Genomic DNA, 112,401 nt, shown 5'->3' with positions numbered 1-112,401 from the left:
ATCGATGGTGATCATGCTGACAGGCTATTCGATCATCGCGTTGCCGATCGGCGTGTTCTCGGTCGAGGTGATCAACGCCTTGCGTCAGGAGCGCTATTCAGACGAGGCGTGCCCGGGTTGCGGTCGCAGCGAGCACGAGCGCAATGCGCGTTACTGCAAATATTGCGGCACCTGGCTGGATGAAGAGACCAGAGATCCCAACAGACCCTAGCGGGCGGGAACAGGCAATTCGACAATGCGGGCGGAGAGCTCTTCGCCAGCGATGGTCAGCTCGGCGACGGCAATGGGCAGTTTGAACCGGCGACGCCCCGCACTGCCGGGGTTGATATACAGCATGCCGTCACGCTCGGTTATCGAGGGCTTGTGCGAATGGCCAGAGATGACCACCCGTGCACCGACTTCGGCAGGATCGATAGTCAGCTCCGCCAGGTCATGAATAACGTAGATCCCTGTCGCTTCCAGCGTGAGATACGCCGTCTCAGGCAGGCTCAGTCCCCATTCGCTGCGATCGTTGTTGCCGCGCACGACGGTTACCGGTGCCAGGGTTTCGAGCGACTGGATGATGCTCTCATCCATGATATCGCCGGCATGGATGATGTGGTCGCTTCCCCTCAGGAAAGCAACGGCTTCGTCGCGAAGCAGATTGTGAGTATCGGCGATCAGCCCGACTCTCAACATAAGACGCCCGGACAGTTGCGGCGGAGCCTGTGGTCCGCCGGCAACCGCCTTCCTGTTCAGTTTTGCAGGATGGACTCACAGCGTTTTGAAGCGTCAATCAGCCGCTGGCGCGTTCCCTGGTCGATTTCCTGCTGGCTGCCCATCTCTTCCAGCTCAGCGGTGCTGAACTCGCTGCTGACTTCGCCGGCCGCACATTCGCAGAAGGCCTTGGCTTTCGCGGCGCTATGTTCGGCCTGCGCGCCTTCGACGCATTCGGCGACAAAGGGTGCCTGGGCGCCCTCGGGCCATTCGGCGCTGGCGGGCAGGGCGACGGCCAGTGGAAACAACAAGGCAATCAGATGACGGTACTTCATGCGGTACTCCTGTTCGTGCGCTGTCAGGCAGGAATGCCTGGTTCTTCATCTGAGGCGGACGAGCGGAGCGAGTTCCCCCGATCGGCATCCATACGCGCCTCGAAGCTGTCATCATGTCGTCAGTTCTTCAGGAGAGAGGTCGATGGGCATCAACGTATCATCCGAAAATACCCGGGGCGTGGCATTCGGGGTCGCTGCCTATGCCATGTGGGGATGCTTTCCGCTGTTTTTTGCGCTGTTCGAGGGCGTGCCCACCTATGAGGTGTTGGTGCACCGTATTCTCTGGTCCTGCGTCTTTCTGACCCTGGTGATCAGTTTGCTGCGGCGTTGGCAGCCGGTAACCGGGGCGCTGGCCAACCCGCGGGGCCTGGGGCGGGTGGCAACCTGCGCTGTGCTGATTGCGATCAACTGGGGTTTATACATATATGCGGTCGAAACCAACCATGTGTTGCAGGCCAGCCTGGGGTATTTCCTCACGCCCCTGATTAACGTTGCGTTAGGCGTACTGATCCTGCGCGAGCGCATGGCGCGCCTGCAGGTGGCCTCGGTGTTGTTGGCCGCGGTCGCGATCATGATTCAGGTCGTGATGCTCGCCAGCGTGCCCTGGATCAGCCTTATTCTGGCAGTATCCTTTGGCTGCTATGGGCTGGTGCGCAAGCAGATCGCCCTGGATGGGCTGTCCGGCCTGTTCGTCGAGACGCTGATTTTACTGCCGATTGCCATGCTGGCGCTTGGCTGGCTGACGGCATCCGGTATGTCGAACTTCCTGGTGGAAGGCAACACCCTGTTGTTGATCGCCTGCGGAGCAGTGACCGCGGTGCCGTTGCTGGCCTTCGCCGGCGCAGCGCGACGCTTGCGTCTGTCCACGGTGGGCTTTCTGATGTATCTGAACCCGACGCTGCAGTTTCTCATAGCGCTATATGTGTTCAACGAGCCGCTGGAGCGGGTTCAGCTGATCAGCTTCATCACCATCTGGATCGCGCTTGCGCTCTATTCATGGTCCGCCTGGCGTGAGAGTCGGGCAATCGAACAACACGGCTGAGCTGACATGCAAAGACCCATTACCGGTTATCACCTCGACGAAGAGGATCATTGGATGGCAGAACTTTCGTGTGGTCATTTTCAGCATGTCAGGCATAACCCACCCTGGCAGGAACGCTACTGGGTTATTACCGAAGCGGGCCGCAACAGCCGCTTGGGCGTCCTACTCAACTGCAAAAAGTGCGAGGCAGGCGCGCCCCCTGACATAGCCGAATGACCCCGCTGCAATCACCCATCGGGTCTACCTGTTCCCGCGTGTGATAGTGGTCTTTCGGTTTTTCTCCGCCAAATGGCGCTTTCGCTCCTTTTTGATGGCACTTTTTCGTCTTCCTGTGTTCGGACATCACAGGGGTAGAACGCAGCGTTCCATTTCCAGGGATTACATGGTTCGGTGTCTGCTGCTTTGTGCCGCCGCTACGCCGGTACGCAATAGAGCCAGGTTGACCCTCGCCAGTGGTCTGGTTTTGCTCCCCACAGATTTAACGCCATTCCATCGTTGGATTGATGAACAGCGACCATCCGAGGTGCATGATTATCATGATCCCTCGTATTGAGTGGTGTGGCTTGGAAAGTCGGATTGGGCGCTGTGGAGGCACCCACCAGGCCGAATACCCGGAATTCAAAAAAGAGCTCAAATGACCATTAGTCCGCCTTAGATATCAGCTGAACAGTGAAATCGCTTCCGTCACCGACGTTGTTCGGTCGGCGCAATTCAGTGTTGAGGATTATCTAGTGCATTTTCGCGGAGATATTAATGGCCTTCGTGCCATAGCAGTCATTGCAGTGATGCTTTTCCACTTTGGCGTAGTGGGCGGACAGGGCGGCTTCGTCGGGGTGGATGTATTCTTTGTGATATCCGGCTTCCTCATGACCGGGATAATCTTCTCCCGGCTGGACAGCGGACGATTCTCCGTATGGGACTTCTACAAGGCACGGGCGAAAAGAATCGTTCCGGCTTTGGCCTTTCTGTGTCTGTGTCTCTTCGCCACCGGCTGGGTATTGTTGCTCCCTTCAGCCTATGAACAGCTTGGCAAGCATGTTCTTGGGAGCCTGGGCTTCATTTCAAACCTGATGTACTGGAAAGAGGCGGGATACTTCGAGCAGGCATCCCACGATAACTGGCTTCTCCACACCTGGTCTCTCTCCGTCGAATGGCAGTTCTATCTGGTTTACCCGATTGTCATCGTGGCGTTGCGTAAGATGGTCTCCCTGCAGCAAACGCGCTGGCTGCTGATACTGCTTGCGCTGGGCTCTTTTGCCTTATCGGTATACGCTTCGTCTCGCTGGCCGACCTCTTCGTTCTTTCTGCTTCCCACGCGGATGTGGGAGATGCTAGCGGGCGGGCTTGTGTATCTGTTCCCGCTTGCTTTTGCCCAACGCAGCAGCCGCGTTCTGGAGCTGTCGGGCATTTTGCTGATTGTTGCATCGGTGCTGGCGTTCAGCCCTGAAACAGTCTGGCCGGGTTGGCTGGCTCTCATCCCGGTGATCGGTACGGTGATGGTTATCTATTCTGCTCGTTACGAATCGCGGATAACCGGTAACGCTGTGTCGCAGTTTATGGGGCGTATTTCCTATTCCGTGTATTTATGGCATTGGCCCATCGCTGTCTGGATCTATTATTTCGCGCTTGAGGGGGAACCCTTCTGGATTATCACTGGCATGGCAGCTTCGATCCTGACCGGCTGGTTGTCCTTTCACTACATCGAAAACAGGGTGCGGCATAAGAGCGATTCACCAGGGTTATTGCAGCCTGGAGTCGGTGCCGCCGGGGCGGTTGTTCTGGCGTGTTCTCTCGCCACAGTGACCCTCGCTGCGCAAGGCTATCCTTCACGCGTGAGTGATGAGTTTCGCCAGGCAACGGCTGATCTGATACTGCCCCGAAGATCCAATGGATGGTGTTTCCATAACGTTGAAACCAGCGGGTCCGGTGAGGTGAATCCAGTCGGTCAAGGGGGACTTGAATGCTTGCTCGGCGCAGCGGATGGTCAATTGCAGGCCTTGTTATTCGGTGACTCCTTTGCCGGACACTACGGCCCCTTCTGGCACGATCTGGGAAAGGAGCATTCGATATCGATCAACTCTGTCTCTACCAACTGGTGCTATCCGAGCCTTGCAAAAGACTTTACGGGCAATGTAACCGGACCGGGTTATCAACAGTGTCTGATCAACCGAGGCTATCTCGGAGCTGAAGCAGGCAATTACGACCTGATAATCCTGGCTGGCCAGTGGGGAGCTGTGCAGGAGCACGACGATATGCGCGATGTATTCGAGGCTATCGATTATCTTGCTGAACGCACTGGGCTGGTGATCTTGATGGCCTCGCCGACTACTTTTGATGTGAACGTAGCAGAGATGTATAAACGCAGCCTGCGCTTTGGTAGCGAGTTTGATATCACCCGATTCGGCAAGACGCGCGATGCGCCTGCCAAAGAGGCTAACCGCCTGCTCGCGGACTATGCGAGCCGTCACGCGAATGTCATGTTCATCGACCGACATTCGATGTTCCACGTAAATGGCGTCCGCTCTGACGTTACCGCCGAGAATGTGCCATTCGGGCTGGATCCGTCCGGTCATATCAGCTTGTACGGCTCTCGAATGGCCGCGAAAGCGTTCAGGGAGTCCGCCGTCTATGAGGCTTTTCTCGAGGGCATCCGTGCGCCTGGCTTCCGCTCGCTGGGAATGTTCAGCCAGGGGCCGCGTTAGGGGCCTGAGTGCAACAAAGGACGAGCCAGGCACAGCTGGTCGTCAAAGTATTTCCCGTGCCACATCCAGCACCCGGCCATCCACGGTGCGCTGGAGCTTGTCCTCGATCTCGCTACAGATGGACTCGACCTTTTGCGCCGAGGTCGCTGCGACCACGAATGACCATTCGCTGGAATCCAACCGGTTCAGGTCTGCGCTTTCGCAAACGGCGACCGCTGGGTTACGACCGAAGCGTTCGTGTAAACCGCCCATACGCTGGCGCTTTTCCTTGAGTGAACCGCAGCCGGGTAGCGATATCTTGAATGTCAGTACGCCTATATTCATGGAGCGCTCCTGTTCAGCTGAGGCGAATCGGTAGAGCCCTCGCGCCAGTCCTCGGCAACCTGGGTGCCGCGCGCCTCATTGACTGGAAGTACAGTGAAGATAGCCACGCCAAACAGCGCCATGCAAAACAGAATGGCATCGGCCAGGCCGAACGCCCACTGAACCAGTCCCAGCCCGAGTATCCCGAACACCGCTGCGAGCTTGGACGCTGTGCCCCACAGACCAAAGAATTCGGCGGATTTGCCGAGCGGCGTCAATACCCCCACCAGCGCACGTCCGGCAGATTGCGAGGCGCCGAGGCTGGTCCCGGCTAGCGCGCCGGCAAACAGGAACACATGCTGGGGCTCCCAATCCACTCCAAACCACACGCGAAGCAGGCCGGTCAGACCAGGGGTTTGCCAGATCGCCAGAATCGCCACCAGCCACAGCAGTAGGGTAAGAATATAGGTCAGACGCGCACCGAGCCGGCTCTGTAATGCACCAAACGCAAAGGCGCCGAGTGCGGCGGTGATCTGCACTGTAATGAACATGAAGGCGCGGATTTCCTCGCTCCAACCGATGACTTGCGCGCCATAGATGAAAGAGAAGGCGATGATGATGTAGATGCCTGCCATCGAGAAAAAGATGGATATAAGCAGCGAGCGTAGATCCCGAAACTGATGTATGTCCCGAAAGGTGGTGCCCACGCGCAGCATGCCGACGCTGAACAGCGACTGGCCGGCGGGCGTGTCGCGTTTGCTGCCGCGTTCCTTGAGCCAGATGAACGTGGGTATCGCCGCCACAAGAAAGAACCCGGCGGCGAAGGGGCCGACCCAGCGGATGACGTCGTAGTTCTCCGCCGACACATCGCCGAGGAAGAACAGCGTAAAGGCCGTCGCCACAAGACCGCCTATATAACCGACGCCCCAACCGAGTCCGGATATCCAGCCCAGCGCCTGACGGGGGCCAAGGTCCGGCAGAAAACTGGCAACGAAACCTTCGCCCATCGAATAAGCAAAGTTGGACAGGATGATGAGCAGCATCGCCGGCACTATCCAGCCAGGCTCGACGAAGTACAGCAGCGCAGTGGCCAGCACCGTCAGCAGATAGCTACCAAGCAGAAAACGCTTTCGGCTGCGCGAGTAATCCATGATCGCACCGCATACAGGGTTGGCCACCACCACCATCAGATAACTGACAGCCAGCGCCAGGCTCCACAGCAGATTGCCCATCCGGTAATCCGGCGCATCGCCTACGATCACCCGGGTGAAGAGATCCCCGAAAATCACCGTGATGATCAGTAGCGTGTAGCCCTGGTTGGCGAAATCGAACATAGCCCAGCCAAATATTTCCCGCTTGGGCGCAAGTTCGGTGCGGTGCATGAAGACTCCTGACTAACGAATCGGACAAACAGAGCCGCCACATTACCACTCAGGCATGACACTGCGTATTCATCAAGGCACTGGTTGCTAGCGGAAGAATATGGATAATGCGCGTCACATTTCCTTGCCTGTCTCACGGACCGGTGCGGATTCTGCCTAATAACACTAAGCCTAGAGCGACCAAGATGTCTGATTACAAAGCGCGTTTTATCTTGTCAGGATTGCTGGCTTCGGCCCCTTCCTTTGCCGCAGACCAGGCTGATGCCCGAGGCTTCGTCGAGGGCAGCAGCATGGATGTGTTTCTGCGCAACGGCTATATCAGTCGCGATTACAAGCAGGGCAATCAGGACAAGGCCGAATGGGGGCAGGGCGCTGTCGCCTCGTTCAGTTCGGGCTTTACCGCAGGAACGGTTGGTTTTGGTGTGGATGCCTTTGGCCTGTACGGCGTGCGGCTGGATAGCGGCAATGGCCGCGCGGGTGCGCCCGGTATCGACTTTTTCATGGTCGACGACAACGGTGATATCGAGCATGACGTTGCCCAGGCGGGTGCTGCGCTCAAGGCGCGCTTCTCCAACACGCTGATTACTTACGGTAATCAGCGCCCGACATTGCCTGTGCTGAGCCATGACAACTCGCGCCTGCTGCCGGAAACATTCACCGGTACCCTGATCACTTCCAGCGAAATCGACGGATTGGTTCTGCATGCGGGACGCTTTACCGCTCAATCGCGCAAGAGCGACGAGGGGCGTGACAGCGCAGAGTTGAAGGCCATCGATGTGCTCGGCGGCAGCTATCAATTGAATGACAATATCAGTGCTGCGCTCTATGCCTCGGATGTTGAAGATGTCCTGAAGCGCCAGTACGTCAACCTGAACTATGTGCGCCCGCTGGGCGAGCGTGATGCGCTGACGCTGGACTTCGGCGGTTACCGAACCAATCAGGAGGAGCAATTCGATCCCGCAGAGCGCAAGAACCGCATCTGGAGTCTGGCAGCCACGTACGTCACCGGACCGCACGATTTCACCCTGGCCTACCAGCGCAGCAGCGGGGATGTCGGCTACAACTATGGTTTCTATCAGAGCGAAGGCTGGGTAGGTGACGGCGGCACCAGCATCTGGCTGGCCAACTCCTACTGGTCCGACTTCAACAACGAAGACGAGCGCTCCTGGCAGCTGGCCTACGGTGTGGACTTCGCCGCCTACGGTGTGCCGGGCCTGAGCTACAAGGTGGCTTATGTGCGCGGTACCGATATCAATCTGGGCGGGGATGGACGCGGGACCGAACGTGAGATCTTCAACCAGTTCCAGTACGTAGTGCAGAGCGGTGCGGCCAAGGACCTGAGCGTACGTCTGCGCAGCTCGGCGCTGCGGGTATCGGCTAATGCGCAGAATGCTATCAGCGAAGGCAACGAAGTTCGCGTCTTCGTCGACTTTCCGCTGGATTTTCTCTGAACCGATTCGACGATTCGACGGTTCGCAAAGAACCGTCGATTTATCCGGGCTCGGGATTAACGACGCTCCCAGACCTCGATATGGTTTCGACGAGCAACGCTGTAGCCACGCTTACCCGGCAACGCTTTGTCCAGTCCGAAGCGTTGCAGGTAGGCCTGCACCTTGCTGCGGTCCGCGTCGCCGGCCTGCTCCAGTAGCTGATCTGCTCGCCGCAGGATGTACATCGAGTAGGGCGCAACGCCGGAGGTGATCGGCGCGCCGCGAAAGCGGGTTTCAACCTGTCCGACATGGCGCTGGTGGGCTTTGGCCGCAACCGGTTGCCCGTCTTCTGGCTGAAGTTTGTCTATCAGCGCATCCATGCATTCGAACTTGGCGGTCAGCTCCGGAAAGATCTCCTCGGCGACCTGCTTGAGCAGCGGTTCCAGGGTGGAAGGAATAGCATCCTCTGTGATGAAGTCAGTGCCGTAACCGGGGAAGTCCGGCGTATCCAGGCCGGGCGCCGTCATGCGCTCTACCCAGCGGAACACGTTGGGCGAGCGGCGCTTCATCAGATCGGACGGCACGGGGTCGCGACCCAGGTGCGCGAACATCGGACCGATGAGGCCGTAATCCGCCACGCTTGGCCGGCCACCGAACAGGAAGGGGTGCTGCGCAAAATGCGCCTCGAGAATATCCAGCAAGTTTTCGAAGGACTGTTCGATCAAGGGAATCGTCTCGGCGTTTACGCCAAGCGCCGGCAGATAGGATTGCATCCGCGCCATGATCGTTTCGGCCCGCGCGGCATCGCTGCCGGTAGCGAAGGCGTGGCGCAGAAAGGTTTCCTGCTGTTCGAGATAGGACCAGCGATAGTGCATGGCATGGCGCAGCATCGCCTGGCTTCCGTAGTACTGCAGAATAATTGCCAGTACTGACTGCAAGGGCCCTTCCGGGTAGGCCGGGTACGGCACGCCCTGGCGCTCGAAATGGTCGATGATGTCCAGGCTGTCCTGAATGATCTCGCCGTCCGGCGTTTCCAGCACAGGGACAATGCTGCGTTGGATGGTCGGCAGAATCCGCTCGACGAAATCAGCATGCGCTGGGGGCAATTCCAGGTAGGCGATGCCCTGCGTACGCAGGTAGCTGCGGGCTATACCGGTATAAAGCGAGTGGGGAAGGCCGTAAAGCACGTTGGCAGCGGAACTGACGGGCATCGATATCTCCTTGTGAGTTGGAAAAACGTTGTGAGCGATTGTGCCAGCTTTGCTGGGCGTCGCCCGCGGCCGGCAGCAAACGGATAGCAATATGTGAACGGCGTCAAATGCTGTCCGCCATTTTCAGGCCAATGATTCCCATCAATATGAGAGCAAGGCTGACAAGCCGCCCGAGGGGCATCGGCTCAGCGAAGAGAAACACTCCGAGCAGGGCGGAGCCAATGACACCGATCCCGACCCACACGGCGTAGGCGGTCCCCAGCGGCAGGGTCTTCATCGCCACAGCCAGTAAGCCGAAACTGATAATCATGGCGAGCAGCGTTCCGATGCTCGGCCATAGCCGGGTAAAACCCTCGGTGTATTTCAACCCCACCGCCCACACGACTTCCAGCAGACCGGCCAGAAAGAGAAGAATCCAGTTCATTGTCTTACCAAACGAACATCGGGGTCGTCCCCAACTTATGGTCGCTGCAACGGGGTCGTCCCCGCTGCAGACGGGTCTGACAGAATAATATCAGAACGGATGGGTGGACTTTCAGGCGGCAGGTGAGTGGCGCCGGCAATGGTCATTCGGAACCGGGTCAGAACATCGGTAGTTGAGGTGTGCCTGCTTCGGCTTTCAACAATCTTTCTGTCAGCGCCTCCCGCAGGAGAAAAGCGATAGGGGCGGCGAGAACACGACGGAGAAAATCTGCATTCTGGGTTTTGCTATGCCAATAGCGGAAAATCTCCTCCACGGTGGGGTACGAGTCATCTGCAGCAGTAATATGTAGCATCTCACCCGGACTTAACGAGCCGGGTTGCAATACTCTGGCGTAGGCTCCACAGCGCCCCGCGTGGACGAATTGCTTGACGAAAGCCGGGCTGCCTACCCGCGCAGCCAGTACTGCGCAAGGCACCCTGGGTGCGGTTATTTCCATCCTCAATTCACCCACCTGCAGAATGTCGCCTACTCGTACGGACGGCCACCAGTGAGTAATCGTAAGATTCTCGCCGAAAAAGCCCGGATCTATATCGCGCTGTAATTGTTGCTTCCACCAGTCGATGTCCTCCTGGCTGTAGAGATAAACAGCCTGATCCGGGCCGCCATGAAAACGTCTGTTGACGATGTTGTCCCCAGACAAACCCGTTGCGTCGATGAGCTGCGGACCCTGCACGGGCTGTTTGAACAGCCCGGTTTGTTTCAGCCTGCTGCCTACCTGCAGGTTCCGTAATTTGCCCACATTAAGAGAGAGGACGCGTGGAGAATAAGGCATGACAAAACCTGGTGAGCGAGTACGTGAAGGATAGGTGGGAATTCTATGCCGAACGGTAGCGGCTGTACCACGTCGCTCAGGCTCGCCGAACCCGCGGACATGCTGCAGGGCGCTCCGATCAGCCTGGTGATGACGTCCATGTCATCAATGCTCAGCGCAACCCTGCAGCCTCGCTGCGCAGCCCGGGATTGCACGACTCCCGAAACGCTACAAGCGTCCTGGGGCGACGAAATGGCTCACTGATATGCATCGCCCGCGCCGGCCGCATCAAGTTTATCCTGGGTGCGGTTATCGAAATCGCTGGCGTCATGGCGTTCCGGAAGCTGCTCTTCAGGTTCACCCCAGGTGCGGTTCACCATCCGGCCGCGCTGAACGGCGGGTCTTTCTTCAATGGCCTTGGCCCAGCGCAGCACATTGGCATAGGAACCAGCCTCGAGAAACTCCGCCGCCTCGTACACCTTGTTCATCACCAGTGCGCCATACCAGGGCCAGATTGCCATATCGGCAATGCTGTACTCGTCTCCGGCGATATATTGCCGCTCCGCCAGCTGGCGGTCGAGCACGTCCAGTTGCCGTTTCACTTCCATGGTGTAGCGGTTGATCGGGTACTCGTATTTCTCCGGCGCGTAGGCATAGAAGTGACCAAAGCCGCCGCCCAACAGTGGGCCGGCGCCCATTTGCCAGAACAGCCACGACAGGCATTCGGTTCGCCCGGCCAGATCCTGTGGAATGAAGGCGCCGAATTTTTCTGCCAGGTACAACAGGATCGACCCTGATTCGAAGATGCGCAGCGGCGGGGTGATGCTGGTATCCAGCATGGCCGGGATCTTCGAGTTGGGATTGATGCTGACGAATCCGCTGCCGAACTGGTCGCCCTCGGTAATTCTGATGAGATGAGCGTCATATTCAGCCTGCTCATGTCCCGCGGCCAATAGCTCCTCAAGGAGAATGGTGACTTTCATACCGTTCGGCGTGGCCAGGGAGTAGAGCTGCAGCGGATGCTTGCCGACCGGTAGCTCCTGTTCATGCGTCGGCCCGGCAGTCGGGCGATTGATGCTGGCAAATTTGCCACCGTTCTCCGCGTCCCATTTCCAGACTTTGGGCGGTATGTAGGTTGCGTCAGTCATGTGCGATGCCTCTGGTTCGGGATTTGAGGGTTTGATCTGATCAGGGTGAAGGATATCCAGACTAGTTCAGATTGACCATTTCAGCAGAACCGCCGTTCCGCTGTACGCAACGATGCGTACAGATCGCAAATAAGAGTTACTGCTAAATGAGAATGATTATATTATTCGTGGCGATCAGAAACCGCGGTTCGGCCGGCTCAGGCCGTTATGAAAACCACAGTGACATCCCCAAGGAGCTTTTCTTAATATGGTTAAATTCAATCGACACCGGTTGGCGTGCAGTCTGGCTGTGGCAACTTCGATGGGATCCTTTGCCCACGCGCAAGACGCGGTCGAGCTGCAACCAACTACTGTAATAAGTGCTGCGGGATATGAACAGAACATTGCAAACGCCCCTGCGAGTATTTCCGTGATCACTCGCGAGCAGCTTGAAAAGCAGTCGTACACCGATGTCGTTGATGCCATGAAGAACATCCCGGGAGTGTATGTCACCGGAGGCGGCAACATGCAGGATGTCAGCATCCGCGGTATGTCTTCCTCCTACACCCTGTATCTGGTCGATGGTCGGCCCGTTTCCGCAGGCCGCTCGGTCAACACCAATGGCAGTGACGGTGGCAAGCAGATCGGTTTGCCGCCACTGTCGATGATCGAACGTATCGAAGTGGTACGTGGCCCGATGTCGTCACTTTACGGGTCCGAGGCCATGGGTGGCGTCATCAACATTATTACCCGCAAAGGTGGTGATACCTGGGCCGGTACCGTAGCGGCCGAGTACACCCTCGCAAAAAATGATCTCAGTGAAGACGCCTGGTTGGGCAACTTCTATGCTGGCGGTGCACTGATTCCCGGTCTGTTGGGTGCCAAGGTCCATGGCTCGCAGTCGGTAACCGATGAGAGCAAGTACGAAGGTCTGGATGACAGCGCAGCCAGCACGCCGGACGGCAAGCGTCGTCAGGCAGGGGTCGAGTTGTACCTGACGCCCGATGAACAGAACCGCTTCTCGGCCAGCTACCAGGCTGCACGCCTTGATGAGACGCATCATCCGGGCCTCAGCATCGCAGCGGACGCGACGGAGAACTCCACCGAGTTCGACAAGGACATCTACGTGCTGGCCCATGACGGGCACTACGGCAATTTCCGCACCAACACCTATCTTCAGCACGACGTGTCCGAACGCGTGCAGGACGCTACCAAGAAGGAGGAAGTCAGTACTTTCAATACCCAGGCAAACTACTTTCTTGGCTCGCATGTACTGACCTTTGGCGCCCAGTACAAGTACGAAGACTTTGTCGATGAAACCAACGGGCTACTCACCTCCGGCGTGCCCGGTGCCGTCAAGAGCGTGGATCGCTGGCTCGCTGCGTTGTTCACGGAAGTCGAGTGGGGTGTGACTGACGATCTAGCGGTTACCACCGGCCTGCGTTACAACGATGACGAGCTATTCGGCGGTTACCTGTCGCCGCGTATATATGCGGTATACCAGTCAACCCCGAATCTGACCCTGAAGGGCGGGGTTTCTACTGGCTATAAACAACCGGGCCTTGCGGACGCTACCGAAGGCTTCGGGCGTGGCACCGGGGGCGGCGGCTCCCCAGCACCCCATCCGCGCGCGTTGATCATCGGTAACCCCGAGCTGGACCCGGAAAGCAGCACCAGCTATGAAGTGGGATTCAATTACGACAATGTCGAGCTTGGCTTCAACACCAGCCTCATGGTCTTCCACACCCAGTACAAGGACAAGATTGCTGAGGATCGCCTCTGCGTGACGGATGCCGACGGTTCGGGTGACAACCGTAACAACGTGGCGGCCTGGTCCTGTGGTTTCGCTGGTACCGACTATTACTTCCTGAGTACCCGTACCAACGTTGATGAAGCGATCATGCAGGGTGTCGAGTTGACTCTGGACTACGCGCTGCATTCCTCGCTCTGGTTAAGCGGAAGCTACACCTACACCGAATCCGAGCAGAAAACCGGCGAGTTCAAGGGGGATCCTTTGAACAAACAGCCCAAGCACATGGCCAACGCCTTGCTCGACTGGACAATAACGCCCAGATGGAATGCCTGGCTGCAGGGCAATTACCGTAGCGAGACCTCGGAATATCTGAGCCGCACCAGCATGTCCGATGGCACGCCGGGATACGGCTTCTTCGACGCCGGTGTGGTGTACAAGGCAACGGATAGCCTGGACGTCAAGGCAGGCCTGTACAACATCGCCAACAAGGAAGTTACCAGCGAGGAGTATGGAGCGGTGCTGGATGGCCGCCGTATGGTTGTTGGTTTGACCATGGATTTCTGATCCTCGGTTAGTCAAGGTGCGGCCTGTAAACCTTCAGGCCGCTGCTTGATCTGCTCAGCCAATGCTGTTTCTTGTAACGTTCTGCCGCCCCCTGCGTTTGAATGCCCCCTCCCGCCTGCTCAGCTAAGCCAATCTGAAAGCCACTGCCGTCCTGGCTGCGTTGCGTGCCTACTTATCATTTTTCAGCTTGATCCTGTTTGGTCGACCCAATTTGTGAAGGCGTCCCGCTATGCGCAGGGGATATCACCGATAATCCGGTGAACGACCATTCGCAAGGCTGCCTGCGCTCCGGCAGTGTTGCTCCGACCCGGCGCAGCAATCAGTAAAGGTGGAATATATGAAACCGATCTATCCGGCGCTGGCGTTTGGTGCCATTTTTCTGGGGGCTGTTTTCTGGGCGTCGCAGTCGAGTGAGGCGCCGGTGGAAGAGCAGGCTGTTGAGCAGGCGTCGGCCTCAACTGACTCGGTATCCACAGGCGGCGCGGTCAACTCTGAACAGGTGCGTTCGGAAGAACAGCGCTCGCCGGCTGCTGAAAAACGTGGCGATCCGGATGCTGCACAAAGCGCTGTTACCGATGCAGACCTGTTGCAGGAGCCCCAGCTGGCCGAGCTGAATCCCGATTACCCGACCATGGCGATGCGTTTGCATGAAATGACTGCACGCCGTGATGGGCAGGCTTTTGACCCGACCAAGGTGCGGGATGCGCTTGCCGCGGCGTCTGCCTGGGAACCCAGTGATGATGCTGGCGCCGGGCTTGATTTGACCGAAGAAGAGCGCAACGACGGGCGTGAATTCATTGAATTCAGCCGCATGAAGCTGGAGAGCCTGGTCGCCGGGGACACGCTTGAATTGCCTGTCAGCCAGAGCGGCCAAAACTATCAGGCAGAAATCACCCAGGCTGTCGCCAACAATGACGGCACCGTCACCTGGCACGGCAAGCTGGTCGATGAGTTGGGCGCTGTGACCGACGAATCCGGTTCGGTGTACGACGTTACCTTTACTTCCGGCCAACGGATGGCCTCAGGCGGTATGTTTACGCCAGAAGGCCATTTCGTCATAGAAGCGGTAGGCGAACAAGGCTGGATTGCCAACGCATCCACGCTGTTCAAGTTCGACGAGAACGAGCCGGATTTCATCATCCCGGACGAGCTCTGAATCCTCCCTTCCAATCTCTTGCTGGAAACAAACACGCATGATCAAACGTCTCGGGCTTTACCTCAAACTTGGCGCTACCGCTCTGGTCGTCAGTGGCGCGACCCACACTGCTCACGCAGCGCAAATCGATCTCCTCGTACTCTATGACGATTACAGCGCCTCCCGGATGCAGGGCGAACCGGCAGTTGTCCTCAAGTCCTGGCAGGATCAGATCAATACCATGTACCGCAACAGCCAGGTCGATCTGCAGCTGCGTATCGTTGGCGTGGAACGCAATGACTTCGCCTCCAGCGATATGAGTCAGGCATTGGTGAATGTGGCGCGGTCTTCCTCGGTCGCACAAATTCGTGATCGCGTCGGTGCAGACTTTGTCACCCAGCTCCATCAGTCCGGCAACTGTGGGGTCGGTTATCTCGCGGTTCACGCCAGTTATGCCTTCAACGTTCTCGGCGCTGGTTGTGGTCCCGCCGCACTGGCCCATGAACTCGGCCATAACATGGGCCTCAGCCACTCCAGAGCGCAGGGCGATACCGCCGGCTCAGAATACCGCTACGCGCTCGGGCATGGCGTCAACGGCGCATTCGGTACCCTGATGACCTACGAATGGTATTACCGGGCCGCCAAGATGTCGGTGTTTTCCAATCCGCGAATCCAGTGCCGCGGATACCCTTGTGGTGTTGAGGAAGGCGCACAGGGCGAGGCGGATGCAGCCAAGGCAATAAACAACGTGAAGGACCGCGTGGCGGTCTTCCGTCCCACCAAGGTTGGCGGCGGGCCCGTGCCGAACCCTGATCCGACGGAACCGGAAGAGCCCACGGAACCTAACGAGCCGAACGAACCCACGGAACCCACCGATCCAGAGGGTACCGTGCAAAACGGGAATTACCTGATCAAAGTTGCAGCCAATGGTCGCTGCCTGAACGTCAACAATTCCCGCTGGGGCATGAGCGATGTGGTGCAGTGGTCATGTACCCAGGCGCCGAATCAGCAATGGACACTGACGCGTCAGGAAGGTGATGTCGTCAAGCTGGCCAGCACTGGCACGCAGGGTTGTCTGAATGTGGTTGCGAGCAGCAGACGCGCAGGTGCGAATGTCATTGCATACAGGTGTTCGGAGCGGGAGAGCCAGCAATGGCAGCTCAAACAGGTTGAGGAGGGCAAGTTTCAGGTGACAGCGCGACACAGCGGTCTTTGCCTGGATGCCGGGAGTAATGCCAATGGCAGCAGCCTGACCCAGGCCACCTGTAGCGGATCTGACAGTCAGCGGTTCAGTTTTACCGGGTTGTAAGGTTTCAAGCATGCGCAATCAAGCCTCACCATCGATGGGGCTTTTTTTCGCCTGGCAAAACCCACGCGCAGGCACCTGAGCAGGCTCTGTGCGATCGAAGCCGTATATTCTGGTGTGGCTTCGTTCAGGTTCAGTTAAGCACGGGCTCTTATTCTGTGAACGTCAAAACCAACCACAGGAACTGAACCCATGAAAACACTGACTACGCTGATCCTTGCCGCTTCCCTGACGCTGGGTGCGAACCTGGCGCTGGCCAAGGACGTTGGCCCGGATGAAGCATTGAAACTGCGTGACGCAGGCACCATCCAATCCTTTGAAAAGCTCAACGAGGCAGCTCTGGCCAAGCACCCTGGCGCCCAGATCGAGGACACTGAGCTTGATGAAGAAAATGGCCGGTATTTCTATGAAGTTGAACTGCGCGATGAAAAAGGTGTGCAATGGGATCTCGAGCTCGACGCCAAGACCGGCGAAGTGCTGAAGGACCATCAGGACGACTAAATGCGGCTTACCACTCTTTCAATGCTCCCCTTGGCCATGTTGCTTGCCGCCACGCCAGCGGCAAGCCGTGATCTTGATCAGGATGAAGCCCTGCAGTTACGCCGTGAGGGCTTGATTCTGCCGCTGGAGAGCATATTGCAGCGCGTTTCGGAGTCGCATCCTGGCGCGCGCTTGCTTGAAGCAGAGCTGGAAGAGGATGACGGCGTTTATATCTATGAAATCGAATTGCTCACGGCCGACGGCGTCGCCCGTGAGCTGGAAATCAACGCCCGGGACGGTCGCGTGCTTCAGGACGAGGAAGATTGATGCGGCTGTTATTGGTCGAAGACAACGTGCCGCTGGCCGACGAGCTAGTGACCAGTCTCAGTCGCCAGGGCTATGCCACGGACTGGCTGACCGATGGCCGTGACGCGGATTACCAGGGTAGCAGTGAGCCTTATGACCTCATCATTCTCGACCTCGGCTTGCCAGGCAAACCGGGGCTTGAGGTATTGCGTGACTGGCGCGCGCGTGGTTTGGCAACGCCGGTACTGATCCTTACCGCGCGTGGTTCCTGGGCAGAGCGAATTGAGGGTCTGAAGGCCGGCGCGGACGATTATCTGACCAAGCCCTTCCATCCCGAGGAACTGCTGTTGCGCATTCAGGGATTGTTGCGGCGCGCCCATGGACTGGCCAACCAGCCATTATTACAGGCTGGCGGGCTGGAGCTGGATGAATCACGGCAGCTGTGCCGCAAGCAGGATGAGGAGGTCGAATTGACTGCGGGCGAGTTCCGTCTGCTGCGCTACTTCATGCTGCATCCGGGGCAGCTGCTGTCGAAATCGCAGTTGGCCGAGCACTTATATGATGGTGAGACTGAGCGCGACTCCAACGTCATCGAAGTCCATGTTAACCGCCTGCGCGGCAAGCTTGGCCGTGAGCTGTTCGAAACTCGTCGCGGGCAGGGTTATCGGTTCGGCGGCGCCTCTTGAGATCCATACAGCGAAGCCTCAGCCTCGGGCTGGTAGCGGTTCTGGTCATTCTGAGTCTGCTTTTGCTGCAAACCAGCCTCTGGCTGTTCGAGGCGGGTCTGCGTCGCACTCTGGAAGCCGGCCTGCGCGATGAAACCGAGGGGCTGCTGATAGCGCTGGTACCAGGCGCAGATGGCGTGCAGCTCGATGCCCGGCGCATCAATCCACGTTACCAGCGTGCCTTCTCGGGCCATTACTTCCGTATCGATGTGGCTGGACGCACCTGGCGTTCCCGCTCCTTGTGGGACGCCGATCCAGAATGGCCAGGCAGCGCGGGGCTGAGTGATGGGCTTATCGATGGTCCGCAGGATCAACGTTTGATGGCGTATCGCGGGCAGTATCAGCGTGATGGCGAGACCATCCATATCAGCGTGGCACAGGATTACACTCCGGTACTCGACAGCTTCGCCCAGGTACGTCTGGGCGGCTTTGGGCTGGTCATGTTGTTTTTGTTGATCCTGGTGTTGCTCCAGCGTTATGCGGTGAAGACTGCCCTGCGGCCGCTGGAACAGGCGCGTCAGCAGGTCGCCCAATTGCAGCAGGGCCAGCGTCAGCAACTGGAGGTCAGGGCGCCGGTTGAGTTGCAACCGCTGATTGAGCAGATCAACCACCTCCTGGCTCATACAGACAGCACGCTCAAGCGCTCCCGGCACGCGCTGGGCAATCTCGGCCACGCCCTCAAAACGCCTCTCGCTGTCTTGGGCAGCCTGGTGCAGCGAGAAGAGATGGCCGATCACCCGAAGCTGCGCGCGAATCTGCAGGAGCAGCTGGATCAGATTCAGCGTCGGGTCAGCCGTGAGCTGACGCGTGCGCGGCTGGCTGGCGATGTATTGCCAGGCGCCCATTTCGACTGTGCAGCGGAGCTGCCCCCGCTGCTTGATACCCTGCGCATGATCCATCAGCGAGACATTACGCTGCGCTGGTCGGCGCCACCGGCGTGCCGGCTGCCCTGGGACCGTGAGGATATGCTGGAATTGCTTGGCAATCTGCTGGATAACGCCTGCAAATGGGCGCGCTCGGCAGTCATGCTGACGATCGTAGAGGATGTGGACGCTTACCGTATTCTGATCGAAGACGATGGTCCGGGGATCGAACGCGCCGAGCGAGCCCGGGTGTTGGATCGTGGAACCCGCCTGGATCAGCATGTCGATGGACAGGGATTGGGGTTGGGTATTGTGCGAGACATTCTTGCCGCCTGGCAGGGCGAGCTGATATTCGACACTAGCGCTTTGGGCGGCTTGTCTGTTTGCATCCAGCTGCCGCGCAGCAAGCCGCCGCTGGGATAAAATCCGAATACAGGCATCTCGAGCGCCCATAAAAAAATCCCGGCACCAAGGCCGGGATTTTTATGCTACCGGAAGCTGATCAGCAGCCGTACTTCGCCTTGAACTCGCGGCGACGACGGTGCAGGACCGGCTCGGTGTAGCCGTTCGGCTGCTTGGTGCCCTCGATGCACAGCTCGACGGCTGCCTGGAAGGCAACGCTGTTATCGAAATCAGGCGCCATTGCCTTGTATGCCGGGTCACTGTCGTTCTGACGATCAACGACGGCGGCCATGCGCTTCATGGTTTCCAGCACCTGTTCTTCGGTGCAGATGCCATGACGCAACCAGTTGGCAATGTGCTGGCTGGAGATACGCAGGGTAGCGCGGTCTTCCATCAGCCCGACGTCATTGATATCCGGGACCTTGGAGCAACCGACACCCTGATCAATCCAGCGCACAACGTAACCGAGGATCCCCTGGGCGTTGTTGTCCAGTTCCTGCTGGATTTCGTCAGCTGACCAGTCGGTGTTGGTGGCCAGAGGCAGGGTCAGAATGTCGTCGATTGACGCCGGCGTGCGGCTGGCCAGCTCGGCCTGACGCTCCGCCACGTTGACCTTGTGGTAATGCAAGGCGTGCAGGGTAGCCGCAGTCGGGGAGGGTACCCACGCGGTATTCGCGCCTGCCATCGGATGGCCGATTTTCTGCTCGAGCATTGCCGCCATCAGGTCAGGCATGGCCCACATGCCTTTGCCGATTTGCGCACGGCCCTTGAGGCCGGTTGCCAGGCCGATGTCGACGTTGTTGTTCTCGTAGGCACCGATCCACTTGGCGGCCTTCATTTCACCCTTGCGTACCATCGCGCCGGCTTCCATGGAGGTATGGATTTCGTCACCGGTACGGTCGAGGAAGCCGGTGTTGATGAAGGCAACGCGCTCGCTGGCGGCCTTGATGCAGGCTTTCAGGTTCAGCGATGTACGGCGCTCCTCGTCCATGATGCCAACTTTCAACGTGTTGCGCTTCAGGCCGAGCAGGTCTTCGACGCGGCTGAACAGCTCAGTGGCGAAGGCGACTTCTTCAGGTCCGTGCATCTTGGGTTTGACGATGTATACAGAGCCAGTGCGGGTGTTGCGGCGCGCGGTATTGCCGTTGAGGTTGTGCATGGCGATCAGGCTGGTGATCGCCGCGTCCATGAGGCCCTCGGGTACTTCGTTACCGTCCTTGTCGAGGATGGCATCGTTGGTCATCAGGTGGCCAACGTTACGTACGAACAGCAGGGAACGACCGTGCAACGTCAGGCTTGAGCCGTCTGCAGCAGTGTATTCGCGGTCCGGATTCATGGTGCGGGTGAAGGAGCTGCCGCCCTTGGCCACGCTCTCGGCCAGATCGCCCTTCATCAGGCCCAGCCAGTTACGGTAGACCAGAGTCTTGTCTTCGGCATCAACAGCGGCGATGGAATCTTCGCAATCCATGATGGTAGTCAGCGCGGCTTCCATGAGTACGTCTTTTACGCCGGCGGCATCAGTCTGGCCAACATTGCTGGTGGGATCGATCTGAATCTCGAAGTGCAGACCGTTGTGCTTGCACAACACCCCTTTGGGGGATTCAGCGTCACCCTGGAAGCCGACAAACTGTGCTGCATCCTTGAGACCGGTCTGGCTGCCATTCTTCAGCTTGACGACCAGTTGGCCGTCCTTGACGAGGTATTCGATGGAGTCGACGTGGGAACCTTCGGCCAGCGGGGCTGCCTCATCGAGGAACGCGCGGGCGTAGGCAATGACCTTGTTGCCACGGATTTCGTTGTAGCCCGGACCTTTGGTGGCGCCATCTTCCTCGGAAATCGCATCGGTACCGTACAGCGCATCGTACAGTGAACCCCAGCGGGCGTTCGCCGCGTTCAGGGCAAAGCGGGCGTTGGTGACCGGAACGACCAGTTGTGGGCCAGCCAGGCGGGCAATTTCTTCGTCGACGTTTTCGGTCGTCGCACTGAAATCGTCAGGTTCGGGTAACAGGTAACCGATTTCCTGCAGGAACGCCTTGTAGGCGACCGGGTCGTGCGCTTGACCGGTGCGCTGGTTGTGCCAGGCATCGATCTGGTTCTGGAAATCATCGCGTTTGGCGAGTAGGGCCTTGTTGATTGGCGCCAGGTCTGTGATCAGCTTCTCAACACCAGACCAGAAAGCGTCGGCATCGACACCGGTACCGGGGATGGCCTGCTGATTGACGAAGTCGTGGAGTATTTTGGCAACCTGTAAGCTGCCGACTTGGACGCGTTCAGTCATGGAAAACCCTCACTCTGCAGACAACCTGCGCGAACGCGCAGGACGTGGAATTTGGAGAGGCAGCATGTTACACGATGACAGGTTGCAAATCATGCCCGGCACGTGGAATTCTAAAGCGCTAGCCACAGAGCCCAGGCGTATAATGACGGAATGTTAATGGATCAGGCTTTTCTGGATTTGCTGATCGAAGGCCTGCCGGAGCTGGAGCCGGGAAGGCCTTCGGATGCGGCTGCGCTGAAATATGCCAATTACTACGGCATCGATTTCAGCCGGCATGTCGAGCAGCACCTCGGAAAAGTTCACGCCGACGGGTTTGATCTCGCCGTCCAGCTATGGCGCCCGTCGCGGCCCAAGGGCACGCTGGTTATCCTGCACGGTTATTACGATCATATGGGGCTGTATCGGCACCTGATTCGCTGGGCGCTGGGGCATAAGCTGGCAGTGCTCGCCTTCGATCTTCCCGGACATGGCCTGTCCAGCGGTGACAGGGCAAGCATTGATTGTTTCCTGCGCTATCAGAAGGCGCTCGATGGCGTACTGCAAAGCGCCGTGGACTGGAATCTTCCCGGACCCTGGCATTTTCTCGGACAAAGCACCGGCGGCGCGATACTGATCGACCGCCTGCTGCACGGTGAGATGCCGACCGAGACGGGCGAAAATATTCTGATGGCGCCGCTGGTCCGGCCTCGGCAGTGGGGGATGTCGCAGATGAGCCTCAAGTTGCTTGGCGGCTTCATCCAGCAGCTTGGCAGACGTTTTACCGATAATTCCAATGACCCCGATTTCCTCGCTTTCATCAGGGAGCGTGATCCGCTTCAGGCGCAGATACTGCCGGTTGCCTGGGTTCAGGCGCTGGAAAAGTGGATCCCCCGCATCGAGTCGGCCGCACCTGCGTCGCACCGGCCGTTGATCATTCAGGGCCAGGCGGATGGCACTGTTGATTGGCAGCACAATATCAAGGTTCTGCAGGAGAAATTCGACGCGCCCGAGCTGCTCTATCTACCCAAGGCGCGTCACCACCTGGCCAACGAAGGCAAGGCGCTGCGCAAAGAGTATCTGGACTGGTTGAGCGACAAGCTGGGCTACTGAGTGAGGGGCTAGCCGTCCTGGCTTGAGGCTGTACTCAGGGATTCAGCGCATCGCGAACGGCCAGTTCCACCGCCGCGTAAAACAGCTTTCCATGTTCCGATTCGCTCCATTTGATCAGGCCAGCCAGCTCGTCATCGCTGAGGTCGCGATAAACATGCGCCAGTGTCGCCGGTAGGTTAGGCTGCATTTGATTGCGCAGATCGCCGCGACGGCCGGTCACCACGGATTCGGGGATCTGCATCAGCCCGCCCAGAAAACTGTTCGCGCTGGCGGCAGCCAGACTGGCCAGTGACAACGAGACTTCGACGCCGATATCCAGCGCCGGCAAGAGCTCGCTCAGTCGCTCGATTTGTGCGCGTCGCTCCGGGGTCAGCTCGGGTTCCGGCAAGCCGCGTTGCATGGCCACAATAGCGGCAGGGGACGTGGCGCGGGTCTCGGCGCCAACCACCTTGCGGCCCAGGGGACTGTCGTAAAAGGCAAGTGCCTGGCGCTGGTCTTCATCCTGAAGCGTCAGCGCAAGCCGCGCCAGCGCACGATCGTGCATTTTTTTCGGGGCGAAACGCAAGTTGCTCTGGGTGACGAGCGTTTCATAAATGCTTGCTGGTAGCTGCTTCGCATAGCGTTGTTGCGCAGCCTTCAGGGCGAACTGAAAATGTTCCTGGTGTTGATTCATTCCCGACGCCTGATAGAGCGCCGCGGTTGATCCCGGCGCAGCCTGTGCGGCGAAGCTGTGAAGTAACAGTGTGGTCAGAAGCGTCAGTATCAGGGTGTGCAGTGCAGTCAGGCGCATTGATGCCTCTAATGTGGGGATGGCGGGGAGTAGTGTCTGCTGGACCGGAGGGCTTGTCGAGTTTCTGGTTGCTGGCCTGCTCGGGCTCATAGTGAAACAGCAACTGATTCCGGTGAGCAGGCTACAATAAATCCGATCCCGCTCCGGATCGATTCTGTCCAGCCGGCCGGCTGACTTCAAGGTTCCTTTTTTGAGCGAAACATCGATGTCCGAGTTCCCTGTTGCGCAAGTGTCCAGTTGCTTTGAGCAGGTGGCCGATGATCTGGCGGTGAAAGGCTGGTCAGTTCAAGCCAAGGTTTTTTCCCCGTCACTGATCGCAGCATTGGCGCAGGCCTGTCGCCATATGTGGCAAAACGATGCGCTGACTCCGGCCGCAATTGGTCACGGCTCGGACCTGGCGGTGGTTCCGGAGATCCGCGGCGACTACACCCGGTGGCTGGACGATTGTTCGCCGCGGGCCTGTCAGGACGAGTACGTGCAGATACTCGAGGCGTTGCGTGAGACCCTTAATCGGTCGTTGTATCTTGGACTCGACAGCTTCGAAACGCATTTTGCTCTGTATCCGCCCGGTTCCGGTTACAGCAAGCATCTGGACCGCTTCAAGAATAATCCGCTGCGTATGGTTTCGGTTGTGGCTTATCTCAATCAGAGCTGGCAGCCGGGTGATGGTGGGGAGTTGCGGTTGCACCTCAAGGAGGGTGTGGTGGACGTGGCACCCACCGCTGGCACCCTGGTGGTGTTCATGAGTGACAGCATTTTGCATGAAGTCCTTCAGGCGCATAAGGAACGGGCCAGTCTGGTTGGCTGGTTTCGTCGCCGCCCGCTCAACCCGTTATTGCGCTAGAGCTGATGGAAAAGCTCCTTGTCAGCAGTTGCCTGCTCGGCCAGCCGGTACGTTACGACGGCACTGCAGGCGGACCCTACGGCCTGCTGCAGCGTTGGCAGGCTGAGGGCCGCGTTATCCCGATTTGTCCGGAAGTAGCTGGCGGATTACCGACTCCACGTCCGCCTGCGGAGATACCTGGAGGGCAGGGCGCAGCCGTGCTGACAGGTCAACTGAAAGTCAGGACGGTGAGCGGGGATGACGTGACCCTCGAGTTTCTGAGCGGTGCGCAACTCGCATTACAACTGGTGAAGCAGCACGGCATTCGATTCGCCGTACTCAAGGCGCGCAGTCCATCCTGCGGTAATAAGGAGAATTACGACGGTACCTTCACCGGGACCAGGGTGGCGGGTGAAGGCGTGACAGCGGCGGCATTGAAGCAGGCGGGTGTTCAGGTATTCAACGAGGAAGAGCTGGACAAGCTGGCGCTGGTGCTGGACGGATCAAAAGGCTGAACCGGCAGTGCGAGACCAAACCCGCGGAGGTTTCGGCGCGGCCGCACCGAAACCTCCGCAGAGCCGGGATTATCAGAACAATACGCGGCTGCGGATGGTGCCTTTGACCTGCAGGATTTTTTCCAGGGCCAGATCGGAATACGCTGCATCGACGTCAATCACGACGTAACCAACCTTCTCATTGGTTTGCAGGAACTGGCCACAGATATTGATGCCGTTTTCGGCAAACACCTGGTTGATCTCGCTCATCACGCCGGGCACGTTCTTGTGAATGTGCAGCAAACGGTGTTTGCCGGGGTGCGACGGCAGTGCGACTTCGGGGAAGTTGACTGAGGTGATGGAAGTGCCGTTGTCACTGTAGCGCACCAGCTTCTCGGCGACTTCCAGACCGATGTTGGCCTGCGCTTCCATGGTTGAACCGCCCACGTGTGGCGTCAACAGGCAATTATCGAACTCGCGCAACGGCGAGATAAACTCGTCATTGTTGGAGCGTGGCTCGACCGGAAATACGTCGATGGCGGCGCCGTTCAGATGCTTGTCAGCCAGCGCAGCCGCCAGGGCTTCGATGTCAACAACGGTGCCACGCGCAGCATTGATCAGGATGCCGCCTTTCTTCATTGCACGAATTTCCTTCTCGCCGATCATCCACTTGGTGGCGGCGGTCTCCGGTACGTGCAAGGTGACGATATCGGCTTCGCCAAGCAATTCTGTGAGCGAACCAACCTGGGCGGCATTGCCCAATGGCAGCTTGGTCACCACGTCATAGAAGATCACCTGCATGCCCAGTCCTTCGGCAAGGACTGACAGCTGTGTACCAATCGAGCCGTAGCCGACAATGCCGAGCTTCTTGCCGCGGATTTCGAAGGAGTTGGTCGCGCTTTTCAGCCAGCCACCGCGGTGGGCCACGGCGTTCTTTTCCGGAATACCGCGCAGCAACAGAATGGCCTCGGCGAGCACCAGCTCGGCCACGGAACGGGTGTTGGAATAGGGCGCATTGAACACGGCGATGCCGCGCTCACGGGCGGCGTCGAGATCGACCTGGTTGGTGCCGATGCAGAAACACCCGACGGCGATCAGTTTATTGGCATGACGGAACACATCTTCGGTCAGCTGGCTGCGTGAACGGATGCCGACAAAGTGCGCATCGGCAATCGCTTCCTTGAGCTGCTCATCAGGCAGCGAGCCAGCGTGATAGTCGATGTTGGTGTAACCGGCTGCCTTTAGCGTGTCGACGGCAGTCTGGTGCACACCCTCGAGGAGCAGAAACTTGATCTTGCTTTTGTCCAGCGAGGTGATGGCCATGTGTCAATTTTCCCGTAGTACTGATGAAATGAGCCGGGAGCGCTTTGCGGCTCAGTGGCCGACAGAAGTGTCCTGTGTTGGAAGCCGCGTATGCTAGCATAATCTCCCTTTTTTGATGCCTGTCGCTGCGTGAAATCTATTCCTGCGCAGCATGAATTTCGTTTGAGAGCAGCCATGACCCCTGAAGCCGTGATCGAAACCCTGAAGACCCTGGTCGAGCCTGACAAGGTGCGCGTTGATGCCGAATCCCTGAATAACTGGGGCAAGGACTGGACCAAGCATTTCGAGCCGGCTCCGCTGGCTGTAGTGTTTCCCAGAACGGTCGAACAGGTTCAGGCGCTGGTGCGTTTCGCCAATGAGCAGAAGCTGGCGCTGGTGCCGTCGGGTGGACGCACCGGGCTGTCCGCAGCGGCGGTAGCGGCCAATGGCGAGATCGTAGTGTCCTTCGATTACATGAACCAGATTCTCGACTTCAATGAATTTGACCGCTCGGTGATATGTCAGCCGGGCGTAGTAACCGCGCAGCTGCAGCAATTCGCTGAAGACAAGGGATTGTATTATCCGGTTGATTTCGCCTCGGCCGGGTCAAGCCAGATCGGCGGCAATATCGGCACCAATGCCGGCGGTATCAAGGTGATCCGCTATGGCATGACGCGCAATTGGGTGGCCGGCCTCAAGGTCGTGACAGGTACCGGCGAGTTGCTCGAATTGAACAAGGATCTGATCAAGAACGCCACGGGTTACGACCTGCGTCAGCTGTTTATCGGGGCCGAAGGCACGCTGGGCTTCGTGGTTGAGGCGACCATGCGCCTGGAGCGCGCGCCGCGCAATCTGACGGCGATGGTGCTGGGTACGCCGGATTTCGATTCGATCATGCCCGTATTGCATGCCTTTCAGGGCAAGCTGGATCTGACTGCGTTCGAGTTCTTCTCCGACAAGGCGATGGCCAAGGTGCTTGGGCGCGGTGATGTGCCAGCTCCCTTTGAGACTGATTGTCCTTTCTATGCGCTGCTTGAGTTCGAGGCAATCAGCGAAGACATTGCCACCCAGGCGCTGGAAACCTTCGAGCATTGCGTTGAGCAGGGCTGGGTGCTCGATGGCGTGATGAGCCAGAGCGAGCAACAGCTGCAGAACCTGTGGAAGCTCCGCGAGTTCATTTCCGAAACCATTGCCCACTGGACGCCATACAAGAACGATATTTCGGTCACTGTCGGCCAGGTCCCGGCGTTTCTGCACGATATCGACAGTATCGTCGGTGAGCACTATCCTGACTTCGAGATCGTCTGGTTCGGCCATATCGGTGACGGCAACCTGCACCTGAACATTCTCAAGCCTGAAGCGTTGCCCAAGGATGACTTCTTTGCCCGCTGCGCAACGGTGAATAAATGGGTGTTTGAAATCGTGCAGAAATACAACGGCTCGATTTCCGCCGAGCACGGCGTCGGCATGACCAAACGCGATTATCTGACCTACAGCCGCAGTGAAGCGGAGATTGCGGTGATGAAATCGATCAAGGCGGTGTTCGACCCTAACGGCATCATGAATCCAGGCAAGATATTTGCCGACTGAGCCGTCCCGTTTACGGCCTGCTGAACCCGTAGCAGGCCGGCCTTTACCAGGAACCTCTCATGCCATATCAGCACACCTATCTCGACGGAACGCCACTCGACTTGCCGGTAGGCAAGGTGGTGTGCGTCGGTCGCAACTATGCCGAACATGCCCGCGAATTGAACAATCCGGTCCCCACCGAGCCTTTGTTATTCATCAAGCCGGCTACTGCGGTGGTGCCATTGACCAACGATATTGTGCTTTCTCCGCGACGTGGCCCGGTGCATTACGAGACCGAAATAGCGTTGTTGATCAGCGAAACCCTCAGCGGGGATGTGACCGAAAGCCAGGCTGAGGCGGTTATCGGCGGTGTTGGTCTGGCGCTCGACCTGACCCTGCGCGAACTGCAGGATCAGCTCAAGGCCAAATCCCATCCCTGGGAGCGCGCCAAGGCGTTCGACGGGGCTTGCCCCTTGTCCGGCTTTGTTGCACCTGCGGCACTGACCCTGACCGACATTTCGCTGCAGCTGAAGATCAACGGCGAAGTACGCCAGCAGGGCAGCAGCGCCGATATGATCACGCCAATACTCACTCTGTTGCGGCAGATCGCAGACGTATTCACCCTGCAGCCCGGCGACGTGGTTATCACCGGTACGCCCGCCGGTGTCGGCGTTCTGAAATCGGGTGATCGGCTGGAGCTGTCCATTCCGGGTGTGCTTGAGCAGGTGACGCGGGTTGTCGATTCGCACAACTGAGGCTTTTTGCGGTCCCATTTGTCTCGCGCGGCGGATGTCACACGCTCGTCATCTGCTGATGGTTGTATGGCCGTTTTGCTGGAGGCTTCGCATTGAAGCGCTTGCTCATAGTCCTGGTTCTGGCAGTTGTCGCTGCGTTTGTTTATATCCGGGTCAATGAGCTCGATGTGCTCCTCTGGCAATCCTGGACGCTCAACCGCCAACCATTGCCCGAGCGTGCGCTGGACCTCGGCCGTTATCGTGTCGATATTGAAGCGGCACCCATTCCCCAGCTGGAAGACGACCTTTCAGCCCTGACCTATAACCATGAAAGCGACACGCTGTTCGGGGTGCTCAACGGCAGGCCATTGCTGGTGGAGATCAGCCTCGAAGGTGAACTGCTGCGCCAGGTTACGGTGCATGGTGTTGATGATATGGAAGGCCTGGCGCATATCAGCGGGGACCGCTTTGTGCTTGCAGAAGAACGTGCGCACAGGCTGATACTTGCTGATATTCCGCGCGATGCCACTGAAATCAATGTCGAAGGCATGCGCAGTCTGACCATTGGGCTGGACCAGGACGGTAATGTGGGTTTCGAGGGTCTGACCTGGGATCATATAAAAGGCGAGCTACTGGTTGTGAAAGAGCGCGATCCGTTGCGCTTGTTAAGGGTCCAGGGGTTTGTCGATGCGCTGGAATCAGGCAGCGTCTCCATTACCGAAATCAAGCGCTCGGATTCCGATCAATTGTTCATGGCGGATCTGTCTGCTTTGAGCCTGGATGAAAACAGCGGTCACCTGTTGCTGTTGAGCGACGAGTCACATATGGCGGTGGAATACGATCAGGACAGTCAGGCCGTCAGTGTGTTGGGCCTGTGGCGGGGTATGAGTGGGCTTGGCGCTACAGTGCCCCAGGCGGAGGGTATCGCTATAGATGCGCAGAAACGCATCTATATCGTCAGCGAGCCGAACCTTTTCTATCGTTTCGTTCGGGAAGACTGAACGGGGCCGGGCTGCTGCCTGTCAGGCTTTTTTGAGCGTTCTGACGCCTTCGCTGGTACCCAGCAACAGGACATCGGCAGGGCGTGCGGCAAACAGACCATTGCACACCACCCCTACGATCGCGTTGAGCTTTTCTTCGAGGCCGCGTGGATCGACGATCTGCATGTTGTGCACGTCGAGTATGACGTTGCCGTTATCAGTGGTTACGCCTTCACGGTAGACGGGATCGCCGCCCAGCTTGACGATTTCCCGGGCGACGTGGCTGCGCGCCATCGGGATAACTTCCACCGGTAACGGGAATGCGCCCAGAGTGGTGACCAGCTTGCTGTCATCCGCTATGCAAACAAAAGTGCGCGCCACTGCCGCGACGATTTTTTCGCGGGTCAGTGCCGCGCCGCCGCCCTTGATCAATTCCAGATGCTTGTTGGCTTCGTCTGCGCCGTCCACGTAATAATCCAGACTGGCGACGCTGTTGAGGTCATACACCGGGATGCCATGGCTTTTCAGGCGCTCGGCGGTGGCCTCGGAGCTGGCGACGGCGCCATCGAAGTAGGCCTTGTGTTTGGCCAGCGCATCGATGAAGTGGTTGGCGGTGGAGCCGGTGCCGATGCCGATGACGCTCTTGTCTTCGAGGTTGGGCCGCAGCAAATCCACCGCTGCCTGGGCAACCGCTTGTTTGAGTTCGTCCTGGGTCATGCCGGGTTCTCCGATTCAGCGAATAGGCCGTCGATTATACGGACTCCTGGTTGCCGCCGTGTAGGGGCACATGAGGCATTCGCTGCAATCGCGCGCGATGCACCGCCGCACGCCGCTTGCGACCAGCCCTTGTCAGCCCCTAAACTGCCCGATTCCATTTCAACCCTACAAGCTGAAGGTCAATGCTGGAATCCTACGTCAAGAAAATCCTCTGCTCGCGCGTCTATGACGTGGCGGTCGAGACACCTATTCACGCCGCGCCCTTTCTCTCCGAGCGGCTGGGCAACACGGTGTTGCTCAAGCGCGAGGATTTACAGCCGGTTTTTTCCTTCAAGATTCGCGGGGCGTACAACAAGCTTGCGCAATTGACCGATGAGCAGCGCGCCTGTGGCGTGGTTACAGCTTCAGCTGGCAATCATGCGCAGGGCCTGGCGCTGGCTGCCCGTCACATGGGCGTGAAGGCGACCATTGTGATGCCGCGTACTACGCCGGAGATCAAGGTGAAGGCTGTGCGTGCCCGGGGCGCACGAGTGGTGCTGCACGGTGATGCCTTCGATGAGGCACTGGCTTATTCGCAGAAGCTGGTCGATGAAAAGGGCCTGGTGTACATCCATCCCTATGATGATCCCGACACCATTGCCGGGCAGGGCACTGTGGCCATGGAAATCCTGCGTCAGCATCACGGTAATCTGGACGCCATCTTCGTTCCGGTCGGTGGCGGCGGATTGATCGCCGGGATCGCCGCCTATGTGAAATACCTGCGCCCGGACATCAAGGTGATTGGTGTGGAGCCTGATGAGTCGAATTGTCTGCAGGCCGCGCTTGAAGCGGGCGAGCGGGTGACCCTGAGTCAGGTTGGCCTGTTTGCAGATGGCGTGGCGGTGGCCCAGATCGGCAAGCACACCTTCGAAGTGTGCCGGCACTATGTCGACGAGGTCATCACGGTCTCGACTGACGAGATGTGTGCCGCCATCAAGGATATCTACGACGATACGCGTTCGATCTGCGAGCCCGCCGGATGCCTGGGCGTTGCAGGGATCAAGAAATACGTCGAGCGTGAAGGCTGCACGGGTAAGGTGATGATCGCCATTGATTCCGGTGCCAACGTCAACTTCGACCGGCTGCGACACGTGGCTGAACGGGCTGAGATCGGTGAGAAACGTGAAGCGCTGTTGGCGGTGACCATTCCTGAAAAGCCGGGTAGCTTCAAGGCGTTTTGTCAGGCGATTGGCAAGCGCGCGATCACTGAATTCAATTACCGGTTCCACACCAATGCCGAGGCGCATATTTTCGTCGGTGTGCAAACGCATCCCGAGCATGATCCGCGCGATGCCCTGGTGGCTCGCCTGCAGGAAGATTTTCCGGTACTGGATCTGACCGATAACGAGCTGGCCAAGCTGCATATCCGGCATATGGTGGGCGGGCATGCGGACAAGGTTACCGACGAAGTGGTGTACCGTTTCGAATTTCCGGAGCGTCCGGGTGCCTTGTTCAACTTTCTCAACAAGCTGGGCGGACGCTGGAATATCTCCATGTTCCACTACCGCAATCATGGCGCTGCCTATGGACGCGTAGTGGTGGGCCTGCAGGTACCGGTGGCTGATCGAGCCAAAGTGCCGGAGGCGCTGGACTCGATTGGCTACGCCTATTGGGACGAGACGGATAATCCGGCATACGCGTTGTATCTTGGATAAGGTGCCAGGGCCCGGCGTAGCGCAGGCGCGCTACACCCCCAGCGGTGGCTCCGCGATCTGATACGCAACGACGAGGTTTCTCCCTGGGGTTGGTGAGCGGCTCGGGCCGCGTTCGGACTCGCCGACGGGTTTGGTGTGCTGCAAAATATGGCGTAGCGCAGGCGCGCTACACCCCTGGGTTAGCGCGACTCAGCCCGCCCTGGCCGCGCCGACCAATATCTCCCATTGCTCGGCAGTGACCGGCATCACTGACAGGCGGCTTGCGCGCTGCAGCAAGGGTAACCCTTCGAGCCCGGTCAGAGTTTTGATCGTTTCCAGGCTCAGTAACCTTGCAAAGCGTTCTCGATAACACACATCGACAGCCTTCCACGGCAGCTTCTCGGCTGTTGCCTTGGGGTCGTGGTACGGGCTGCCGGGGTCGAGTGCTGCGCGGTCCGGGTAGGGCGCGCTGACGATCTCGCCGATACCCGCCAGACCGGGCGGCTTGCAGCTCGAATGGTAAAACAGGAACAGGTCGCCGGGCTGCATCTGCGCGATGTGATTGCGCGCCTGGTAATTGCGTACGCCGTCCCAGGGTGCGCGGTCTGCATTGCTCAGGTCATCAATGGAGAAAACGTCCGGCTCCGACTTCATCAGCCAATAGTGCATATTTTTTGACGCCAATTTGACATTAGGAAAAAAACACCTTAAATAAGCTGCTGCGTGCAAGTGTGAACGCCTTGCCGCAGGTGCGCGTATACGTTAGACGCGTCAGGGATAACAACAACAAGGAGATTGTTATGCGTCGTAAGCCCGATTGGCTCTGGGTCATCGTCATCATGTTCGGTCTGGGAGTAGTTACGACCGGCTACACGCAGGGCTTCGTTGAGCATGCGCCTAAGCCCGAAGTCATTCGGACGGTGCCCTGAACAGCAGAACCTCCCGGTCGCTGACGATACCATCGAGCGGGATGTCCCACGAAGCTACCGGCAGCGCCTCGACTTTCTGGCAATCGTGAGCCAGCCCGAGTAAGCGCGCGCCGGTCCAGTTGGGTCGCCATCTTCGATAGGCGAAAGTGCGGTCATAGAAGCCGCCACCCATGCCCAGGCGATTGCCCTGTTCATCGAACCCCACCAATGGCATCAGCACCAGATCCAGCCGCCAGGGACGAGCCTGAAGTCCGCGTTTGATCACCGGCTCAAGAATACCAAAACGGTTTTTCACCCAGCGCTGATCACCGGTTATCTTCTGAAAATGCATCCGGTCCATTGGCCAGCCAGTGATAACGGGCAGATAGCATTGCTTGCCCAGGCGTCGGGCACGGGCCATTAGCAGAGCAGGGTCGATTTCCCCGTCGTTGGCCAGATAAAAGGCGATGTGCTGACTGCGAATGAACAGCGGATGTTGGGCAAGCTGACGGAAAAGTCGTTGGCTGGCCTGGTGTTGCTGTGCGCGGGAGAGGTTGCGCCGGGTCTGACGCAAACGGCGACGCAGAGCGCTGCGTGATTCACCGTTCATGGATTGGGTCCCCAGAGTGCCGCTGCCGGGTTAGCCCTTGAACCCGACAGTTCAAGGTGGTGGACACGGCGCTGTCGAAGGCTTTCCGTCATGCGGACATGCACACTGACAGCAACGCGTGGCCTCCTTTTACAGGAGTATCGGCTCAGGGACATCTCCGGCTGGCGAACACCCCAGGGATGTCTCGGACTATACACAACTCTCTCCGGGATTTCATGCCGTTGATCAGTTCTGGTGGCGGGCGAGGGCCTGATCCAGACGGGCAACGAGGTCAGTGATCTGACGCTGCTGATCTTCAAACGCGGCGTTTTTGTGTGTCGTGCCGGTAAGCATTTCATGGCTGATATTCAGGGCAGCCATGACCGCAATGCGGTCCACGCCGATGACCTTGCCGCTATTGCGGATATCGCGCATTTTGGTGTCCAGATGACGGGCCGCCAACTCCAGGTTGTTGCGCTCCTCGGGTGGACAGCTGATGCGGTATTCCTTGTCGAGGATGTGCAAGATGACGGTTAGGGGTTCGCTCATGAATCATGCTCCAGGGATTTGAGACGCAATATCATGGCTTCGACCTTGTGGCGTGCCAGATCGTTCTTTTCGATCAGCTGCATCCGTTCCTCGCGCCAGTTGCGCTCCTGTGAAAGCAGGTGCTGGTTTTGCTGCTGGAGTCGTTCGCAGACAGCGATCAACTGTGCAACCTTGTCTGTCAGGGTATCGATATCGGGTTCGTCCATTTGCGCCATTCTGCCATCCCGGTTTCGCCAACTATAGAAGGGGCCCGCAGGCGGGTCAAACTGACCGCCGTTACGGTATCAGGGTGTGCGAAAAGCCGTTCGCTGCTGCGCTGCGGCCACTACCACGTCACCAGACTGGACCCTTTACCTCTTGCGCAGTAGATTACCCTAAGTCTGGTCGGCAGATGACTAATATCCGCTGCCGCTCCGCAAATCTTCCAGTCTTTTGTTTCCCGCGAGGCCCCTTCCTTATGGCTTTGATGCCAGACGTATTCGATTATGACCGCTATGCCCAGTTATTCAGTGACCACGGCGCCGCCGGTAACCCCTCCGAGCTGCATGGCCATCTGATCGGTCGCCTCTCTGCCGGTAGCCGGCTCGATCATGGCGCCTGGCTGAGTATCGCCACAGAAGTCATTGACGGAACCTCCACGCCGGCGGAGGCGGGCAAGGTCCTGTTGTTGCAGTTGCATGATGCAAGCCTGGCTCAGCTGTCTGGCAGTGGTTTCGAGCTTACCTTGCTGATTCCCGACGACAGCGCGACCATTGACCACCGCACCCGGGCGCTTGGTCAGTGGTGTGAAGGCTTTCTCGGTGGTTTCGGTCTGGTCGAACGTGGGCAGGAACTGAGCGAGGAGGTCGACAGCGTTCTCAAGGATTTCGCGGCCATTGCCCAGGTGCAGACCGACCTTGAGGAGTCCGAAGCCAACGAAGTGGATTTCATGGAAGTCATGGAATACGTGCGCATGGCGGTACTGATGGTATTCAGTGAATGTCAGCCAGCAGAAGCGCAGGATCAACCGCCCGCATCCCTGCATTGATAGAGGTACCTATGCGAATCAGCAAGTCGGAATATGCCCGCCGCCGCAAGGCATTGATGGAACAGATGGAGCCGAACAGCATTGCCGTGCTGCCGGCAGCCCAGGTGTATATCCGTAACCGTGACGTCGAGCATAACTACCGCCAGGACAGCGATTTTCAATACCTCACCGGATTTCCCGAGCCTGAAGCCGTAGCAGTACTGATCCCCGGTCGCGAGCATGGTGAGTACGTATTGTTCTGCCGCGAGAAGGACAAGGAGCGCGAACTCTGGGATGGCTATCGCGCCGGACAGGAAGGCGCTATCAGCGAGTACGGTGCCGATGATGCGTTCCCGATCAGCGACGTCGACGATATTTTGCCGGGGCTGATCGAAGGCCGTGAACGCGTGTATTACGCCATGGGTGCCAATCAGGAGTTCGATCTGCGCCTGACCAACTGGATCAAGACCATTCGCAGCAAGGCGCGCCTGGGGGCCCAGCCGCCGAACGAGTTTGTCGCGCTCGATCACCTGCTGCACGACATGCGGCTGTACAAGAGCGCGGCCGAGATCAAGGTGATGCAGGCCGCGGCGGAAATCTCCGCCCAGGCACACGCGCGTGCCATGCAGAGCTGCGAACCTGGCCAGTATGAATACCAGCTGGAAGCGGAGCTGCAGCATAGTTTTATGCGCAACGGCAGCCGTTCGCCGGCCTATGCGTCGATTGTCGCGGCGGGGCGTAACGCCTGCATTCTGCATTACACCGAAAACACCAGCCAGATCCGCGACGGCGATCTGGTGCTTATCGATGCAGGCTGCGAACTGGACTGCTACGCCAGTGACATTACCCGCACATTCCCCGCCAACGGGCGGTTTTCCGCCGAGCAACGCGCCATTTACGACATCGTGCTGGCGGCGCAGGCCGCTGCGATTGAAGTGATAGCGCCCGGCAGGCACTGGAACGAGTCCCACGAAGCGACGGTTCGCGTGATCACCGAAGGCTTGCGTAATCTGGGCCTGCTCCAGGGTGATGTGGATGAGCTGATTGCCAGCGAAGCCTACCGTCCGTTCTATATGCACCGCGCCGGCCATTGGCTGGGCATGGATGTGCATGACGTGGGCGATTACCGCATCGGGGGAGAATGGCGCGTACTGGAGCCGGGGATGGTCATGACGGTCGAGCCGGGCATTTATATTTCCCCGGACAATACCAACGTGCCGAAGAAATGGCGCGGCATAGGCGTGCGGATTGAGGACGATGTCGTGGTCACACGTACGGGCTGCGATGTGCTTTCAGCCAGCGTGCCGAAGGATGCCGATGCTATCGAAGCCTTGATGGCCGAGGCGCGTGAAACCAGCGGAGCGGCCGCGTGAGCACGACCATCAGTATCGTCGGCGGCGGAATGGTGGGCGCCAGTCTGGCGCTGGCACTGCAGGATTGTGCGCGCAAGGCGGGCTGGACGATACGCCTGATCGAGGCGCATCCGCCGAACCGGGCGGGCTTTACCCAGCCCAGTTACGACGCCCGTTCCACCGCGTTGTCCCAGGGCAGCCGGAAGATCTACGAACGCCTGGGTATCTGGTCGAAGCTGGCGCAGCGCGTCGAACCGATCAGACAGATTCATGTATCGGATCGCGGCAATCCGGGGTCGGCGCGCATCAACGCAGCGCAGGAGCGGGTGCCTGCTCTGGGTTATGTGGTCGAAAACGCCTGGTTGGGGGAGGTTCTGATCGGCGCGCTGGATCATGACGTCGTGGAGTGGATCGCTCCGGGTCGGGTGGTCCGGGCCATCCCCGGGCCTGACGGCTACGGTATCGAAGTGGACTCGCCGACGGGTGAGCAAAGTCTGCACACTGATCTGCTGGTGATCGCCGATGGCGGGCGTTCGAGTCTGCTTGCGCAGCTCGGTGTGCACCGCGAGGTTTCGCCCTACGGCCAGGTGGCGCTGGTCACCAACGTCACCAGTGCCGAGGGGCATGACGGGGTGGCCTACGAACGTTTCACCGATTCCGGTCCCCTGGCGCTATTACCAATGTCTGCAAGCCGAAGCGCACTGGTGTGGACACTGCCGGAGGATCAGTCGGCTGAAATCGCATCATTGCCCGATGCAGCCTTTTTGCAGCGTCTGCAGGACGCTTTCGGTTATCACATGGGCGCATTGGTGAAAGTGGGCGAGCGCAACTGCTATCCGCTTAGCCTGATTGAAGCTGAGGAGCAGGTCCGCTCGCATCTGGTGATCCTGGGCAACGCTGCACACAGTCTGCATCCGATTGCTGGTCAGGGCTTCAACCTGTCGCTGCGCGATACGCTGGCATTGGCCAACACACTGGTCCGCGCCCAGCAACAGCACAAGTCACCGGGCGAACTTGCCGTGTTGATGCGTTATCTCGAATGTCAGCGCAGCGATCAGCTGATGACAGTGGCTTTCAGTGACCGCCTGACGCGGCTGTTCAGTAACAGGCAGCCACTCCTCGCCGCCGGGCGCAACCTTGGTCTGCTCGGGATTGATATCCTGCCGCCAGCCAAGCGCTTGTTCGCACGCCAGGCGATGGGGCTCTGATTCAGGCTGTGATTTCAGCTTTACCCACCGGAGGCGCATATGGCGCAGTTTGATCTGATTATCGTGGGTGCCGGTATGGTTGGCGCCACGCTTGCGCGCGCCTTGGCCGAAACCGAGCTCAAGGTGGCGCTGATCGACGCGATGCCGCTTGATGAACCGATTCCCTTTCAGCTCACTGGATCGGGGTACGACCCGCGAGTGAGCGCACTGAGCGCTGCATCCGAGCATATCCTTGCCAACCTCGGCGTCTGGCAACGGATTCCCGCGTCGGCATGCTGCGCCTATCAGCACATGCACGTATGGGACGCAGAGGGCACCGGCGAGGTCAGCTTTGATGCGGCGTCGCTTAGCGAAGTGCGGCTTGGCCACATTGTCGAGAACTATCGTATCCAGCAGGCGTTATTGGACAGTCTTGCTGATACCGAGGTGGCACTGTTCGGCGGTCAGCGTGTGGACGGCCTGGTTCAGGAAGACGACGGTTGGCGCTTGATGCTGGCCAGCGGGGAACGGTTTTCAGCGCCGCTGATCGTGGCGGCCGACGGCGCGCGGTCCCAGGTGCGCGAGCTGTACGGATTCGATATGCGCGAATGGAATTATCTGCATGACGCAATCGTGACCACGGTGCGCACCGAAAAAACCCACGACGATACTGCCTGGCAGCGTTTTCTGCCGAGCGGGCCGCTGGCATTGCTGCCACTTCCGGATCGTGACGGCGAACACTTCTGCTCGATTGTCTGGTCGCTCAAGCCTGATCGGGCCGTCGACATCATGGCGTTGGACGATGAGACCTTCATGCGTGAGTTGGGGGAAGCCTTCGAAGGGCGGCTTGGCGAAATTCTGGCGGCCGATCCGAGACGTCGGATTCCCCTGCGCCAGCGCCACGCCAAGCGCTACGCAGTCACCGGACTGGTGCTGATTGGTGACGCGGCCCATAGTATCCATCCGCTTGCGGGGCAGGGTGTCAATCTGGGCCTGCTGGACGCCGCCGAGCTCTATGATGTGCTGGTTGCCGCACTGGAAAGAGGCGAGGACATCGCTTCACTGCAGGTGCTGCAACGTTACGAACGCAGGCGCATGGGTGCCAATCTGGGAATGATGGCCGCGATGGAAGGTTTTGAGCGACTGTTTGATGCTGATGCCTTGCCATTGCGCTGGATTCGAAATACCGGTATGCGTCTGCTTGACGGGCAAGAGCTGATCAAGGGCGGGATTATCCGGCGCGCCATGGGCCTGACCGGGGATTTGCCTGAGCTCGCGCGTGATCCGCAGTTGCGCGAACAGCGCTGAGTTGTTTATTGCGGCATGGAACGGAAATCATTATCATCTGGCCTCTGATTCCTAACGAGAGGCTCTTTCATGTCTGCCAAGCGTTCCATTGTCGCCGCAAGTCTCGCGCTGACCGCCTTCACTGGTCTGGCCCAAGCCAAAGAGCTGGTTGTTTACTCCTCCCGTCAGGAGCATCTGATCGAGCCGGCGTTCGAGTTGTACACCAAGAACACCGGCGTCGACATCAAGTTCATCACCGATCGCGAAGGCCCCTTGATGGCGCGTTTGCGCGCCGAAGGTGCCAACACCCCGGCGGATATATTCATGACCGTGGACGCCGGCAACCTTTGGCAGGCCGAGCAACAAGGCCTGTTTCAGCCGATGGAATCTAAGGTGATCGAAGACAACATTCCTTCACAGTATCGCGCTGAGAGCGGACAGTGGACTGGCCTTTCGCTGCGTGCGCGTACTATCGCCTATTCAACCGAGCGCGTTGATCCGAAGGAGCTGAGCACCTACGAAGCACTGGCTGATGACAGCTGGAAGGGCCGCATGTGTCTGCGCACTTCAAAAAAGGTGTATAACCAGTCACTGGTTGCCACCATGCTCGAGTCCATCGGCGCGGAGAAAACCAGCGAAGTCATCAAGGGTTGGGTGGCAAATCTGGCCGCTCCGGTCTTCTCCGATGACACCTCTCTGCTCAAGGCGATTGACGCTGGCCAGTGCGACGTCGGTATCGTCAACAGCTATTACTTCGGCCGTCTCAGCAAGGAAGAGCCGGGCGTTAAAGTCGCGCTGTTCTGGCCGAACCAGGAAGGCCGCGGCGTTCACGTGAATATCTCCGGTGCCGGCGTAACCAAGCACGCTGACCAGCCAGAAGAAGCGCTCAAGCTGATCGAGTGGTTGACCACCGAAGAAGCGCAGCGCGTATTTGTCGATATCAACATGGAATTCCCTGCCAACGATTCGATAGAGCCGTCCAAGGAAGTAGCAGCCTGGGGCGATTTCAAGGCGGACAATATCAATGTTGAGGTGGCGGGCCGTCGCCAGCCTGAAGCCATCATGCTGATGGACCGTCTGGGCTGGAATTAAGCCAGAGGGTCAGCCACGTTCAGTAGCGGCTGCGAGTGCTGCCGGTATTTGCCACGGCAGCGCGGTTCGCTACGACGCAGCAGCAGACCCTACCGGAAAGCCACCGATAGGTTTTCCCGATATACTGCACGCCCGGTCAAATGACCGGGCGTTTTTGTTTCGCACATCTCCTGGAGTGGCTGTGCCCCATCGTTCGATTTCCAATATGCCCCGCTGGCGGCTGATCGCCTATGTGTCCGCCGCGCTGGTCATGATGCCCTTGCTGGTTCTGGTGCTCAGCTGGCAATCCGTTGATCCGGCAATCTGGGGGCACCTGTTGCAGACCCAGATGTTACGTCTGATCACCAATACGCTGATACTGGTGCTGGGTGTCGGAGTCGGAGTGATTGCTCTGGGGGTGAGTCTGGCCTGGCTGACCAGTCTGTGCGACTTTCCTGGCAGGCGTCTGTTCGACTGGGCGCTGATGCTGCCCTTTGCCATTCCTGCTTATGTACTGGCGTTCGTCAGTGTGGGGCTGTTCGATTTTTCGGGCCCTTTCCAGACCCTGCTGCGGGACTGGTTGGGTAACGATTTCCGTTTGTTCTTTTCCATCCGTTCCACAACCGGGGTGGTGCTGGTTCTTACGCTAGTGTTCTATCCCTACGTCTACATGCTGGCGCGCGGGGCATTCCTGGCGCAGGGGAAGGGGCTCATGGAAGCCTCACGCATCCTCGGCCATACGCCGTGGCAAGGATTCTGGCGAGTAGCGATACCCATGGCGCGCCCGGCTATTGGCGCGGGCGCAGCGCTGGCAATCATGGAAACCCTGGCGGACTTCGGCGCAGTGTCGGTGTTCAACTATGACACCTTCACCACGGCAATCTACAAGACCTGGTATGGCTTTTTCAGTCTGCAGTCAGCTACTCAACTGGCGAGCCTGCTATTGCTCTTTGTGTTCATGGCGTTGTTTCTCGAGCGTCGGGCGCAGGGCAGCAGGCGCTTTCCCGGCGTCGACCGGCCAAGGCAGGGCGCGCTGTATCACCTGAAAGGCTATCGGGCCTGGCTGGCCACCGGTTTTTGTCTGTTGGTGCTGGCACTGGCATTCGTGATCCCGGTTGGCCAGCTGATCTATTGGCTGGTGAATAGCGGCATCCATGATCTGGATAGCCGCTATTGGGGCGTGATCCGCAATACCCTGATGCTGGGTGCAATGGCGGCGGTAATGACCGTGACGCTGGCTACACTGGTTGTGCTGGCCAGACGGTTGCAACCGATACGGCGGGTACGCAGTGCCGTCGCGCTGGCCAACCTCGGCTATGCCTTGCCGGGTTCGGTTCTGGCTGTCGGAATCATGTTTGCCTTCAGTTTCCTTGATAACAGACTGATCATTCCGGTCAGTCACGCGCTGGGGGTGGAGAATCCATCACAGTTGCTGCTCGGCAGCGTATTTGCTCTGCTGCTGGCCTATCTGATTCGCTTCATGGCCGTTGCGCATGGGCCGCTGGATACCTCGTTGGCGCGTATTCGCCCATCGCTGCCGGAGGCGGCACAGAGCCTGGGTCAGACCGGCTGGGCGGTATTCTGGCGTGTCTATCTGCCGCTGCTTCTACCTGGTGCGCTGAGTGCCGCGCTGTTGGTATTTGTGGATGTGCTCAAGGAGATGCCCGCTACGCTGCTGATGCGGCCATTCGGTTGGGACACCCTGGCGGTACGGATTTATGGTCTCACCGCTGAAGGTGACTGGCAGCGCGCTTCGCTCCCGGCGCTGACCCTGGTACTGGCCGGCTTGCTGCCGGTGATTGTGCTGATACGTCGGTCCGGCCGTCGATAGACGCCGCCGTTGCGTAGCGGCTTGTGCCTGCCGGGTGGGATCGCCAGGCAATGGCGACAGACCGCGGCGCATCCAGAGTCTGATGTATGCGGCTTCGCCGCGCCGCGGCGCGCGATCTCCGCCACGCTGTTGATCGGCGGTGCCGGTCAAGGGCTGCACAGGATGCCCGATTGTGGCTACAATCGCCCCCACTGAACCACCCTTGATTTAAGGAAGACTGAATGGGCTCGCGCACTCCCCTGTATGATCAGCATGTCGCCGCCGGTGCCAAGATGGTCGACTTTGGTGGCTGGGACATGCCATTGCACTATGGCTCCCAGATCGAAGAACACCATTACGTCCGCCGCGATGTGGGTATGTTCGATGTCTCGCACATGACCGTGGTTGATGTGACCGGGACCGAGGCGAAGGGCTACCTTCAGTATCTTCTGGCGAATGATGTCGGCCGCCTGTCGCTGGCCGGCAAGGCGCTTTACACCGCCATGCTGAATGAGCAGGGCGGTGTCATTGACGACCTGATTGTCTATCTCATGCAGGACGGTTATCGCCTGGTGGTCAATGCGGCGACACGTGAAAAAGACCTGGCTTGGATGCACAGCCAGGCCGAGGAATTTGCGGTCACGCTGACCGAGCGTTCTGATCTGGCAATGCTGGCTGTGCAAGGCCCACGGGCCCGTGAAGTGGCGGCCAGCGTGGTCAGCGACACCCGCGGCGCACTGATCAACGACATCAAACCCTTTCAGGGGCTGGTCGACGGCGACTGGTTTATTGCCCGCACTGGCTACACCGGCGAAGACGGCCTCGAAATCGTATTGCCTGCTGAGCAGATTGCCGAGTTATGGGAAGCCCTGGTAGCCGCTGGTAGCAAACCATGCGGTCTGGGCGCGCGGGACACGCTGCGTCTGGAAGCCGGGCTCAATCTGTATGGCTCCGATATGGACGAGAGCGTATCGCCCCTGGCCGCCAACATGACCTGGACTGTTGCCTGGGAACCTGCCGAGCGCGAGTTTATCGGCCGTGAGGCGCTGGAAGCTCAGCGTGATGCGGGTGATTTGCCGAAACTGGTCGGTCTGGTGTTATCCGAGCGTGCTGTGCTGCGTAGCCATCAGAAGGTGATTGTGAATGGCATTGGTGAAGGCGAGATTACCAGCGGCAGCTTCTCCCCTACGCTGGGTGTGTCGATCGCGCTGGCTCGCGTGCCGCGCGCCACAGGCGAGCATGCGAAGGTCGAAATCCGCGGCAAGCAGCTTGCCGTACGGGTGATCAAGCCGGGCTTCGTACGTAACGGCAAGCCATTATTCGAATAAGTTTCACTTTTCTAGAGGACAGCCCGATGAGCAATATCCCCGCCGAACTGCGTTACGCTGCAAGCCACGAATGGTCCCGCCTGGAAGAAGACGGCACCATCACAGTCGGTATTACCGATCATGCTCAGGACCTGTTGGGTGACGTGGTCTTTGTCGAACTGCCTGAAGTTGGCCGCACGGTTACCGCTGGCGAAGAATGCGCAGTGGTCGAATCAGTAAAGGCCGCGTCGGACATCTACGCGCCTGTCAGCGGTGAAATTATCGCTTTCAACGAAGCGCTGGGCGATACGCCGGAGCTGGTCAACAGCGAGCCTTACGCTGGCGCATGGTTCTTCAGGATCAAGCCGACTGACACCAGCGAGCTCGATAATCTGATGGACGCAGAGGCGTACGGCGCTTCCATCTGAATTGGTTGATGCGGCCAGACCGGTATCGGGACTACAAGCAGGTTCCGAATATCGGCTGGCTGCGTTGGGTAGCGCTTCAGCCGGGCAATTGCCGGGCTGAAGCGCTGACTGATCGCATGGAGCAGGCTTGATTGACCAGGCCGGCCAGCAAGATTCCAGTGTTCAGCAGATGCGACTCGGCGCAATCGCCCCGCAGTTTCGCGCAATTCTGCGGGTGACAGCTCCAGGCCCCTCTGCCACCAACGCGTTTCCCGTGCGTGGTCCCATTCCCTATGCACGACCGTTTCCTATCTTCAACAGGTAACCCCATGAGCAATGCACCAAGCCTTACCGATCTGGAACAGACAGACGACTTCATCCGCCGCCATATTGGCCCTGATGCGGCTGAACAGCAGGCGATGCTGGAGACGCTGGACGTCGCGTCACTGGACGAGCTGATTAGCCAGACGGTACCTGGAAGCATTTTGCGGAAAGAGCCGTTGGATATGGCGGGCCCGCGTAGCGAGGCCGAAGTGCTGACTTACCTGAAAGGTGTGGCCAGCCGCAACGAGGTGTTCACCTCGTGTATTGGCATGGGGTATCACGGGACACTGCTACCCAATGTGATCCTGCGCAACGTGCTGGAAAATCCCGGCTGGTATACCGCCTACACACCCTACCAGCCCGAAATCGCCCAGGGTCGTCTGGAAGCCCTGTTGAACTTCCAGCAATTGACTATAGATCTGACCGGTATGGAACTGGCCAGTGCGTCGCTGCTGGATGAAGCCACCGCTGCGGCCGAAGCCATGGCGCTGGCCAAGCGGGTTGCCAAGAACAAGAGCAACCTGTTCTTCGTTGATCATGACTGCCACCCGCAGGTTATCTCCGTGGTGCGCACCCGTGCCGAAGCATTCGGCTTCGAGCTGGCGGTGGATGACGTCGCCAATCTCGATCAGTACGAAGTGTTCGGCGCGCTGTTCCAGTACCCCAATACCTGGGGCGAGATCAATGACCTCAAGCCGCTGATTGATGCCGTGCATGCTCAAAAGGCATTGGCCTGCGTCTCAGCCGACCTGCTCAGTCTGGTATTGCTGACGCCTCCCGGAGAGCTTGGCGCTGACGTTGTGTTCGGCTCGGCCCAGCGTTTCGGCGTGCCCATGGGGTATGGCGGACCGCACGCCGCCTTCTTTGCCACGCGTGATACGTTCAAACGCGCAATGCCTGGCCGGATTATCGGCGTTTCGGTCGATACCCGTGGCAACCGGGCGTTGCGCATGGCGTTGCAGACGCGCGAGCAGCATATCCGCCGCGAGAAGGCCAACTCCAATATCTGTACCGCGCAGGTTCTGCTGGCCAACATCGCCAGCTTCTATGCGGTTTACCACGGCCCGGAGGGGCTCAAGACCATTGCCGAGCGGGTTCAGCGCCTCACTGCCATTCTTGCAACCGGTCTGGAAGCCAAGGGCATCCAGCGCGCCAATTCGCATTTCTTCGACACGCTGACGCTCAAGGTGCCTGGCAAGGCCAGGGAAATTGTCGAGCGTGCTCGCCAGGCGCGCATCAATCTGCGGATGATCGACGCCGATTCGCTGGGCGTCAGCCTGGACGAATCCAGCACCCGGCAAACGGTTGAGAAACTGCTGGCGGTGTTCGCCAGTGACGGTGAGGCAGTTGATGTCGCCGCGCTGGATGCCCAGGTAATAAACAGCGAGGTGGGCATTCCGGCGGCGTTGCGCAGGCAGTCAGCCTTCCTCACGCATCCGGTGTTCAACAGCTACCACTCCGAAACGGAAATGCTGCGCTACATCAAGTCGCTGGAGAACAGGGACCTGGCGCTGAATCACTCAATGATTCCGTTGGGTTCATGCACCATGAAACTCAACGCTACGGCGGAGATGATCCCGATCACCTGGCCCGAGTTTGCTCAGTTGCATCCCTTCGCTCCGTTGGCGCAGGCCGAAGGCTACCGGGTGATGCTCGACGAGCTGGAAGAAATGCTGCGCGCGATCACCGGGTTCGATGCAATCAGCATGCAGCCCAATTCCGGGGCTCAGGGCGAATACGCCGGCCTGCTGGCGATCCGCAAGTTCCATGAAGCCAACGGCGAAGAACACCGCAACATCTGTCTGATTCCGACATCCGCCCACGGTACCAATCCGGCATCGGCAATGATGGCGAGCATGCGCGTGGTGCTGGTCGCCTGCGATGACCAGGGCAATGTCGACATCGAAGACCTGCGGCAGAAGGCTGCGGATAATGCCGACAATCTGTCCTGTCTGATGATTACCTATCCATCTACCCATGGGGTCTATGAAGAAGGCATCGGCGAGATATGCCGGATCATCCACAAGCATGGCGGCCAGGTATATATGGACGGCGCCAACCTGAATGCTCAGGTCGGCCCGACGCGGCCGGCGGATATCGGTGCAGACGTATCGCATATGAACCTGCACAAGACCTTCTGCATTCCCCACGGTGGCGGCGGGCCCGGCATGGGGCCGATCGGCGTGAAGGCGCACCTGGCACCCTACGTAGCGAACCATCCCGTCGTGCCATTGGAAGGGCCCGATCCGAGCAATGGCGCAGTGAGTGCGGCACCCTGGGGCAGCGCAAGCATCCTGCCGATCAGCTGGACCTACATCGCGCTGATGGGTGCGCAGGGATTGCGTAGCGCGACCCAGACGGCGATTCTCAATGCCAATTATCTGGCCAAGCGCCTGGGCGAAGCCTATCCGGTGCTTTACAGCGGTCGTAACGGGCGCGTTGCGCATGAATGCATCATCGACATTCGCCCGCTCAAGGCGGCTTCCGGTATCACTGAGGAAGACGTTGCCAAGCGCTTGATGGATTTCGGCTTTCATGCGCCGACCATGTCCTTCCCGGTAGCGGGCACGCTGATGATCGAGCCGACCGAAAGTGAGTCCAAGGTCGAGCTGGATCGTTTCATCGATGCAATGCTGACCATTCGCAGTGAGATCAGCCGCGTGGAAAAGGGCGAGTGGAGTGCCGAAGATAATCCGCTGCACAACGCACCGCACACCCTGGCGGACATCACCGGCACATGGGAGCGGAGCTATTCAGTTGAACAGGCTGTGTTCCCGCGGCCCTGGGTGGCGGCGAACAAGTTCTGGCCCAGCGTGAATCGTATCGACAACGTCTACGGTGATCGCAATCTGTTCTGCGCCTGCCCGCCGATCGAGGCCTACGAAGACTGAACCCATTCTTCCCGCGGCTAGCGCGCGGGAATGTTGGTCTTCCCCGGGGTGGCGTGCGGCTCGGGCCGCGTTCGGACGCGCCGACAGGCCTGGCCGTCGAAAGCTTGGCGTAGAGCGGGCGCTCTACACCCCTAGGTAGCGAGCTTGCATCAGCAATTGCAGCCGCTGCGACCGCCGGTTGGCATGGTATTGTTGTGCTTCCGCCGTTCCATGTATGACTCGAGCTCCGCTGCCATGACCGAAACGCCGCCTGAAATTACCCCGACCGAGTTTGATGGCATCTACACCGCTCTGGCCGAAGGCAAGCGCAAGAAGCTGCGTAAGCTGCTGCGTGATATTCATCCGGCCAAGATCGCCAGTCTGCTCGAAGTGCTTCCGCCAGCTGATCGGCACGCGGTGTGGCAGCAGGTCTCGGATGAAAACGAGGCAGCCATTCTTGGTCACCTCGGGCCGCAGCTCGCATTGGAGCTGCAGCGTGAACCGCATTTTGATGAGCTCGAGCAGGTGCTGCAACAGGACAAGGTCGAGTCCACCCAGATAGGCCGCGTGCGGGAAGCGCTGGAAGCCGGCAAATTCAAGCGCGTCGGCAAAGTCTTTCGTGATATGCATCCGGCCAAGGCCGCTGGCCTGTTGGAGGCGCTGCCACCGCCGGAACGTAGTGCCGTCTGGGAAATGCTGGATAGTGAGCGCGCCGGCAAGATCCTGGTCCAGCTGCATGAGGAAGTACGCGCCAGGCTGGCGCTGGAAATGGGCGAGGACGAGCTGATTGCGTCCGTTCGCAAGCTCGACCTGGATGACCTGGTGGACCTGATCCAGGCGCTACCGCATGGCCGTGGCCGCCGCCTGCTGTTGTCGATGGACGAGCGCAAGCGCAAACAGCTGGTGTCGATGTTGTCCTATCCGGAGGAGTCGGCCGGCGGACTGATGAACATCGACCATATCGCCGTGCGCGCCGATGTACAGATCAGCTCGATCCAGCGTTATCTGCGCCTGCTCGAGGATCTGCCGGACCATACCGACAAGTTGATGGTCGTCGATCGTAACAATCACTATCTCGGCGTGCTGCGCCTGAGCCGTCTGGTCACCAGTGCGCCGGAGGCCAAGGTTCGCGAAGTCATGGACGAAGATTTCGAAGCGCTGAATGTGCAGATGTCGAGCCAGGACGTTGCGCGGCGATTCGAGGACCTGGACATGCTCTCGGTGGCCGTCGTGGACGAACAGGGCAGCCTGCTCGGGCGCATCACCGTGGATGACGTGATGGACATCATCCGCGAGCACTCTGAGCGAGCATTGATGAACATGGCAGGTCTGAATGACGAGACCGATATGTTCGCCCCGGTGCTGACCAGTACCCGCCGGCGCTCCGTGTGGTTAGCAATCAATCTGGCAACCGCCTTCCTTGCGGCGTGGGTGATTGGACAGTTTCAGGGCACGCTTGAACAGATCGTCGCATTGGCAGTGTTGATGCCGATCGTCGCCAGTATGGGCGGGATTGCCGGCAGCCAGACGCTGACGCTGGTGATTCGCGGCCTGGCGCTGGGGCAAGTGGAGGGCGGCAATGCCAAGGTGCTACTTGGCAAGGAAATGGGCATCGGCCTGCTTAACGGTCTGATCTGGGCGGTGGTGGTCGCCGCGTTGGCTTATGTCTGGTTTGGCAGTCTGCAAATTGGCGGCATTATCGGTGCGGCGGTCCTGCTCAACCTGCTCTGTGCAGCGCTGGCTGGGCTCGCTATTCCGCTGATTCTGCAACGCTTCGGTATCGATCCGGCGCTGGCCGGCAGCGTTATTCTCACCACGGTAACTGATGTTGTCGGCTTCTTTGCCTTTCTCGGTCTGGCCACGCTGCTGTTGCTGTAACCCAACTGTTTGTCGATGGCCGTCAGGGCCTCCTGTAAGATCGAACGATCCCACAATCGGAGGCCCTCATGTCTGAACTACCTGCCTTGAATGACGATCTGCTCCCACCACCCGACACTGACCGGCTTGGCGGCCCCCTGCAGACCGACGCTCCCCCACGAATCCTGTTGCTGTACGGCTCCACCCGGGAGCGCTCCTTCAGCCGATTGCTGGTCCTTGAGGCTGAACGGCTGCTCCAGCGGCTCGGGGCCGATACCCGGGTCTTCGATCCGTCCGGCCTGCCACTGCCAGATGATGCGCCTGTAGACCATCCCAAGGTGCAGGAACTGCGCGATCTGATGCAATGGTCCGAAGGACAGGTGTGGTGCTCACCTGAACGCCACGGGGCCATGACGGCGGTGTTCAAGGCGCAGATCGACTGGGTTCCGCTGTCTCTCGGCGCAGTGCGACCGACGCAGGGCAAGACGCTGGCTGTGATGCAGGTCAGTGGTGGTTCGCAATCTTTCAATGCAGTGAATCAGATGCGTGTGCTTGGGCGCTGGATGCGCATGGTGGTCATCCCCAATCAGTCCTCGGTGCCCAAGGCCTTCATGGAATTTGACGAGGCGGATCGTATGCAGCCTTCGGCCTATTATGATCGAGTGGTGGATGTCATGGAGGAACTGATGAAGTTCACACTGTTGCTCCGCGGCAAGAGCGACTACCTGGTGGACCGCTATTCCGAGCGCAAGGAGTCGGCCGAAGAACTTTCCCGACGGGTAAATCAACGCAATATTTAGGGAAGCGCTGAACAATTCCTTGCATTCTCTGCGTGACCTGAAGCGTGCAGATGCAAGGCGTGCTTCGCAGTCAATGGCCGTAGCCCTTAACAAGAAGCACAACGCAGCAGGTGCGCGCTTCAGGCCACGCCCTTCGGGGCTTTCAGGCTGACCCGCACTCGTCGTTGCGGTTTCTCGACAGGCCCCGGCATGCCTTCAAAACCGCGCCTCGATTGCGAACCAGCCTGAAAGCCAGAGAGCGCAAGGAATTGTTCAGCTCTTCCCTAGGTCCATACTTGCTGATGAGGCCCGCCGCCTGGTGGGCCGACTGAATCTTTTTCAGGGGGCAAGTATGACCATCAAGGTAGGCATAAACGGTTTCGGCCGTATCGGCAAACTGGCGGTTCGTGTTGCATGGGACTGGCCGGATGTTGAGTTTGTGCAGATCAACGATCCGTCCGGCGACGCTGCGACCCACGCTCATCTGCTCAATTTTGATTCCATACATGGCCGCTGGCAGCATGAAGCCGGAGCGCAGGCCGCTGGCCTGGCTATTGGTGGCAGGGAAGTAAGGCTGACCGCCAACCGCGCGATTGCGGATACCGACTGGTCCTGCTGCGATGTGGTGATCGAATCCAGCGGTGTGAACAAGAAAATGTCAGCGTTGCAGGGCTATCTGGACCAGGGCGTCAGGCGCGTCGTCGTCAGCGCGCCGGTGAAGGATGAAGGCGCTTTGAACATCGTCCTGGGTGTAAATGAGCATCTTTTTGACCCGGCGCAGCACCGCGTGGTCAGTGCCGCTTCCTGCACCACCAATTGCCTGGCGCCAGTGGTCAAGGTACTGCACGAACAGCTCGGCATACGTCACGGCTCTATCACCACCATTCACGGGCCGACCAATAGTCAGGGTGTGCTCGACAGGCCGCACAAGGACATACGCCGGGCCCGCGCGGCCGGCTTGAGCCTGATACCGACGAGTACCGGGTCGGCAGCGGCCATCGCTGAGATATTTCCCGAGCTGAAGGGCAAGCTCAACGGTCAGGCCGTACGCGTGCCTATCGCCAATGCATCGCTTACCGACTGTGTGTTCGAGATGGAAGGGTCCACCACCGCCGAGCAGGTGAATGCCTGGTTCAAGGCAGCTGCCGCGGGTGAGCTGAAAGGGATTCTCGGTTATGAAGAACGCCCGCTGGTCTCCATCGACTACCGGACCGACCCACGCTCCTCGATCGTCGATGCGCTGTCGACCATGGTGATCAACGGCACCCAGGTGAAAGTCTATGCCTGGTATGACAATGAGTGGGGCTATGCCAACCGCACCATGGAGCTGGCACGGCTGGTCGGCAGCGCGGATTAGCTGGCTTGGTGCTGCCTGGCCAAGGGCGAGGGCCGGATGCTCAACCCGCAGGCTGGCTTGTTGTAGTCCCGCTCGATTGTTGCAGCCGATAGGCGCTGGCCAGCCCGATCATTGCGACCAGCACGCCAGCCAGGCCGATCATGGGCAGTGAGAACATCTGGGTCACCTGCGCGCCCAGAGCTGCGCCAGCGCCCTGGCCGAGAAACATCATCGAGCCGTTGAGCGCCATCACCACCTGTCTGGCTTCAGGCGCGGCCTCCATCAGTTGCGCCTGGACCAGCGGGCTCAGGGTGAACAGCGCGCACGAGCCCAGCAATACCGCCGATCCCATGCCGAGCCAGCTGAACAGGCCGAGCCCGGTGAGCCACAGCATCGAGCAGAGATAGAGCAGCTGGGTCAGCGCGATAATCACGAAGATGAGCCTGAGTAGCTGGCCGGCGCGATCTGGCGACGCGAACCTGCCCGCGATGCTGATGCCGCATATCGCCCCGACGCCAACCAGCATCTGTGACAAGGCCACCTTGTCGGTGCTGCCGATGATGGTTTCCATCACCGGCGCGATATAAGGGATCACACAGAAGGTCGCGCTGAACGCGGTCAGCGTCATCAGTAGCAGCCGCCGCACTGAGGGTTGCCAGCCCTTTAACAATAGCGCCCAACCGGTTTGATCCTGGCTGACGATGCGCGGCAAGGTGAATCGAATGGCCGCCGCGGAGGTAAAGCACAGCGCCGCCGCGAGCAGGAAGGTCGAGCGCCAGCCGAAATGTCCGCCAATGAGGCTCCCGGCGGGCATGCCGAACAGGAACGCAATGACCATGCCGCCCATGACTGTCGCCAGGGCCGAAGCGCGCCTTTCCGGCGGAAACAGGCTGGCCACGACCGCCGGCACCACGGGGATGACCAGGGTGGCCGCCAGCCCGGCAAGGATACGCAGGCCGATCAGCTGGCTGAAGGTTCCAGCCAGCGAGGCGAGCAGATTGATACATCCAAGCACGGCAAGTGCCGTCCAGAGCAGACGCCGTCGCTCCAGCTGACCGGTTCGCAGGGCAATGAAGGGCGCTGTGATGGCGTACGTCAAGGCGTAGGCTGCGGCCAGATAACCGCCAGTCGTGGCGCTGATGCCGAAGTCGGCCGCCAGTTCTATCAGCAGCCCAGCGAACACGAATGTCTGGGTGCCTATTGCACAGGTGGCTGTAGTGAGTGCAAGAAGATTACGGTTCAATACGGTTGCCTCAACGTTGGAAGCCGACATCAATCCAGCTTTGAGGATACCGCAAGGGTCCCGCCCAAGACGCATGTAACAAGGTATTCAGGCCATCTATCCAGGCGACCGGCAAAGCTGTGCGCGGCTCGACTAAAAGTCAGCTGACTTTGAACTTTCTCGACAAGGCCACTTCGAAATGTTTCATTGTCGGTCCGGCACGTTATTGTTCAAGGAGACACCCATGACCTGCTTATCGCCTTCCATGGTTGTTACCGGCAGATGGATCCCTGCGTTCTTCATCAGCCTGCTGTTATCTCTCCCTCTGCTAGTCGCCGACCCGGCGCAGGCAGAGGAAGCCACAATGCGCGGCAAGGTCGCGATCATCACCGGTTCCAGCCATGGTCTGGGCCGCGAACTCGCCTTGTTGGGAGCTAAGGAAGGCATGCGCCTGGTACTGGTCGATATGCGCCCGGCGTCGTCCGAGCAGCTGGCCGAGCAGATCCGTACTCAGGGTGGCGAAGCAGTTGTAGTGGACGCCGACCTGGCAGACCCGGAGCAGCGCCCACGGGTGATCGAGGCGGCGATGGAGCACTACGGACGCATCGACTATCTGTTCAATAACGCCGGCTATTCCTATCTCGCGACGCTTGAACAAATGGACATTGGCCAGGCCAAGCATATGTTTGAGGTCAATTACTGGGCTTATGCAGATCTCACCCAGCGGGTGATTCCGATCATGCGTAAACAGGGCGGCGGAACCATTCTCAATGTTTCGTCGATTCTCGGCATGCGCGCTGCGCCCTCGGGGCTTGGTCACTACGCAGGCAGCAAGCACGCCATCCATGGACTGTTCCAGAGCGTTGCTGTGGAGCTCAAGGAAGATAATATCAAGGTGTTTGTCGCCGCACCGGGCGGCATGCGTACCCAGATCAGCAAGCACTCGGTAGGCCCCCTGGCCTCTAAAGAGGATCGCGCTGCGGACTGGGAAGACCCGGCGATCCCGGCCCGGGATATCTTCGAGTTGATCAAGGGTGACGAGGTCATCTTCAACCCCGGCTACATCGGACGTTGACTGGCCTGCCTGGCCATCCTGCTGCGCCCTGGAAGTTTCGTATGCGGCACTAACCTGGCGTTTGGCAGTCTGAGGGTGACCAAGACCAACAGAAAACAGGGGGGACACATGTCCAACGAAGGCTACCACGAGCCCATAGCAGAGCTGACCGACAAGACCCGCGATATGCATCGTGCGCTGGTATCGCTGATGGAGGAACTCGAAGCCGTCGACTGGTATAACCAGCGAATGGACGCCTGTAAGGACGACGAATTACGCGGGTTGCTGGAGCACAATCGCGACGAGGAGAAGGAGCACGCGGCGATGGTGCTCGAATGGATTCGCCGGCGTGATCCCGCTTTTGATGAGCAGCTGCGCAAGTATCTGTTCAAGAGTGACGCCTCGCTCGAGCACGATTGAGCAGGCGCCGGCCCGGTACTCAGAGGTCGGTCAGCTCAACCATCAGATCGTCAGCCAGGTTTTCCAGATCGTTGCGCAGTGCAACCAGATCTGTCTGGGGATACACGCCGAGGCGAGCCTCGGCCTTGAACAGCACGTCTGCACTCATGGGTGCAGGCGCGCACTCGGTGACCAATTCTTCGACATTGACGCCATGTCGCGCCAGTACTCCTGAAACCTCACGCACTATTCCCGGCCGGTCATTGCCCACCAGGTTCAGCTTTAAACCCTGCTGTTCGGGCTGCTCAGCCTGGCCGCTGATTGCCACCTGCACATTGATGCCCAGGCTGGTCAGGCCTTCCAGGTCAACCCGCAGGGGTTCAACTCTGTCTTCAGCAATATCCACCAGCAATATCCCGGCAAACTGACCGGCCATGCGTGACATGCGGCTCTCCAGCCAGTTGCCGCCGTGCTGGTTGATGGTCTGAGCCACGCTTTCCACCAGGCCGGGTTTGTCGGCGGATATGACTGTCAGTACGAGCGGAGTGTTCATGGTCGGGCTCCTGTTACGTGCATGATGTAGGTAGCGGTTGGGCGTCAGGCACCGGGTGTGCCAAGCTGATCCGGGGTCTGAACAGCATAATCGCACCGGCTGCGATATTCGAGGCGCTGGGTGTCGGCTCGTTCCGTCTGATCACCCGGATCGCTGGCAACAGCCTCGCACACATCTCCAGACAATTGCAGGCCCGCCATCTGTATAATGCGGCCCCGACAGAATGTTCTGCCGATCCATCATCCAGGAGTCCGCAATGAATCTCCCTAGTCTGCGTCTGAAATCCAACAGTGATCGCCGTATAAAAGGCGGACACCTCTGGGTGTTCAGTAATGAGGTAGATACAGCCCAGACTCCTCTCACGGTGCTTGAGTCGGGGCAGGAAGTTCGCATTGAAACCAGTACGGGCAAGTTTCTGGGGCTGGCTACCGTCAGCCCGAACAATCTGATCTGTGCCCGACTGCACAGCCGTGACGCCAGCGCACCGCTGGACAAGTCGCTGCTGGTCCATCGATTCAAGATCGCGCTGAGCCTGCGTGAAAAGCTCTTCGACAAGCCATTTTATCGTCTGGTCTATGGCGACTCCGACCTGTTGCCGGGCCTGGTGGTTGACCGGTTTGCCGACTATCTCGTGGTACAGATTGCTACCCCGGGTATGGAGCGGGTGCGCGAGGCCATCATCGAGGCGCTGGTGCAGGTCTTCAAGCCGGCCGGTATTCTGTTCAAGAATGACGGTGCTGCACGTGCTGCGGAAGGCTTGCCTTCAGTGGTCGAGGCGGTGCATGGTGAAATGCCGGAGCGAGTGGCGCTGGAGGAGAACGGCGTGCATTTCGAAGCGCCGGTATGGACAGGGCAGAAAACCGGTTGGTTCTATGATCACCGTATGAATCGCGCTCGTTTGCAGCCCTATGTTGCCGGTAAGCGCGTGCTGGATCTGTACAGCTATATCGGTGGCTGGGGCGTGCAGGCAGCCGCGTTCGGGGCCAGCGAGGTGATGTGCGTGGACAGTTCAGCACCGGCGCTGGATCTGGTCGAACATAACGCCTCGCTGAACGGCGTGGCGGACAGGATGGCGGTGGTTGAAGGTGACGTAATGGACGCCTTGCGCGAGCTGAAATCAGGCGGTGAAAAGTTTGACGTAGTGATTGCTGATCCGCCGGCCTTCATCAAGAAGCGCAAGGATATCCGTAATGGCGAAGCGGCTTATCGCCGACTGAACGAGCAAGCCATGCGCTTGCTGAACAAAGACGGTATTCTGGTTTCGGCGTCCTGCTCGATGCACCTGGCCGAAGACCGGCTGCGCGACACCTTGCTCGCCGGCAGCCGCCACCTGGATCGGCATCTGATCATCGCTGAGCGCGGCTTTCAGGGTCCGGACCATCCACTGCATCCGGCGATACCGGAAACAGGCTATATCAAGGCGTTTTTCTGCCGGGTGCTGCCGGTCTGATCCAGCGTTTTTGGCAGATAGGCGAGTGATGTCGGGACGTCGAACTGCGCTTCGGCGTCCCGATTGCCTTCCACGCTATGCTGCGCGACTCGCTGCTCATTGTAGGAGGGCCGACCCGGCGCGATGGCGGCCGCAGGACGCCCCGTCCTTCTGTTGATAACAGCAGTACTCAGTCACGCAGACTGATTATCTCCCAGCCCCGATCCTTCGCATGGGCACGCAGTTTCTCGTCCGGATCAACCGCCACGGGGCGATCAACCATGCCCAGCAGCGGCAGGTCGTTGTACGAGTCGCTGTAAAAGCACGCCCCGTCCAGGCTTTCATCATTCTCCCCAAGCCAACGCTCCAGACGCGTGACCTTGCCTTCCCGGAAACAGGGTATATCGGTCGTTTTGCCGGTGTAACGTCCGTCGATGCGCTCGCATTCGGTGGCGAGCAGAATGTCGATGCCGAGCCTGGCAGCGATCGGGCCGGTGACGAAACGGTTGGTGGCGGTAATGATCATCAGCGTGTCCCCCGCCTGACGGTGCTGTTCGATCAGCTCGATGGCCCTCGGCAGCATAATCGGATCGATTACTTCCTTCATGAATTGCTGGTGCCAGGTATCCAGTTGCTCCTCCGGATGTTCGGCGAGCATCTGCAGGCAGAAGTTCAGGTACACCTCTATATCCAGCCGCCCGGCCAGATAATCGTTGAAAAACTGATCATTGCGCTCCTGATAGATCGCGGCATCAACAATGTTCTGAGCGACGACGAACTCGCCCCAGGCGTGATCGCTGTCACCACCGAGCAGTGTGTTGTCGAGGTCGAAAATGGCCAGTGGCACGGGGCACTCCTGTAAGGTTGGGATGAAGGCCACAAGGATAATCCAGGCGCACGGCAAATGCTTGAGCTGCAGACCATTTATGCAATTGCTGCGCTGCGCGTCTTTGTGGAACAATGCGGTGACACCCGAGCAAGGATCAAGGCTGTGATTGACCCCGATGGTTTCCGTCCAAATGTAGGCATTATCCTGACCAATGGGTTGGGGCAGGTGCTATGGGCGCGAAGAATCGGTCAGGACGCCTGGCAGTTTCCCCAGGGCGGGATTCAACGCAACGAGAGTCCGGAACAGGCCCTCTATCGCGAGCTGCACGAGGAGGTCGGGCTGATGCCCGAGGACGTCGAGATCCTGGCCTGTACCCGCGGCTGGCTGCGCTACCGTCTGCCGCAGCGGCTTATCCGCAGTCATTCGCAACCCATTTGCGTGGGTCAGAAACAGAAGTGGTTCCTGTTGCGGCTCAAGACCGATGAGGCGCGCGTCTGCATGACTAAAACCCCCAAACCTGAATTCGACGGTTGGCGCTGGGTCAGCTACTGGTATCCGCTAGGGCAGGTGGTGGCCTTCAAACGGGATGTCTACCGCCGCGCCATGAAAGAACTGGCGCCGCGACTACCCATTGGTGAGCTGACGGAATGTTGAGCATGCTGACCACGCTGCGGCGCATCGTTCAGGAGGTCAACTCGGCAAAAGACTTGTCGACAGCCCTGAACATCATCGTTGCGCAGGTCCGCGAAACCATGGGCACTGAAGTGTGCTCTGTCTATCTTTTCGAGCCTGGTGCCGGACGATACGTTCTGATGGCAACCAAAGGCCTCAACCAGGACGCTGTGGGCCGGGTCAGCCTGGCCAGCAATGAAGGCCTGGTTGGTCACGTGGGCAATCGCGAAGAGCCGGTCAACCTCGAAGACGCAGCCTCCCATCCCAAATACCGCTATTTTGCCGAAACCGGCGAAGAGCGCTTCGCCTCCTTCCTGGGTGTGCCCATCCTCCATCACCGTCGGGTGATGGGCGTATTGGTGGTGCAGCAGAAAGAGCGTAGGCAGTTTGATGAGAGCGAAGAATCCTTCCTGGTGACCATGAGCGCCCAGCTCGCCGGGGTGATTGCCCATGCCGAAGCGACCGGTTCGATTCGTGGGCTCGGCTGGGGTGGCGAAGCCGTTCAGGATACCCGTTTCGTAGCGGTGCCCGGCGCACCCGGCGTCGCCATCGGCCAGGCCGTGGTGGTATTGCCGCCGGCGGATCTGGGCTCGGTTCCAGACAAGCCCGTTGCCGACCTGGATGCGGAGCTGGCGTTGCTCAAGCGCGCCCTCGAGGCGGTGCGCCAGGATATGCAGGCGCTATCGCGCAGATTGTCGTCACAGTTGCGTCCTGAAGAGCTGGCGCTGTTTGATGTATATCAGATGATGCTGGACGACTCCGCCCTGGGTAACGAGATTTCAACCGGCATTCGCAACGGTCAATGGGCACAGGGCGCGCTGCGCGATGTAGTGAATGCCCACGTCAATCGTTTCGAAATGATGGACGATCCCTACCTGCGCGAGCGGGCTTCGGACGTCAAGGATCTGGGGCGCCGGATTCTTGCGTACCTGCAGGAAGCCGGCAAGCGGGAGCTGGTATTCCCCGACAACACTATTCTTGTCAGTGAAGAACTGTCCCCGGTGATGCTGGGCGAAGTGCCGAAGGAAAAACTGGTCGGACTGGTCTCGGTACTCGGCTCGGGTAGCTCGCACGTTGCGATTCTGGCCCGCGCAATGGGAATCCCCACGGTGATGGGTGCAGTAGATCTGCCCTATACCCGGGTTGACGGCATGGAGCTGATCGTCGACGGCAACCATGGTGAGGTCTATTCCAACCCGTCTCCGGAGTTGCGTCGCCACTACTATGAACTGGTGCGTGAAGAGCGGGAGCTGATCCAGGGGCTTGAGAAGCTCAACGAGGCGCCTTGTGTCACACTCGACGGGCACCGCATGCCGCTGTGGGTGAACACCGGTTTGCTGGCCGATGTGGCCAGATCGCTTGATCGCGGCGCAGAAGGGGTAGGGCTGTATCGCACTGAAGTGCCCTTCATGATTCAGGATCGTTTCCCCAGCGAGAAGGAGCAGCAGGCGACCTATCGCGGGCAGCTGGAAGCATTTCACCCGTTGCCCGTGACCATGCGCAGCCTGGACATTGGCGGCGACAAGGCGCTGACGTATTTTCCGATCAAGGAAGACAATCCCTTCCTTGGCTGGCGTGGTATCCGGGTGACGCTCGATCATCCCGAGATATTCCTGGTTCAGACGCGCGCCATGCTCAAGGCCAGCGAAGGGTTGAACAATCTGCGCATCATGCTGCCGATGATCAGCAGTGTGTACGAGGTGGAAGAAGCGCTGCACCTGATCCACCGCGCCTACAGCGAAGTCTGCGATGAAGGGGTGAAGGTGCATATGCCCCCAGTCGGTGTGATGATCGAAGTACCCGCAGCGGTGTACCAGGCGCGTGAACTGGTGCAGATGGTCGACTTCCTGTCAGTTGGTACCAATGACCTGACGCAATATCTGTTGGCGGTGGATCGCAACAACCCGCGGGTCGCCGATCTGTACCATTCGCTGCATCCCGCTGTGCTCCAGGCGCTGGTCAAGATTGCATCAGCCTGTCGCATCGCCGGCAAGCCGATGAGTGTGTGCGGTGAGATGGCCGGTGATCCGGCAGCGGCGGTTCTTTTAATGGCAATGGGCTGCGATGTACTGTCGATGAACGCCACCAACCTGCCCAAGGTCAAGTGGTTGCTACGCCAGATCCGTCTCAGTGATGCCAAGGCTTTACTCGACGAGGTTATCGAGCTGGATAATCCCTATCTGGTACAGAGCACCCTGCACCTGGCGCTACGCAATATGGGATTGGGCAAGGTGCTTACCCAGGCACGCTGAGCCTGCTTGCCATCATAATGCCCAGGTTGAATCGCCAAGCCTGGCTCCCATAGGTCCAAAGCGGCGTTCCCTGAATTCAATTCCACCGTCCTGATCAATGCGCAAAAGCGTGCTGGCACGGGTGCCATAGGTGTCGCCGACAATAAACGCGGCAGACAGGGCGCGCTCCCAGTCAGGGTCTATACCCGTGTGTGGTAGCTGGTCGTCAGGGTATCGCTGGCTGTCTGCCAACAGCTCCAGGAGTAGCTCGGCGTCAGCGTTTGCAGGGGCGCTGGCAAGTCGGGTGCGTAAGGCTTCAAGCTTCGGCCAGGCTGAATCGAGCGAATCATTGGATAATCCGTAAACGCCAGGTTGCAATGCAGTGCAACGCCCGTCGCGGCTGTTGAGGTGCCACAGCTGCTCGCGGTCGCCGACCAGCAGGTTGAAGCCGGCGTAGTCGTCCAGTTGCTCTTTTAGCTGAGCAAGAAACGCCTCGGGGTGCTGATCGTCAGCAAGATAGCGGGTCACCAGTTCACCGCGTGAGCGGGGGCCCTGACGCGCGCCCGGGGAACGGATATTGGTAAGCGCCGCAAAGCGGCCTGCGCGGGTAACGCCCATCCAGGTTCCGCCGGCTTCGAGATCCTTGCCGGCGAGCAGATCAGGCTGACCTTCCTCGTCCCAGAAGGCAGCCGCGCGGGTAGGGCGGGCATGGAATTCGTCACGGTTGGCTAGCATTACTAACGGCTGTCCAGCGGTCTGCCAGGCAAAAGCAATCAGGCACATAGATCGTCTCCAATGTGTAGGGTCTGTTGCCGTTTCATCGTGAGCCGCGTTGCTGTGTCAAATGGCGCCAGGCCGGGCGGCGATCCGCAAGGCGCGGGACGCAGGTAATGGTTGTTCCCTTGCCAAATCCCGCAACGCCGCATGGCGTCATTTGCCACGCAACCTAGGCGGCCCCACCCGAAGGGACGGGGTCCGTTTAGCGCAGCCCTGCGTTACTCGTCGCTTATTTGGAATAACCACAAAAACGCCTGGAGCGTTTTTGTGCGCAAGCCCCGCAGGGGTGAAGCACATGGATGTGTTGAACAAACTTCACTCCTCGCGCCTTGTTCTGCACTAAACGGACCTCCGTCGCGGCCGCGATGAAACGGCAACAGACCCTAGGGCAGTGTAGCCCGGGCAATGCGGGGAGGGGAAACGCGGCCATTTTCAAGTACACTAGCCGGCTTGTGAGCGGTGCCCGGTGGCGCGGCTTTTAGTGAAGATCAGGAGCGGTAAAAACGGTGGAATTTCTGATTTATCTTGTGCTGGGCGGCTTTGCCGGCACCCTGGCGGGCCTGTTTGGTGTCGGCGGCGGCATGATCATCGTGCCGGTGCTGGTCTACAGTTTCACTGTCCAGGGCTTCTCACCCGAGGTGCTTACGCATATGGCGGTAGGTACCTCGCTGGCGACCATTGCGTTCACCTCTATCAATGCCATCCGCGCACACCATCTCAAGGGGGCGGTGCGCTGGTCATTGTTCGCCTGGATGGCCGTGGGAATCGTGTTCGGTACTATTCTGGGCGCCTTTACCGCTGCGCTGCTGGCCGGTCCCTTGCTACAGAAAATCATCGGTGTATTTGCCCTGACCATCGCCGTTCAGATGTTTTTCGAACTGAAGCCCAGGGCCAGCACGGACGTGCCGGGCAAACCTGGTCTGACTGCGGCTGGCGGTGTGATCGGTTGGGCCTCGGCGATCTTCGGTATTGGCGGTGGATCGCTCACCGTGCCTTTCCTGGTCTGGCGAAGCGTGCCCATGCAACAGGCCGTGGCGACGTCCTCCGCCTGCGGCCTGCCGATTGCTGTAGCCGGCGCTATCAGTTTCATCTGGACTGGCTGGAGCGCCGAGCCATTGCCGGAGTGGTCGGTTGGCTATGTCTATCTCCCGGCGGTAATAGGTATTGCCGCGACCAGCATGCTGTTCGCCGGGTTCGGTGCCCGTCTTGCCCATAAGCTGTCCCAGCGGTTGCTGAAGCGCCTGTTTGCGCTGCTGCTGGTGTGTGTCGGCATCAATTTTTTAATCTAGGGAATTCCAATGCTGACTTACCCGCAAATCGATCCGGTTGCGCTGTCGATCGGCCCGTTACAGATCCACTGGTATGGCCTGATGTACCTCGTCGGTATTGGCGGCGCCTGGTGGCTGGCCGGTCGACGCCTCGATAGCTTCGCGCCCGACTGGTCCCGCGAGAAACTCTCTGACCTGGTGTTCTGGGTAGCCCTGGGGGTGATTGCCGGAGGCCGGCTCGGCTATATCCTGTTCTACGATCTGGCCTCCTATATCCGGGATCCGACACTCATGGTGCAGATCTGGAAGGGCGGCATGTCCTTCCACGGCGGTCTGATCGGAGTATTGCTGGCGGTCTGGTGGTTCGGCCGCCGCAACAACAAGCGCTTCTTCGAACTGATGGACTTCATCGCACCGCTGGTGCCTATCGGGCTGGGAGCAGGTCGCATCGGCAACTTCATCAATGCCGAGTTGTGGGGCAAGCCTAGTGACGTGCCCTGGGCGATGGTGTTCCCCACCGACCCGCTGCAGCTGGCGCGGCATCCTTCGCAGCTCTATCAGTTCGCGCTGGAGGGCGTGGCCTTGTTTGCCATCCTCTGGATCTATTCGCGCAAGCCGCGCCCTACCATGGCGGTGAGCGGACTCTTTGGTATCTGCTATGGCGTGTTCCGCTTTATCGTGGAATTCTTCCGCGAGCCGGACGCGCACCTGGGCTACCTTGCCTTCGGCTGGCTGACCATGGGTCAGCTGCTGTGTATTCCAATGATCCTGATCGGCGCTGCAATGATGTGGTGGGCCTACAGCAAAGGGGATGTAAAGCATGAAACAGTATCTTGACCTGATGCGCCTGGTCCGCGAACACGGGACCTTCAAGAGCGACCGTACCGGGACCGGCACTTACAGTGTGTTTGGCCATCAGATGCGCTTTGACCTGGCTGAAGGCTTCCCGCTGGTCACCACCAAGAAGTGCCACCTGAAGTCGATTATCCATGAGCTGCTGTGGTTCCTGCAGGGCGACACCAATATCGCTTATCTGAAGCGCAACGGCGTTTCGATTTGGGATGACTGGGCCGATGAAAACGGTGATCTCGGGCCGGTATACGGTTATCAATGGCGTTCCTGGCCATCGCCGAACGGTGAGTCGATTGATCAGATCAGCAAGCTGCTCGATATGATCCGCGGCAACCCCGACTCCCGACGCCTGATCGTCTCGGCCTGGAACCCCGCGCTGGTTGACGATATGGCGCTGCCGCCCTGTCACGCGTTGTTCCAGTTCTACGTGGCTGACGGCAAGCTGAGCTGCCAGTTGTATCAGCGCTCGGCGGATATCTTCCTCGGCGTGCCCTTCAATATTGCCAGCTACGCCTTGCTCACGCTGATGGTTGCCCAGGTATGCCAGCTTGAGCCGGGTGAATTCATCTGGACCGGGGGTGATTGCCATCTGTATGCCAACCATATCGAGCAGACTGACCTGCAGCTGACCCGCGATCCTTTCCCGCTACCGCGGATGGTGCTCAATCCCGAGGTGACCGACTTATTCGCTTTCCAGTTTGAAGACTTCAGTCTGCAGAACTACGAAGCGCATCCGCACATCAAGGCGCCGGTGGCCGTATGACGAAGTCTGTGCGCGTTGCCATGATCGCTGCCATGGGGCTTAACCGGGTGATCGGGCGCGACAATCAGTTGCCCTGGCATCTGCCGGAGGACCTGAAGTATTTCCGCAGCATGACCTGGGGCAAGCCGATCGTCATGGGCCGCAAGACGTTCGATTCGCTCGGGCGACCGTTGCCGGGCCGCACCAATATCGTCGTGTCAGGCCAGCCGAATCTTGAGCTGCCGGGCGCCAAGGTAGCGGGTTCGCTGGAGGAGGCATTGTCTGCGGCCAGGAATCAGGCCGAGCTGGATAGCGTCGATGAAATCATGATCATCGGCGGCGCCAACCTCTATGAGCAGATGCTTGGCCAGACCGACCGCATTTACCTCACCCTGGTCGAGGCTGAACCTGATGGCGATGCCTGGTTCCCGGAATTGCCCGATGAGCAGTGGAAACTGGTCGAGGAGCGGGCCGTAGCGGCGGGAGAGGATTACCCGGCGCACCGTTATCAGGTGCTTGATCGGGTCTGAAAGCAGATATTCGAGGAGATTCCGGGGCGGGTTACCGCCCTCGGAATGCCAGTTTAATCCTCCAGCATTGCCTTGTTCCGCACCGCCCCCTTGTCCGCACTGGTAGCCAACAGCGCATAGGCTTTCAGCGCTGTGCTGACCTTGCGTGGGCGTATCTCGACAGGCTTCCAGCCTTTCCTGTCCTGTTCCGCGCGACGCTGCGCCAGCTCTTCATCACTCACCAGCAGATTGATGCTGCGGTTCGGGATGTCGATAAGGATCTTGTCGCCATTGCGTACCAGGCCGATAGCGCCGCCTGCGGCAGCTTCCGGAGAAGCGTGGCCGATGGACAGGCCGGAAGTCCCGCCAGAGAAACGTCCGTCAGTCAGTAACGCGCAATCAGCACCCAGACCCTTGGATTTCAGGTAGCTGGTTGGATAGAGCATTTCCTGCATGCCCGGACCGCCCTTGGGCCCTTCGTAGCGGATGATGACTACGTCGCGCGGCTTCACCTCATCGGCAAGAATGCCTTTGACCGCCGAGTCCTGGCTCTCGTAGATGCGGGCGTTGCCTTCAAAAACATGGATGGACTCATCCACCCCGGCGGTCTTGACCACGCAGCCGTCCAGCGCGATGTTGCCGTAGAGTACAGCCAGGCCGCCCTCGCTGGAGTAGGCATGCTCCACACTGCGGATGCAGCCGTTGGCACGGTCATCATCGAGTGAGTCCCAACGGGTCGACTGGCTGAAGGCGGTCTGCGTGGGGATGCCTGCGGGGCCGGCGCGGAAAAAAGTCAGCACCTCTTCATCATCGGTCTGGGTGATATCCCACTTGGCGATGGCTTCTTCCATGCTCGGGCTGTGTACCGTAGCGGCGTCGGTGTGTAGCAGGCCGCCGCGGGCCAGTGAGCCAAGAATGCTGAAGATGCCGCCGGCACGGTGCACGTCTTCCATGTGATATTTCTGGATATTGGGCGCGACCTTGCACAGCTGCGGCACGCGGCGGGACAGATCGTCGATGGCCCGCAGATCGAAATCAATCTCGGCTTCCTGCGCGGCGGCAAGCAGATGCAGAATGGTGTTGGTGGAGCCGCCCATGGCGATATCCAGCGTCATGGCATTCTCGAATGCACGCACGTTCGCGATATTGCGCGGCAGCACGCTCTCGTCCCCTTCGGCGTAATAACGGCGGCACAGGTCGACGACGGTGCGGCCCGCTTGCAGGAACAACTGTTCGCGGTCGCTATGGGTCGCCAGCATCGAGCCGTTACCGGGCAGGGCGAGGCCCAGGGCTTCGGTCAGACAGTTCATGGAGTTGGCAGTAAACATGCCGGAGCAGGAGCCGCAGGTCGGGCAGGCGCTGCGCTCGTATTCCGCGACTTTCTCGTCGCTGGCAGAATCGTCCGCAGCGATGACCATGGCATCGACGAGGTCCAGACCATGGGCAGCAAGTTTGGTTTTGCCTGCTTCCATCGGGCCGCCGGAAACGAATACAACCGGGATGTTCAGGCGCAGCGCGGCCATCAGCATGCCGGGGGTGATCTTGTCGCAGTTGGAGATGCAGACAATGGCATCAGCGCAGTGGGCATTGACCATGTACTCCACCGAATCGGCGATGATCTCGCGCGATGGCAGTGAATAGAGCATACCGTCATGGCCCATGGCGATGCCGTCATCGACCGCGATGGTGTTGAATTCCTTGGCCACACCGCCGGCACGCTCGATTTCCCGCGCCACCAGCTGTCCCATGTCCTTGAGGTGTACGTGCCCGGGCACGAACTGGGTAAAGGAGTTGGCGACGGCAATGATCGGTTTCTTGAAATCCTCATCCTTCATGCCCGTCGCGCGCCACAGTGCGCGGGCACCGGCCATGTTGCGGCCGAAGGTGGATGTTTTCGAGCGGTAATCAGGCATGACGGTTATCTCGTTGTGCGTTGCGAAGCGGTGGGCAAGCATACCAAATCAGTCGCGGGCAGGCAGTAGCGGCGCGTCAGACGTCAATGGTAAGGGGCGCGTGGCAGTTCTGCCGCGCTGCGGCGGCGCGCTTAGAGCGCCTTTTCAAACACCTTGGAATTGCGCTGATAGTTGTACAGCGAAGCGCGCTTGGCTGGCAGCCGCTCCACACTGCTGGGAATAAACCCGCGTTCCCGGAACCAGTGGGCGGTGCGCGTGGTGAGCACGAAGAGCGTATCGAGCTTGAGTGCACGCGCCTGGGACTCGACATGCTCCAGTAGCTGATCGCCGCGACCGCCGTGACGGTAATTCGGATCGATCGCCACGCAGGCAAGCTCCGCCGCGCTGGAGTCTTCAAGCGGGTAGAGCGCTGCGCAGCCGATGATCATGCCGTCGCGCTCAATCAATGTGAACTGGCTTATTTCGGTCTCCAGCACCTCCCGTGAGCGCCGCACCAGAATGCCGGCTTCCTCAAGCGGGCGAAGCAGTTCCAGCAGGCCCGCTACGTCCTCCACCGTTGCGGTACGGACCTGCTCGAAGTTCTCTTGAGTCACCAGGGTGCCGCCGCCATCTCGCGTGAACAGCTCGGTGAGCAGGGCGCCGTCTTCGGCAAAACTGATGATGTGGCTGCGGCGAAGGCCGTTGTTGCAGGCCTTGCAAGCCGCTGTGAGCAGGGCGCCCGGCAGGCTGTTACCAAGCGTTTTGAGCATGGGCATGGCGCGGGTCGGTTTCAGCTCGCGTAACAGCGAACCCTCGGCGTCCAGGATGCCCGCGTCAGGACCGAACAGGATCAGTTTGTCCGCGTCCAGGGCGCTGGCCGCGCTGGTGGCAACGTCTTCACACGCCAGGTTGAATACTTCACCGGTCGGCGAATAACCTATGGGTGAGAGCAGCACTATGGAGTTTTCATCCAGATGGGCGCTGATCGCCTTGCGGTCGATGCGGCGCACTTCGCCGGTGTGATGGAAATCAACTCCGTCGACGACCCCGATAGGCTTGGCTGTCACGAAATTACCGCTGACCACGCGCAGTCTGGAGCCTTGCCCCGATGCCGTACAGAGCCGGGCTTCGATCGCGATGCGCAGGCTGCCGACCGCATCCATGACGCAGGCGAGCGTGTCGCTGTCGGTAATCCGCAAGTCCCGGTGGTAGTGTGAATCGATGCCGCGCGCAGCCTGTCGCTCTTCAATCTGTGGTCGCGAACCGTGCACCAGCACCAGCCGTACGCCCAGACTGTTGAGCAGCATGATGTCATGCATGATGTTGGTGAAGTTCGGATGCGCGAGGGCTTCCCCCGGCAGCAGCATGACGAAGACGCGGTCCCGATGGGTATTGATATAGGGCGTCGAATGGCGGAACCAGTTGACGTAATCGTGCATGCGGATCTTCCGTGCAAAAGCAGCAGTTTAGGGACATTCCGCGATGCGCTTCAAGCGCTGTGTGTTGCCTAGGGTCTGTTCCCGTTTCATCGCGGCCGCGACGGAGGCCCGTTTGGTGCAGAATAAGGCGCGAGGAGCGAAATTTGTTCAGCACATCCATGTGCTTCACCCCTTCGGGGCTTACGCGCAAAAACGCTCCAGGCGTTTTGGTGGTTGTTCCAAATGAGCGACGAGTAACGCAGTGCTGCGCTAAACGGGCCCCGTCCCTACGGGTGGGGCCGCCTAGGTTGCGCGTCAAATGCCGCCATGCGGCGTTGCGGGACTTGGCAAGGGAACAACCATTACCTGCATCCCGCGCCTTGCGGATCGCCGCCCGGCCCTGCGCCATTTGACACAGCAACGCGGCTCGCGATGAAACGGGAACAGACCCTCGTCGCGCAAGGCTATGCCAAAAGGATGTAACAAGGGCAAGATAGCCTCAACAGAGCCATTGAAGAGAGGTCAACGTGAGCCAGAATCCCGCCCCGATTGTTGTTAACTCGGCTGAAGAAGCAGTCGATCGCCTGGCGACGCTGTATGAACAAGCTACCTCTGCCCTGAGCCAGGCACTCAAGCATTATCTGAAGGACCGTACGCTACCGAGCGAGGCGCAGAGTCAGCTGTTTCGTTATCCGGAGCTGCGTCTGACCTATGACACCCAGGGCGAAGCCGCCACCAGCGTGCGTGCCTACGCCAAGGTGCAGGTGCCCGGCACTTATAGTGTGACCGTGACCCACCCGCGTGCTTTCAGAAAGTATCTGCTGGAGCAGTTGGGGCCCTTGATGCGCGACTACACCGTCAAGGTCGAGGTCGGGGTTAGCGATCAGAATATTCCTTACCCCTACGTAGTGGATCAGGGGAACGAACTCGCCGGCTCCGGCGTTACCGCCCGTGAGCTGGCGCGGTACTTTCCCAGTACCGATCTGTCGGCTGTCAGCGACAGCAATGCCGACGGGCTGCACGACTGGGAGAACACCGAACAACTGCCGTTAGCGCTATTCGATGCCTCGCGGGTGGATTTTTCCCTGCGGCGACTGGTGCATTACACCGGTAGTGACTGGAAACATGTGCAGCCGTGGATTCTGCTGACCAACTACCACCGGTATGTCGACCAGTTCATTCGCCATGGTCTGGACATGCTCGCCAGCGATTCGCGCTTTCTGCGCATGGTCATGCCTGGCAACGTGGTGATCGAGCGCGGCATGGATGAAGCCGAGGTAACGGCGCTGGTCGAAGGCGTCGTCTGGCACCGTTATCAGATGCCGGCTTACCACCTGATTGCCGATGACGGGCACGGTATTACCCTGGTCAATATCGGTGTTGGGCCTTCCAATGCCAAGAACATTACCGACCACCTCGCGGTGCTGCGCCCACACTGCTGGCTGATGATCGGTCATTGCGGCGGGCTACGTCAGTCGCAGAATATCGGCGACTATGTGCTGGCCCACGCATATATGCGTCGCGACGGCATTCTTGATCGGGTGCTGCCGCCGCACATTCCGCTGCCTGCGTTGGCCGAGATCCAGATGGCCCTGCAGGAAGCTGCCGCGCAAATCACCGGTGACCGCGGCGACGATCTCAAGCGCCGCCTGCGCACCGGCACGGTACTCACCTATGACGACCGTAACTGGGAGTTGCGCTGGGCTCAGGAGCGCCCGTTGATCAATCAGGCGCGCGCCATTGCAGTGGACATGGAAAGCGGGACCATTGCTGCCCAGGGCTACCGTTTACGGGTGCCATACGGGACCTTGCTCTGCGTCTCCGACAAGCCTCTACATAGCGAGATCAAGCTGCCTGGCGCGGCTGGCGCCTTCTATGAACGGGCCGTTACCCAGCACCTGCATATCGGCATTGCGGCGCTGGACCTGCTGCGCAGTCAGCTCAACTCGCTGCATTCGCGCAAGCTGCGTAGTTTTGATGAGCCGCCGTTCAGGTAGGGCGATCGACTCGGTGCTTTTGGTGGAAGGATTGATCAGAAGGCCAGCTGTTGCAATGTCTGAACCAAACCCCGGGGCGTCTTGCAGACGCCATCGCGGCGGGTCGCCCCTTGTATGGTTTTCCTACAGGTCCAGAACCAAAATGGACCTGTCAGGGTGGAGGGGTAAACGCCCCTTCCGACCGTTCGGTACGGACTGTGGGAGATTCAGCCCCACCCTCACCATAACGCCAATAGAGAATCCATCGGCAGAGCGCGGCCCGCTCGGACCGACAATATGTTGCAAGCCAGCGCCTGGTGAGCCCTGACAAGTCAAAGATTACTTTAGCTTGGAGGACTTACCATGGCAAAGGCAGTCGAACCCGTTCTGACCGGTGTCGATGTCAGCAAAGCGGAACTGGTGATAGCTCGCAGCGATTCGTCTGGCGTGGAGACCATTAGCAACTCCGTAGGTCCTTGCAAACGCTGGCTGAAGTCGTTGCCCCCTGGATCCAAGATTGCTTTGGAGGCGATCGGTATCTATCACCGTCAGCTTGCCAAGTTGGCGCACGAAGCAGGGTTTGAGCTCTATTTGCTGGATGGGTACAAGCTCAACCATTACCGCAGCGGCGTCGGTACCCGAGCAAAGACTGATGCTTCAGATGCCAGGCTCATTCTCCGCTATCTCACCAAGGAAATGGACAGTCTTAAACCGTGGATACCGGCCCATGATGCCTTCTATCGCGTCCAGGGGCTGATGCGCCGCCGAGCATCGCTGGTTCATACCAGAGTGGCCCTTAGTCAAAGCCTGCAAGACATACCGGAGCTGAAGCAGACTGCCAAGCAGCTCGATGCGCACATTCGCCGCGTAGAGCTGCTGATCGTTCAGCGGTTAAAACAAGCCATGGCAGATGTCGGTTGGTGGCTTGATGCCAAGCGCTGCAAGGCCATCGAAGGCATCGGGGACCTTACCGGCATAGCCTTAGCCAACACCTTCCATCGCGGCCCCTTTAGAACCAGTGACGCCTTCATCGCCTTCCTGGGCATGGACGTCAGGGTCAGAGACTCAGGCACTCAAACAGGCCGACGTAAGCTAACCAAGAAAGGCGATCCAGAGCTGCGCCGGCTTCTTTACAACGCGGCCATGGCAGCGCGAAAAACACAGGCCTGGAAAAGCCTCTATGAGGCCTATATTGCACAAGGGCTCAAGCCGACCCAGGCGTTGGTCAAGCTGGCTAGGAAACTGGCCCGCATCGCTTTTGCCTTAATGCAGAACCAAACCACCTATCAACCAAAAACACCCTGAAAGGGGTTGTGGGGAACCATAGAATCTCCCACAGGAGGCGCCACAAACTCCGGGTTCGTCAGTGGGAGGCGTGACTCACGGCGATCTGGCCGCTAGGCCAGTTATTGCACTGCTTAAACCAGAGCCCAAGGCGTCTGCAGACGCCATCGCGGCGGGTCGGCCCTCTCACATTTGACAGTGCGTCAGTACACGACCTCATGCGCTCAAACAGAACCGCTCAATCAACTGCCGCAGTATCTTCACGGTCGGATCAATACGATCCATCGCCAGGAATTCGTCCGGCTGGTGCGCCTGATCGATATCGCCGGGACCGAGAATGAGGGTCTGCATGCCGAGCTGGTTGAGATACGGCCCTTCGGTCGCGAAGGCGACGCTGCCGGCGCTGTACCCGGTGAGCTGTTCACAGGCCTGAACCAGCGGTGCATTGGCGGCGGTATCCAGCGGCGGAACGCCGGGGAACAATGGCAGATACTCGATCTGGATCTGTTGTTCGGCGGCAATAATTTTCAGCCGCGCGTTGATCTCGGCGCGTAGCGCATCAGGATCCATGCCGGGCAGCGGGCGGATATCGAATTCCAGCGCGCAGGTACCGCAAATCCGGTTGGGGTTATCGCCGCCATGAATGCAGCCGAGATTCATCGTGGGGACCGGCACAGAAAATAGCGGATTCTGCCAGCGTCGTTGCCAGTCACTTCTCAACGCGACCAGCTCGCCAATAACGCTGTGCATGGCCTCCAGCGCATTGCGGCCGAGTGAGGGGTCGGAGGAATGGCCGGCCTGACCGGTGATTTCCACGCGCTCCATCAGGATGCCCTTGTGCACCCGGATCGGTTTCAATCCGGTCGGCTCGCCAATCACCGCATGACGAGCGTGGTGCAGGCTGCTCGCGACCAGCGCCCGGGCACCGGTCATGGAGCTTTCTTCATCAGCTGTCGCCAGTATGATCAGCGGCTGGCGAAACGGCCGGTCCAGATAGCTCTTCACGGCTTCGATGATAAGCGGAAAAAAGCCCTTCATATCGCAGCTGCCCAAGCCGTACCAACGGCCATCCGCTTCGGTCAGAGCAAACGGGTCCATGTTCCAGCGTTCGGGATTGCAGGGTACGGTGTCGGTATGTCCGGCCAGCACCAGCCCGCCAGGTCCGCTGCCGAGTATCGCCACCAGATTGGCCTTGCCCGGCTGGCCTTCGATAGCCTGGATTTCGCAGGAAAAGCCCAGCTCCTCAAGCCAGCCTGCCAGAAGGTTGATCACCTCCATGTTGGACTGGTCATGCTCCGGCTGGGTGCAGCTTATGGACGGGGCTTTTAGCAGCGCTTCGAACTGCGCCTTGAGAGAGGGTAAACCCATGTGTGGCTCCTGGCGTGTGGTGTCGTTACGTCGCGGTCGCGTCGTCCAGCCAACGACCCAGAGCGGGGCGACGATCAGACGAGGCGCGATGAAACGGCAACACACCCTGGCGACGTAAGCTGAGCAGTCAGGTTACGTCACCGGGAGCGGCGAGTCAGCCGAAGATGCCAGTCAGGATAAAGAAGAACAGGATCGACAACGCGGCGCCGGCCGGCAGAGTGACCAGCCAGGAGCTGAAAATACGGCCAATAACGTGCAGGTTCAGTGCACCGATACCCCGCGCCATGCCTACGCCGAGAACCGCACCGACCAGCGTGTGGGTGGTGGACACCGGCAAGCCAATTGTGGAGGCGCCAACCACCGTAGCAGCGGTGGCCAGTTCAGCAGCGAAGCCGCGACTGGGTGTCAGTTCCGTGATGTGCTTGCCGATAGTGGCGATTACGCGATACCCATAGGTAGCGAGGCCGACGACGATACCCGCAGCACCCAGCAGCAGAATCCAGCCGGGCACCAGAGTGGTTTCGCCCATCTGGCCGCCGCTCTGCAACACGCCGACAATCGCAGCGAGGGGGCCCACCGCATTGGCCACATCGTTCGAGCCGTGGGCGAATGCCATGGCGCAGGCGGTGAAAATCATCAGCACCGCAAAGACCCGCTCCACGCTGGCAAAGTAAAAGTTCTTGTCAGCTTCAGGGTCAATCTTGATGCGTGACAGGAGAACCAGGCCCAGGCCAGTGATCAGCAGTCCAACCAGCGTAGCCAGTGCGAGCGCCTGCCAGCCCGAGATATCCAGACCAACGTGCTTGAGGCCCTTGGTCACTGTCATCAGGGTTACCAGGAAGCCCACCGCAAACATGTAAAACGGTACGTAGCGCTTGGCGTTGAGGAAGGGTTCTTCGGTGTTCAGAATCAGCTTGTGGACGCTGAGGAAGATACTGAAAGCGATGACGCCGGAGAGCAGCGGGGAAATCACCCAGCTCGAAACAATGGGCACAACGCCGGCCCAGTTCACGGCATCAACCGAGACACCCACTGCACCGAAGCCAATCACCGCGCCGATAATCGAGTGGGTGGTCGATACCGGCCAGCCGCGTGTGGACGCGATGAACAGCCAGGAACCTGCGGCGAGGAGTGCTGCCAGCATGCCGAATACCATCTGCTCGGGGCTGATCATGCTGGAATCCAGGATGCCGCTTCTTACCGTCTGGGTGACTTCGCCGCCCGCCAGGTAGGCGCCCAGAAATTCGAATACGATGGCGATCATGATCGCCTGCTTGATAGTCAACGCCCGGGAGCCGACCGACGTTCCCATGGCGTTGGCGACATCATTGGCACCTACGCCCCATGCCATGAAGAAACCGAAAAGGCAGGCAAGGATCAGCAGCACGGTGCCGTATTCTGCGATGAGGGTCATAATTGAAATGCTCTGTTGGTGTGCGTGTAAGGGCTGGTCTTCGGGACTTCTGCCGTTTCGTTGAGCTGAAACGGCAACATCCTTAGCGGGCCATCAATAATTCCAGGCGATTTCCAACGCGTTGTGCCCGGTCTGCCACGTCACCAATCCATTCGATGATCTTGTACAGAAACATTACGTCTACTGGAGGGAGATCCTTTTCCAGCTGATACAGCTCTGCGCGCAACTTGATCTGCAAGTTGTCGGTTTCGTGCTCGATACGATCGAGTTCATCAATCAGCTTTTCAACCAGGGTTACTTCGCGGCCGGAGAAGCCTGTTTCCAGCAATTCGTCGAGCTCGTTCATCGCGCGCAAAGCTTGCGCTGCTGCGTCTACTGAACGACTGACAAAAGCTTTGAAACCGGCCTGCAAAGGCCCTGGAATGGTCATCCTGCGGCCCAGCATCAGGCCGGCGATATCCTTGGCGCGGTTGGCTACTTTGTCCTGTACACTCAGCAGTTCCAGCAGGTCCGAACGCGGCACTGGCAGAAACAGACTCTTGGGCAGGTGTACGCGGACATCTTTTTTCAGCTTGTCTGCGGCGCGCTCCAGCTCGGCGATTTCCTGCTGGATACGTTCGGCCTCGATCCAGTCATCTGCGATAACGGCGTCGATAAAGTCGTTCAACTTCGCGGCGCACTCATGAGCCTTGGCAATATGCAATTGCATGGGGCCGATAGGCGAGCGACCGAACAGGCTTAGAAAAGGATTGTTGGGCATGAAGGCTCCAAGGCTTTTTAAGGCCGCAAATTATAGATGGTGATCCCCGCCACGTCACCCAAGCGGTTCGACGTCGCGTCCGGCGAAACTATACAGAGAATTACCATGGTCAAAGAGACAGAAATCAAACTCCGTGTAACGCCCAAAACCCTGGCGGCACTGCGTAAACACCCGCTGTTAGCCGAGCGGCTATCCGGCGAATGGCATTCCGGTCCCCTGTACAACCAATACTATGACACCGCTACACGGGATCTTGCCGCAGCCAAGGTTGCCTTGCGACTGCGACGCGATGGTGATCAGTATATACAAACGTTGAAAAGTCGCGGTCAGAGCGTCGCCGGTCTGTCCGAACGCAACGAGTGGGACTGGCCGCTGAACCAGGATCATCTGGATCTCTCGCTGCTGGACGACAGCTGTTGGCCACAGGCGCTGGCCGATCTGGATCTGAGCCAGCTGCAGCCCTTGTTCACCACTGATTTCCAGCGCACCCGAGCGATGATCAAGTGGGAGCGCGAAGGCGAGCCGGTTGAAGTGGAAGTGGCGCTGGACGAAGGCAAGGTCATAGCCGGTGAGCATGAGGAGCCGATTTGCGAGCTCGAGCTGGAGGTGCGCCAGGGGCCGGCCGTCGCCGTGCTTGAGCTGGCAGCACGCCTCGCCGCCGACCTGCCATTGATGCCTTGCGACATCAGCAAGGCCGAGCGCGGTTACCGACTGTTCGATCCGGCCAGTTATGCACTCAAGCCAGCCTTTGCCCAGTGGAGCGCCGAGTCCACGGTGGACGAGGTCATTGCTGGCGCTGGTTGGCAACTGCTGGGGCACACCCAGCGGTTGGCTGAACAATATCGCCACACCGGGCAATGGAAGTTGTTCCGCGATCTGACTACCCATCTCGGTGTATTGCGCGCCTATTTTGGCGTGTTCGATCTGGCCCTGCCGCGCTCTGCCGGCCAATCCTTTGTACAACCGCTTGATCAACTGGTCGGTGCATTTCGCCCGCTGGCCCTGGCTGGCTGGGCCGATGACGAAGAAGGGCAGGCCGTGCGCGACAAAGCGCCTGCATTGTTCGATGAAGTGATTCAGGATCGCGCCTGGGGTGAACTATTCATATCGCTGGCTTTGTGGCTGCACCAATCCGGCTGGAAACAGGCGCGCCCGCCGCGCGGCGACAAGATCGGCGCGCTGGCAGTGCCGCGCTGGCTGATTGCGGCGGTCGCCAAGGAAATCCAGAGTCTCGTCGTGCCCCACCACAATGACCCGGATTCGGCGGTCAGCGAGTGGATGGATCAGCAGCCGCGGCTGGGCCGGTTGTATTTGCTGCTGTCCGGTTTCCGTCAGTTACTGGAAGTGCCCGAAGCTGATCGCCTGTTCGGTGAACTGAACAAATTACAGGCTTTGCTTGAACAGTACCCGCTGATTGATGCAGAACAGCGACCGGCCCTGCTGGCTGCGCTGCGCAAGCAGGGGCAGCGTTTGCGCCGGTTGGATGCCTGGAGAGAGCTCAACAACTGAGAGCCGAAGCCGGAAAGGGAGAGACGGATGCTGCATCTGAAGGAACTGGCGATAGCTGAAAGTGACCGCTTGCTGGACCTGACCGACCTGCTCAAGGCGTTGGTGGGGCAGGGGCGGATGGATATCGACACGGCCGAGCAACTGAGCACGCTACGGCGCTCTGCTGTTGGTGAGACCCAGTCGCTGCATCCGCTCGAGTTTATCGCCACGCAGCATCTCGACGATCTCTCCCGGCCGGGCAAAGAGCTTGACCTGGAAAGCCTCAGTCGCTGGCTCGCCGCCGAGGCGGGTCAGCCGTACTATCGCATCGATCCGCTGAAGATCAACGTCGCCGAGATCACGCCGCTGATGTCCTTCGCCTTCGCGCAGCGGCACAGGATCCTGGCGGTCGAGGTCAATGAGCGCCAGGTAACCATTGCCAGCGCCCAGCCCCTGGTAACCAGCTGGGAAGCCAATCTTAACCACGTGCTCAAGCGCGAGATACTGCGCGTCGTGGCCAGCCCGGCAGACATTCAACGTTACTCGCTGGAATTCTACCGCCTGGCACGCTCGGTCAGCGGCGCCAACAACAGCGAGCAGAAGAACACCAGTATCGGCAACTTTGAACAGCTGCTGAACCTTGGCAACATGAGTCAGGAGCCCGATGCCAACGACGCCCACGTCGTCAATATTGTCGACTGGCTGTTCCAGTATGCCTTCGAGCAGCGTGCCAGTGACATTCATATCGAGCCGCGCCGCGAGACCGGCAGTGTCAGGTTGCGCATCGACGGTGTGCTGCACACTGTCTACAGCTTCCCACTGCAGGTGGCAGTGGCGGTGGTCAGTCGGCTGAAAACGCTGGGTCGGATGAATGTGGCGGAGAAGCGCAAGCCACAGGACGGTCGTGTGAAGACCAAATCGCCGCAGGGCAATGAAGTCGAGTTGCGGCTTTCCACCTTGCCGACGGCCTTTGGCGAAAAGATGGTTATGCGGATCTTCGATCCGGACGTCCTACTGCGCAGCTTTGATCAGTTGGGGTTTTCCGCCGAGGACAAACGCCGCTGGCAGCATATGGTTGGCCAGCCCAATGGCATCGTGCTGGTAACCGGCCCCACCGGTTCCGGCAAGACAACCACCCTGTACACCACCCTGAAAAAGCTGGCGACACCTGAAGTAAACGTCTGCACGGTGGAGGATCCGATCGAGATGGTTGAGGAAAGCTTCAACCAGATGCAGGTCCAGCACAATATCGATCTCAATTTCGCCAGCGCGGTGCGCGCGCTGATGCGCCAGGATCCGGACATCATCATGATCGGCGAGATTCGCGATCTGGAAACCGCTGAGATGGCGATTCAGGCGGCGCTGACGGGGCATCTGGTGCTGTCTACCCTGCATACCAACGATGCGCCCAGCTCGGTCAGCCGTCTGATTGAACTCGGCGTGCCGGCCTACCTGATCAAGGCAACGCTGCTGGGCGTCATGGCCCAGCGTCTGGTGCGCACCCTGTGTCCGCACTGCAAGGTCCCGACGCAGGTGGATGCCGCGGCCTGGCGCGAGCTGACCCGACCCTGGAATGCGCCGCTGCCGGCCAATGCGCACAGCCCGGTTGGCTGTCCGGAATGCCGGGAAACCGGCTATCGGGGCCGAGCCGGTGTGTATGAGCTGATGCCATTAAGCGACAGCCTCAAGCCGCTGGTGCAGTCGGATATCGACCTCAACGCACTGCGTCGCCAGGCCTACAAGGAAGGCATGCACAGCCTTCGTCTGTCAGGCGCGCAGAAAGTCGGGTCCGGTTTGACGACGATTGAAGAAGTGCTTCGCGTGACGCCAACCAGCCAGCAAAGCTGAACGATCAGCGCTGGCAGTCTGGCAAAATCGCCGCGAACGGCCGAGCCGGCTGCTTGTGGCGACCCCCTATCCATCCCTAGAATGCCGGCGTTTGCCGCTAACGAGTCCGTATTCATGAACTACCGCCACAGCTACCACGCCGGCAATCACGCTGACATTTTCAAGCACGCCGTTCTGTTGCGCATGGCGACGCTGATGCAGCGCAAGGAAACGCCGTATTGTTATCTGGACAGCCACGCCGGCACGGCAATGTATGACCTGGAAGGGGAGGCTGCCGGGAAAACCGGCGAATACCGAGACGGGATCGCCCGCCTGTGGGAAAGGGATGACCTGCCGGATATGTTTGCCGATTTGCGCCGCGCTGTAGCCACGCACAACCCGGACGCAGCCTTGCGCTATTACCCGGGTTCACCACAGTTGATTGCCGACGCGCTACGCGACCAGGACCGCATGATCCTCAGCGAGCTGCATCCGGAAGACGCGGCCACCCTGCGCGAGCATTTCAGTCATGACTCGCGCATTGCTGTGCACCAGCGCGATGGCTACGAGCTGGCCAAGGCCTTTCTGCCGGTCGCCGAGAAACGTGCCCTGTGGTTGCTGGATCCGCCCTTCGAAAAGGAAAACGAGCTGGCGCGCTGTCTGGCCTCGATGCAGACCGCGATCCAGCGTATGCGCCAGACTGTCATCGCGCTCTGGTACCCGATCAAGGACCAGCGTCTGCTACGGGATTTCTACCGCCAGATTGGTGACTCCGGACTGCCCAAGGTGCTGCGCGTGGAGCTGAATGTGCGTCCGCCTGATAACCAGCTCGGTCTGAACGGTTCCGGTCTGATGTTGGTGAACCCGCCCTGGCCGCTGTGGGAAGAGCTGGACACCGCCTTGCCATGGCTGGCAAAGGTCCTGGCGCAATCCGGTGAAGGGGAATGCCGGATGGATTGGTTGGTCGGTGGGCCCTAAGCCCGCGCCCGGACTGGGCGCAGGCTGGACAGCAGGTCAGTCTTCCAGCTTGAAGGTCAGACCAGCGTGCTCGGTCAGCCGCTTGATAAGCCGCTCGCCCATGGCTGGGGCAGTGGTCCAGATACCGCCGGCAGTATCGGTGGCATCGCGAACCAGGCATATTGCACTTTCGGCAATCATGCGTGATGTCGAGCCGTAACCAGGATCACGCTTGCCAGACACGCTGGCCTTGATGGTCTTGCCGTCATCGGACTCGCCGATGAACAGAATGTCGTAATACCCGTTCTCGCGCTCCTCTGCAGTCGGGCCTTCGCCGGGTTTCGGGGCCTTGTCGCTGGACAGCGAACGGTCCGATGCCACGGCCTCGGCCATGGCTTTTCCCTGATCGCCAGGGCCGGTCAACAGCATTTCGTCATAGACGAAGTTCTCACCGTAGGCGTGGCCGAGCAGTGCGTTCGAGCGGTGCACATTGCGTGTGTTGATCGCCGCCATGATGAAAGGCGCTGCCCAGCTATCCAGGCTCTCGTCATATTCCGGCTTGCTCGCCGGCGGCTGCTCGGGCCCGGTGAAACCCGGCGCCAGCGCAAAGTGATTACTGAGCAGCTGATATATTTCCGGATTGGCCTTGGCCGCCGCCATGGTCGCTTTCAGACTGGCCGCAGTTCCTCCAGAGAAGGTGCCTTTCATTTTCCGTACCCGGCCCTTGACCCGTGACGCCGGCGAGCCGAGCTGCTCATTTGCGGCCTGCTGCAGAAAGTAGACGCCCAGATCGAATGGGATCGAGTCGAAACCGCAGGAGAATACGATGCGCGCCCCGCTAGCCCTGGCGGCGTCGGCATGCGCGTCGATCATCTGACGCATCCAGGCTGGTTCGCCACATAAATCCACATAATCGGTGCCGGTTTCCGCGCACGCAGCCACCAGTTCGGAGCCATACAGCTGGTAAGGTCCGACGGTTGTCAGGACCACGCGAGTGCGCTCGACCATTGCATAAAGGCTGGCGGGGTCGCTGGTATCGGCGACCACCAGAGGCGTTCCCTGCGGAGCGCCGATCTCGTCGCGCACGGCGGCCAGCTTCTGCCCATTACGGCCCGCCATCGCCCAGCGCAATGCCTTGTCGTCGGCATATTCCTGCGCCAGGTATTCAGCGACGAGACGGCCCGTATAGCCCGTCGCCCCATAAACCACTACGTCGAATTCCGGTGTTTTTCGCATTTCCGGCTACCCTGTCAGATACGGTTGATGTCGGCTGTCTGCCGTGTCGAGACAATAGTCTGGCACAGCCAGGTGTTTCGTGGCGCGTCTGTTGTTTGGCATAACAGGTGATTTTGCGTCAGAGCAGGCGTAACAGCTGCGTGTGAAAGGCTTCAAGCGCAATTCATTTTCCCGATCGAGGGAACATTGCCGAGCCGAGGGTGGTCAAGAACATTGTAAAACACCACTTCGCTGATTCGATTTAGGAGCAAGCACATGGTAGCTGCGAATTTGGATAAGGCCGCTGATTCGGTAAAGAAAACCGTAAACAGCGAGGAAAGTTCGAAGGAAATCGATTCTGGTAAGGACGCGGTCATGGCCGCTTTCGACAAACTGATGGAGGCCAAGTCGCATTTTCTGCACGCTGCGGAAACGTCTGGCCTGGACCTAAAACACGGAGCATCGGATCAATTTATGAAAGGCAGAGAACAAGCACAAGCACAAATCCAGCAGTACACCGGTCAAGCTACCAGCTTCATCCGGGAAAAGCCCCTGACCTCGCTCGGCATCGCCTTTGCAGCCGGTTTCGTTGTCTCCAAGCTATGCACTAAATCCAAATGAGCGAGATCCCGGATGAGTCCAGGCCGGGCGAAGGCGAGACGGCAACAGGTGAGGCGGATCTGCAGACGGAACTGAAAGCACTGGCCGAATGGGCCAAGCATGCTGCCCTGACCGGAAAGGATCTGGGCAAGCTGGCTTTCACGGAAATTCGCCTGACCATGGCCGAAAGCGGACGGATTGCCGTTCTCGGTCTGGCCATGCTGCCCCTCGCCATGCTGGCCTGGATAGGTTTATCGGTCCTGCTCGGTTGGTGGGCCTATGTGCCCAGCCAGTCGGTAACCCTGGGGTTGGTGGCGTTCCTTGCAGTACAGATCATTCCGATGCTGATTATGCTGACGATGATCAAGAGCTCCAGCAAGAACCTTGGCTTAACGACGACCAAGCAGCATATTCACGCGTTCAGACAAGGAATCAAAGATGGCGCGCAAAGACCTGATCAATGAGGTCAAGCAGATCAACGAGCGGCTCAAACTCGAAAGGGGATTGCTGAAGCTCGAGGGGATGCAGCGGATGGCGTTTCTGAAACGCCAGTCGCCGCTCTGGATTCTTGGCGGCGGACTGGCAGTCGGGCTGGCTGCAGGTCTGTCCGGCACTCTCGGACGCAAGAGTCTGCTGGCATTCAGCATTGAAGGCCTGCGATTGTGGCGTATCGCCACGTTGTGGATGCCCTCATCCTCATCGGCGCTGGAAGGCGATGCATGACCGACGAGAACGGCAGGGAGCCGTTCGCTGACCACCGCGCCCCAGCCCCGATTGATCCTGAAGCTCAGCTAGACCCGATTGCTATTCCCGCCTCCCAGCCCGGAACGGTTTCTCCGACCGTCTGGCTGGTGGGGCTAGCGGCTGTCTACACGCTTTATTTCGCCAAGACGCTGTTGATGCCCATAGTGGTAGCGATGCTGTTTTCGTTATTGCTCGGCCCGCTGGTTACCGGCCTCAAGCGCATTTACGTTCCGCGGACGGTGTCTGCGGTCGTCATCATGGCCGTGCTGCTTGGCCCCTTTACCCTGCTTGTCATGCAGCTGACTGAGCCTGCCCAGAAATGGGCAAAGCAGTTGCCTGACCTGTCCGAGCAGCTCACCGAGCGGCTGGATGAATTTACCGACAGCCTTCAGTCTGAACGCAAATCTGCGCCGACCACGCCGTCACCTCCACCGGCGCAAGCCGAAGAGGAAGAAGACAGAGGCTTTCGTTTGTTTGGCTGGTTCCGAGGGGATAAGGAAGAGGAGCCCGAACCGGAACCGCCCCCGGTCGTAGTCGAACCGCCGTTGGAGGAGGACGACCAGGTAAGCGCCCGCATACGGCAGGGTGGCATGGAAGCGGTGATTTCCGTGCTGAGCGCGACTCCGCTGGTGCTTGCCCAGCTTGTGACCAGCGTGATCCTGATACTGTTCCTGTTGATTTTCGGGCCCAACCTGTTTGCCGCCTTCGTCGATGTGTTTCCGCACGCCCGGGACAAGCGCATGACGATCATGCTGGTGCGCGAGATCCAGCGTGAGCTGTCGCGTTATATCCTGACAGTGAGCATCATCAATAGCTGCCTGGGCCTGGTAACCGGCGGCGCCTTGTGGCTGTACGGCGTGGAGGACGCGATGCTCTGGGGGGCGCTGGTGGGCCTGGCAAACTTTGCCCCCTATGTGGGTCCGATCCTGGCGATGATCATATTGGCGATAGCCGGGTTGGTGCAGTATGGGCCGGAGCTTGCAGCACTGATGCCGGTGCTGATCTTTTTCTGTATCAATCTGGTCGAGGCGCAGTTCGTGACGCCAATCATGCTTGGCCGCAATATGCGACTCAATCCGCTGGTAGTCATGGTCTGGCTTATTCTGTGGGGCTGGATGTGGGGCGCGGTGGGTGTCCTGCTGGCGGTGCCGCTGCTGGTATGCCTGAAGCTCGCGGCCGCACGCATGAACATTCTGCCGGACTGGGTGCGGGTGATCGAAACCCGGGCTTGATAAGCCCGGGTCGATAAGCAGTGCCTCAGGCTGGCTCGGGCGCGCGACTGACCAGAGCCAGCGCCGAGATGATCAACAGGCCACCCAGCAGCATGCGCAGCGTCGGCTCTTCGCCGAACAGATACCAGGCAAACAGAATGCCGTACACCGGCTCGAGTGCGAAGAACAGGGATGCCACACGTGCCTTGAGCACCGTCAGGCTGGCAACGAACAATCCATGCGCCAGGCCGGTGCAGAACAGCCCGAGCAGGGCCAGCCATACCCAGTCCAGCGCATCGATTTTCACCAACGCAGTACTGGTGAATGGCAGCAGGCAAATAAAAATCACGATGTTTTGCCAGAATGCTACCTGTACCGCATGGAGGTGCCCGCTGGTCAGACGATTGCCGACTGATACCGCAGCGAAGCAGAAGCCCGACAGGATGGCCCATAGCAGACCGGTCGTGGCGCCGTGAGAGAGATCAAGCGCCGGGGCGACCAGTACCAGACCGATACAGATCAAGCCCACCTTGAGCAGATCGCGCGGGCTGGGTTGTTCGCGCCAGAAGATCATCTCGAGAATGACCACAAAGGCCGGGAAGCTGGCGAACCCCAGGGTGCCGATGCCAACGCCAGCGATCTTGACCGCGTGGAAGAAGGTCAGCCAATGCACGCCGAGAAAGAAACCGCACATTGCCAGCTGCAGGAATCGCTGCCGCGTCACGCCACGCAGTATCGGACGAGTAAACAGGCGGGCGAAGAGAAATAACGCGCCCACGGCAAACAGCGCCCGGCCGAATACGATCACCATCGGGCCGGCCTGGATCAGCTTGCCGAATATGCCGGTCAACCCGAACATCAATGCTGCGACATGCATGCTCAGCAGGGCGCGACTATGGGTCATCGGCATCATGCTGGGCAGAATGTGCGCAGGGCGACGGGATCATTCATCGTTGCTTCCCGGAAAACGATAGCTTTCGCTCGCGTCTGACTCGCGGATGATGCGGCCCGCGCGCAGATCCCGATAAACCGAGGCGCGCATGATCATCATCGAGGTAACCGGCGCGGTTAACAGCAGAAAGGCCGAGATCAGCAGCTCATGCAGCACCAGTCGAGTTTCCAGCCCGCTGAAATAGAGCATGGAGGCGAGCAGGACGCAGCCGGTACCGAGCGTGATGGTGATGGCCGGGCCGTGGACACGCTGGTAAAAGCTGGGCAATCGCAGCAGGCCGAGGGCGCCAATCAGGATGATCAGACTGCCCAGCAGCAATAGCAGCACGAAGGGGACAGCCAGCCAGAGCGGAAGATCGATATTTACCACGCTCATTCAATGATCTCCCCGCGGGTAAGAAACTTGGCCAGTGCAATCGAGGAAACAAAACCGGTCAGGGCGATCAGCAACGCCATCTCGAAATACACATCATTGGCAAAGCGAATGCCCATCACAAGCGCCAGGATCATGCCGCACATCCACAGCGTATCCAGCGCCAGCACGCGATCCTGGGCACTAGGCCCAAGTAGCAGCCGGATGGCGCAGAACAGCATGGCCAGCATGGTGCAGCCCTGGGCGAACAGAATGGTCAGGGTCAGCAATGTCGTCATGGGTTGCCCTGTTCGAAGATTTCAATGAGTGGTTGTTCGTAGCGGGTCTTGATCATCTCGACCCACCAGTTGGCGTCGTGCAGGTCAAACACGTGCAGAGCCAGGTCATTGCTGTCCGGCATGATCTCCACCCAGACTGTCCCCGGGGTTGAATTGATGATGCACGACAGAACCGCCAGCCCGTAAGGGTCGCGCAAATCCAGCGGAATACGTATGAACTGTGAGTTCAGATGCTCGTGTCGGGTAAACAGAATGATCCGGCTGACGTTGAAACTGGAGCGGATGATTTCCTTCAGCGACCAGCCGGCCAGCCGAAGCATCACCATCGGCTTCTTCACGACCACGGTGAATGGCCGCAGCGGGCGGGACAGAATGGGCGCGGCAATGGCCAGCAGCGCGCCAATTAGCAGCTGCCCCGGGGAAAGGCTCTGATTGAGCAGTAACCACATGATCAACAAGGCCGCCGAGAGGATCGGCGATGGCAGCCAACGGCTCATTCCCTGCCCTCCGAGTTGACGACGCCGGGGACCGTTGGCGCGGACAGCACCCGCTGGGTGTAATCGGCAGGGTGATGCAGACCGATCGACACGCGGTCCAGATAGCTGCGCAGTGGCCCGGCCTGAACCGTGATCACCACGCAGAGAAACAGCAGGCCGGCTACTGCGCCTGCCTCGGTCAGCTGCAAGCGCGGCGGGGTGGATTCGGTCGCCCAGAAGGTACGTACGCCATAGCGCATCAGAGAAATGATCGCCGCCAGTCCGGACACAATGATCAGTGCCATCAGCATCCAGGCTGCCAGGTTGCCGGTGTCTGCTGTCAACGCGGACAAACCGTAGGGGTTGAGCATGGCATGGAACAGGCTGAACTTGGCGATAAAGCCGGACAGCGGCGGCAGGCCCGCTATGATCAATGCGCAGGCAAAGAAGGCCAGGCCGAGGAACGCCATCGCCGCGGGTATCGGTACGCCGGCCGAGTCGGCTTCCTCGGGTGCATCGCCAATCGCAAACGCCTCCATAGTTAGTGCCAGCATGGCGGCACTGGGCTTGCGGATACGGTCGATCAGTTCGATCAGCATGACCAGCGCGGCGACCGCCAGCGTCGAACTGAGCAGATAGAACAATGCAGCGCTGATCACGTTGGGCTGGCCGTAGCCAATGGCGGCAAGCAAGGTCCCGGAGGAAATGATCGCGCTGTAGCCTGCCATGCGGCCCAGCTCCTGGCTCGCCAGCAGCCCGATGCTGCCAAACGCGATGGTTACCACGCCGATAACCAGCAGAGCGTTGGCGCCCAACGCACTGGCGACGCCGGCATGATCGGCAAATACCAGAAGCCATAACCTGAGCAGAACATAGACGCCGACCTTGGTCATCAGTACCAGCATGGCTCCGACGGGGGGCGAGGCCGCCGAGTAAGTGGTCGGCAGCCAGAATCCCAGCGGCCACACAGCGCTCTTGGTGAGGAAGGCCACCGCAAGAATGGCTGCGCCGGTCTCCAGTAACAATCGATCAGTAGGCGTCAGCCCGGTGAGCCGCGTGGCCAGGTCGGCCATGTTCAATGTGCCAGCTGCAGCGTAGATCAGTGCTACGCCGATCAGAAAAAAGAAGGAAGACACCAGGTTGATCACGATGTACTGCATGCCCGCGCGCACCCGCGCGGCATTGAATCCATGCAGAACCAGACCGTAGGAAGCGGCCAGCATGATCTCGAAGAACACGAACAGGTTGAACAGGTCGCCCGTCAGGAAAGCGCCGTTGATACCCATCAGCAGGAACTGGAACAACGCATGAAAATGCACGCCGGTGCGGCTCCAGCGGGCGTAGGCATAGAGCAGCGAAGCCAGCGCTATGACGGCTGTGAGCAGCAGCATGGTGGCGGCCAGGCGGTCGGCCATCAGCGCGATGCCGAAGGGCGTAGCCCAGTTGGCCGCGAGGTAGACGCCGATGTCCCGTGGCCAATGTTCGGTGTCAGTCAGGTAGACCAGCGCCGCCGCGTTGGCCAGCAGCGCCAGGCAACTGATCAGGTTGATGGTGAACTTCAGCTGATGGCTGCGCTGGTTGATGATAACCAGCGCTGCAGCACTCAATAGCGGTAGCAGTATGGGCGTCAGCAACAGCTGGTCCAGCCAGTGGCTGCTCATACGTCCGGCTCCCGGCCTTCCACATGGTCCGTGCCGGTCATCCCGCGTGAAGCAAGCAGTACCACCAGGTACAAGGCGGTCGTAGCGAAGCCGATAACGATGGCCGTGAGCACCAGCGCCTGGGGCACCGGGTCGGCGTACAGCGCGGGATCAATCGGGCCTTCTTCGAGGGTGAGCGGCGGCAGATTGATCGACAACCGGCCCATGATGAAGATGAACAGGTTGACGGCGTAGCTCAGCAGCAACAGCCCGGTTATGACCTGAAACGTCCGGGGGCGCAGGATCAGCCAGACGCCCGAACCGAACAGCACGCCAATGGCGATGGCGATGACGACTTCCATTAAAGGATCTCCTTGCTGGACGGCGCTGATTGCACTGATGTTCCGACAGGTACCCGGTGGCTGCGCACCGACTGGTGGGCAAGGGCGATGAGGATCAGCATGGTGCTGCCGACGACCACGCAAAACACGCCCAGGTCAAAGAGGAATGCGCTGGGTAGGTGCACTTCGCCAAAGACAGGAAGGTCAAGGTGCGCTGTATGGCTGGTCAGGAAAGGATAACCGAGCAACCAGGCGCCCAGCCCCGTCGCTGCGGTGAGTGCAAGCCCGGCAGCAATCCAGCGGTGCGGCTGCAGGCGCAGATTCGCTTCGACCCAGGCGGTGCCGGCCAGCATGTACTGGATGATAATGGCTACCGAAAGGATCAGGCCCGCGACGAAGCCGCCACCTGGCAGATTATGTCCGCGCATGAAGAAGTAGGCGGCCACCACGCCAAAGATCGGTAGCAACAGGCGCAGGTATACGCTCGGCACCATCAGGTAGCCACTGTTGGCCTGTTGTGCCGGCGTCTGGCGGGTCGCCGGATCAATGCTGTTGGCCTGCTGCGCTGGTATCGGGATGCTTTCAGGGGCGGGGCGGAATCGACGCAGCAGCGCATAGACCGTGAGCGCCACAATGCTCAGCACGGCAAGCTCACCGAAGGTATCGAAGCCTCGGAAATCAACCAGCAGCACGTTCACCACATTGCTGCCGCCGCCTTCGCTGAGCGCGCGCTCAAGGAAGAAATCGCCTATGTTGCTACCAGTCGGATGCAGCAGTACCAGATAGCTGAGCGCAGCCATCCCGGTGCCCGCGACCACTGCGAGGATGAAGTCCCGGGTGCGTCTGGTGCGTGCCATCCGGTTTACCCTGGCCTCGGTTTCTCGGTTCAGAATGCGCGGCGGTAGCCAGCGCAAGCCAAGCAGGATCAACACAGTGGTCACGGTTTCGACCATCAACTGGGTCAGTGCCAGATCGGGCGCTGACAACCAGAGAAAGGTGATGCTGACGACTATGCCTGTACCGCCGACCAGCATCAGTGCAGCCAGACGGTGATATTTGGCTTGCCAGGCGGCGGCCAGCGCGCAGGCACAGCCCACCATCCACATGGCAGCAAAGGGCAGGTTGAGCGTCTCGGGTGTTTTCAGATCCCAGCCATGCGGCACTATCCAGCTAACGGTCAGCGCAACAAACACGCCGGCCAGCATCATCAACAGGAGCTGCGGTTGCAATCGACGCGTACCAAGCAGCTTTTCAAGCCGCGCTGAGAGAGCCATCAGTTCGAGCATGGTGCTTTCATAGGCCTGCTTGCCGTTGAACCGGTGCAGAAACGGCACGCTGTCGCGCTGGGTCAGCCCGAAGCGGGTACGCAGCAGAGCGTATAGCACTACGCCTCCGGCCAGCGCGATCAGACTCATCAGCAACGGCATATTCAGCCCATGCCAGACGGCCAGGCTGTAGGTCGGCGTTTGCACGCCCAGGACCGCTTCGACAGCGTTGTGCAGCAGCGGGCCGATGGTCAACGCAGGCACAACACCGACGATCAGGCAGGACAGCACCAATAGCTCGACCGGGAGGCGCATCCAGCGTGGCGGTTCGTGCGGCGTACTGGGTAAATCCACCGCCGTCGGGCCGAAGAACACGTAGATGAAACGCAACGAGTAGGCGACGCCAAAGATGCCCATGGCGATGGCAACCAGCGACATCCACCAGTTGCTGTCAGAACCGACTTGAAGTGCTTCGGCGAAGAACATTTCCTTGGAGATGAAACCGTTGAGCAACGGCACACCGGCCATGGCTGCGCTGGCGACAATGGCCAGCGTGGCGGTATGCGGCATGGGACGGTAGAGCCCGCGTAACCTGCGCATGTCGCGGGTGCCGCACTCGTGATCGATGATGCCGACCGCCATGAAAAGCGAGGCCTTGAAGGTGGCGTGGTTAACCGTGTGGAAGATCGCCGCCACCATCGCCAGTGGCGTTCCGATGCCCAGCAGGGCGGTGATCAGGCCCAGGTGACTGATAGTCGAATAGGCCAGCAACCCCTTGAGGTCATGCTGGAAAATGGCTATGAAAGCGCCGATCAGCATGGTGCAGATGCCGGCGCCGCCAATGATCCAGGCCCACTCCGGCGTGCTCGCCAATACCGGCCAGAGCCGCATCAGCAGGAATATGCCAGCCTTGACCATGGTCGCCGAATGCAGAAAAGCCGAGACGGGCGTGGGCGCGGCCATGGCGTGCGGCAGCCAGAAGTGGAAGGGGAATTGCGCACTCTTGGTTAATGCGCCCAGTGCAATCAGTACCAGCGTGGTCAGATACAGCGGATGGTTGCGGATCGTGTTTCCGGAGGCGAGTACCACATCGAGATTGTAACTACCGACGATATGCCCGAGCACCAGAACCCCGGCAAGCAGACAGAGGCCGCCGGTTGCGGTAACCGTAAAGGCCATGCGCGCGCCGCGCCGCGCATCGGCGCGGTGGTGCCAGTAACCTATCAGCAGAAACGACATCAGGCTGGTCAGCTCCCAGAACATGACCAGCTGGATCAGGTTCCCTGAAAGCACAATGCCGAGCATCGCGCCCATGAAGGCCAACAGGAACGCGAAAAAGCGCGGGACAGGATCCTTCGGCGACATGTAGTAACGCGCATAGAGCACTACCAGCAAAAAGATACCGAGTATCAACAGGCTGAAAAGCCAGGCCAGACCGTCCATGCGCAGGATGAAATTGAGGTCCTGCCCGGGCAGCCATTCAGCGGTAAAACGCACCACCTCGCCGTTACCGATAGCCGGCAACAGATACAAGGTAATGCCAAACCCGATGAGCCCTACCAGGCCAGCCAGCCACGCTTCGGTATTGCGAGCGTTGGCCGGCAGAAACGCCGCGACGACACTGCCAAGAAAGGGTGCGAGGATGAGGATCAGTAACAGCATGGCTACTCAGGAAAGAATGGTTCAGTGCCGTGTCTGGCAATCGGCGACATGCCGGGCCCTGCATGGTACGCGCGGTGCGCTGACCGTACGGCCATAATCAAGCGACCGAAATTACCATCTCATCCGGAAATTACGCAACGTATTGATCTTCCGGGCATTCCTGCAGTCATGCGAAACGACCGGTCGATTCACGAGCGAGGCGGCATGCATACACCTGTCCCGCCGATACCGCAGTAACCGCCCGGATTTTTATCAAGATATTGCTGATGGTAACTTTCGGCATAGTAGAAGCTTTGAGCCGGAACAATTTCGGTGGTCGTGTCCGGACGGCCAGCGGCGGCCAGTGCCTGGGAGAACAGCGTGCGACTGGCTTCGGCAGCCTCGCGCTGAGCCTCGTCAGTGAGGTAGATACCTGAGCGATACTGAGTGCCGGCATCATTACCCTGGCGCATGCCCTGCGACGGATCATGGCCTTCCCAGAACACTTTGAGCAGGTCATCAAGGCTAACCCGCTGCGGATCAAACACCACAAGCACCACCTCATTGTGGCCGGTCATGCCCGAACACACCTCTTCGTAGGTCGGGTTGGGCGTCACCCCGCCGGCATACCCCGCTGCCGTGGTATACACACCCTCTAGTTGCCAGAACAGGCGCTCGACGCCCCAGAAACAACCCATGCCAAAAATGATGTGCTGCATGCCATCAGGGAAGGGCGGCTTGATAGGCGTACCGAGAACGGTATGGGTCTCGCTCGTGGGAATCGGCCTATCGCGGCCAGGCAAGGCTTCCTCTGCAGTGGGTAGGCGCATCTTATGTTCGGGAATGCTGCGGAAGAACATGGGCAGGCTCCTGCTGAGGACTTGAAAAGGGACGATCGCGACATGATCTCGCCGGACCGGGGCAGTGTCCAGCGCAAAGAGCCGGATGGACTCAGCCTAGCACCTGAGTCAGTAATTCCGATGGGACGTCGCCCATGGCCACAAAATGCCCGTTGAGCCAGGATTCCCGTGTGGGATAGGCGAAGCGTCGGCCATCCAGTCCGATCACCTGTCCGCCTGCGCCTTCGACAACCGCCTGTGCAGCAGCGGTGTCCCATTGGCTGGTGGGAGCCAGCCGCGGATACAGATCAGCCTGACCTTCGGCAACCAGACAGAATTTCAGGGAGCTACCGACGCTGACCTGCTCGATCTGCTGCAGCGTTTGTATGCGCGACAGCATGGCTTCCTGTTCCGGGCTTGAATGGCGACGACTGGCGACTACCACGAGTGGGGTAGCGGCGGGCCGGCAATGGATGGGTTCGGCGGGTTCGTTGCCTAGCTGGCGCCATGCGCCCAGGTCTTTTCCGCCCCAGTAGAGTGTGTTGCGGGCTGGCGCGCCAACGATGCCGAGCACCACCTGGCCGTTGTCAATCAGGGCAATATTGACGGTGAATTCGTCAGTACCGGCGATGAATTCCTTGGTTCCGTCGAGCGGATCGACCAACCAGAAGCGCTGCCAGCTCATACGCTCGGCCAAGGGTGCGTCAGTATCTTCTTCAGACAGCACGGGAATGTCGGGTGTCAGCGCATGCAGGCCGGCGACGATCATATGGTGCGCAGCCAGATCGGCGGCAGTCACTGGCGAGTCATCCGGTTTGTCAGTTACTTCAGGATTGTGTCGCCACCACTCGAGCGTGCGATCGCCAGCCCGACGGGTCAGGGCGCAGAGTTCCTCAACGCTTGTGGGGAGGGTCATCGCTTCAGCTCGCCGCGCTGTTCAAGCAGATCGCGCACCAGATACAGTCCGGCCAGAGCGCGGCCCTCGCTGAAGTTTTCCATCGCGGTCAGCTCTGACAGCGCATAGAGATCCACCCAGTCCACCCGTATCGGCTCGGGTTCGTCACCGGGTAAACGTTTTTCATAGAGGTCGCGTGCCAGCACTACGGAAATTTGCTGGCTCATGTAACCCGGAGACAATGAAAGATGGGTCAGCAATTCGAGTCGCTCGGCACCGAAGCCGGCTTCTTCCATCAGTTCGCGATTGGCCGCATCGAGAACGTCTTCGCCCGGCTCGACGAGTCCTTTAGGCACCGATAACTGGTAGCTGTCGAGGCCGCCGCAGTACTCCTCGATCAGCAGTGCGGTGCGGTCGTCCTTCAATGCAATGATCATGACCGCGCCATAACCCTGACCTTTGTTGATCAGGCGTTCATAGGTGCGTTCCACGCCATTGCTGAAGCGCAGCTGGACTTGCTCCACGGTAAACAGCCGGCTCTTGGCAACGATCCGGGCGTCGAGTGTCTCGGGCTTCTGCGGCATGGGGGCTCCGTGGTGGACTGATCAAGGCTTGGGTATCATAGCGGCACATGCCGCAAAGCCCAACCGCCGATGCTTAACTGGAACGAGATCGACACCGTCCTGCTGGATATGGACGGAACCTTGCTGGACCTGCACTTTGACAACCATTTCTGGGTGGAATATCTACCGCGTCGCTATGCCGAACATCACGGTCAGCCCGTGGAGTGGGGCAAGGCAGAAATATATCCGCTAATGGCTGAAAAACAGGGCCAGCTCGACTGGTACTGTCTGGATTTCTGGACCCGCGAGCTGGGCGTGCCGATCGTCGAGCTCAAGCGGGAGATCGCGCATCTGATCCGCTTGCGTACGGATGCCGAAATCTTCCTCAAGGCGCTGCAGAAGAGTGGTCGGCAGGTGGTCCTCATCACCAATGCACACCGCGATTCGCTGTCTTTGAAAATGGAGCGTGTCGAGCTGATGACCTATTTCCAGCGGCTGATCAGTTCCCATGATTTCGGCTTTCCCAAGGAGGCGCAAGCCTTCTGGCACGCCTTACAGGACGAAGTGCCCTTCGATCCGCAGCGCACCCTGTTCATTGACGACAGCCTGAATATCCTGCGTTCGGCCCGCGATTACGGCGTGGCGCATCTGCTGGCGGTCCGCCAACCGGATAGCCGCGGCGCGTTGCGCGATACCGAGGAATTCGACGCGGTCGATGACTATTCGGTGCTCACTGAGGCGCTTGGTCCCCGGAGCGGGTAGGGGAACAGCCTTTCCCTGCATGGGGTCAAAAGCTCACCTGGTTTGAGTGAGGTTCCCATGCGCAATGATACAGGCGGTACACCACCACCGAGTCGTTCGCTGCTATACGCGCTGCCCATCGGCGTTGGGGTAATGGCCGCGGTAGACGAAATCATCTTCCACCAGATCCTGCAGTGGCACCACTTCTACGATCTGGCTACCCCGACCATCGGCATAATCACCGACGGGTTACTGCATTCCGCCGAGCTGATCGCCATGGTGGCGGGGCTCTTTCTGATCGTCGGACTGGCGCGTCGGGGTGTGTTGTTCAGACGCTGGGCCTGGGCCGGTTTCTTTCTGGGCGCGGGCGGCTTTCAGGTGTTCGATGGCATTGTCAGTCACAAGGTGCTGCGTATCCATCAGATCCGCTACAACGTTGACCCGCTGATGTACGACATCGTCTGGAATGCGATCGGTTTGATACTTATCGCCATCGGCCTGTGGCTGTATCGGCAGGCGAGCCGTAACCCGGTTGGCGCTGGTCGCACTACGGGGTATTGAGCGTGTTTGCCTGGTTCGCCTCGGGCTTGATCATCATCCTCGGCCTTGCCTACCTGGGCGCCGCTATGCAGCAGTGGCGGGCAGGGCGCAATTGGAGCCTGTTGCGCGTGACTGCCTGGCTGGCCGGATGTCTGTTGTTGGTCCAGGCGTTGGCGCCGGGGGCCATGCTGCTGGCGCACCACGATTTTCGCTGGCACATGGCGCAGCATCTGGTGATTGGCATGCTGGCGCCCCTGGCGTTGGTCTTGGCAGCGCCGATCACATTGTTGCTGCGCTCGCTACCGGTCAGCGCCGCGCGCAGGGTCACAACGCTACTGCGCAGCGCGTACGTCAGGTTCATCTCACATCCATTGGTTGCGCTGATACTGAATGTTGGCGCGATGTGGCTGCTGTACCTCACGCCGTTGTATCTGGCGTCACTGGAGTCAGCCTGGTTGCACGCGTTCGTGCATATCCACTTTCTACTGGCGGGATATCTGTTCTGCTGGTCGGTGCTCGCCGGGCCGGATCAGGCGGCGCATAGCCCGAGCTTCCGGTGCCGGATCGCCGCGCTGTTCCTTTCAATCGCGGCACATTCGGTCCTGGCCAAGCTGATGTACGGTTATCTATGGCCACGCAACGTGCCGCACGACCCTGAGCAAATCAGGGCGGCGGCGCAGCTGATGTATTACGGAGGGGATTTTGCCGAAGTGCTATTGCTTGTCGCCTTGTTCGCGATGACCTTTAGCAGGCGCGGCAATACGCGGCAGGCAGATGTGCGGGCTAACGCTAACGGCTAGCCCGCGACCGATCAGCCCTTGCCCTTGGTGCGGGTCTGGTTGGGGCGGCCGTTCTTCTCGATGTATTCGATGATCAGGCCGGCTACATCCTTGCCTGTTGTGGTTTCGATGCCTTCAAGCCCGGGCGAAGAATTCACTTCCATGACGACCGGGCCGTGATTCGAGCGCAGAATATCCACGCCCGCCACGTTCAGCCCCATCACCTTGGCCGCACGCACTGCAGTCATGCGTTCTTCAGGAGTGATCTTGATCAGGCTGGCGCTCCCGCCCCGGTGCAGATTGGAGCGAAACTCGCCGGGCTTGGCCTGACGTTTCATTGAGGCGATAACTTTGTCGCCAACGATCAGGCAGCGAATGTCCGCGCCGCCAGCCTCGCGAATGTATTCCTGCACCATGATATTGGCCTTCAGGCCCATGAAGGCTTCCAGTACGGACTCGGCAGCCTGTTCGGTCTCGCACATGACCACACCAATGCCCTGGGTGCCTTCCAGCAATTTGATGACCAATGGCGCGCCGCCAACCATGCTGATCAGATCGGGGATATCATCGGGGGAATGCGCAAAGCCGGTCACCGGCAGACCCACGCCCTTGCGCGCCAATAGCTGCAGAGAGCGCAGTTTATCCCGTGAGCGGCTGATGGCGACGGACTCATTCAGCGGAAACACACCCATCATTTCGAACTGTCGCAGCACCGCCGCACCGTAGAAGGTAATCGAGGCACCGATGCGCGGGATGATCGCGTCAAAGGCCTCAAGCTCCTCACCCTTGTAGTGAATCGAAGGCTTGTGGCTCGTGATGTTCATATACGCGCGCAGCGTATCGATAACCCTGACCTCATGACCGCGCTCGCGACCAGCCTCTACCAGGCGGCGGGTGGAATACAGGTTGGGGTTGCGCGACAGTACCGCAATTTTCATGATTATTCGTTCAGCCTTCAGAGATTTTGGAAGTTTGGGGCTTGTCCTGTACGAAGCGTACCCCTGGATTGATGACCAGTTGGCCGTCGAGCATTGCGCGACAGCCAATCAACACCCGATAACGCATTTCCTTGCGGCAAGTCAGGGTGAATTCCACTGACCAGGTCCTGTCGCCCAGTACCATCGGCGTGCGAATGACGCAGCGCTCCTGCATATGACCGTTGGAACTCTTGATTCGTTTGGTATCGATGAGAGGTGCTTCGCAGGCTTGCTTGTGTGGCTTGTGCAGGCTGCCGGCATGGGCATTGAAACGTACCCAGGGCTGGCCGTCGCGCTCGAAATGTTCGATATCGCTGGCATGCAATGCCGATGTTTTCGCGCCGCTGTCGACCTTGGCGATCAACTGGTTGATACCCAGCTCCGGCAGGCCGATCCATTCACGTAGACCTATCACGGTGAGGTGATCAAAGGTTTTCAATGGCGCTACCTCATTTTACGGCCCGGATGGGGCGCATCATGGGGCAACTCATGAATTACCACAAGACTGTTAAACTGACGTCGTGAGTATAGGAAGCGCTGAACAATTCCTTGCGCTCTCTGGCTATCAGGCTGGTTCGCAATCGAGGCGCGGTTTTGAAGGCATGCCGGGGCCTGTCGAGAAACCGCAACGACGAGTGCGGGCCGGCCTGACAGCCCCGAAGGGCGCAGCCTGAAGCGCGCACCTGCTGCGTTGTGCCTCTTGTTAAGGGCTACGGCCATTAACTGCGAAGCACGCCTTGCATCTGCACGCTTCAGGTCACGCAGAGAATGCAAGGAATTGTTCTGCGCTTCCTTAGTTATTCGACAGCTGGAATCGAGGTCTGAATGAATGCAGGACACTGACAGGATTCGTCTGGATAAATGGCTTTGGGTCGCCCGTTTCTACAAGACCCGAGCGCTGGCCAAGGCGGCGATTGAAGGCGGCAAGGTGCAGGCCCAGGGTGAGCGGTGCAAGCCCAGTAAAGAACCGCGAGTCGGCGACGTCTATGAGGTACGTCAGGGTTTCGATACCCGCACGGTAGTAGTGCGACAGCTAAGCGGGCAGCGGCGAGGCGCGCCCGAGGCGCAACTGTTATATGAAGAGACGCCGGAGAGTATCGAGAAACGCGAGACGGCCGCAGCGCAGCGCAAAGCGATGGGCGCCGGCGGCCTGATCAGCGAGCATCGTCCGACCAAGAAGCAGCGCCGGCAGATCCATAACTTTCGCGACGAGCGCAATGCATCCGCCGACGACTGATTGGTATACTTCGCTGTTTTGAAAAGGCCGAAAATCATGCAGCTTCAGGACGTTTCCCAGCGTTTTCTATTTGAGCAGGCGGACGTGCGCGGCGAGCTGGTATCGCTCGACCAGAGCTACCGCGAGATTCTCGCGAAACATCCCTACCCGGAATCCGTCAAATCGCTGCTTGGCGAGTTGCTGGCCGCAGCGGTGTTGCTATCCAGCACCCTGAAGTTTGAAGGGCTGCTGGTTCTCCAGGCGCGTTCCTCCGGTCCGCTCTCGACGCTGATGGTTGAGTGTTCGAGCAACCAGGAGGTACGCGGCATCGCCCGTTATGCCGACTCGCTAGAAGGGGAGCAACTGGCGGAGCTGATGCCGGACGGCATTCTCGCCATCACTATCGACCCTGATAACGGCCAACGCTATCAAGGCGTGGTATCGCTGCAGGGCACCACGCTGGCCGAGGCCCTGAATGGCTACTTTGAGAGTTCCGAGCAGCTGGCGACCCGGTTTCGTCTGCTTGCCGATGGGCGTATCGCCCGCGGCTTCATGCTCCAGGCATTACCCGCCGATCGGCAGACCGATACCGATGAGCGCCGTGAGACCTGGACACACCTGAACGTGCTGGCAGATACGCTGAAGCCGGAAGAACTGATGGCACTTGATAACCAGACATTGCTGCATCGTTTGTATCATCAGGAAGAGGTGCGTCTGTTTGACGCACTCCCAGTGGTATTCAAATGTAGCTGCTCAGCGGAACGATCCGGCAAAGCGCTTGTCAGTTTGGGGCGTGAGGACGCATTGGCATTGCTTGAGGAGCGGGGTGGGGAGGTCACTGTGGACTGCCAGTTCTGCAATACCCGGTACCGCTACGATCGCCAGGCACTCGATACCCTCTTCGAGGCAGCCGAAGAGCATGCGAAGGGTCTTCACTGATGCATGATGGGTTCCGATGATGTTAAACACATCGCGTTATGGATGTTGTCTATGCGTTGTCGGGGCCAAATTGAGCGCGGATGTCTTTTTTTTGGCATAATGGCGCGCCTGCGCGGTGGGCCAGCGCAAAAACCACTGGGAAACATTGAAAACCATCAAGCACAGGTCAGGCAAAGCGAAACGACAAGGTTTCAACGCAGTATGACCGAGCATAGTAGTTTTTCAGCGGTTCCCTAGCATTTATTAACCAGATATCCCCCACGTGCTGAGACCGGTCCTATCGGTCTTCATGGAGATTTCGGTCAAAGCCGAAGAGGACGACGTTAGATGACGCAAGCTACCAACACTGTTTATACCGACCTGAGCATCGCCCACCTGATTGAACTGGCGATCCAGCGCAACGAGGGGCATCTGGCTGACAACGGCTCGCTGGTAGTCGAGACTGGCGCTCGCACCGGCCGTTCACCAATGGATCGATTCATCGTTGACGAGCCAGGCACCAGCAGCGCTATCGCCTGGGGCCCGATCAACCGTCCGTTCCCGGCGGACAAATTCGATCCGCTGTGGGATCGCGTCGCTGCCTACCTGGCAGAGCGTACCAGCTTCGTTTCGCACGTCCATGTTGGTTCCGATCCGGAACACTACCTGCCGGTCGTCATGACTACCGAGACTGCCTGGCACAACGTTTTCGGTCGCACACTGTTTATCAATGCACCGCGCCACAACCCCTCCGACAAGCCCGAATGGCAGATCATGAATGCGCCGCATTTTGTCTGCGATCCCGAGCGTGACGGTACCAACAGCGATGGTTGCGTCATCATCAACTTTGCCCAGCGCAAGGTGTTGCTGGCTGGTATGCAGTACGCCGGTGAAATGAAGAAGGCCATGTTCTCGGTGCAGAACTTCCTGCTGCCCGCCAAGGACGTGCTGCCGATGCATTGCGCTGCCAACGTGGGTGACGAGGGGGACACTACGCTGTTCTTCGGGCTGTCCGGCACCGGCAAGACCACCTTGTCAGCAGATGAATCGCGTAATCTGATCGGCGACGATGAGCATGGCTGGGCCGAAGGCAGCGTGTTCAACATCGAAGGTGGTTGCTACGCCAAGTGCATCGACCTGTCGCAGAAGAACGAGCCGGTCATCTGGAATGCCATCAAGTTTGGCTCTATCGTCGAGAACGTGGTTATCGATCCGGAAACCCGCGTCGCCGATTACACCGACGTCAGCCTGACGCAGAACACCCGCGCCGCGTACCCACTTGAGCACGTTGAAAAGCGGGTTCTCGAGAATCGTGCCGGCGAGCCCAATGCGATTATCTTCCTGACCTGTGACCTGACGGGCGTGTTGCCGCCGGTATCGATCCTGAATAACGAGCAGGCCGCCTATCACTTCCTGTCGGGCTATACCGCGCTGGTGGGTTCCACCGAGATGGGTTCGGGTAGCGGCATCAAATCTACCTTCTCTACCTGCTTCGGCGCGCCTTTCTTCCCGCGTCCTGCCGGTGAGTATGCAGAGCTGCTGATCAAGCGCATCAATGCTTTTGGTAGCAAGGTATACCTGGTCAACACCGGCTGGACCGGTGGCTCCTATGGCGAAGGCAAGCGTTTCAGTATTCCGACTACACGGGCAATCATCGCTGCCGTGCAGTCTGGTGCGCTGATCGGCACCGAGACCGAGCACGTGCCGGTTATCAACCTGGATGTGCCAAAGTCCGTTCCGGGCGTTGACAGCACGCTACTGAACCCGCGCAACACCTGGGCCGATCCGGCCAGGTACGATGCGGCTGCTCAGGAGCTGGCGAAGCTGTTTGTCGAGAACTTCAAGAAGTTCGAGGTTTCGCAAGAGATCGTTCAGGCTGGGCCGCAGCTGTAATCCAGGCTTGACAAAGCCGTAAACAGAACCCGCCTATTGGCGGGTTTTGTGTTTAAACGGACGCTCTGCAGGCAAGGAATCAAAAGCTTCAAATAAAGGGTTGACACCCCCGCGCTGACCGGTAAAATGGCGCGCCTCAGCAGGGGATATGTGACGCAAGTCATTGCTTCTACTGAGGGTTTGAAGAAGTAAAGTTGTACAGGTAATTCCGCGATAGCTCAGTTGGTAGAGCAAATGACTGTTAATCATTGGGTCCCAGGTTCGAGTCCTGGTCGCGGAGCCATCTGGCAATATATCGGGGTATAGCGCAGCCTGGTAGCGCGCCTGCTTTGGGAGCAGGATGTCGGGAGTTCGAATCCCCCTACCCCGACCATTTTTGAGAATGGGTCGTTAGCTCAGTTGGTAGAGCAGTTGGCTTTTAACCAATTGGTCGTAGGTTCGAATCCTACACGACCCACCACTCAAATATCTGCAGTATCCAGTATCGTCCTGATACGCCTTTTTATCCGTTTCATTCCTGTCACTCAGCACTCCTCTGCAGTCCCATTCCGATCAGTTTTCCACTGGCCATGCTTGCCTGATGGTTTTTGCTGTGCCTATGGTAGGGCTCGTTCAAGCCTGACCGGAACCGTCCAATGACCTATACGCTGACGCCTACCCGTGCCGCCGAGCTGATCCGCATGACGCTAGGGCATGTGCAGCGCGAATATCCGCATTCAGAAGGGGTGCGGCTCAATTCCGAGACTGACCTGGCCGCGCCTCGCTGCAACCATCCGGTGTTCTTTGGTAGCTATGACTGGCACTCCTGTGTTCACAGCTACTGGCTGCTGGCGCGACTGCTGGCCAGCTTTCCGGATTTGGATGCAACAGATGAAATTATTGCGCTGTTTGATCAGCAGCTCACCGCCGAGAATATCGAGCAAGAGCTGGACTGGTTCCGTGCGCCGGGCAGGGGAGGGTTTGAGAGGCCGTACGGCTGGGCATGGCTGTTAGGCCTGCATGACGCCCTAAAACAGCTCCGTCATCCCCGTGCGGGACTCTGGGCGGGCAATCTCCAGCCCCTGGCAGGGTTTCTTTCAGGCAGCTTTATTACCTATCTGCCCAAGCTCGGTTTCCCGGTGCGCACCGGCACGCACAGCAATACCGCCTTCGCCATGTTGTTCGCCTATGACCATGCGTTGCGAACGGAGAATGCCGCCCTGCGTGACCTGGTGGCGCGCCGCGCTGAAGCCTTTTATCTGAGCGATGCGCAGTACCACGGCTGGGAGCCAGGCGGAGAAGACTTCCTCTCACCAGGCTGGCAGGAAGCCTTGTTATTACAAAGAGTACTCAGCCGTGGGGATTTCCTGGAGTGGTTTGCCGGTTTTCTGCCAGAGTTGGCGGAGGGCCGGCCGGCCAGTCTGTTTATGCCGGTTGAGCCGGCAGACCGCACTGACGGACGCCTCGCGCATCTGGACGGACTCAATCTGAGCCGCGCATGGTGCTTGCGTGAGCTTGCCCTGGGGTTGGACGAATTCGATTCGCGGCGGGCGGTGTTGGAGTCAACCGCGCAGCGTCATTTACAGGCGGGCAGTACCCACCTGCAAGACGACTACATGGGCGAGCACTGGCTCGCCAGCTTCCTGTTGTTGGCGTTGGGTTGCTAGGCTCTGCTGCTGCTTCAACGTACCCTCGATGAAACGGCGACAGACCCTAAGCGCCTCAGTGCAGCTTCAGGCGCGGCTCGGTACTGCGCCCGATGCGATCGCTCAGCATCAGCATCATGGTCCTGGGCAGCCCGTAGAGCGCCATCTGATGCATACGGTATAGCGAAACATAGAACATCCTCGCCAGCTTGCCCTCGAGCATCACGCTGCCGGTGAGATTGCCCATCAGGTTGCCCACCGCGCTGAAGGTGGACAGGGAGATCAGCGAGCCGTAATCGCGGTAGGTGTATTCCTCCATTGGCTTGCCATCAAGCAGGCGGCGGAAGTTTTTCGCCAGCAAGGTCGCTTGCTGATGTGCTGCCTGCGCGCGTGGCGGGACAAATTTGCCTTCCTCCCGGGTCGGGCAGGAGGCGCAATCGCCAAACGCAAAAATGTGCGGGTCATCCGGAATCTGCAGTGTACGGGTAACCAGCAGCTGATTGATGCGATTGGTTTCCAGTCCCAGCTCGGTCAGAAATTTCGGCGCGCGAATCCCCGCCGCCCAGACTTTCAGCGAAGCCGGGATGGTCTCGCCACTGGCCAACAGCAGGCCATCGGCCTTGACCTCTTTTACTGGCGAACCGGTATGCAGTTTCACGCCGAGATCTTTCAGGGTCTGGGTCACCGGTGTGCTGATTCGCTCTGGCAACGCGGGCAGCACGCGCGGTCCGGCTTCGACCAGATTGATATTCAGATCCTCTGGTCGGATGCGATTCAGGCCGTAGGCCTGAAGCATCTGAGCGGCATGATGCAGCTCTGCGGCCAGTTCGACCCCGGTCGCGCCCGCACCGATTATCGCCACGTTGATCTGTTCCGATGGTGCATCGTTCTGGCTGGCCTGGGCCTTCATATACTGGTTGAGCAGCAGACGATGAAAGCGTTCGGCCTGCAAGCGGGTATCCAGGAACAGACAATGTTCCGCAGCACCCTGGGTATTGAAATCGTTGGTGGTACTGCCGACGGAAATCACCAGGTAATCGTAACCGAGACGACGTTCGGGGATCAGTTCATCACCGTGCTCATCCTTGAGCGGTGCCAGGATGACCTCGCGCCGCTCGCGATCCATGCCGGACATGCAGCCAAGCTGGAATTCAAAATGATTCCACTTGGCCTGAGCGACGTAGTTGAGTTCGTCTTCAGTCGAATTCAAGGATCCGGCGGCCACCTCATGCAGCAGCGGCTTCCAGATATGGGTCATATTGGCATCGGCCAGGGTGATATGGGCTCGCTTTCGCTTCCCCAGGGTACGGCCGAGGCGGGTGGCCAGTTCAAGGCCCCCGGCGCCGCCTCCTATTATCACTATCCGGGGAGGGGCAGTTTGCAGTTCTGATTGCGACATGGACGAGACTCTTGCAATTAAGGAATCGTTCGTCAGTCATCATGTCCTTCATATATGGACAAGCGTTGCCAGAAAGCGCGCGATCAAGCCGAGACCGATTACCGAACCGATTATCACGGCCAGCAGTAACCAGACTCTGAAGGGCTTGCGTTTAACCTGGTGAATCGGGGAGGCAAGGTATTCATCGACCCGTTTCTGGTCTTCAGGATATAAGCGACTTGGCATGGCATGACCTTTTTGTGGTGTGCGCAATTCGATGTTGCGCGCTCAGGCTTGACTGACTATGCCCGCATTCTATTATGCGGATGCACAGAATGCATCTCGCAGAATTTTTTCCTGCTCCAGTTCCAACATACATCGGTTTGGGTTGCTCACGCCGATTCTTTCATCGCCCGGCTCTGCACCCGTCGCAAAGACCGGCCCTGCTCGACGGAGCAGCTGCACATCCAGAGGTCTCTATGCTTGCAGCCAGCCTGCTAACCGGTTTTCAGTCCATTGTCAGTCTGCTGCTCTATGGCGGTGTATTGCTCTGGGCGCTGGCCCATGCGCCCTGGGTTGAGTTGGCAGCCGACGCGCGCAGGCAGCATTTGCTGTACGGCAGCGTCTTTCTGTTGTGTGTGCTGTGGCTGATGCGCCGCGAGTTCGATAGCGGCCTGACCTTCCATTTCATCGGCATGACGGCCGTTACGCTGCTGCTGGACTGGCCGCTGGCGATAGTTGCCGGCACGTTGGCGCAGGTTGCCATGGTTATCCTCGGCATGGACGATGCGGCAGCCTTCGGTGCCAATGGACTGGTACGTATTCTCGGCCCGGTTGCGGTGACGATAGTCATCAGCCAGGCGCTTGAGCGCAGCAAACCCAGCAATCTGTTCCTGTATATATTCATCAGCGGTTTTTTTGCCGCCAGCTTTGCAGCGGTGGCTGCCGTGTTATTGGGTATGGGCATGCTGGGCTGGTCCGGCAATCTGACGCCTCCTGACACTCTCGTGGAGTTTTTTGGCTACATGCTGCTGGTGATGTTTCCGGAGGCATTTATCAACGGCATGATTGTTTCAGGGCTGGTGGTGTTCTGCCCCGAGTGGGTAGAAACCTTCAATGCTGACCGTTATTTCCAGGAGCCACACGACAAACCTTGAGCCGGATCAATGGTTGAATGCGGCGGTTGTGGTGCAATCAAATCCTGTTCACGCTTTTTGAGAGGGCTGCGCATGTCTGTCTACACACTGGCAAAAACCATCATGCAAGACGCGAGCGAGCAGGCCAGAACGGCCGGTTATAGCGAGCAGGATCTGGCGCGTGCCTTGATGAGCGAGCTCATTGCCGTCTACAAACGCGAGCGTAGTGACCAGGACATTGCGCATGAGCTCAACTTCCTCGCCGAGAACCTCGACGAGGATGCCGAATACGCTTTCATGCGACCGTGAATTAGCGCAACAGCACTTCGATCGTGCCATCGGCGCTGACTGTTACGTCCGCCTGACCGCTCTCGACGGAGGGTGCTGACATTTCCTTGTCGGCTGCCATTGCCATGGTCCGGGCACGGAACAAGGCAGGGGGCTGCGACATCTGCGAGTTCAGGTTCAGGTGCACGACTTTGTAACCGCTGCCACCCAGGCCGCGGGTAGCCAGATCAGCGCGCGCCTTGAATGCCTCGATGGCTTCCTGCATCAATTCGTCCTCGGTAGCGCGGCGGGTCACGGGCGACAGGCTGAACTGCATGCTACCAAGGCTCAGGTTACCCATGAGTTTGCCGGTCAGTTCGGTCAGTACCGCAAAGTCGCTGCCTTCCAGCACAATTTCCCCGCGCTCGCGCCAGGCAACGATATTTTCACCTTCCTTGTCATATACCGGTTGGCTGCTGCGGTTGCCGCTGGAAACCTTGACGCCTTGCGCCTGTCTGGCGATGTCCAGGCCGCGATTCAGGCGTGTGGTGATGTTCTCGGCAAGTACTGACGGCTCCTTGTCCTGCTCCTCCGCGAAGAACGTCACGCGCAGGGTGTCGTGGGTGACTGATTGCTGAACTTCGGCGCGCAGGGCGACCTGGTTGTAGCGCTGTTCGTATTGGTCGGCCAAAGCAGGTACTGACGCGCAAGCCAGGCCAAGCAGGACGGCGGCGAAAAAAGGATGAGGCATGGAGTTCTCCTTGAAAGTGCAGTGCAGGCAGTGCTCAACGAAGCGGGTTCGCTGAGCAAGCGAAAAAGGTATCCTGCCGATGTTATAGATATATAGATACCAGCGCTTATCGATCTTTCCCTGACGCCGCGAGGAAAGACCAATCAAGGCTGGGGCCCAACACTGGAGCGCTAAACACAATGCAGCGGTTTTTCATCAGTCCCAACACCCTTGCGCTGTCTCCGACTCGTCAGAACCTCTGGCGTCTGATTCTTATTCGGTTGCTGGTCTGGGTTGCTCAATCATTGTCTGTCGCGGGCGCATACCTGAGCGGCTGGTTTCCTCTGCCATGGCTGCCCCTGCTTATCACGCTGGGCATATCAGCGCTGGTATCCGTGCTGACGGTTTTGCGCCTGAGTCGCGGCTGGCCAGTGACGGAGCCGGAGTACGGCCTGCAGCTGCTGTTCGATATGCTGGTGCACAGTGTTCTGCTGTACTACTCCGGCGGCCCCACCAACCCCTTCGTTTCCTATTATCTGGTGCCCCTGACTATCGCCGCCGCTACCTTGCCATGGTTCTACACGCTGCTGCTGGCATGTGTTGCAATCAGCGCCTACAGCCTGCTGCTGGTCTGGTACAAACCGCTGGACGCCTTCGAACTGCCGGTGGTCAGCCACATGATCAACCTGCACGTGATCGGCATGTGGCTGAACTTCGCCATGAGCGCTGCGTTAATCAGTTTTTTTGTGGTGCGCATGGCTGCAGCCCTGCGTCAGCACGCTGACCACCTGGCCGAGCGCCGCGAGCAGGGGCTTCGGGATGCCCAGCTGCTCGGCATCGCCAGTGTTGCAGCCGGCGCAGCACATGAGCTCTCGACCCCGTTATCGACCATGAGCGTGTTGCTCAAGGACATGCGTGCCGATTATGTCGCTGACCCGCAAATGCAGGAGGACCTGACGCTGCTCCAGCAACAGGTCGCTCAGTGCAAGGAGAGCCTGCAACACATGGTGCGCACCGCGGAGGATGATCGGCTCAAGCCGCGCCGACGGGAGCGGGCAGATGCCTGGCTGAACACAGTGCTCGCGCGCTGGCATCTGATGCGTCCCGAGGCAAGCTGGCAATGGAAGCCTTTACCTGAAGGCGAGGTGCCCTGGATTCAGACCGGTCCGGAGCTTGGGCAGGCGCTGCTCAATCTATTGAATAATGCTGCCGACGCCTGTCCGAACAATATCCAGATCGAGCTGGTCTGGGACGCGGACTGGCTACGATTGCGCATTCGCGATTATGGTCCCGGGGTGCCGCTGCATATAGCGGAACAGTTGGGTACGGCCTTTCTGACGACCAAGGGCAAGAAAGGCTTTGGATTGGGCCTGTTTCTCAGTCAGGCCGCGGTTGAGCGCCTCGGCGGCAGCGTTAGGCTTTATAATCAGGACGGAGGCGGCACCCTCACCGAGGTGACTCTGCCAACCGCAACGGAGGTGGACCTATGACTGACGAGAGTACCGAAGAGCAGCCGCTACTGTTGCTCGTTGATGATGACCCGACCTTTACCCGGGTACTCGCCCGCGCGCTGGCGCGCCGGGGCTTGCGCGTTGAGACGGCAGGCGGGGCAGAGGAAGCCATGCAGCTGGCCAAACAGGAGCGTCCTGATTTCGCAGTTCTGGACCTGAAAATGGAAGGTGAATCGGGTCTGGTGCTGATGCCGCGTCTGCTGGAGCTCTACCCCGACCTGAAGGTGGTGATTCTCACCGGGTACTCGAGCATCGCCACCGCGGTGGAAGCGATCAAGCGAGGAGCCTGCAACTATCTGTGCAAGCCAGCAGATGCCGACGACGTTTTGACTGCGTTGCTGTCCGATCAGGCCGACCCCGACACCTTGGTGCCTGACCACCCAATGTCCGTTGATCGCTTGCAGTGGGAGCACATCCAGCGCGTGCTGGCGGAGCACGAAGGCAATATTTCCGCAACCGCCCGAGCCCTCGGTATGCATCGGCGCACCTTGCAGCGCAAACTACAAAAACGCCCGGTACGTCGTTGACGCCCGGGCGCTTGGCAAATGGTTGATGCAGCGCATCAACCATTCAGATGACGTCAGCTGTTCTGACGGATTCCGCAGATAATCCACGGCTGGTTCTCGCCGGCCGCACGCTCCAGGCGCCAGCTCTCATCGAACCAGGTGCCGTCGTCTTCAGGCGTGTCGCGATCCAGACCGGTAAAGCCGACCGTGGCTATCGCACGCCCGTCGATCTCATCTACACCTTCAAGACGAACCTGCAGCTGTTCGACAAAACCGTTCGGCATCGGAGGATTGTCGCTGCGGGTAGCTAGCAGTTCTTCCAGTAACGGCGCATCCACGTATTCAGCCATGCCCTCTACATCATTGTCGCGCCAGTGCCGCTGCAAGGTGAAGAAGTGTTCTTCAGCGCCACGCAGGAAGCGTTCGCTATCAAACCAGGCAGGTGTATTCACCGGTGCTACGCTGGACGCTACCGAAGCGGGCGCCGTCGGTGCGGGGCGCGGCGGTTCGATCGGTGATTGGCGGAAGTGCCCCCCACCGGCCGGTTGCGGCTGTGGTTGACTCGCCTGGCGACGCGCAAACAGCTTGAACAGCATGAAGGCGATCAGGCCGACGATAAGGATGTCCAGCAACTGGATGCCCTGGAAACCGTCACCGAAAAACATCGATGCGAGCAAGCCACCCGCGGCAATGCCTGCCAGCGGACCCAGCCAACGACTGGCGCCGGACGCAGCACCAGGCTGCTGCTGATTGCGCGGTGCCGCTTGTTGGTCCTGGGATTGTTGCTGTTGACGCTGAGCCGGTTGGCTCTTGTGCGCCGGAGCAGAACCGAACGCTTTGCCGCCGCCAAATCGGCGTGCTTCGGCATCTGGAACAGTCAATCCGACCATAAGGAAGACAGTAAAGAAAGGTATCAACCAGCGCATGTGCGTTACTCCAATTTGATCAGCCGAAATAGTGCCAAACACTATTGGTCACTGACCAGCTTTAATGTGTATCGTTGTGTCAATCCCACACTATACGGGAGCCTCTGGAACGCGTTGTGAGTGATTAAGGCAAGGCGCAACCAGGTGCACCGCCAGAGCTGACACGCGCAATCGTTTTGCCGGTTGGAATCTGTCAGGTGCAGTCTGCTATCCAGGGCTTCAGGCGAGGACAGCATGTTTACACGAATGCATTCGGAAAACGTTCAGGCTTTGCATGTTTTTGCTGACCAGGCGACCGGCCTCGAAGCCGTTATCGCTATTCACAACACCCGACTGGGGCCGGCGCTGGGCGGTTGCCGTTACCAGGCCTACGCTGATTTCGATTCCGCCGTGGCGGATGCAGTACGGCTGGCTCGCGGTATGAGTTACAAGGCAGCTCTGGCTGGGTTGGAGCAGGGCGGGGGCAAGGCGGTGATTATCCGCAAGCCGCATGTAGACAATCGTGCCGCGCTCTTCGAGGCATTCGGCCGCTGCATCCAGTCCTTGCGTGGCGGTTACATCACGGCGGTCGATAGCGGCACCAGCAGTGAGGATATGGACTGCATCGCGCGTGAGACCAGCTTCGTGACCAGTACCACCCAGGCCGGTGATCCCTCTGCGCATACTGCGCTGGGCGTGCTCGCGGGCATTCGCTCAGCAGCGCGTGAGCGTCTGGGGCAGTCCTCGCTGAACGGCGTGCGGGTCATGGTGCAGGGGCTGGGCAATGTCGGCTATGCGCTGGCGGAGTTACTGGTCGCTGAAGGGGCAGAAGTACTGGCTGCGGATATCGATCCAGGCAAGGTGCGTCTCGCTGTGGACGAACTGGGCGTGCAGCCGGTTGCTCTGGATGCTGTGTATGAGTCTCCCTGCGATGTGCTTGCACCCTGTGGACTGGGCGGTGTTCTCAACCCTGACACCATCCGGCAACTGCGCTGCGCCGCCGTGGCCGGCTCGGCCAATAATCAGCTGGTTGATGCCGATGCCGCCGACCTGCTGGACGCTCGCGGCATACTGTACGCGCCGGATTACGTGATCAACGCTGGCGGGCTGCTATATGTAGCGCTGACTTACAAGGGAGAGCCAGCGAGTACTATAGCCGGACGCATCGACAGCATCGGTAGCCGGCTGGACAGCATTTTCGCGCAGAGCGAGGCCGAAGGTCGCTCACCGGCGACCATCGCGGATCGCCAGGCCGAAGACATTCTGTATCCCTGAAGGGCCGCGGGACGTGGCTGGCCATGCTGATCTGAACCTGGGAGTAGCCGGGCTCCATGGAGAGGTTCAGCGCGACTGCTGCATAGCCGACCAGCCTGGTACGAGCTGGTGCCCGGGCCACCCAGGGGGCACCCAGCGCTAGGGTCTGTTCCTTCTGCGCTCGAGCGAGCGCAAAAACCCAGCCAACAACTCCGGCCTAACCCTTCCAGCTTCCAGCCTTGAGCCTCCACCTTCAGCCCTTGTCCAAACGGAAACGTTTGCGCAGTTGCGCGTCGAGTACTGAGGTAGGCAGCCAACGTTTCAGGCTGACCATCTTCCGGCTGTTGGCGCCGATCAGCGCTTCCTCCGGGCGTAGCGGATTCTTGATATAACCCATCAGCTCCACAGCAAAGTCACGGGCCGGCGTCGAGTCGCCTTTTTGCGAAGCCATGGCGCGTGCCTGGACGCCTTTTTCCCAGGGCTTGAACCAGGAATTGTCGTCGATGGTAATGGCGGCTGTGGCGTTGTTACCAAAGTCGGATGCAATGGATCCCGGTTTGACTGTCAGCACCTTGATTCCGAACGGCGTGAGCTCAAGACGCAGAGCATCGGACAGCGCATGCAGGGCCGCCTTCGAAGCGCAGTAAACACCGGAGAAAGGCGTGGTGGTTACGCCGGAGACGCTGCCGATATTGACGATCAGACCCTCGCTTGCACGAAGCAGATCGGCCGTAGCGCGCACCAGCTGGAGCGGAGCAAACACGTTGGTGTCGAACTGCTTGAGCAGCGTCTCGCGATCAGCATCAAGCACCGGGCCCATTGCACCGTAGCCTGCGTTATTGACGAGCACATCCAGCCGGCCGGCTTCGTTTTGCAGGCGTGCGGCGCAGGCAGCGAGCTGTTCGGCATTGTTCACATCCAGCTCTACCGCGACCGCGCCACGTTCGACCAGCGCCGAAAGGCTGCCAGGTTTACGCGCGGTGGCCCAGACCTGGTACCCCGCGTCGATCATTATCTCTGCCAGCGCTTGGCCAATGCCGGATGAGCAACCGGTTATCAATGCTACGGGTTTGTTCATGCTGCGATCCTGATTGTTATTAGTTATTGAAATTCGGCACGGACGTCGTCCATCCGATAGTCCAGATCCGGTGCCCGATAACCGGTGCGCAGACGAGGCACCCGGTAACAGCCCGTCCAGTCACCTTCGGGGGGAATCGACTGGTCAACGCGGTAAGTGGCGGCGGTGGTACTGGTATCTACCAGATTGGTGTTGAATCCGGGCTGTGCGGCCAGCAACCGCCAGCTGATAAGGGTAACGGTATGCGCGCTGTTGTTGATGATATCGACGCGCAGTGGTTTACCGAACTCGCAGGCGTCTGGTGCGTAGGCGACGCTCATATCCAGCTGATCCGCTCGTCGGCCGTCTAGCCACTGCATGGTCGCAACGATAGCTCCGAGCAATAGCGCCAGGCCAACAAGGACCAGACTCGCAGGAACCATGGGCCGCGGGAAGCGTACCAGCAGGATCAACCAGGCCAATAGCAGGACAATGCCCAATGCCATGAACAGCTCCTTGTGTGGAATGGTTGGTAAGTGTGACGTCCGGACGACTCTAACAGACCTGGCGCTTTGTGGATGACCAGCCGAATAATTCACAACTGTTATCGAGGCAGGCCTGAGCCAGCTCTTCGGTTGCTTCGCCGCGCAGTTCGGCCAATTGGCGACAGATTTCCGGTAGGAACTCGGGGCTGTTGCGCTGGTATGCCTGGAAGCTGGGGGCCATATCCGGCGCATCGGTTTCCAGTACCAGACTTGATTGAGGCAGTTCAGCAAGGGTCCGACGCAAGCGTGTGGCCTGCGGCCAGGTCGCCGCGCCGCCGAGACCGAGCTTGAATCCCAGCTTTATATATTCTCTGGCTTCTTCGCGGCTTCCTGCAAAGGCGTGCACTATGCCCGCGCGTTTCAGACGAAAGCGTTTGAGGGTGGCAATCATTGGCGCATGGGCGCGACGAACATGCAGGAGCGCAGGCAGATTGAAATCACTGGCCAACTGCAGCTGCGCCTCGAGCAGCGTCTGCTGTCGCTCACGGTTCAGTTCGGGCAGGAAGTAGTCGAGCCCGATTTCTCCTACCGCGCAGCACTGCGGATGACCGGACAGGGCGGCGAGGCGCGTCTGTAGCGCGTCGATATCCTCTTTACGGTGTTCGTCGAGAAAAACCGGGTGCAGCCCGAACGCCCCGAACAGCGCCGGATCTGACAGAACCAGTTTCCATAACCGGTCCCAGTTGGACCCAGTGATGCCCATGATCAGAATCCGCTCGATTCCGACGGACTTCGCATTACTTATAACTTTCTCGCGATCCGCGTCAAAATCCGGACAGTCGATATGAGTATGGGTATCGATATAACGCATAATTGACATATTCAGAGAGTAGGTTGCTAAATAGCATGGCACATTTAGCCGGGTCTGATTCGAGTGCAGACGTCCCGGAGCGAAGTGCACGCTTTCAGTGCAGTGCCTGAATGATGGCACAACGCGGTGCGCTGAGACGAAGAGGGATTGGTTGGATAATCTATAAAATCTAGATATATCAAATGCATGCAGCGATGGTTCGCTTTTTGCTTGGGTGATTTGGTCCTGATCGGGTAGCCCCGCTCAGAGTGTCGTCCATGGAATGGATGCTGCCCCATGTTTGATTTGTCGGACCGGGAATCCCCGGAAGGCGACATTAGCCGGGAGACGGTTTTCTGTCAGTAGCAGATCGCAAACGGAGTGTGATAGGCATGATCTACAAAACTAACTGGGTACGTTCGGGTGGCGGCATGTCGGTAGCGGTGATATGTCTGATGGCGACTGCCTTCGGGATGCAGGCGCGTCATGAACTATCCGCACAGGGAGACGTAACCTCGATATCCAGTCTGCGCTTGTGTTATGAAGCCGCTCAGCCGGGCATCAAGAGTGGTCAGCAACAGGTGTCTGATAGGTTTACATCAGCCCGTCGCTGTGGAGAACTGGCACAGTACAATGCTTTCGACAGTTGGACTTCGGGTACTGTCGCTTCACAAGCGCAACGCATCCCGGATGGTGATTGCCTGGCAGGTCGTCGGTCGAGCCGGGGCAGCGTGCATCAGTCGGCATTTTTACACGCTGGCTGCGAGAAAGCCCTGAACGGCAGTTTATCGCAGCAGGCCGAGCGGTACTGGTTCTGATTGGGGCTTTGCTTGAATGGTAGATAGCGACCCGTTTTGCCGGGCCGCTCGATAACAGCAGATTAGTGCGTTTCCCGTGTCGCGCGGAAACGTATATCCGGCCAGCGCTCCTCGGTCAGGTTCAGGTTGACGCGCGTGGGCGCAAGGTAAGTAAGATGCCCGCCACCGTCTATGGCCAGATTCTCCATGGCCTTGTTCCGGAATTCCTCAAGTTTCTTCCTGTCGCCTGATTCAATCCAGCGCGCTGACCAGACGTTGATCGGCTCGTAGAGGCACTCAACCTTGTATTCTTCCTTGAGCCGGCTGGCGACCACATCGAACTGCAATATTCCCACGGCGCCGAGGATGATGTCATTGCTGCGCTCGGGGAAGAACACCTGCGTTGCGCCTTCCTCGGCCAGTTCCTGGAGGCCCTGACGCAGTTGCTTGGATTTGAGCGGGTCCTTCAGGCGTACACGGCGGAACAGCTCCGGAGCGAAGTGCGGGATGCCGGTAAAGCCGATCTTCTCGCCCTGGGTGAATGTATCGCCGATCTGGATGGTGCCGTGGTTGTGCAGACCAATAATGTCGCCCGCCCAGGCTTCTTCCAGGTGCTCGCGCTCGGAGGCGAAGAAGGTCAGCGCATCAGGCATGCGCATGTCCTTGCCGGTGCGCACATGGTGCATTTTCATGCCTTTGTCGTAACGCCCGGAGCAGATACGCATGAAGGCGATACGGTCCCGGTGCTTGGGGTCCATGTTTGCCTGGATCTTGAAAACGAAGCCGGTGAAAGTATCCTCGACCGGTTCCACGGTCCGCTCGTGAGCGGGGCGGGGCAGCGGTGCCGGGGCCCAGCGGACGATGGCATCAAGTACCTGCTCTACCCCGAAGTTACCCAGAGCGGTACCGAAGAAGACCGGGGTCATCTCGCCGCGCAGGAACGCAGCCTGGTCGAACTCATGGCAAGCGCCCTGAACCAGCTCCAGTTCATCGACAAAATTGTCATACAGATCACCCAGGTGCGAACGGGCCTCATCCGAATCAAGCTTGTGGATGATGCGCGCCTCGGTACGCTCATGGCCATGGCCTGGCTCGTAGACGATGATGTGGTCCTGGGACAGGTTGTACACGCCCTTGAAATCGCGATAGCAACCGATCGGCCAGGTGATGGGCGCGGCCTTTATGTTCAGTACCGACTCGATTTCATCCAGCAGCTCGATGGGGTCGCGGATATCACGGTCCATCTTGTTGATGAAGCTGACGATGGGCGTGTCGCGCAGACGGCAGACATCCATCAGCGCGATGGTACGCGGCTCGACACCTTTACCGCCGTCCAGCACCATCAGCGCTGAATCCACAGCCGTGAGTGTGCGATAGGTATCCTCGGAGAAATCCTCGTGACCGGGGGTGTCCAGCAGATTGACCATGCAATCCCGGTAGGGGAACTGCATCACCGAGGTCGTAACAGAGATGCCCCGTTGTTTCTCCATTGCCATCCAGTCGGACGTGGCGTGACGATCGGATTTACGCGCTTTTACCGTGCCTGCCACACTGATCGCCTGGCCCATCAGCAATAATCGTTCGGTAATGGTGGTCTTACCCGCGTCCGGGTGAGAAATAATCGCGAAGGTGCGGCGTTTGCCAACCTCGCGCTGAATAGTGGTGTTTGTCATCTGTTGAATCTTCTGGTGTGCGGGCGATAGGGCCAACCGGGCGGCATACTGTATATCGGGGTTGGATACGCGCAGGGGAATAACCTGGCCGGCATTTTCGTTGATTTCGCGTCATGACTCAATGCATGGCTGCATACAGGCGGATACGGCGTGGAAAAGACCCGAGTCATGACACCAGTTTTTTGTGGGAGGGTCGCCCCCGGCGCGACGGCGGCCGCAGGACGCCCGGGGGGTTAATTCAAACAACTGGCCTGGCGGCCAGATCGCCGTGAGGTCACGCCTCCTACGAATAAGTGCGGTGGCCCTCTGCCCATTGTGGGATGGGCGATCGCGGCGATGGCGGCCGCAGGACGCCCGGGCTAAACGTCGATCTCGCTGGTAACAGGCGGCGCCAATACCAGCTGATCAAGCATTACATGCGTACCGAAGTGAAATCCCTGCGCATAATCCACTCCGATCGAGGATACCGCTTCCAATATCGCGGCATCCGCCACGTATTCCGCAATGACCTTCTTTCCCAGGAAGTGTCCCATCTCGGTAATCGACCGGACCAGCGCAAAATCGACCGGGTCCTCGGCGATGTTGACGACAAAAGACCCGTCGATCTTTATGAAGTCCACTGGCAGGCGTTTCAGATAGGAGAATGACGATTGCCCGACGCCAAAGTCGTCCAGCGAGAAGCGGCAGCCGATGCCGCGCATCTCGTTGATGAAATCGGAGGCATCTTCGAGATTGGCGACGGCCGTGGTCTCAGTAATCTCGAATATGAGCTTGTCTCGTGGGACCGGATAGCGGATCAGGGCGTCGAACAGAAAATCGGTGAAGGTCTCATCATTCAATGAATGGCCGGACAGGTTGATGGAGAAGCCACCAAGATGCTCAAGGCCCGGCAGGTGTTCGGTCATCCAGCCGAACACGGCTTCAATCACCCAGCGATCGACGGCCGCCATGCGATTGAATTCCTCTGCAGCCATGATGAATTCGCCCGGCGGCAAATGGTTGCCTGCGTCGTCCACCACTGTCAGCAGAATTTCATAGTGCGGCAACACGGAGCCTTGAATCGGATTGATCGCCTGACACCGGAGCTTCAGCGAGTTTTCATCGAGCGCGCGATTTATGCGGGTT

General features: G+C 59.2%; 111 protein-coding genes, 3 tRNA genes and 1 other RNA gene (2 of these 115 only partly in view). 67 read left to right on the top strand and 48 right to left on the bottom strand.

The window, feature by feature from the left end; translation table 11 throughout:
- Positions 1-211 carry the 3' portion of an ion transporter gene (locus tag G3M63_RS01370; RefSeq protein WP_150300280.1) on the top strand. The gene continues 638 nt to the left of window position 1, outside the view, so only the last 211 of its 849 coding nucleotides appear in the window; the start codon falls outside the window, past its left edge; its stop codon occupies positions 209-211.
- On the opposite strand, the gene G3M63_RS01365 is transcribed toward G3M63_RS01370, so the two are convergent.
- A complete protein-coding gene (locus tag G3M63_RS01365; RefSeq protein ID WP_150300281.1) occupies positions 208-678 on the bottom strand; it encodes a metallophosphoesterase family protein in 471 nt (156 codons plus the stop codon). The genes G3M63_RS01370 and G3M63_RS01365 overlap by 4 nt on opposite strands.
- Before the next feature lie 56 nt (positions 679-734).
- Positions 735-1,031 (bottom strand): hypothetical protein, encoded by a 297-nt coding sequence (locus tag G3M63_RS01360; RefSeq protein WP_163981668.1) that lies wholly within the window; start codon positions 1,029-1,031, stop codon positions 735-737.
- Positions 1,032-1,173: 142 nt separating this feature from the next.
- Between G3M63_RS01360 and rarD the strand changes: the two genes are divergently transcribed.
- The 3 genes from rarD (at position 1,174) to G3M63_RS01345 (ending at position 4,775) form a co-directional block, all read left to right on the top strand.
- Positions 1,174-2,073: an EamA family transporter RarD gene (gene rarD / locus G3M63_RS01355; RefSeq protein ID WP_178100922.1), complete on the top strand. Its 900-nt coding sequence runs from the start codon at positions 1,174-1,176 to the stop codon at positions 2,071-2,073.
- A gap of 6 nt (positions 2,074-2,079) precedes the next feature.
- Positions 2,080-2,289, top strand: coding sequence for a DUF3565 domain-containing protein (locus G3M63_RS01350; protein WP_163981667.1), 210 nt, complete (start codon positions 2,080-2,082; stop codon positions 2,287-2,289).
- A 515-nt stretch (positions 2,290-2,804) separates the two neighbouring features.
- On the top strand, positions 2,805-4,775 hold the full coding sequence (locus G3M63_RS01345) for an acyltransferase family protein (RefSeq protein WP_163981666.1): 1,971 nt from the start codon (positions 2,805-2,807) through the stop codon (positions 4,773-4,775).
- A gap of 42 nt (positions 4,776-4,817) precedes the next feature.
- Here G3M63_RS01345 and G3M63_RS01340 read toward each other — a convergent pair whose 3' ends face one another.
- A complete protein-coding gene (locus G3M63_RS01340; RefSeq protein WP_163981665.1) occupies positions 4,818-5,099 on the bottom strand; it encodes a DUF503 domain-containing protein in 282 nt (93 codons plus the stop codon).
- Positions 5,096-6,460: an MFS transporter gene (locus tag G3M63_RS01335; protein ID WP_163981664.1), complete on the bottom strand. Its 1,365-nt coding sequence runs from the start codon at positions 6,458-6,460 to the stop codon at positions 5,096-5,098. The genes G3M63_RS01340 and G3M63_RS01335 overlap by 4 nt, the downstream gene beginning before the upstream one ends.
- Positions 6,461-6,645: 185 nt before the next feature.
- Here G3M63_RS01335 and G3M63_RS01330 point away from each other — a divergent pair, with 185 nt between their 5' ends.
- On the top strand, positions 6,646-7,911 hold the full coding sequence (locus G3M63_RS01330) for an OprD family porin (protein WP_163981663.1): 1,266 nt from the start codon (positions 6,646-6,648) through the stop codon (positions 7,909-7,911).
- Between the two features lie 56 nt (positions 7,912-7,967).
- On the opposite strand, the gene G3M63_RS01325 is transcribed toward G3M63_RS01330, so the two are convergent.
- The 3 genes from G3M63_RS01325 to G3M63_RS01315 form a co-directional block, all read right to left on the bottom strand.
- A complete protein-coding gene (locus G3M63_RS01325) occupies positions 7,968-9,101 on the bottom strand; it encodes a glutathione S-transferase family protein (RefSeq protein WP_163981662.1) in 1,134 nt (377 codons plus the stop codon).
- Between the two features lie 103 nt (positions 9,102-9,204).
- Positions 9,205-9,525: a quaternary ammonium compound efflux SMR transporter SugE gene (gene sugE, locus G3M63_RS01320; protein ID WP_163981661.1), complete on the bottom strand. Its 321-nt coding sequence runs from the start codon at positions 9,523-9,525 to the stop codon at positions 9,205-9,207.
- Positions 9,526-9,682: 157 nt separating this feature from the next.
- On the bottom strand, positions 9,683-10,357 hold the full coding sequence (locus G3M63_RS01315) for an MOSC domain-containing protein (RefSeq protein WP_163981660.1): 675 nt from the start codon (positions 10,355-10,357) through the stop codon (positions 9,683-9,685).
- A 45-nt stretch (positions 10,358-10,402) separates the two neighbouring features.
- Between G3M63_RS01315 and G3M63_RS01310 the strand changes: the two genes are divergently transcribed.
- Positions 10,403-10,600: a hypothetical protein gene (locus tag G3M63_RS01310; RefSeq protein WP_150300291.1), complete on the top strand. Its 198-nt coding sequence runs from the start codon at positions 10,403-10,405 to the stop codon at positions 10,598-10,600.
- On the opposite strand, the gene yghU is transcribed toward G3M63_RS01310, so the two are convergent.
- Positions 10,594-11,484 (bottom strand): glutathione-dependent disulfide-bond oxidoreductase, encoded by an 891-nt coding sequence (gene yghU / locus G3M63_RS01305; protein WP_163981659.1) that lies wholly within the window; start codon positions 11,482-11,484, stop codon positions 10,594-10,596. The genes G3M63_RS01310 and yghU overlap by 7 nt on opposite strands.
- A 247-nt stretch (positions 11,485-11,731) precedes the next feature.
- Here yghU and G3M63_RS01300 point away from each other — a divergent pair, with 247 nt between their 5' ends.
- The 7 genes from G3M63_RS01300 to G3M63_RS01270 all read left to right on the top strand — a co-directional run bounded on the left by G3M63_RS01300 (position 11,732) and on the right by G3M63_RS01270 (position 19,018).
- On the top strand, positions 11,732-13,780 hold the full coding sequence (locus tag G3M63_RS01300) for a TonB-dependent receptor domain-containing protein (protein WP_163981658.1): 2,049 nt from the start codon (positions 11,732-11,734) through the stop codon (positions 13,778-13,780).
- A 337-nt stretch (positions 13,781-14,117) separates the two neighbouring features.
- Positions 14,118-14,936, top strand: coding sequence for a hypothetical protein (locus G3M63_RS01295; protein ID WP_163981657.1), 819 nt, complete (start codon positions 14,118-14,120; stop codon positions 14,934-14,936).
- 37 nt (positions 14,937-14,973) lie between these two features.
- Positions 14,974-16,224, top strand: coding sequence for an RICIN domain-containing protein (locus G3M63_RS01290; protein WP_163981656.1), 1,251 nt, complete (start codon positions 14,974-14,976; stop codon positions 16,222-16,224).
- Positions 16,225-16,413: 189 nt separating this feature from the next.
- Entirely contained in the window at positions 16,414-16,722 is a 309-nt protein-coding gene (locus tag G3M63_RS01285; RefSeq protein WP_150300296.1) for a PepSY domain-containing protein, read from the top strand.
- Positions 16,723-17,028 (top strand): PepSY domain-containing protein, encoded by a 306-nt coding sequence (locus tag G3M63_RS01280; RefSeq protein WP_150300297.1) that lies wholly within the window; start codon positions 16,723-16,725, stop codon positions 17,026-17,028.
- A complete protein-coding gene (locus G3M63_RS01275; RefSeq protein ID WP_163981655.1) occupies positions 17,028-17,693 on the top strand; it encodes a response regulator transcription factor in 666 nt (221 codons plus the stop codon). The genes G3M63_RS01280 and G3M63_RS01275 overlap by 1 nt, the downstream gene beginning before the upstream one ends.
- Positions 17,690-19,018, top strand: coding sequence for a sensor histidine kinase (locus tag G3M63_RS01270; RefSeq protein ID WP_163981654.1), 1,329 nt, complete (start codon positions 17,690-17,692; stop codon positions 19,016-19,018). The genes G3M63_RS01275 and G3M63_RS01270 overlap by 4 nt, the downstream gene beginning before the upstream one ends.
- 79 nt (positions 19,019-19,097) lie before the next feature.
- Here the strand turns inward: G3M63_RS01270 and G3M63_RS01265 are convergent, their stop codons facing one another.
- Positions 19,098-21,275, bottom strand: coding sequence for a malate synthase G (locus G3M63_RS01265; RefSeq protein WP_163981653.1), 2,178 nt, complete (start codon positions 21,273-21,275; stop codon positions 19,098-19,100).
- Between the two features lie 156 nt (positions 21,276-21,431).
- Here G3M63_RS01265 and G3M63_RS01260 point away from each other — a divergent pair, with 156 nt between their 5' ends.
- Positions 21,432-22,364 (top strand): alpha/beta hydrolase, encoded by a 933-nt coding sequence (locus tag G3M63_RS01260; protein ID WP_163981652.1) that lies wholly within the window; start codon positions 21,432-21,434, stop codon positions 22,362-22,364.
- 34 nt (positions 22,365-22,398) lie between these two features.
- On the opposite strand, the gene G3M63_RS01255 is transcribed toward G3M63_RS01260, so the two are convergent.
- Positions 22,399-23,154, bottom strand: a complete 756-nt coding sequence (locus G3M63_RS01255) for a DUF2059 domain-containing protein (RefSeq protein ID WP_163981651.1) — start codon at positions 23,152-23,154, stop codon at positions 22,399-22,401.
- Positions 23,155-23,359: 205 nt separating this feature from the next.
- Between G3M63_RS01255 and G3M63_RS01250 the strand changes: the two genes are divergently transcribed.
- Together G3M63_RS01250 and G3M63_RS01245 are read left to right on the top strand one after the other, a co-directional pair.
- Positions 23,360-23,998 (top strand): 2OG-Fe(II) oxygenase, encoded by a 639-nt coding sequence (locus G3M63_RS01250; protein ID WP_163981650.1) that lies wholly within the window; start codon positions 23,360-23,362, stop codon positions 23,996-23,998.
- Between the two features lie 5 nt (positions 23,999-24,003).
- Complete coding sequence (locus G3M63_RS01245) at positions 24,004-24,492, top strand: DUF523 domain-containing protein (protein WP_163981649.1); 489 nt, start codon at positions 24,004-24,006, stop codon at positions 24,490-24,492.
- 72 nt (positions 24,493-24,564) lie between these two features.
- Here the strand turns inward: G3M63_RS01245 and serA are convergent, their stop codons facing one another.
- Positions 24,565-25,794, bottom strand: coding sequence for a phosphoglycerate dehydrogenase (serA, locus tag G3M63_RS01240; protein WP_150300305.1), 1,230 nt, complete (start codon positions 25,792-25,794; stop codon positions 24,565-24,567).
- A 174-nt stretch (positions 25,795-25,968) separates the two neighbouring features.
- Here serA and G3M63_RS01235 point away from each other — a divergent pair, with 174 nt between their 5' ends.
- The 3 genes from G3M63_RS01235 to G3M63_RS01225 all read left to right on the top strand — a co-directional run bounded on the left by G3M63_RS01235 (position 25,969) and on the right by G3M63_RS01225 (position 29,077).
- Complete coding sequence (locus G3M63_RS01235) at positions 25,969-27,363, top strand: FAD-binding oxidoreductase (RefSeq protein WP_163981648.1); 1,395 nt, start codon at positions 25,969-25,971, stop codon at positions 27,361-27,363.
- 59 nt (positions 27,364-27,422) lie between these two features.
- Positions 27,423-28,097 carry a fumarylacetoacetate hydrolase family protein gene (locus G3M63_RS01230; protein WP_163981647.1) on the top strand — a complete coding sequence of 225 codons (675 nt, stop codon included), beginning with the start codon at positions 27,423-27,425 and terminating at the stop codon, positions 28,095-28,097.
- A 92-nt stretch (positions 28,098-28,189) separates the two neighbouring features.
- On the top strand, positions 28,190-29,077 hold the full coding sequence (locus G3M63_RS01225; protein ID WP_163981646.1) for an SdiA-regulated domain-containing protein: 888 nt from the start codon (positions 28,190-28,192) through the stop codon (positions 29,075-29,077).
- 21 nt (positions 29,078-29,098) lie between these two features.
- Here G3M63_RS01225 and rpiA read toward each other — a convergent pair whose 3' ends face one another.
- The gene (gene rpiA, locus G3M63_RS01220; protein WP_163981645.1) at positions 29,099-29,773 is read right to left on the bottom strand and encodes a ribose-5-phosphate isomerase RpiA; all 675 of its coding nucleotides are present in this window, start codon (positions 29,771-29,773) and stop codon (positions 29,099-29,101) included.
- Positions 29,774-29,955: 182 nt separating this feature from the next.
- On the opposite strand from rpiA, the gene ilvA reads away from it, so the two are divergent.
- Positions 29,956-31,467, top strand: coding sequence for a threonine ammonia-lyase, biosynthetic (gene ilvA / locus G3M63_RS01215; protein ID WP_163981644.1), 1,512 nt, complete (start codon positions 29,956-29,958; stop codon positions 31,465-31,467).
- 189 nt (positions 31,468-31,656) lie between these two features.
- On the opposite strand, the gene G3M63_RS01210 is transcribed toward ilvA, so the two are convergent.
- Positions 31,657-32,115: an EVE domain-containing protein gene (locus tag G3M63_RS01210; protein WP_163981643.1), complete on the bottom strand. Its 459-nt coding sequence runs from the start codon at positions 32,113-32,115 to the stop codon at positions 31,657-31,659.
- A gap of 131 nt (positions 32,116-32,246) precedes the next feature.
- On the opposite strand from G3M63_RS01210, the gene G3M63_RS19475 reads away from it, so the two are divergent.
- A complete protein-coding gene (locus G3M63_RS19475; RefSeq protein WP_256669899.1) occupies positions 32,247-32,375 on the top strand; it encodes a hypothetical protein in 129 nt (42 codons plus the stop codon).
- On the opposite strand, the gene G3M63_RS01205 is transcribed toward G3M63_RS19475, so the two are convergent.
- The 4 genes from G3M63_RS01205 to G3M63_RS01190 all read right to left on the bottom strand — a co-directional run bounded on the left by G3M63_RS01205 (position 32,356) and on the right by G3M63_RS01190 (position 33,698).
- Positions 32,356-32,964: a 5-formyltetrahydrofolate cyclo-ligase gene (locus G3M63_RS01205; protein WP_163981642.1), complete on the bottom strand. Its 609-nt coding sequence runs from the start codon at positions 32,962-32,964 to the stop codon at positions 32,356-32,358. The genes G3M63_RS19475 and G3M63_RS01205 overlap by 20 nt on opposite strands.
- A 4-nt stretch (positions 32,965-32,968) precedes the next feature.
- Positions 32,969-33,147: non-coding RNA, 6S RNA (gene ssrS, locus G3M63_RS01200), on the bottom strand.
- Between the two features lie 42 nt (positions 33,148-33,189).
- Entirely contained in the window at positions 33,190-33,492 is a 303-nt protein-coding gene (locus G3M63_RS01195; protein WP_150300313.1) for a cell division protein ZapA, read from the bottom strand.
- Positions 33,489-33,698 carry a TIGR02449 family protein gene (locus G3M63_RS01190; RefSeq protein WP_150300314.1) on the bottom strand — a complete coding sequence of 70 codons (210 nt, stop codon included), beginning with the start codon at positions 33,696-33,698 and terminating at the stop codon, positions 33,489-33,491. Before G3M63_RS01190 ends, G3M63_RS01195 begins: the two co-directional genes overlap by 4 nt.
- Positions 33,699-33,949: 251 nt before the next feature.
- Here G3M63_RS01190 and G3M63_RS01185 point away from each other — a divergent pair, with 251 nt between their 5' ends.
- From G3M63_RS01185 to G3M63_RS01130, 12 genes are all read left to right on the top strand, one after another.
- Positions 33,950-34,519 carry a UPF0149 family protein gene (locus G3M63_RS01185; protein WP_163981641.1) on the top strand — a complete coding sequence of 190 codons (570 nt, stop codon included), beginning with the start codon at positions 33,950-33,952 and terminating at the stop codon, positions 34,517-34,519.
- 11 nt (positions 34,520-34,530) lie between these two features.
- Positions 34,531-35,871: a Xaa-Pro aminopeptidase gene (gene pepP / locus G3M63_RS01180; RefSeq protein WP_150300316.1), complete on the top strand. Its 1,341-nt coding sequence runs from the start codon at positions 34,531-34,533 to the stop codon at positions 35,869-35,871.
- Entirely contained in the window at positions 35,868-37,058 is a 1,191-nt protein-coding gene (ubiH, locus tag G3M63_RS01175) for a 2-octaprenyl-6-methoxyphenyl hydroxylase (RefSeq protein ID WP_223825004.1), read from the top strand. The genes pepP and ubiH overlap by 4 nt, the downstream gene beginning before the upstream one ends.
- Positions 37,059-37,097: 39 nt before the next feature.
- Positions 37,098-38,345, top strand: a complete 1,248-nt coding sequence (locus G3M63_RS01170) for an FAD-dependent monooxygenase (RefSeq protein WP_163981640.1) — start codon at positions 37,098-37,100, stop codon at positions 38,343-38,345.
- Positions 38,346-38,414: 69 nt separating this feature from the next.
- Positions 38,415-39,416 carry an extracellular solute-binding protein gene (locus G3M63_RS01165; RefSeq protein ID WP_150300318.1) on the top strand — a complete coding sequence of 334 codons (1,002 nt, stop codon included), beginning with the start codon at positions 38,415-38,417 and terminating at the stop codon, positions 39,414-39,416.
- Between the two features lie 205 nt (positions 39,417-39,621).
- Positions 39,622-41,226, top strand: a complete 1,605-nt coding sequence (locus G3M63_RS01160; protein ID WP_150300346.1) for an iron ABC transporter permease — start codon at positions 39,622-39,624, stop codon at positions 41,224-41,226.
- 221 nt (positions 41,227-41,447) lie between these two features.
- Positions 41,448-42,533 (top strand): glycine cleavage system aminomethyltransferase GcvT, encoded by a 1,086-nt coding sequence (gcvT, locus tag G3M63_RS01155; protein WP_163981639.1) that lies wholly within the window; start codon positions 41,448-41,450, stop codon positions 42,531-42,533.
- Positions 42,534-42,559: 26 nt separating this feature from the next.
- A complete protein-coding gene (gcvH, locus tag G3M63_RS01150) occupies positions 42,560-42,940 on the top strand; it encodes a glycine cleavage system protein GcvH (RefSeq protein WP_163981638.1) in 381 nt (126 codons plus the stop codon).
- 308 nt (positions 42,941-43,248) lie between these two features.
- Entirely contained in the window at positions 43,249-46,134 is a 2,886-nt protein-coding gene (gene gcvP, locus G3M63_RS01145) for an aminomethyl-transferring glycine dehydrogenase (protein WP_163981637.1), read from the top strand.
- Between the two features lie 144 nt (positions 46,135-46,278).
- A complete protein-coding gene (gene mgtE / locus G3M63_RS01140) occupies positions 46,279-47,991 on the top strand; it encodes a magnesium transporter (protein WP_218573636.1) in 1,713 nt (570 codons plus the stop codon).
- Positions 47,992-48,059: 68 nt separating this feature from the next.
- On the top strand, positions 48,060-48,770 hold the full coding sequence (gene arsH, locus G3M63_RS01135) for an arsenical resistance protein ArsH (RefSeq protein WP_163981636.1): 711 nt from the start codon (positions 48,060-48,062) through the stop codon (positions 48,768-48,770).
- A gap of 331 nt (positions 48,771-49,101) precedes the next feature.
- A complete protein-coding gene (locus G3M63_RS01130; protein WP_163981635.1) occupies positions 49,102-50,106 on the top strand; it encodes an ArsJ-associated glyceraldehyde-3-phosphate dehydrogenase in 1,005 nt (334 codons plus the stop codon).
- 40 nt (positions 50,107-50,146) lie between these two features.
- On the opposite strand, the gene G3M63_RS01125 is transcribed toward G3M63_RS01130, so the two are convergent.
- A complete protein-coding gene (locus G3M63_RS01125) occupies positions 50,147-51,358 on the bottom strand; it encodes an MFS transporter (RefSeq protein WP_163981634.1) in 1,212 nt (403 codons plus the stop codon).
- Between the two features lie 193 nt (positions 51,359-51,551).
- On the opposite strand from G3M63_RS01125, the gene G3M63_RS01120 reads away from it, so the two are divergent.
- Complete coding sequence (locus G3M63_RS01120; protein ID WP_218573635.1) at positions 51,552-52,382, top strand: SDR family oxidoreductase; 831 nt, start codon at positions 51,552-51,554, stop codon at positions 52,380-52,382.
- 108 nt (positions 52,383-52,490) lie between these two features.
- Positions 52,491-52,781 (top strand): encapsulin-associated ferritin-like protein, encoded by a 291-nt coding sequence (locus G3M63_RS01115; protein ID WP_150300325.1) that lies wholly within the window; start codon positions 52,491-52,493, stop codon positions 52,779-52,781.
- Between the two features lie 19 nt (positions 52,782-52,800).
- Here the strand turns inward: G3M63_RS01115 and G3M63_RS01110 are convergent, their stop codons facing one another.
- A complete protein-coding gene (locus G3M63_RS01110) occupies positions 52,801-53,313 on the bottom strand; it encodes a glycine cleavage system protein R (RefSeq protein WP_163981633.1) in 513 nt (170 codons plus the stop codon).
- 256 nt (positions 53,314-53,569) lie between these two features.
- Between G3M63_RS01110 and G3M63_RS01105 the strand changes: the two genes are divergently transcribed.
- Positions 53,570-54,763: a class I SAM-dependent rRNA methyltransferase gene (locus G3M63_RS01105; RefSeq protein ID WP_163981632.1), complete on the top strand. Its 1,194-nt coding sequence runs from the start codon at positions 53,570-53,572 to the stop codon at positions 54,761-54,763.
- A gap of 169 nt (positions 54,764-54,932) precedes the next feature.
- Here the strand turns inward: G3M63_RS01105 and G3M63_RS01100 are convergent, their stop codons facing one another.
- The gene (locus G3M63_RS01100; protein ID WP_163981631.1) at positions 54,933-55,589 is read right to left on the bottom strand and encodes an HAD family phosphatase; all 657 of its coding nucleotides are present in this window, start codon (positions 55,587-55,589) and stop codon (positions 54,933-54,935) included.
- A gap of 144 nt (positions 55,590-55,733) precedes the next feature.
- Between G3M63_RS01100 and G3M63_RS01095 the strand changes: the two genes are divergently transcribed.
- Positions 55,734-56,225: an RNA pyrophosphohydrolase gene (locus tag G3M63_RS01095; RefSeq protein ID WP_150300349.1), complete on the top strand. Its 492-nt coding sequence runs from the start codon at positions 55,734-55,736 to the stop codon at positions 56,223-56,225.
- Positions 56,226-56,227: 2 nt separating this feature from the next.
- Positions 56,228-58,495: a phosphoenolpyruvate--protein phosphotransferase gene (gene ptsP / locus G3M63_RS01090; RefSeq protein WP_150300329.1), complete on the top strand. Its 2,268-nt coding sequence runs from the start codon at positions 56,228-56,230 to the stop codon at positions 58,493-58,495.
- A 12-nt stretch (positions 58,496-58,507) separates the two neighbouring features.
- Here the strand turns inward: ptsP and G3M63_RS01085 are convergent, their stop codons facing one another.
- Positions 58,508-59,257, bottom strand: coding sequence for an NRDE family protein (locus G3M63_RS01085; protein ID WP_163981630.1), 750 nt, complete (start codon positions 59,255-59,257; stop codon positions 58,508-58,510).
- 500 nt (positions 59,258-59,757) lie between these two features.
- Between G3M63_RS01085 and G3M63_RS01080 the strand changes: the two genes are divergently transcribed.
- From G3M63_RS01080 to G3M63_RS01065, 4 genes are read left to right on the top strand one after another with little or no spacing between them, the layout of a single operon-like run.
- The gene (locus G3M63_RS01080) at positions 59,758-60,540 is read left to right on the top strand and encodes a sulfite exporter TauE/SafE family protein (RefSeq protein ID WP_163981629.1); all 783 of its coding nucleotides are present in this window, start codon (positions 59,758-59,760) and stop codon (positions 60,538-60,540) included.
- A 9-nt stretch (positions 60,541-60,549) separates the two neighbouring features.
- Complete coding sequence (gene lgt / locus G3M63_RS01075; protein ID WP_150300333.1) at positions 60,550-61,356, top strand: prolipoprotein diacylglyceryl transferase; 807 nt, start codon at positions 60,550-60,552, stop codon at positions 61,354-61,356.
- Positions 61,340-62,134: a thymidylate synthase gene (locus G3M63_RS01070; protein WP_163981628.1), complete on the top strand. Its 795-nt coding sequence runs from the start codon at positions 61,340-61,342 to the stop codon at positions 62,132-62,134. Before lgt ends, G3M63_RS01070 begins: the two co-directional genes overlap by 17 nt.
- Entirely contained in the window at positions 62,131-62,643 is a 513-nt protein-coding gene (locus G3M63_RS01065; RefSeq protein WP_163981627.1) for a dihydrofolate reductase, read from the top strand. The genes G3M63_RS01070 and G3M63_RS01065 overlap by 4 nt, the downstream gene beginning before the upstream one ends.
- A 53-nt stretch (positions 62,644-62,696) precedes the next feature.
- Here G3M63_RS01065 and ilvD read toward each other — a convergent pair whose 3' ends face one another.
- Entirely contained in the window at positions 62,697-64,535 is a 1,839-nt protein-coding gene (gene ilvD, locus G3M63_RS01060; protein ID WP_163984153.1) for a dihydroxy-acid dehydratase, read from the bottom strand.
- 131 nt (positions 64,536-64,666) lie between these two features.
- Positions 64,667-65,953, bottom strand: a complete 1,287-nt coding sequence (gene argA, locus G3M63_RS01055) for an amino-acid N-acetyltransferase (RefSeq protein ID WP_150302385.1) — start codon at positions 65,951-65,953, stop codon at positions 64,667-64,669.
- A 506-nt stretch (positions 65,954-66,459) separates the two neighbouring features.
- On the opposite strand from argA, the gene amn reads away from it, so the two are divergent.
- Positions 66,460-67,929 (top strand): AMP nucleosidase, encoded by a 1,470-nt coding sequence (gene amn, locus G3M63_RS01050; RefSeq protein WP_163981626.1) that lies wholly within the window; start codon positions 66,460-66,462, stop codon positions 67,927-67,929.
- Between the two features lie 342 nt (positions 67,930-68,271).
- On the top strand, positions 68,272-69,213 hold the full coding sequence (locus G3M63_RS01045) for an IS110 family transposase (protein ID WP_163981625.1): 942 nt from the start codon (positions 68,272-68,274) through the stop codon (positions 69,211-69,213).
- A 195-nt stretch (positions 69,214-69,408) separates the two neighbouring features.
- On the opposite strand, the gene argE is transcribed toward G3M63_RS01045, so the two are convergent.
- The 3 genes from argE to G3M63_RS01030 all read right to left on the bottom strand — a co-directional run bounded on the left by argE (position 69,409) and on the right by G3M63_RS01030 (position 72,734).
- Positions 69,409-70,560 (bottom strand): acetylornithine deacetylase, encoded by a 1,152-nt coding sequence (gene argE, locus G3M63_RS01040; RefSeq protein ID WP_163981624.1) that lies wholly within the window; start codon positions 70,558-70,560, stop codon positions 69,409-69,411.
- A 154-nt stretch (positions 70,561-70,714) separates the two neighbouring features.
- Complete coding sequence (locus G3M63_RS01035) at positions 70,715-71,974, bottom strand: inorganic phosphate transporter (protein ID WP_163981623.1); 1,260 nt, start codon at positions 71,972-71,974, stop codon at positions 70,715-70,717.
- Between the two features lie 82 nt (positions 71,975-72,056).
- Complete coding sequence (locus G3M63_RS01030; RefSeq protein WP_150299362.1) at positions 72,057-72,734, bottom strand: TIGR00153 family protein; 678 nt, start codon at positions 72,732-72,734, stop codon at positions 72,057-72,059.
- A gap of 105 nt (positions 72,735-72,839) precedes the next feature.
- Here G3M63_RS01030 and G3M63_RS01025 point away from each other — a divergent pair, with 105 nt between their 5' ends.
- The 3 genes from G3M63_RS01025 to G3M63_RS01015 all read left to right on the top strand — a co-directional run bounded on the left by G3M63_RS01025 (position 72,840) and on the right by G3M63_RS01015 (position 77,027).
- Complete coding sequence (locus tag G3M63_RS01025) at positions 72,840-74,243, top strand: inorganic triphosphatase (protein ID WP_163981622.1); 1,404 nt, start codon at positions 72,840-72,842, stop codon at positions 74,241-74,243.
- 27 nt (positions 74,244-74,270) lie between these two features.
- Complete coding sequence (locus tag G3M63_RS01020) at positions 74,271-76,070, top strand: GspE/PulE family protein (protein ID WP_163981621.1); 1,800 nt, start codon at positions 74,271-74,273, stop codon at positions 76,068-76,070.
- Positions 76,071-76,184: 114 nt separating this feature from the next.
- Entirely contained in the window at positions 76,185-77,027 is an 843-nt protein-coding gene (locus G3M63_RS01015) for a 23S rRNA (adenine(2030)-N(6))-methyltransferase RlmJ (RefSeq protein WP_163981620.1), read from the top strand.
- Positions 77,028-77,063: 36 nt separating this feature from the next.
- On the opposite strand, the gene G3M63_RS01010 is transcribed toward G3M63_RS01015, so the two are convergent.
- The gene (locus G3M63_RS01010) at positions 77,064-78,242 is read right to left on the bottom strand and encodes a trans-acting enoyl reductase family protein (RefSeq protein WP_163981619.1); all 1,179 of its coding nucleotides are present in this window, start codon (positions 78,240-78,242) and stop codon (positions 77,064-77,066) included.
- Between the two features lie 255 nt (positions 78,243-78,497).
- Here G3M63_RS01010 and G3M63_RS01005 point away from each other — a divergent pair, with 255 nt between their 5' ends.
- Genes G3M63_RS01005 through G3M63_RS00990 form a run of 4 tightly spaced genes read left to right on the top strand, consistent with a single transcriptional unit; the run spans position 78,498 to position 80,797 of the window.
- A complete protein-coding gene (locus G3M63_RS01005) occupies positions 78,498-78,842 on the top strand; it encodes a hypothetical protein (protein WP_150299367.1) in 345 nt (114 codons plus the stop codon).
- Positions 78,839-79,285 carry a hypothetical protein gene (locus tag G3M63_RS01000; protein ID WP_150299368.1) on the top strand — a complete coding sequence of 149 codons (447 nt, stop codon included), beginning with the start codon at positions 78,839-78,841 and terminating at the stop codon, positions 79,283-79,285. The genes G3M63_RS01005 and G3M63_RS01000 overlap by 4 nt, the downstream gene beginning before the upstream one ends.
- The gene (locus tag G3M63_RS00995; RefSeq protein ID WP_163981618.1) at positions 79,260-79,544 is read left to right on the top strand and encodes a hypothetical protein; all 285 of its coding nucleotides are present in this window, start codon (positions 79,260-79,262) and stop codon (positions 79,542-79,544) included. Before G3M63_RS01000 ends, G3M63_RS00995 begins: the two co-directional genes overlap by 26 nt.
- The gene (locus G3M63_RS00990) at positions 79,541-80,797 is read left to right on the top strand and encodes an AI-2E family transporter (RefSeq protein WP_150299370.1); all 1,257 of its coding nucleotides are present in this window, start codon (positions 79,541-79,543) and stop codon (positions 80,795-80,797) included. Before G3M63_RS00995 ends, G3M63_RS00990 begins: the two co-directional genes overlap by 4 nt.
- Before the next feature lie 25 nt (positions 80,798-80,822).
- On the opposite strand, the gene G3M63_RS00985 is transcribed toward G3M63_RS00990, so the two are convergent.
- From G3M63_RS00985 to nudE, 10 genes are all read right to left on the bottom strand, one after another.
- The gene (locus G3M63_RS00985; protein WP_163981617.1) at positions 80,823-81,680 is read right to left on the bottom strand and encodes a DMT family transporter; all 858 of its coding nucleotides are present in this window, start codon (positions 81,678-81,680) and stop codon (positions 80,823-80,825) included.
- 39 nt (positions 81,681-81,719) lie between these two features.
- Complete coding sequence (gene mnhG, locus G3M63_RS00980; RefSeq protein WP_150299372.1) at positions 81,720-82,103, bottom strand: monovalent cation/H(+) antiporter subunit G; 384 nt, start codon at positions 82,101-82,103, stop codon at positions 81,720-81,722.
- The gene (locus G3M63_RS00975; protein WP_150299373.1) at positions 82,100-82,378 is read right to left on the bottom strand and encodes a K+/H+ antiporter subunit F; all 279 of its coding nucleotides are present in this window, start codon (positions 82,376-82,378) and stop codon (positions 82,100-82,102) included. Before G3M63_RS00975 ends, mnhG begins: the two co-directional genes overlap by 4 nt.
- Positions 82,375-82,875, bottom strand: coding sequence for a Na+/H+ antiporter subunit E (locus tag G3M63_RS00970; RefSeq protein ID WP_150299374.1), 501 nt, complete (start codon positions 82,873-82,875; stop codon positions 82,375-82,377). The genes G3M63_RS00975 and G3M63_RS00970 overlap by 4 nt, the downstream gene beginning before the upstream one ends.
- Positions 82,872-84,515, bottom strand: coding sequence for a monovalent cation/H+ antiporter subunit D (locus G3M63_RS00965; RefSeq protein ID WP_163981616.1), 1,644 nt, complete (start codon positions 84,513-84,515; stop codon positions 82,872-82,874). Before G3M63_RS00965 ends, G3M63_RS00970 begins: the two co-directional genes overlap by 4 nt.
- Positions 84,512-84,856, bottom strand: coding sequence for a Na+/H+ antiporter subunit C (locus tag G3M63_RS00960; RefSeq protein WP_150299376.1), 345 nt, complete (start codon positions 84,854-84,856; stop codon positions 84,512-84,514). Before G3M63_RS00960 ends, G3M63_RS00965 begins: the two co-directional genes overlap by 4 nt.
- On the bottom strand, positions 84,856-87,762 hold the full coding sequence (locus tag G3M63_RS00955; RefSeq protein ID WP_150299377.1) for a monovalent cation/H+ antiporter subunit A: 2,907 nt from the start codon (positions 87,760-87,762) through the stop codon (positions 84,856-84,858). Before G3M63_RS00955 ends, G3M63_RS00960 begins: the two co-directional genes overlap by 1 nt.
- Positions 87,763-87,950: 188 nt before the next feature.
- A complete protein-coding gene (gene msrA / locus G3M63_RS00950; RefSeq protein WP_163981615.1) occupies positions 87,951-88,601 on the bottom strand; it encodes a peptide-methionine (S)-S-oxide reductase MsrA in 651 nt (216 codons plus the stop codon).
- Between the two features lie 91 nt (positions 88,602-88,692).
- Positions 88,693-89,496 (bottom strand): 3'(2'),5'-bisphosphate nucleotidase CysQ, encoded by an 804-nt coding sequence (gene cysQ / locus G3M63_RS00945; RefSeq protein WP_163981614.1) that lies wholly within the window; start codon positions 89,494-89,496, stop codon positions 88,693-88,695.
- On the bottom strand, positions 89,493-90,059 hold the full coding sequence (gene nudE / locus G3M63_RS00940; RefSeq protein ID WP_150299380.1) for an ADP compounds hydrolase NudE: 567 nt from the start codon (positions 90,057-90,059) through the stop codon (positions 89,493-89,495). The genes cysQ and nudE overlap by 4 nt, the downstream gene beginning before the upstream one ends.
- A gap of 69 nt (positions 90,060-90,128) precedes the next feature.
- Here nudE and yrfG point away from each other — a divergent pair, with 69 nt between their 5' ends.
- Genes yrfG through G3M63_RS00925 form a run of 3 tightly spaced genes read left to right on the top strand, consistent with a single transcriptional unit; the run spans position 90,129 to position 92,119 of the window.
- Entirely contained in the window at positions 90,129-90,800 is a 672-nt protein-coding gene (gene yrfG, locus G3M63_RS00935; protein WP_150299381.1) for a GMP/IMP nucleotidase, read from the top strand.
- A 57-nt stretch (positions 90,801-90,857) separates the two neighbouring features.
- The gene (locus G3M63_RS00930) at positions 90,858-91,340 is read left to right on the top strand and encodes a DUF2243 domain-containing protein (RefSeq protein ID WP_163981613.1); all 483 of its coding nucleotides are present in this window, start codon (positions 90,858-90,860) and stop codon (positions 91,338-91,340) included.
- A 2-nt stretch (positions 91,341-91,342) separates the two neighbouring features.
- Positions 91,343-92,119, top strand: coding sequence for a cytochrome c oxidase assembly protein (locus G3M63_RS00925; RefSeq protein ID WP_218573634.1), 777 nt, complete (start codon positions 91,343-91,345; stop codon positions 92,117-92,119).
- A gap of 11 nt (positions 92,120-92,130) precedes the next feature.
- On the opposite strand, the gene rimK is transcribed toward G3M63_RS00925, so the two are convergent.
- Together rimK and G3M63_RS00915 are read right to left on the bottom strand one after the other, a co-directional pair.
- On the bottom strand, positions 92,131-93,036 hold the full coding sequence (gene rimK, locus G3M63_RS00920; protein WP_150299383.1) for a 30S ribosomal protein S6--L-glutamate ligase: 906 nt from the start codon (positions 93,034-93,036) through the stop codon (positions 92,131-92,133).
- Positions 93,037-93,046: 10 nt separating this feature from the next.
- Positions 93,047-93,514 (bottom strand): ATP-dependent zinc protease, encoded by a 468-nt coding sequence (locus G3M63_RS00915; RefSeq protein ID WP_150299384.1) that lies wholly within the window; start codon positions 93,512-93,514, stop codon positions 93,047-93,049.
- A gap of 390 nt (positions 93,515-93,904) precedes the next feature.
- On the opposite strand from G3M63_RS00915, the gene G3M63_RS00910 reads away from it, so the two are divergent.
- The 7 genes from G3M63_RS00910 (at position 93,905) to G3M63_RS00880 (ending at position 98,748) form a co-directional block, all read left to right on the top strand.
- Positions 93,905-94,312, top strand: coding sequence for an RNA-binding S4 domain-containing protein (locus G3M63_RS00910; protein WP_163981612.1), 408 nt, complete (start codon positions 93,905-93,907; stop codon positions 94,310-94,312).
- A gap of 36 nt (positions 94,313-94,348) precedes the next feature.
- Positions 94,349-95,230 carry an Hsp33 family molecular chaperone HslO gene (gene hslO, locus G3M63_RS00905; RefSeq protein ID WP_163981611.1) on the top strand — a complete coding sequence of 294 codons (882 nt, stop codon included), beginning with the start codon at positions 94,349-94,351 and terminating at the stop codon, positions 95,228-95,230.
- Between the two features lie 327 nt (positions 95,231-95,557).
- Positions 95,558-97,102, top strand: a complete 1,545-nt coding sequence (locus G3M63_RS00900) for a phosphoenolpyruvate carboxykinase (protein WP_163981610.1) — start codon at positions 95,558-95,560, stop codon at positions 97,100-97,102.
- Between the two features lie 207 nt (positions 97,103-97,309).
- Positions 97,310-97,385, top strand: a tRNA-Asn gene (locus G3M63_RS00895).
- Positions 97,386-97,398: 13 nt separating this feature from the next.
- Positions 97,399-97,475 (top strand) — tRNA-Pro (locus tag G3M63_RS00890).
- Positions 97,476-97,486: 11 nt separating this feature from the next.
- Positions 97,487-97,562, top strand: a tRNA-Lys gene (locus G3M63_RS00885).
- Positions 97,563-97,737: 175 nt separating this feature from the next.
- The gene (locus tag G3M63_RS00880) at positions 97,738-98,748 is read left to right on the top strand and encodes a DUF2891 domain-containing protein (protein WP_163981609.1); all 1,011 of its coding nucleotides are present in this window, start codon (positions 97,738-97,740) and stop codon (positions 98,746-98,748) included.
- Positions 98,749-98,803: 55 nt separating this feature from the next.
- Here the strand turns inward: G3M63_RS00880 and G3M63_RS00875 are convergent, their stop codons facing one another.
- Together G3M63_RS00875 and G3M63_RS00870 are read right to left on the bottom strand one after the other, a co-directional pair.
- The gene (locus G3M63_RS00875) at positions 98,804-100,126 is read right to left on the bottom strand and encodes an NAD(P)/FAD-dependent oxidoreductase (protein WP_163981608.1); all 1,323 of its coding nucleotides are present in this window, start codon (positions 100,124-100,126) and stop codon (positions 98,804-98,806) included.
- A 48-nt stretch (positions 100,127-100,174) separates the two neighbouring features.
- Positions 100,175-100,351: a DUF3094 family protein gene (locus tag G3M63_RS00870; protein ID WP_150299390.1), complete on the bottom strand. Its 177-nt coding sequence runs from the start codon at positions 100,349-100,351 to the stop codon at positions 100,175-100,177.
- Positions 100,352-100,584: 233 nt separating this feature from the next.
- Between G3M63_RS00870 and G3M63_RS00865 the strand changes: the two genes are divergently transcribed.
- Both G3M63_RS00865 and G3M63_RS00860 read left to right on the top strand, forming a co-directional pair.
- Positions 100,585-101,262 carry an energy-coupling factor ABC transporter permease gene (locus G3M63_RS00865; protein ID WP_163981607.1) on the top strand — a complete coding sequence of 226 codons (678 nt, stop codon included), beginning with the start codon at positions 100,585-100,587 and terminating at the stop codon, positions 101,260-101,262.
- Between the two features lie 72 nt (positions 101,263-101,334).
- Complete coding sequence (locus G3M63_RS00860; RefSeq protein ID WP_150299392.1) at positions 101,335-101,550, top strand: hypothetical protein; 216 nt, start codon at positions 101,335-101,337, stop codon at positions 101,548-101,550.
- Position 101,551: 1 nt separating this feature from the next.
- On the opposite strand, the gene G3M63_RS00855 is transcribed toward G3M63_RS00860, so the two are convergent.
- A complete protein-coding gene (locus tag G3M63_RS00855; protein WP_163981606.1) occupies positions 101,552-102,259 on the bottom strand; it encodes an SIMPL domain-containing protein in 708 nt (235 codons plus the stop codon).
- Positions 102,260-102,453: 194 nt separating this feature from the next.
- Between G3M63_RS00855 and G3M63_RS00850 the strand changes: the two genes are divergently transcribed.
- Both G3M63_RS00850 and G3M63_RS00845 read left to right on the top strand, forming a co-directional pair.
- The gene (locus tag G3M63_RS00850; protein ID WP_371923565.1) at positions 102,454-103,728 is read left to right on the top strand and encodes an ATP-binding protein; all 1,275 of its coding nucleotides are present in this window, start codon (positions 102,454-102,456) and stop codon (positions 103,726-103,728) included.
- Positions 103,725-104,276, top strand: a complete 552-nt coding sequence (locus G3M63_RS00845; protein ID WP_150299395.1) for a response regulator transcription factor — start codon at positions 103,725-103,727, stop codon at positions 104,274-104,276. Before G3M63_RS00850 ends, G3M63_RS00845 begins: the two co-directional genes overlap by 4 nt.
- A gap of 53 nt (positions 104,277-104,329) precedes the next feature.
- On the opposite strand, the gene G3M63_RS00840 is transcribed toward G3M63_RS00845, so the two are convergent.
- Positions 104,330-105,181, bottom strand: coding sequence for a Tim44 domain-containing protein (locus tag G3M63_RS00840; RefSeq protein ID WP_163981605.1), 852 nt, complete (start codon positions 105,179-105,181; stop codon positions 104,330-104,332).
- Between the two features lie 234 nt (positions 105,182-105,415).
- On the opposite strand from G3M63_RS00840, the gene G3M63_RS00835 reads away from it, so the two are divergent.
- Positions 105,416-106,435 (top strand): Glu/Leu/Phe/Val dehydrogenase, encoded by a 1,020-nt coding sequence (locus G3M63_RS00835; protein WP_163981604.1) that lies wholly within the window; start codon positions 105,416-105,418, stop codon positions 106,433-106,435.
- 232 nt (positions 106,436-106,667) lie between these two features.
- Here G3M63_RS00835 and G3M63_RS00830 read toward each other — a convergent pair whose 3' ends face one another.
- Genes G3M63_RS00830 through G3M63_RS00820 form a run of 3 tightly spaced genes read right to left on the bottom strand, consistent with a single transcriptional unit; the run spans position 106,668 to position 108,827 of the window.
- Entirely contained in the window at positions 106,668-107,492 is an 825-nt protein-coding gene (locus G3M63_RS00830) for an SDR family oxidoreductase (protein ID WP_163981603.1), read from the bottom strand.
- Between the two features lie 23 nt (positions 107,493-107,515).
- Positions 107,516-107,977, bottom strand: a complete 462-nt coding sequence (locus G3M63_RS00825) for a hypothetical protein (RefSeq protein ID WP_163981602.1) — start codon at positions 107,975-107,977, stop codon at positions 107,516-107,518.
- A 49-nt stretch (positions 107,978-108,026) separates the two neighbouring features.
- Positions 108,027-108,827: a TatD family hydrolase gene (locus G3M63_RS00820; protein WP_163981601.1), complete on the bottom strand. Its 801-nt coding sequence runs from the start codon at positions 108,825-108,827 to the stop codon at positions 108,027-108,029.
- Positions 108,828-109,198: 371 nt separating this feature from the next.
- Between G3M63_RS00820 and G3M63_RS00815 the strand changes: the two genes are divergently transcribed.
- Entirely contained in the window at positions 109,199-109,624 is a 426-nt protein-coding gene (locus tag G3M63_RS00815) for a hypothetical protein (protein ID WP_163981600.1), read from the top strand.
- A 62-nt stretch (positions 109,625-109,686) separates the two neighbouring features.
- Here G3M63_RS00815 and G3M63_RS00810 read toward each other — a convergent pair whose 3' ends face one another.
- On the bottom strand, positions 109,687-111,276 hold the full coding sequence (locus G3M63_RS00810; RefSeq protein ID WP_163981599.1) for a peptide chain release factor 3: 1,590 nt from the start codon (positions 111,274-111,276) through the stop codon (positions 109,687-109,689).
- A 359-nt stretch (positions 111,277-111,635) separates the two neighbouring features.
- Positions 111,636-112,401: the end of a DUF1631 family protein gene (locus G3M63_RS00805; RefSeq protein ID WP_163981598.1), read on the bottom strand. The gene runs 3,065 nt beyond the window's last position; only the last 766 of its 3,831 coding nucleotides appear in the window; its start codon lies off the right edge, out of view; its stop codon occupies positions 111,636-111,638.

Source organism: Pseudomonas sp. OIL-1 (genome assembly GCF_010669185.1).
GTDB lineage: Bacteria > Pseudomonadota > Gammaproteobacteria > Pseudomonadales > Pseudomonadaceae > Halopseudomonas > Halopseudomonas profundi.
The sequence above is the reverse complement of the archived record's forward strand: the minus strand, read 5'-3'. Positions and strand labels throughout refer to the sequence as shown.

Excerpts from the sequence above, each read along its gene's own strand:
- G3M63_RS01365 (WP_150300281.1), bottom strand. The coding sequence starts at position 678 with ATGTTGAGAGTCGGGCTGATCGCCGATACTCACAATCTGCTTCGCGAC.
- G3M63_RS01360 (WP_163981668.1), bottom strand. The coding sequence starts at position 1,031 with ATGAAGTACCGTCATCTGATTGCCTTGTTGTTTCCACTGGCCGTCGCC.
- rarD (WP_178100922.1), top strand. The coding sequence starts at position 1,174 with ATGGGCATCAACGTATCATCCGAAAATACCCGGGGCGTGGCATTCGGG.
- G3M63_RS01350 (WP_163981667.1), top strand. The coding sequence starts at position 2,080 with ATGCAAAGACCCATTACCGGTTATCACCTCGACGAAGAGGATCATTGG.
- G3M63_RS01340 (WP_163981665.1), bottom strand. The coding sequence starts at position 5,099 with ATGAATATAGGCGTACTGACATTCAAGATATCGCTACCCGGCTGCGGT.
- G3M63_RS01335 (WP_163981664.1), bottom strand. The coding sequence starts at position 6,460 with ATGCACCGCACCGAACTTGCGCCCAAGCGGGAAATATTTGGCTGGGCT.
- G3M63_RS01330 (WP_163981663.1), top strand. The coding sequence starts at position 6,646 with ATGTCTGATTACAAAGCGCGTTTTATCTTGTCAGGATTGCTGGCTTCG.
- G3M63_RS01325 (WP_163981662.1), bottom strand. The coding sequence starts at position 9,101 with ATGCCCGTCAGTTCCGCTGCCAACGTGCTTTACGGCCTTCCCCACTCG.
- sugE (WP_163981661.1), bottom strand. The coding sequence starts at position 9,525 with ATGAACTGGATTCTTCTCTTTCTGGCCGGTCTGCTGGAAGTCGTGTGG.
- G3M63_RS01315 (WP_163981660.1), bottom strand. The coding sequence starts at position 10,357 with ATGCCTTATTCTCCACGCGTCCTCTCTCTTAATGTGGGCAAATTACGG.
- G3M63_RS01310 (WP_150300291.1), top strand. The coding sequence starts at position 10,403 with ATGCCGAACGGTAGCGGCTGTACCACGTCGCTCAGGCTCGCCGAACCC.
- yghU (WP_163981659.1), bottom strand. The coding sequence starts at position 11,484 with ATGACTGACGCAACCTACATACCGCCCAAAGTCTGGAAATGGGACGCG.
- G3M63_RS01300 (WP_163981658.1), top strand. The coding sequence starts at position 11,732 with ATGGTTAAATTCAATCGACACCGGTTGGCGTGCAGTCTGGCTGTGGCA.
- G3M63_RS01295 (WP_163981657.1), top strand. The coding sequence starts at position 14,118 with ATGAAACCGATCTATCCGGCGCTGGCGTTTGGTGCCATTTTTCTGGGG.
- G3M63_RS01290 (WP_163981656.1), top strand. The coding sequence starts at position 14,974 with ATGATCAAACGTCTCGGGCTTTACCTCAAACTTGGCGCTACCGCTCTG.
- G3M63_RS01285 (WP_150300296.1), top strand. The coding sequence starts at position 16,414 with ATGAAAACACTGACTACGCTGATCCTTGCCGCTTCCCTGACGCTGGGT.
- G3M63_RS01280 (WP_150300297.1), top strand. The coding sequence starts at position 16,723 with ATGCGGCTTACCACTCTTTCAATGCTCCCCTTGGCCATGTTGCTTGCC.
- G3M63_RS01275 (WP_163981655.1), top strand. The coding sequence starts at position 17,028 with ATGCGGCTGTTATTGGTCGAAGACAACGTGCCGCTGGCCGACGAGCTA.
- G3M63_RS01265 (WP_163981653.1), bottom strand. The coding sequence starts at position 21,275 with ATGACTGAACGCGTCCAAGTCGGCAGCTTACAGGTTGCCAAAATACTC.
- G3M63_RS01260 (WP_163981652.1), top strand. The coding sequence starts at position 21,432 with ATGGATCAGGCTTTTCTGGATTTGCTGATCGAAGGCCTGCCGGAGCTG.
- G3M63_RS01255 (WP_163981651.1), bottom strand. The coding sequence starts at position 23,154 with ATGCGCCTGACTGCACTGCACACCCTGATACTGACGCTTCTGACCACA.
- G3M63_RS01250 (WP_163981650.1), top strand. The coding sequence starts at position 23,360 with ATGTCCGAGTTCCCTGTTGCGCAAGTGTCCAGTTGCTTTGAGCAGGTG.
- G3M63_RS01245 (WP_163981649.1), top strand. The coding sequence starts at position 24,004 with ATGGAAAAGCTCCTTGTCAGCAGTTGCCTGCTCGGCCAGCCGGTACGT.
- serA (WP_150300305.1), bottom strand. The coding sequence starts at position 25,794 with ATGGCCATCACCTCGCTGGACAAAAGCAAGATCAAGTTTCTGCTCCTC.
- G3M63_RS01235 (WP_163981648.1), top strand. The coding sequence starts at position 25,969 with ATGACCCCTGAAGCCGTGATCGAAACCCTGAAGACCCTGGTCGAGCCT.
- G3M63_RS01230 (WP_163981647.1), top strand. The coding sequence starts at position 27,423 with ATGCCATATCAGCACACCTATCTCGACGGAACGCCACTCGACTTGCCG.
- rpiA (WP_163981645.1), bottom strand. The coding sequence starts at position 29,773 with ATGACCCAGGACGAACTCAAACAAGCGGTTGCCCAGGCAGCGGTGGAT.
- ilvA (WP_163981644.1), top strand. The coding sequence starts at position 29,956 with ATGCTGGAATCCTACGTCAAGAAAATCCTCTGCTCGCGCGTCTATGAC.
- G3M63_RS01210 (WP_163981643.1), bottom strand. The coding sequence starts at position 32,115 with ATGCACTATTGGCTGATGAAGTCGGAGCCGGACGTTTTCTCCATTGAT.
- G3M63_RS19475 (WP_256669899.1), top strand. The coding sequence starts at position 32,247 with ATGCGTCGTAAGCCCGATTGGCTCTGGGTCATCGTCATCATGTTCGGT.
- G3M63_RS01205 (WP_163981642.1), bottom strand. The coding sequence starts at position 32,964 with ATGAACGGTGAATCACGCAGCGCTCTGCGTCGCCGTTTGCGTCAGACC.
- G3M63_RS01195 (WP_150300313.1), bottom strand. The coding sequence starts at position 33,492 with ATGAGCGAACCCCTAACCGTCATCTTGCACATCCTCGACAAGGAATAC.
- G3M63_RS01190 (WP_150300314.1), bottom strand. The coding sequence starts at position 33,698 with ATGGACGAACCCGATATCGATACCCTGACAGACAAGGTTGCACAGTTG.
- G3M63_RS01185 (WP_163981641.1), top strand. The coding sequence starts at position 33,950 with ATGGCTTTGATGCCAGACGTATTCGATTATGACCGCTATGCCCAGTTA.
- pepP (WP_150300316.1), top strand. The coding sequence starts at position 34,531 with ATGCGAATCAGCAAGTCGGAATATGCCCGCCGCCGCAAGGCATTGATG.
- G3M63_RS01170 (WP_163981640.1), top strand. The coding sequence starts at position 37,098 with ATGGCGCAGTTTGATCTGATTATCGTGGGTGCCGGTATGGTTGGCGCC.
- G3M63_RS01165 (WP_150300318.1), top strand. The coding sequence starts at position 38,415 with ATGTCTGCCAAGCGTTCCATTGTCGCCGCAAGTCTCGCGCTGACCGCC.
- G3M63_RS01160 (WP_150300346.1), top strand. The coding sequence starts at position 39,622 with ATGCCCCGCTGGCGGCTGATCGCCTATGTGTCCGCCGCGCTGGTCATG.
- gcvT (WP_163981639.1), top strand. The coding sequence starts at position 41,448 with ATGGGCTCGCGCACTCCCCTGTATGATCAGCATGTCGCCGCCGGTGCC.
- gcvH (WP_163981638.1), top strand. The coding sequence starts at position 42,560 with ATGAGCAATATCCCCGCCGAACTGCGTTACGCTGCAAGCCACGAATGG.
- gcvP (WP_163981637.1), top strand. The coding sequence starts at position 43,249 with ATGAGCAATGCACCAAGCCTTACCGATCTGGAACAGACAGACGACTTC.
- arsH (WP_163981636.1), top strand. The coding sequence starts at position 48,060 with ATGTCTGAACTACCTGCCTTGAATGACGATCTGCTCCCACCACCCGAC.
- G3M63_RS01130 (WP_163981635.1), top strand. The coding sequence starts at position 49,102 with ATGACCATCAAGGTAGGCATAAACGGTTTCGGCCGTATCGGCAAACTG.
- G3M63_RS01125 (WP_163981634.1), bottom strand. The coding sequence starts at position 51,358 with ATGTCGGCTTCCAACGTTGAGGCAACCGTATTGAACCGTAATCTTCTT.
- G3M63_RS01120 (WP_218573635.1), top strand. The coding sequence starts at position 51,552 with ATGACCTGCTTATCGCCTTCCATGGTTGTTACCGGCAGATGGATCCCT.
- G3M63_RS01115 (WP_150300325.1), top strand. The coding sequence starts at position 52,491 with ATGTCCAACGAAGGCTACCACGAGCCCATAGCAGAGCTGACCGACAAG.
- G3M63_RS01110 (WP_163981633.1), bottom strand. The coding sequence starts at position 53,313 with ATGAACACTCCGCTCGTACTGACAGTCATATCCGCCGACAAACCCGGC.
- G3M63_RS01105 (WP_163981632.1), top strand. The coding sequence starts at position 53,570 with ATGAATCTCCCTAGTCTGCGTCTGAAATCCAACAGTGATCGCCGTATA.
- ptsP (WP_150300329.1), top strand. The coding sequence starts at position 56,228 with ATGCTGACCACGCTGCGGCGCATCGTTCAGGAGGTCAACTCGGCAAAA.
- G3M63_RS01085 (WP_163981630.1), bottom strand. The coding sequence starts at position 59,257 with ATGTGCCTGATTGCTTTTGCCTGGCAGACCGCTGGACAGCCGTTAGTA.
- lgt (WP_150300333.1), top strand. The coding sequence starts at position 60,550 with ATGCTGACTTACCCGCAAATCGATCCGGTTGCGCTGTCGATCGGCCCG.
- G3M63_RS01070 (WP_163981628.1), top strand. The coding sequence starts at position 61,340 with ATGAAACAGTATCTTGACCTGATGCGCCTGGTCCGCGAACACGGGACC.
- G3M63_RS01065 (WP_163981627.1), top strand. The coding sequence starts at position 62,131 with ATGACGAAGTCTGTGCGCGTTGCCATGATCGCTGCCATGGGGCTTAAC.
- ilvD (WP_163984153.1), bottom strand. The coding sequence starts at position 64,535 with ATGCCTGATTACCGCTCGAAAACATCCACCTTCGGCCGCAACATGGCC.
- argA (WP_150302385.1), bottom strand. The coding sequence starts at position 65,953 with ATGCACGATTACGTCAACTGGTTCCGCCATTCGACGCCCTATATCAAT.
- G3M63_RS01045 (WP_163981625.1), top strand. The coding sequence starts at position 68,272 with ATGGCAAAGGCAGTCGAACCCGTTCTGACCGGTGTCGATGTCAGCAAA.
- argE (WP_163981624.1), bottom strand. The coding sequence starts at position 70,560 with ATGGGTTTACCCTCTCTCAAGGCGCAGTTCGAAGCGCTGCTAAAAGCC.
- G3M63_RS01035 (WP_163981623.1), bottom strand. The coding sequence starts at position 71,974 with ATGACCCTCATCGCAGAATACGGCACCGTGCTGCTGATCCTTGCCTGC.
- G3M63_RS01030 (WP_150299362.1), bottom strand. The coding sequence starts at position 72,734 with ATGCCCAACAATCCTTTTCTAAGCCTGTTCGGTCGCTCGCCTATCGGC.
- G3M63_RS01025 (WP_163981622.1), top strand. The coding sequence starts at position 72,840 with ATGGTCAAAGAGACAGAAATCAAACTCCGTGTAACGCCCAAAACCCTG.
- G3M63_RS01020 (WP_163981621.1), top strand. The coding sequence starts at position 74,271 with ATGCTGCATCTGAAGGAACTGGCGATAGCTGAAAGTGACCGCTTGCTG.
- G3M63_RS01015 (WP_163981620.1), top strand. The coding sequence starts at position 76,185 with ATGAACTACCGCCACAGCTACCACGCCGGCAATCACGCTGACATTTTC.
- G3M63_RS01010 (WP_163981619.1), bottom strand. The coding sequence starts at position 78,242 with ATGCGAAAAACACCGGAATTCGACGTAGTGGTTTATGGGGCGACGGGC.
- G3M63_RS01005 (WP_150299367.1), top strand. The coding sequence starts at position 78,498 with ATGGTAGCTGCGAATTTGGATAAGGCCGCTGATTCGGTAAAGAAAACC.
- G3M63_RS01000 (WP_150299368.1), top strand. The coding sequence starts at position 78,839 with ATGAGCGAGATCCCGGATGAGTCCAGGCCGGGCGAAGGCGAGACGGCA.
- G3M63_RS00995 (WP_163981618.1), top strand. The coding sequence starts at position 79,260 with ATGGCGCGCAAAGACCTGATCAATGAGGTCAAGCAGATCAACGAGCGG.
- G3M63_RS00990 (WP_150299370.1), top strand. The coding sequence starts at position 79,541 with ATGACCGACGAGAACGGCAGGGAGCCGTTCGCTGACCACCGCGCCCCA.
- G3M63_RS00985 (WP_163981617.1), bottom strand. The coding sequence starts at position 81,680 with ATGACCCATAGTCGCGCCCTGCTGAGCATGCATGTCGCAGCATTGATG.
- mnhG (WP_150299372.1), bottom strand. The coding sequence starts at position 82,103 with ATGAGCGTGGTAAATATCGATCTTCCGCTCTGGCTGGCTGTCCCCTTC.
- G3M63_RS00975 (WP_150299373.1), bottom strand. The coding sequence starts at position 82,378 with ATGACGACATTGCTGACCCTGACCATTCTGTTCGCCCAGGGCTGCACC.
- G3M63_RS00970 (WP_150299374.1), bottom strand. The coding sequence starts at position 82,875 with ATGAGCCGTTGGCTGCCATCGCCGATCCTCTCGGCGGCCTTGTTGATC.
- G3M63_RS00965 (WP_163981616.1), bottom strand. The coding sequence starts at position 84,515 with ATGAGCAGCCACTGGCTGGACCAGCTGTTGCTGACGCCCATACTGCTA.
- G3M63_RS00960 (WP_150299376.1), bottom strand. The coding sequence starts at position 84,856 with ATGGAAGTCGTCATCGCCATCGCCATTGGCGTGCTGTTCGGTTCGGGC.
- G3M63_RS00955 (WP_150299377.1), bottom strand. The coding sequence starts at position 87,762 with ATGCTGTTACTGATCCTCATCCTCGCACCCTTTCTTGGCAGTGTCGTC.
- msrA (WP_163981615.1), bottom strand. The coding sequence starts at position 88,601 with ATGTTCTTCCGCAGCATTCCCGAACATAAGATGCGCCTACCCACTGCA.
- cysQ (WP_163981614.1), bottom strand. The coding sequence starts at position 89,496 with ATGACCCTCCCCACAAGCGTTGAGGAACTCTGCGCCCTGACCCGTCGG.
- nudE (WP_150299380.1), bottom strand. The coding sequence starts at position 90,059 with ATGCCGCAGAAGCCCGAGACACTCGACGCCCGGATCGTTGCCAAGAGC.
- yrfG (WP_150299381.1), top strand. The coding sequence starts at position 90,129 with ATGCTTAACTGGAACGAGATCGACACCGTCCTGCTGGATATGGACGGA.
- G3M63_RS00930 (WP_163981613.1), top strand. The coding sequence starts at position 90,858 with ATGCGCAATGATACAGGCGGTACACCACCACCGAGTCGTTCGCTGCTA.
- rimK (WP_150299383.1), bottom strand. The coding sequence starts at position 93,036 with ATGAAAATTGCGGTACTGTCGCGCAACCCCAACCTGTATTCCACCCGC.
- G3M63_RS00910 (WP_163981612.1), top strand. The coding sequence starts at position 93,905 with ATGCAGGACACTGACAGGATTCGTCTGGATAAATGGCTTTGGGTCGCC.
- hslO (WP_163981611.1), top strand. The coding sequence starts at position 94,349 with ATGCAGCTTCAGGACGTTTCCCAGCGTTTTCTATTTGAGCAGGCGGAC.
- G3M63_RS00900 (WP_163981610.1), top strand. The coding sequence starts at position 95,558 with ATGACGCAAGCTACCAACACTGTTTATACCGACCTGAGCATCGCCCAC.
- G3M63_RS00880 (WP_163981609.1), top strand. The coding sequence starts at position 97,738 with ATGACCTATACGCTGACGCCTACCCGTGCCGCCGAGCTGATCCGCATG.
- G3M63_RS00875 (WP_163981608.1), bottom strand. The coding sequence starts at position 100,126 with ATGTCGCAATCAGAACTGCAAACTGCCCCTCCCCGGATAGTGATAATA.
- G3M63_RS00870 (WP_150299390.1), bottom strand. The coding sequence starts at position 100,351 with ATGCCAAGTCGCTTATATCCTGAAGACCAGAAACGGGTCGATGAATAC.
- G3M63_RS00865 (WP_163981607.1), top strand. The coding sequence starts at position 100,585 with ATGCTTGCAGCCAGCCTGCTAACCGGTTTTCAGTCCATTGTCAGTCTG.
- G3M63_RS00860 (WP_150299392.1), top strand. The coding sequence starts at position 101,335 with ATGTCTGTCTACACACTGGCAAAAACCATCATGCAAGACGCGAGCGAG.
- G3M63_RS00855 (WP_163981606.1), bottom strand. The coding sequence starts at position 102,259 with ATGCCTCATCCTTTTTTCGCCGCCGTCCTGCTTGGCCTGGCTTGCGCG.
- G3M63_RS00845 (WP_150299395.1), top strand. The coding sequence starts at position 103,725 with ATGACTGACGAGAGTACCGAAGAGCAGCCGCTACTGTTGCTCGTTGAT.
- G3M63_RS00840 (WP_163981605.1), bottom strand. The coding sequence starts at position 105,181 with ATGCGCTGGTTGATACCTTTCTTTACTGTCTTCCTTATGGTCGGATTG.
- G3M63_RS00835 (WP_163981604.1), top strand. The coding sequence starts at position 105,416 with ATGTTTACACGAATGCATTCGGAAAACGTTCAGGCTTTGCATGTTTTT.
- G3M63_RS00830 (WP_163981603.1), bottom strand. The coding sequence starts at position 107,492 with ATGAACAAACCCGTAGCATTGATAACCGGTTGCTCATCCGGCATTGGC.
- G3M63_RS00825 (WP_163981602.1), bottom strand. The coding sequence starts at position 107,977 with ATGGCATTGGGCATTGTCCTGCTATTGGCCTGGTTGATCCTGCTGGTA.
- G3M63_RS00820 (WP_163981601.1), bottom strand. The coding sequence starts at position 108,827 with ATGCGTTATATCGATACCCATACTCATATCGACTGTCCGGATTTTGAC.
- G3M63_RS00815 (WP_163981600.1), top strand. The coding sequence starts at position 109,199 with ATGATCTACAAAACTAACTGGGTACGTTCGGGTGGCGGCATGTCGGTA.
- G3M63_RS00810 (WP_163981599.1), bottom strand. The coding sequence starts at position 111,276 with ATGACAAACACCACTATTCAGCGCGAGGTTGGCAAACGCCGCACCTTC.